Below are 115,343 nucleotides of genomic sequence, written 5' to 3'. Positions count from 1 at the left end.
CGTACTGCACCGTGGAACCCGCCGCGCACCAACGCTTGGCCAAGGCTTTGGCTTGTGCGGCTGGAACCACATCGTCGAAGAGGCTCTGCCCCACCAGCACGGGTGCCTTCGGAGCGCCAGCAACACCCAGCTTCTGCCGGTTCAGGATCTCCTTAAACGTTCCGGAGGTGGTGAGCGCTGAGAACTTCTGTCCGGAGAGCGTCAGCTTGGCGGTACTCAGAAACGCGGTGCTGGGCAAGGTGGCAAAAATGCACTGCTGGGCAGCGGTTTGCAGGCTCTGTAAACCCTGGGCGTTGAAGTAGCTGCTGGGGTCAATTCCCTCCGAGGCAAGCAGGCCGTTGGCGGCATACAGCAAGAAGCCGGTGTACAGCGAACCGTCGATATTGCTGGCTACGCTTTGCAAATCCGCGGGTACTGCTCCCGCATAAGTGCCCATCAGGTTCAGCTCCGGTGCGTAGCTCGATGCGAGCTCGGCGGCCGAGGCAGCAGCCCCACCACCCTGGGAGTAGCCGGCAATGCCGACTCGAGTGCTCTGATTTATCCCCGGAATCCCGAGGCTGAGCGCGGCACGAGCTGCATCCAACACCGCATGCCCTTGCGAAAGCCGGGAGAGGTAGGTGTGCATATCGCTGGTGCCTAAGCCCTCGTAGTCGGTGATGGTCACGGCGTAGCCACGCAGCAGCAGTCCCTTGAGCAGGATCCCTTCATACTCTGACCCCATCGTCATCAGCTTGCTCGGAGCGCACTGATCCCCCTGCCCCTGGGTTCCAGCAGCCAAGCTGATCAGCGGGCGGGTCCCCTTACCCAGCCAAGCCGTTTTAGGCACCAAAACGGTTCCGGTCACCGCCATCGGCCGCCCCTGGCTATTAGTGCTCTTGTACATGATTCGGGTGACCTGAGCGTTGGAACCGATCAGTTTGAGTGGATCGAGATAGTAGGCGGAGGGTTCCTGCCGGATCAACGCTCCGTCTGTCGCCGGGTATTCGCTAGGGAGTTGGTAGAAATCAGTGGACTGGGCGACGGCGGCGCCCGCGGACTGGGCTGTGGTCGCTTGGGTTGCGGCGGCTTGGGTTGTAGTGGCTTGGGCCGGGGCAGAACCAAGCGAGAGCAGGCCAGCCAAGGCCAATCCGGTCAGGGTTACTGAAGCAATGCGGCGTAACGGCATTTCGCATCTCCTTTGATGTCGACGTTGACCCGATAAATATTACTGACCGGTAACTTATTTGCGATAGGGAAATCGAATATTTTCTGGCTGCCAATTTGCTCCGAAAGTCCTCCAAAAACCCTGACTGGGGAGAACTACCCATTGCTCGCCTTTCCGAGTCGCTGTTGACTGGTCCCGATTCAGTCGAGCTATCCGACCACAACCTGGAGATCAACATGTTCAGCAAAGACATCAGCCGAAAAACCTTCCTCCGCACCGCAGCCGGAGGCGCTGCCGTGGCGGTTCTAGCTGGCCCGCTCGCCGGAGTTTCCACTGCCTCCGCTGCCCTACCGGTAGCGGATATGGAACGGGTGGTGCTGGCCGCCCAGATTGATCCCTACCGGGGTTCCTTCGCTATCACCTCCGGCTGCGGACCTTCCGTGAAACTGGTCCAGCAAGCATTAATCGCCAAGAAGTTCCTGGCGGCGGGCTATGCCGATGGAAACTTCGGCAAGGTGACCATTGCGGCCTACAAGAAGTATCAACAGTCCCTCGGCTACAGCGGTCTGGCCGCCACCGGATTACCCGGCCCCACCTCCCTGAAGAAGCTGGGAAGCGCTCGCTTTACGGTGAGCCGACTGATCAGCCTGGGTGGACGAACCACGGTGAGCGGCAAAGCCGTAAACACCCGAACCAAGAGCATGTTGACCGCCGCCGGAAAGCGCTGCGGCATCACCATGTCTCTAGTTCAGGGCTCCTACAACCCGGGCGGGGTGGGCGCTTCAGCCGGAACTCACGACGGCGGCGGAGTGGTAGATATTTCGGTGAGTGGTAAGAGCAGCGCGCAAATGACTGCCATGGTCAAGGCGCTCCGCGAAGTTGGCTTCGCCGCTTGGCACCGCACCCCGGCTCAGGGTTTCTCCCACCACATCCACGCGGTAGCGATCAGCGATACCGATATGTCGCCCTCGGCTCAGGCTCAAGTTGGTGACTACTATCGCGGTCGAAACGGCCTGGCTTCACATGCTGCGGACGATGGCCCCAAGGTCACCAAGACCTACTGGGAAGCGTACCTGCGCTAGATCCACCGCTGGGACAAAGCGGTGGTCCACCGCGCTGGGAAGAATCACCGGGGCGGGTTACTGGGGCTGCACAGACTGACCGAACTCGTGCCGTCGAATCCAGGCGTGCATGGCGATCGCGGCCGCAGCCGAGGCGTTAATGGAACGAGTCGAACCGAACTGGGCAATCGATAGCGTTGCTTCCGCGGCGGCGTGCACTTCCGGAGTCAGCCCCGGCCCCTCCTGACCGAAGACCAGCACACAACGACTGGGCAGATCGTAGGTCTCCAGGGGTACCGAATCCGGGAAGTTATCGATGCCGATCACGGCAAGGCCTTCCTCAGCAGCCCAGGAGACGAACTCCTCAACACTAGGGTGATGGTGAACATGCTGATACTTATCGGTGACCATGGCACCCCGCCGGTTCCACCGCCGTCGTCCAATAATATGCACCTCCTTAGCCAGGAAGGCGTTGGCGGTGCGTACCACCGATCCGATATTCAGATCGTGCTGCCAGTTCTCAATGGCCACATGGAATTCGTGGCGCCGCTCATCCAGCGCTGCCACGATGGCGTCATGTTTCCAGTAACGGAATTCGTCCACCACATTGCGGCGGTCGCCTTCCTTCAGCAGCTCCGGGTCCCAGTGCTCCCCTTCGGGCCAAGGTCCCGTCCAGGGGCCAAGGCCCACGGTCTCTTCAGGGGACGACTCGGTTGCTGGGGCGTCCTCGGGCTGCGCGATTGATGTCACTTAACTACCCTACTTGCCCGGAATCGATGAAAGACTTAGCTCATGGCACATGATGAACCGCGTAAAGCCGAAGACATCGAATGCTGGCTGACCGATATGGACGGCGTTCTGGTACACGAGAACCAGGCCGTTCCGGGGGCTGCCGAGCTGATTCAGCGCTGGGTGGATACTTCCAAGCGCTTCCTGGTGCTGACCAATAACTCGATCTACACGCCACGGGATTTGGCCGCTCGGCTAAAGGCTTCGGGTCTGGAGATCCCCGAAGAGAACCTTTGGACTTCCGCCCTTGCCACTGCCGAGTTCATGAAATCTCAGCTCCCGGGCGGGCGCGCCTTCGTGATTGGGGAGGCGGGATTGACGACGGCGCTACACGAGGCTGGCTTCATTCTCACCGATCAGAGCCCCGACTATGTGGTGCTGGGCGAGACTCGAAGCTACTCCTTCGACGCCATCACCAAGGCGATCCGACTGATTGGGGACGGCGCTCGTTTCATCGCCACCAATCCGGACGCCACCGGGCCCTCGATGGAGGGACCGTTGCCCGCAACCGGCGCAATTGCCGCTTTGATTACCAAGGCCACCAATCGGGAACCCTATGTTGTAGGCAAGCCAAATCCAATGATGTTCCGCTCCGCGATGAATCAGATTGAGGCGCATTCGGAAACCACGGCGATGATCGGGGACCGGATGGACACCGATATTATCGCTGGCATGGAGGCCGGGCTGCATACCGTGCTGGTGCTCACCGGGATCACTCAGCCCGGAGACGTGGATGCCTACCCATTCCGGCCGGACCAAACACTCAACTCGGTCGCGGACCTCATTCCACTCATCTAAACCGTTTCCGCCCGCTGGGGTTTCCCCTCGGGGCACCCGTTCCCCGCCGCCTCCGTGCATCGAGTGTGGAGATCTGCACCCCAAGAACGGGTCATAACGTGCAGATCTCCACACTCGGCGGAGTGGTCTAGGCGTTGCGATTTAGTCGAGACCGAGTTCGTCCTTGGAGAAGGCGAAGAGGTAGGGAACTCCGGTTTCCTTTTCGATCAGGTCCTTGGCTCCGGTAGCACGATCAACGATGACGGCCACTGCTTGCACCTGTCCACCCGCACTCCGAACGCCCTCCACAGCTTTGAGCGGGGAGGCGCCGGTGGTGGAGGTATCTTCCAGCACCACAACGGCTCGCCCGTCGACCGAGGGGCCCTCGACCTGGCGACGCATGCCGTGGGATTTCTGCTCCTTGCGCACCACGAAGGCATCAACTGAGCGACCCTGCGCCGTGGCGGCATGCATTAGTGCGGTGCCCACCGGATCGGCGCCCAGAGTCAGCCCACCCGCGGCTTCGAACTGGATTCCGGCGTTATCTAACATCGCCAGCATCACCTGTCCCACGAGGGAACTCGCCTCATGGTGCAGGGTGATTCTGCGTAGATCGATGTAGTAGTCGGCTTCCTTGCCACTGGAAAGCGTGACTTTGCCGTGCACCACGGCTAATTCCTTGATCAGTTCCAGCAAGCGAGCTCGGGCAGCAGCGAGATCCAAAGTCATGGCTCCAAGCTTATCGCCCAAGGGGTCTTGGAGCACCGGGCCGTGGCGCATCGGGCCTTGTCGCATCGAGACGCTGGGGATAGTCCAATAACTTCGCGATAGCTCATTGACGCGACATTGCACTATCGCGAGGTCAGTGAGCTATCGCGAAACCACGGCGCTCGAGCGACTAGGCCGGGACGGGGCTTGCCGCCTCCGAAGCAGCCTCCGAAGCCGCCTCCGAGGTGTCCCCCGAGGCATCCTCGAAGGCCGGGACCTCGACAACCTCTTGGTTGCGGAAGTGCCCAATGATGGAGAGCAGAATCCCTAGCGCCGCCCAGCCCGCCAGCACAAGCCAGGGAAAGAGCGTTGAAGCCTCTGGAAAGTATGAGGCACTGCGCAGCAAGTTGCTCGAGGCTCCGGGCACGAACCACTGTCCAATAGCACCCCAGGGCTCCGCCATGAACTGCACGGGTTGTGCAGCCGAGGACAGCGGATTCCCAATCAACATAGTGACGACTGCCCCCACTCCCACACCAGCTCGGCCAAAGAGCGCCGTCGCCCCGACGATGAAAACAGCCGTAGCGAAGGCCGAGAGCGCGATCACCCCGACGTTGAGCAGATAGCTGCCCTGCAAGATGCCGAACCAAGGTCCCAGCACCGCAGAGGCGGAGAAGCCAACCAGCAGCGAATACAGTGCCGCCCCTGCCAGGCGACGCCAGACCCCGACCAACAGCAGCGAAAGCAGCACGCCACCCATCATGCCGCCCAGCACCATCGGGAAAGAGGCCGCTGACAATCCGGTGCCGCGCGCATCCGTAGAAGCCAGCGGGACGACGTCGGTCACCACCAGTTTGGCGGCGGCGGTAGAGGGTGACGATGAGCTGGAGGCTGCTTGCGCAGTCATCTGCTGTTGTAAATTCTGTGCCAGCTGATTCATCATCTGCAGCGGCGCCGGACCGGCCGCGGAAGCTTCGAGCAATTCGGGCGACTGACCCAGCACGATTGCACCATAGTAGCTGCGATCCTTGAGACCTTGGACTGCGGCATCTCGACTATCCACTACGGTCAGCTCGATCGCACCGTCCGTGCCTGCCTCGAGCTGGGACTTCACTTGCTGCACCTGGGCGTCCGGGCCGGAGATGGCTACCGGCAAGGACTTCGGCGAGGAGGTGATGGTGGGCCAAAGGAAGGCCAGCACCACAAGGGTTACCAGCACGGCCGCTGCCGCGGCTAGACCGATGGTAACTCCCCACTTAGTGTGCTTGATGGACTCGGAACTGGGCATAAGAGGCTTCTTTCTGAAAATAAAAGAGAATGTTCGTTTTTTATAGTGAGGACAATGCGCTAGATTGTCAAGGTCAGTAGTTGTTCAGGAGGGGTAATGCCGAAAGTTTCAGAGCAGTACCGCAAGGACCGTCGGCGGCAGATCATGGTTGCGGTGCTCAAGTGCTTTGCCCGCAAAGGGATCAAAGCCACCTTGATCAGCGATATCATCGCCGAATCGGGCCTCTCCGCCGGGGCGATCTACGGCCACTTCAGCAATAAGGACGAGCTGGTGCTCTTCGTGGTCTCCGAGGTGTTCGAGGTCATTGCCGAACAGCCCGCACTCAGCAGCACCGAACAGCCCCCGGTGCATCCGGCATATTTGATCAGGGACGTCACCGGGCACCTATGGCAGGAAATCGGCAATCCCTCACTTCTACTACAGATCTGGGGGGATGCGGTGACCGAGCCGAAGGTCCGCGAACTCTTCGACGGTGTTTATGCCGGATTGACCGCCCAGCTGAAGGCTCGGACCATCACCTGGTATCAAAGCCAGGGCCTGGGCCCGATAGAGGCCCAGCAGCGCGCCACCGAGCTAACTCCGCTGTTGATCGGCACCGGCCAGGGCTACATCATCCAGTCGACACTTGTGGAGAGCTTCGACGAAGAAGCCTATTTCGCAAGCTTCAAGAAATTGATCGACGCGGCGGATAGCTAGCCGAGGGTGCTGGGTTGGTGGCTGCTGACCTCGAACCGCTGAGGATAGTCCACTGACTTCGGGATAGCTCATTGTCGCGACATTGCACTATCGCGAAGTCAAGGAGCTATCGCGAAGGACTTGGATTGTTGCTGGGACACCCCGAAGAGTGGCGTCACAGCGATAACCGACGAGGGGCGTCGTCGCAGCGATAACCGACGAGGAGCGGGGTCAAGGCGAGAACCGATGTCGCGGCGACCTGTGTGGCAATCGATATCCAAATCCTCGCCATCGAGTGTGGAGATCTGCACGTTTTGGAGCGGTTTTAAGATGCAGATCTCCACACTCGGCGGAGGAAGTTCGACGACGGCGAAGTCACCGCGGGGACGGAGAACGGCCGAGGGTCACCAATCGTGGACTGTACCGTCGGCCAAGCGGTTATACGGCAGATACGCCTGCTGATAAGGATGTGCCGCAGCGGCCTCCTCGTCGAGTTCCACGCCGAGCCCGGGAGCGTCGGAAAGCCGCAGATAGCCACCTTCAAAGCGGATCGACTGCTGGAAGACCGTATTGGTCGCCTCGGAATGCGCCATGTACTCCTGGATACCGTAATTATGAATCGCCAGCCCAACGTGGCACTGCGCGGCAAAGCCCACCGGGGAGATATCGGTTGGCCCATGAAAACCGGATTTAATCTGATACTGCGCCGCGTAGTCCATCACCTTTTTGAGCGGTGAGATGCCACCAAAATGCGTCGAAGCCGCCCGAACATAGTCGATCAGCTGCTCGCGGATCAGGGTCTGGAAATCCCACACCGTATTGAACACCTCACCAATCGCCAGCGGCGTGGTGGTGTGCTGACGGACCAACCGCAACGACTCCTGGTTCTCCGCCGGAGTGCAGTCCTCCAGCCAGAACAAATCGTAGGGTTCCAGCGATTTACCCAGCTTGGCAGCCTGAATCGGGGTCATCCGGTGATGCCCATCGTGGAGTAGCGGCAGATCAGGCCCAAACTCGTTGCGGACCGCCTCAAAAACACCGGGCAAGTGGTTCAAATACGCCCGGGTATCCCAGTCCTCCTCCGCGGGGAAAGCCCCTCGACCGGCGGGTTCGTAGTCGTAGCGCTCCCCGGTAGCCTGCTCCTGCGAGGCAATGCCATAAATCGCCTTCAGCCCCGGAATGGAAGTCTGAATACGCACCGAGGTGTGCCCCTCCTCCAGGTTTTCCCGCACCGAGTCGAAAAGCTCCGGCAGGTCCCGGCCCGAGGCGTGGCCATAGGTGCGCAAGCCCAGCCGCGAAGCACCGCCAAGCAACTGGTAAACCGGCAACCCGGCGGCCTTTCCCTTGATATCCCACAGCGCCATATCCACGGCGGCAATGGCTGCCATCGTCACCGGACCACGCCGCCAATAAGAGCTGCGGTACAAGAACTGCCAGGTGTCCTCAATCCGGTGCGGGTCTCGACCGATCAACAATTGCGCGAGGTGATCCTTCAAATAGCTTGCGACGGCGAGCTCCCGGCCATTGAGGGTTGCGTCACCTAAGCCGGTGAGGCCTTCATCGGTGGTCAGTTTGAGGGTGACAAAATTACGACTCGGGCTGGTGACAATAACGTCGGCGGCAATGATTTTCAACGTGATTCCTTTGCAATTTCACTATCGACAAGGGTCAAAAGCGCATATCGGGGCTCGGGTTCGGAGAGCGCGGCATCAATGCCCGGATCGGCGGCGTCAACACTACGAACCCCGGCGAGCATCGCCCGGCACCAGGCTTCGACGATGCTCAAGGCGGCTGCGCCGGATCGTCCCTGACCTCGTTCTGCCAGCCACACCGGGACAACTCGCTCCTGAAGTTTCGCCACCGAATCCTGGGAGATTTGAGCGAGCCGATGCTCAATCCTGGGATTAGCAAAACGATCCAGCAATTGCTCCGCATAAGCCTCCGCCTCAACTTCGACGGGCAGCTGGGGCACGACTTCTGCCCAGAAGCCACGCACTCCGGCAAGTAACTCCGGATCGGCTATCGCCTCCGCCACCGTCTGATGCCCCCGGAGCTGCCCGGCTAGGGCCAGGAAGGTGTGCGCACCGTTCAACATCCAGAGCTTGCGCTGCTCCCAGGGCTGGATGTCTGTAACGAAGCGCGCTCCGGCATCCTCCCAGTGCGGCCTGCCGAGCGGAAAAGACTCGATGCCCTGCAAGACCCAGCTCGTGTACTCCTCGGTCACCACCGGTGCGGCGTCTTCCCAACCGGTGGCGAGTTCGACCGTCCGCCGATCCGCCGCCGTCGTCCGTGGGGTAATCCGGTCCACCGAGGTGGAGACGAAATGGTGTTGACCGCTATCCAGCCACCCTGGCTCGGCGGCGCGCAGGGCATCCGTCAGCACCAGCCGGAGCCGCTCACCGTTGGAACGCAGATTGTCGCAGGGCAGCAGCGAAATCGGCTCAGCACCTGCCCGTTCCCTAGCCAGCAGACCTTCGGCCAGCAGTTCCAGGGCGGGTGAGCCGGGCTGATAACCAGCCTCGGTGATGGTCAGGCTGACAATGGCGGTTTCCGGCGATGCCAGCAACTCCACGATCCGGTGACGACCCGCAGCAGAAGATCCATCACCGACCTCCACCACCGGCCAGAGCACGTCGAAAACATCCTCGACCCCGCGCTGTACCAAGGTGGACAACCCGTCCTGCGGCGCCAGCGCTGCGCTCGCCGCAGCGGACCTAATGCTGAAGGCGGCGATCCCCCACTGGGCACCATCCGCGGCGTGCTGAGTGTACCAGGCCTGATGCGCGCGGTGGAAGGCTCCCAAGCCCAGATGCACTATCCGCACCGGGGGTTTGGGCAGTTCTACCCCTTGCAGAGCCAGTGCGGTACGGGACAGCTTCACCGAACCGACCCCTCCCCGAGCTCGAAGGCGCTCGGCTCGAAGGCACCCGACTTGAAGGCGCCCAGCTTGAAGGCCCTTCGTGGCGCACCATCCACCAGATCCACGATGATCTCCGCAGCCCGGTCCCCGCGCAACCGCTTCTCGGCCACCAGGCGAGCCAAGAATGCGGCTTCCACCCGGCGGGAGGCATCGTGCCGGGCAGGGATCGAACAGAAGGCCCGAGTATCGTCCACAAAGCCCGCGCTCCGGGAGAATCCGGCGGTTTCGGTCACCGCGGAGCGGAAACGCAGCATCGCATCGGGCGCATCCAGGAACCACCAGGGCGCGCCGAGGTAGACCGCGGGATAAAACCCGGCCAGCGGGGCCAATTCCCGAGAGAACACCGTCTCGTCCAGGGTGAAGAGTAAAAGCTGAAAACCGGGGCTATCACCAAAGTCATTGAGCAGCGGGCGCAGCCCCTCGGTGTAACTGACCGGAACCGGAATATCGTGCCCGGTATCCGGCCCAAAGCGCTCAAAACTTGGCGTGTGATGGTCTCGGAAAGACCCAGGATGCACGGTCATCACCAGACCATCTGCAACGGACATCCGAGCCATCTGGTAAATCATCTGCGCCTCGAAGGCGTCCCTCTCCTGCGGGCTCAAGTCACCGCGCATTGCTGCCTCGAACAGCCGTGCAGCCTCGGCCTGCTCAAGTTTCAGGGTGCGCGGCGTACGCACGCCGTGATCGGCGGAGACGGCACCGTGCTGAATAAAATACGCCCGGCGGTTCTGCAAAGCCCGCAAATACCCCTGATAACCAGCAACGCCCTCCCCCGCCTCGGAAATCAGCCGATCCACCCTTTCGGCGAACCCGGGCGTTGCGGCATTGAGATAGCGATCGGGACGGAAGGTGGGGATCACCCGGCCGGTGAAACTGGGATCGGCGGCGAGCGCGCGGTGCGCATCCAGGGAATCCAAGGGGTCGTCGGTGGTGGCCAGCACCTCAATGCGGAAGGAATCGAAAAGCGCCCGGGGCAGGAACGCCGGGGTTTTCAGCGCCGCAACAAGCTGATCGAAGATCGGATCCGCATGCTCGGCATCGATCAGCTCATCGTCCACGCCAAAGAGCTCGACCAGCTCCGAACGCAACCAGTAACCGGAGGCGGTTCCATCGAAGAGCGGCCAGGCGGCGCAAAACTTGCGCCAAATTTCACGCGGCTCCGCACTAGCCCCACCCACGCCCAGTTCCGCCAAGTCCACCCCGGAGGCGTGGATGAGTCGCGTGACATAGTGATCCGGGCTGATCAGCAGGCTGGCCGGATCTTCGAAGGGAGAGTTTTCCAGCAATACCTGAGCGGGTACATGTCCGTGCGGGGAGAGAATGGGCAGCTCGGCCACCAGCGCATGCAGTTCACGGGCGATGCCGCGAACCGAAGGTTCAGCCGGAAAGAGCCGATCCGGGTCCAGGGCAATGCTTTGCAAGCCCCTCGTCGAAGAATCCTCTGCCGCATTCACTGCGCCGCCGCCCAAGCCCGCCGGAGAAACTCCTGGTTCTGCTTGGTGCGCTCGGCCAGGGGCAAGACGGTGGAGAAGTCTTCAAGGGCTATCCAGCCATCGTAGCCATGCTGCTTCAGGGTCCGCAGGTACTCCAGGACATTGGAGATACCTTCCTGCACCGGAGCCCACTCATGCTGCCAAAGCGCGGCGCCCAACTCATCGGTTCCGGTCTTCAGCCATTGGCCGTTCTTGATATGGACATGCGCCAAATAGGGTCCCAGCATCTGGAAAGCGGCCAGGTGGTCCTCATGCCCCTCAATCTGCAGATTCCCCAGATCGTGAATGACGCCGACATGGGCCGGATCAAGACCGTCGAGCAGCCGCAGAGCCGCCGATGCTGAGGTCACCAGGGTTCGGTGGTGCAGCTCGACCAGGGCTTTCACCCCGTGTTGGGCGGCGCGCTCGGCCACCCAACGGAAATCCTCACGAGCCTGTTCGAAGAGCTCGGGATAGGAGATGCCGCTGGCCGGTTCGCCTCCCCATTCAGCCGTGCCGAGCGCAGGAACCACCACCCTGACTTGCGGGGCACCCAAGGCGGCGGTTGCGGCTAGTAGGCGTTCGACGTCGTCGTGCTGGCCACAGTGCGCATAGCCGCCCACCCCGGAAACGCCCAGGCCGGCCTGATCGGTGAGCGCCTTGAGCCTCGGGACCGCGGCTTCCAGCCCGGTCAGCGGGATGGTGGCCCGGTTCCCGGCCCAGAATCCCGGTGGATTCGCCTCCGGCTGATCGATCACCCGCCACTCAATGCCGTCCCAGCCCTGCGCGGCGAGTTCGCGGACTGCTTCCTCTGGTGTCCAATCCGGGGTGGAGGCGGTGAAAACGGAGAACTTCATGGCACTCGAACCTCGATATCGTTGTATTTCCCGGACAGCACATCATCAAATCGAACGGCTTTCCCCAAGGTGGCGGAAAGGTAAACCGCGCGCACGCAGGCCAAGGCATTAACCGCATCACTGACGCTCACCGCTGGCGGGCGGCTCTGCTGAATGGCTTCGATAAAGTCACGGTACTGCCGCGCATGACCCACCGGGTAAACAGTTGGGTCCGCCACCGCAACAACCTCGGCCGGGTAACTGGCCAATTCCTCGCCGGCGAGATTCCACTCCCCCTGCATTCCCATTCGGGCATCCTCGGACTGTTCCGCGGCGGTGTGGAAATATTGCAGCTTGTCGTTGTCTACCCGGGCCGAACCGAGCGAGCCCATCAGCTGCACCGAAGCGCTTAGCCCCGGATAGGCCGCCGTGGTGGCATGCAGCACGGCGAGCGCGCCGGATTCGAAGCTGATCACCGCTGCGGCGGTATCTTCCACCTCAATATCTTGGTGTGCCAGCAGGCCGGTGTGACCGGTGATCTGCACCGGCTTACCCAGGAACCAGAGCAGTAGATCCACGGTGTGTACGCCCTGGTTCATCAGCGCCCCACCGCCGTCCATCGCCCAAGTGCCACGCCAGTCTCCGGAGTCGTAATAACCCTGACTGCGCCACCAACTAACCGTGGCGATAGCGGAGGTCACTCGGCCAAACCTTCCCGAGGAAACGGCTCCGGCCACTACCTGGCTGGCCGGGTCAAAGCGGTGCTGGCTGATCACGGTGGCCAGTTGACCGTTCTGTTCGGCCCGCAAGGCCGCGGCTTCGATCTGCTGAGCCTGGCGGAGATCAACATCGAGCGGCTTCTCGATCACTACGTGTTTTCCGGCCTCCAGAACTTCCAAGGCGCCGGAGATATGCAAGCCACTCGGGGTGGCTAGGACGAACAAATCCGCATCGCCATCGGGAGTAGCCAGTGCCTGCTCAATACTGTCGAAAAGTGCCGGCTCGGCGCGCCCAGCCAGGAAGGTCACCAGCGAGTCCCGAGCCTGCGGCACCGGATCAACCAGCGCCACCAGCTCTAACTCCGGCTGTTCTAGAATCACGGCGGCGTGCGTGCGTCCAATGGAGCCGCAGCCCACCAGGGCAACCCGGATGCTCATTTCGCCACCACCCCGGCCTGATCGAGCACGGAGGCGAAGGCCCTTGCGGCCACCCCAAAAGCTGCCGGTCCGGAGAAACCACCCAGTGCGAAGGCATCGGCCAGATGTGGTTCCAAGGAAGCGAAGCCGGTATAGCCGTCGTCTCGCAGTGCCTCCACGGTGCGCAGCAATTCGCCGTCGCCCTGACCGGCCGGGCACACCGTGCCATCGGCCAGCACGGCGTCCTTGACCTGCAGATATTCCAGATAGGGGCGGAGCTGGGCATAGCCCTCGGTGAAGGGCCGAACCCCCACCTGAACAAAGTTGGCGGCGTCCCAGGCGAGGCGGAGCGCCGGTGAATCCACGCTACGCACAATATCGAGCACTCGTTCCGGGGTGTCCCCGTAAATCTCCTTTTCGTTCTCATGCAGCAACACCACCCCGGCTTGCTCCGCACGGGCGGCCAGAGCTTTCATCCGCTCCAGCACGGCATCTCGTACCGATTCGGCGGACCCCGGGTAGTAAAACGAGAAGATCCGGATATACCGGGTACCCAAGGCTTTGGCGGCGGCTATGGCGCGGTCTAGCCGGTCCAGTTCGTGCTGTACCGGCAGTTCCACCGAGACCTTGCCAATCGGCGAGGCTATTGCGGAAACCCCCATCTCACGGGCGTCGAGCAGTTCCTGGAGCGCAGCCAGTTGCTGCTCGGATAAGTCGACAATATTCACTCCCCAGGCGCTGCGCACTTCGAGGTGTTGGGCGCCGAGGGCTTGCAACACCGCGCACTGGATCACCGGATCGTCGTCGATCTCGTCACCGAAACCGGACAATGCCCATTCCACCATTTACTTCACTCCTCCGGCGGTCAGGCCGCCCACTAGATAGCGTTGGAAAATCAAGTACAGAATCACCACGGGTGCCGCGCAGACCAGGGCCGAAGCCATCATCTGACCGTAGTAGGGAACCGCGCCACCTTCGGTTGAAGCGCCAAAAATTTGCAGCGCCACGGCAACGGTTTGGCTTTCCGGCCGGGTCATCACAGAGGCGAACAGCACGTCGTTCCAGCCGAGCAGAAAAGCGAAGATCGCCGAAACCACAATGCCCGGCCAGCTCAGCGGCAAAATGATCCTCAGCAGTACGCCGAGCGGGCCCGCCCCGTCAATCCGCGCGGCCTCTTCCAACTCGCGCGGCAAACCCCGCAGATAGGTGACCATCACCCAGGTGGAGAACGGCAGGGCGAAGGTCAGATAGGTCAGAAAGAGACCCCATTGGGTGCCAATAATGGTCACCCCGAGGTAACTGGCCGCGGAGGAGAACAGCACGAAGACCGGGAGCAGCATCAGGGTGCCGGGAATGCTCTGCAGACCCAGTAACCCGCGCAGGATGGTCAACCGGCCACGGAAGGCAAAGCGGACCAGCACATAAGCGGTAGCCACCGAGAGCAGCGCCGAGACGACGGCGGTTGAGCCCGCCACCAGCAGAGAATTCGCCAAGCCCTTGGCCAAGCCAACGCTGGTCCAGATCTTGGCGTAGTTCTCCCAGTTCAGTTCGGTGGGGAAGAAATCGCCACGGGCCACCGCAATATCCGAGTTGATCGAGGCAAAAAAGATGTACAGCACCGGGATCAACACCACCGCGGCCAGCACCGTAATCACCACCACCAGCAGCGGACGGGGCAACAATCGGGTGACTTCAGCCTGCCGGTTCTGCTTGTGTGGCTTCCTGGCAGTTGCAACGGCGCTCATACCAATACCTCCTCGGTAGCAACGGCACCCGAAGGGCTGTCCGTTGTGAAACGGTCCGCCCGTTTGGGCGACTTCCGCCGCTTAGCCGGTTGGTCGCCGTCGTCCAGCTTGACCGCTCGCAAATAGACGAAGAGCGGGATGGCTACCAGCACCAGGGAAACCAGTGCCATTGCCGCACTCAGCCCGAAACGGAAGCTTTGGAAACTGGTCACATAGGTCAGGATCGGCAGCACGTTCACATCCGAGGGTGCGGGCAGGCCGAAGAGCACATAGGGCAGGGTGAAGTTATTGATGTGGTGCAGGATGCCCACCAAGAAGGCGAGCGAAAGCGGCCCCTTCAAGTAGGGGAAAACCACGTAGCGCAGCTTTCGCCACCAGAGCGCACCGTCCAACGCGGCCGCCTCATGCACCTCGTGGTCCACGGCTTGCAGACCGGAGAGCGCCAGCATGTAGACAAACGGCCAGGAAGCCCAGATCTGCACGATGATCAGCGTCCAATAGCTGTTCGGGCCGTTCAGCCAGAGACCGGGGTGCAGACCAATGCCGGAGAGCGCATGATCGATCACCCCGCCCGGCTGGAACATGGTCCGCCACACCGTGGCCACCACGAAGGACGGCAGCACATAGGGGATCAGAAAGATCGAACGGACCAGTCCGCGACCCCGGAACTTGTTCTGGGTGGCGACTGCGGCGAGCACGCCCAGCGGAATGGTCACCGCCATCGCCAGCAGCGAATAGGACAGGCTGAGCCACACCGAGCGCAGCAAATCCGTCGCGGTGAGCGCTTCGATGAAGTTCTCGATGCCGATAAACGGTGCCGAAATCCATTTACGCAGCGTGTACTGGTCCAGGTTCAAGGTGGACATGTACACCCCGAGCAGCAGTGGCACGATGATCACCAGGACCATCAGCAAGCCACCCGGGATCAACATCCACAGGGGCCTGTTCCGCTCGTTCGGCCCCCGCCGTCGCTTCGCAGTTCCGGTGCTCAAGGCTCAGCCTTTCGCAGCCCGGTCGAGCGAGGACTGAGCCTTGCTCTGTGCATCGCTGAGGAGTTGCTGCAACGAGGCGTCCGATACTCCGCTTTGGGATAGATCCGGAATGGATTGCACGACGACGTTGGTCAAGGCGAGCTGAATGTCACCCCAGGCCCCGGTGAAGGGAGTGGCGAAGGATTTGGTGGCCGCATCGGTGATCGGTGCGAGCTTGGGATCGGTGAGACTTTTCAGCGCCTCGGCGTTGGCAGGCAGATCGCCGAAGATCTTGTTGTAGTTCAGCTGCTCCTCCTTGGAGGTAGCCAGCTTGATATAGGCGAAGGCCAGATCCTTTTGCTGCGAGTAGTCGGCCACCACCAGATTGTCGCCGGAGAGGATGCTTGCGGCCGGGGTGCTGCCGGGAGTGCTCTGCCCGGGTGCCGTGGTCGGCATCAGTCCAAAGGCGTACTTCCCGGCCAGGGCGGACTTGTCCAGGCTGACAATGGAGCTAGCCGTGGTCATCAGCATGAAGCCGGTCTTGCCTTGGGAGAAGGCGGCGAGCGCCTGACTATTGGTCCAGCCGACCGATGCCGGGTCCACCACCTTGTCCTTGCTCAGCCAACCGAAATAAGTTTCGTAGGCTTTTTTCACGGCCGGATCATCGAGTTTGGCTTTGCTGCCGTCCACCAGCGGATTACCCGCCTGGGTGGACATTGCCCAGATGAACTTCCAGGGGTCGAAATTGTCCTTGTAGCCAACGGCCATGCCGTATTTACCATTGCCGGTCATCTTCTTGGCCTGCTCCAGCAGGCCGTCCCAACTGGTGGCTGGCTTATCGAAGCCTGCGGCCTTGAGCATGTCCTTGTTGTAGGCGAGCACAAAGGGGCGGCTGACGAAGGGAACGCCCACCTGATGGGCTGCATCCGGGCCGGAGATGCCCAAAGTTGCCTGGTTGAAGCGATCTTTACCACCCACCTTGGTCCAATCGTCGCTGCTCAAGGTGACGAAGGCCTTTGTGGCGTAGGCGGTTGGGGTGAAGGTGGTGCCCAGGCTGTAGACATCCGGGCCTTGGCCCGAAACGACCGAAGTCTGAATCTTGGTCAGTTCGTCATTGGCGCTCGTGAAGGTTTCGTACTTCAGCTCTGCTCCGGTTTCGGCCTTGAACTTGCTGGACATATCGTCCATCCACTGTTTCTGCTGATCGGGATAAAGCGTGTTCACGTTGACCAGCACATCGAGCGTCTTGCCGGAGCCGTTAGTCGAGCCGCCGTCGGAGCTGCCACAGGCGCTCAGCGTAAGAGCGGAAAGGGTGACCACGGTGGCTACCGCAAGTCCTCTGGATGCAAGTCTTCTGGTTTGGCCGAATCTCATATCTTCTCCTCGTCGAGATGTCATGGCACCAACCGGTTGCGCGCGAGTGAGCCGGGTCACATGTGCCGAGTTGTTTGAGTCTAAGAATGTTCAGCAAGTCACGGCAATCGTTTGCCAAAAATTGCCAAAAGTGATCTGATGGTGCCCAGTCAGGAAGGAGGAGCCAGGATGAAGAAAAGTCCGACGGCGGCACCCACCATCCGCGATGTGGCGGAGGCCGCGGGGGTAGCCACCTCCACCGTGTCCCGGGCGCTAAGCAATCCGGAACGTGTAAGCGTGAGAACCCGCAAGCTGGTGGAGCAGGTCGCCGCCGAGCTCAACTACGTTCCCAGCTCACAAGCCCGAGCCTTGAGTTCCGGGCGCACCGGGGCTATTGCCGTACTGGTGCCGGATGCCACCAATCCCTTCTACTTCGACATCATCCGCGGTTCACAGCACCAGCTCAAGGCGGCCGGCTACACCCAGCTTCTGGTCGATACCGAGGAATCCGCCGAGGTGGAGGCGGAAGCACTCAATAAACTCAGACAGTCCTGTGACGGGGTGGTGCTCGCCGCCTCCAGACTCAGCGATGAGCAGATCCTGGGCGTGGTGGAACAGACTCCGGCGGTAACCATCAACCGCGGCGTGCCGGGGGTGCCCACCGTCATTATCGATACCCCGCAGTCCGTGGGGCAGGCGCTGGAACATCTGCTCTCCCTAGGCCACCAGCACATTGCCTATCTCGCAGGCCCGGTCGGCTCTTGGTCGAATGCCCGCCGCTTGATCGCCTTCGAGGAACAGGCCAGCCGACTCGGACTGCGAATCAGCAAGCTCGGCCCTTTCGCGCCCAAGACCACCTCCGGCGCGGCCGCCGCCGACGCAGCCTTACACTCGGGGGCGAGTGCCTGCGTGGTCTTCAACGACCTGATCGCCATCGGCATGCTGCAACGCTTTGCGGCCCGCGGAGTCCGAGTGCCCGAAGACATCAGTGTGATCGGTTGCGATGACATCTTCGGTGCCGATTTCTGTAATCCACCGCTCACCACTATCACCGCCCCGATTGAGCAGGCCGGACGAGTGGCGATCAGTATGCTGCTGAGCCGGGTGCGGCCCTTCGATCAAGGTCTTGGGGAGCGTGGCGTCAGCCGCACCCTCGGGGTGCTGCCCACCCACCTCACGGTGCGGCAGTCCACCGGCCCGGCGCGCAGTTAATCGACAGCGGTCGCCATGAAATCTTGCCGAAACTTTCGGGGAGTAGGCTTTTTACATGCGAGAACTTCAGGCCGAAATCATTGCCGAGCTGGGCGTTAAAGCCACCATCGACCCCGCGCAGGAAATCCAGAAGCGGGTGGACTTCCTAGCCGAGTACGCCAAAGCCAGCCACACCAAGGGTTTTGTGCTGGGCATCTCCGGTGGCCTGGACTCTTCCCTAGCCGGAAGGCTTGGCCAGCTCGCCGCCGAGAAGCTACGGGCCGAGGGCTATGAAGCGAGCTTCACGGCTGTGCGGTTGCCTTACAACACCCAGAAGGACGAAGACGACGCTCAGGCGGCGCTGGAGTTCATCCAAGCGGACCGTTCCTGGACCTTCAACGTGGCTCCCGGCGTCGACGGCTTAGAAGCAGAATACGAAACCACCACCGGCGAACAATTGAGCGATTTCAGCAAGGGCAATATCAAGGCTCGGGCGCGAATGGTGGCCCAGTATGCCCTGGCCGGGGAGCACAATCTGCTGGTGATCGGCACCGATCACGGTGCAGAATCGGTGACCGGTTTCTTCACCAAATTCGGCGACGGCGGCGCGGACGTACTGCCGCTGTTCACCTTGAATAAACGGCAGAACCGGCAGCTGCTCAAAGAACTCGGAGCGGCCGAACGGATCTACACCAAGGTGCCGACGGCTGATCTGCTCGACGGCGTGCCCGGCCGGGCCGATGAGGACGAGCTAGGCATCTCCTACGATGACATCGACGATTATCTGGAAGGCCGCGAGGTGGCCGCCGAGGTGGCCGAACGCATCGAAAAACGCTACCTGATCACCCGCCACAAGCGCACCGTGCCGGTATCGCTACTCGATGAATGGTGGCAGCCTGCCGAATCGCGAGCTTCGCGGTAGTGTCCGGTTCCACCGACAAATCAAGCAGGCAGCGACGCACAGCGGTCAGCATTGAATCCCGGGCGGCCCTGATCGCCTTGCTGGCGATGGTGTTGTTCACCGTGCTGGCCTTTGTTATTTTCCTGGGTAAGCGTCCCGCACTCTCCGGGGATGGCTCGGTGGGTTCGCTCTCCAGCTTATTTGCCGCCGTCGTGGGTGCCGGAGTCTTTTCGGCAAGCTACGTTTCCTCATTGCGCGGGCCGGAATCCAGTTGGCTTCGACGCTCCGCCTTGGCCCGGCGGATTCTCGACGTGGCAGCGCTAGCCTTCGCGCATGCGGCCATCGCCTTCATGCTCGGCCAGGCCGTGTTCTACCTTTTCCAGAACGCCTTCACCGGACTGACCCTGGATCCCTTCGCTGGCGGCCTCTTTGTCGGCCTCAGCTGCGCCGCGAGCGGCTATGCGGTCTACCTCTCCGGAGCCAGAATCAACACCTACTCACTGTCGAATTTGCTGGCGATCTTCTTGGTCAGCGGTGCATTGACTTCGATGGTGACAACGGACAACCCAAGCTGGTGGGAGATCAACTTCAGCGTGCTGGGGGCAAGTGACAGCGGACTCTCCGCCTACGCCTTCAACACCACCTTGATTGTTTCCGGCTTGGTAATTACCACACTGGCTTCCTATATGACTCAGGATCTGCGGCGCTGGAGCGAGTTGAATCACGACTCCAGTACCCAGGCTTCACGGATTCAGTGGTCGCTGGTTCTGCTCGGTATCCTGGCCGCCGGGGTCGGGTTAGTACCGGTGGATGTGGCCATGCCGCTACACAACACCTCGGCTATTGGGATGATCCTGGTTTTCGTGGTGATCATCGTTTGCCTGCCCTGGTGGGTCCCCAGCTTTCCGCGTAGCTTTTTCGTCACCTCCTGGGTGCTGTTAGCCGGAGCAGGTTTTTCCGTGCTGCTGTTCTTTCCCTTTGGCTATTACAACCTGACCGGGATGGAACTGGTCACTACGGCGATAATCTTCGGCTGGCTGGTGCTGTTCATCCGAAACATCGCCGCCCTTGTCGAGGACAGCGAAGACCTCGAGCACGCGGACTCCTCCTCAACTCGCGATAGCCTGCCGAATCGCGATAGCTCAATGTCGCGACAATGGGCTATCGCGAAGCCATTGAGCTATCGCGAACTTTGTGGCGGGGCCGAAGTAAGCCGGAGGCGCTCGGGAACATAAGATGGCACCATGCCTCAAAGTTCCGCAGCCCTCAATATCACCGATCTCAAGGTCGGCTACGGCAAGAAACAAGTCTGCGGAGTGATCTCCTTCAAGGTCTCCGGCGAGGCACTCGCCCTGGTCGGCCCCAACGGTGCAGGAAAATCCACCGCACTCCGCACCGTCGTCGGGCAGCTGGACCCGCTGGCTGGCAAGGTGCTGCTCAATAAATCCGCAATCGATGACCGCAGCGCGGACTTCCGTCGCCTCGCAGCCCTGGTCTTCGACGACGACGCCTTCTTCCCCGAGCTGACCGTGGGCGAACACCTCACCATGGTGGCTGCCGGACACGGGGTCAGCGATCCGGTTGCGGCCGTGGACCAAGAACTTGATTTCTTCCAGCTCACCGAGCACGATCACTCCTTAGTCACCAGCCTCTCCTCCGGCCAGCGTCGCCGGCTGCTGCTGGCCTCGGCCTTTGTTCGGCCGCGCTCCTTGCTGGTCCTAGATGAACCGGAACAGCGCCTGGACACCCATATGCGCAGGGCTCTGGCGGCCCGGGTGGCGCAGTGCGCCAAACAGGGACAGACCGTGCTGCTGGTCACCCACGACCCCGAATTCTTGGTCACAGCCTCCCGGAAGGCCTTGTATATCGCCGACGTCGTGGAGAAGCTCAGCGCGCAACAGGCAGCCGAGCGAATTCAGGCGATGCCCGCATGAGTGAGCCGCTCGCTATAACTCATCCGGCGAATGAAGAGGATGAACTCTCCGCATCGGAGCTGCGCCGCTATATTCGTAACGCCCCACTGAGCCGTCAAACCGTTGGCTTCTTCTCCCTGTTCGGGGAGGTCTATACGACGGTTTTCGGCATCGCCGTGCTGCTGGTGGCCTCTTATTCGTTGGTCGGGAACATCCGCAGTAGCTACCTTGCCGGAGCCTCGGCAAGCGACAGCCATTTGGTTCAGCAGCTCGATCCCCTGGTCCCCGGGCCAGTAGCTTGGGCCGTGGTGCTGCTCGCCGCCCTGGCAGCAACCGTACTGCTATCCAGCCGTTTAGGCCCGGCCCATCTAGACACTCCGCATACTCAGTGGCTGCTCCCGCTGCCTGCCTCTCGTCGCGCTCTCTTACAGCCAGCCGTCATACGCTCGGCCGCCCTGGTCACCGTGGTGGGTGCCGTGCTCGGCAGCCTGCTCGCTGTGCTGGAATCACCCGTGCTGAGCCCCACCAATATCGGCCTCGCTGTGGCGAGCAATGCTGGCCTTTTCCTCTGTGGCTTCGTACTGGCTCAACTGGCACAAAGTTTCGCCTGGGGAACTCTGCTCGGACGCCTGGTGATGGCCGTGCTCGGCGCACTCACCCTACTTGGCTTATTCTCTGCCTTGGGTCTGCCATTGCTGGGAAACTGGCTGCTGGCGCTGCCGAGCAGCTGGCCCGTGCTAGCCGCCTCTGGGCAGCTCTGGGCCGCGCTACTGCTCCCGATCGGCATCGTAGTGCTGCCCGTTTCGCTGATCTGGGTTCCTAGAATCACTACTCGCTCACTGCGCGAGCACTCCGCCCGCGCCTCGCTGGTACGCAGCAGCATCGTGTCAATGGATTCAACCTCGCTCTCGAGTTCCTTGGGCTCCGCCGAAAGGACCGGCGAACGCAGCAATCGCTCCCGGCTTTTGCTAGCCGCCGAACCCGGAACGGTGCTGCTACGCGCGGATGCGTTGCGCTATTTCCGTCACCCAGGTCGCCTGGTGATGGTGGCGGCGCTAGGTGTTATCCCCGCGATTGGCAGGGCATTCATGGGCGGTAATAGCCCTTGGCCTGTGGTCATCCTGCTACTGATCTGTGGCCTGCTGGCCGTGTCCTCGGTTGCCAACCCGCTCAAGCTCAATGCTCTCAATCCCATTCTGGACGAATTGCTGCCGCTCGCCCCCGGCACGGTACGCAAACTGCACGCGGTGGTACCCGCCGTCCTACTTTTACTCTGGGCCGCGCTGACCTTCGGCTTGCTATGGCTTACCGGTGTTGGCTCACTGACCTTCTTCCTGGCCGCCCTGCTGGCGGGACCGGCGTTGGCCGGAGCCGCATTGCGGGGAGCCTATAAGAAGGCTGCTGACTGGAGCCAACCCGCGATTGCCACCCCCAGTGGCGCGCTACCGGCCGGAGTGGCCGCTCAATTCCTGGCCGGGCCGGATCTGGCGGCGATTGTACTGGCCCCGGTCTTGATTAGCTTGATTGCGGGTGCCGCCGCGGATCTGCTGCTGCCGATCCAGCTGGCGCTGAGTGCCATTGTGCTGCTGGTGGTCACCCGGAACCGGAGCAAATAACTCCCTTCGCTAAAGCGGTAATGAAAACGGGTATGTTGGAAGGGTGAAGATTGCCACCTGGAATGTGAACTCGCTGCGAGCCCGAGCCGACCGCGTCGAAGACTGGCTGCGCCGCACGGATATCGATGTGCTCGCTATCCAAGAGACCAAATGCAAGGATGAGAACTTCCCCTGGGAGCTCTTCGAAAACAACGGTTACGAAGTGGCGCACTTCGGTTTCAGCCAGTGGAACGGCGTAGCGATTGCCTCCAAGGTGGGGCTCGACGACGTGCAGCGCACCTTCCCCGGCCAGCCCGCCTTCGGCAAGGGTGAGGTGGCCCCGGAACAGGAAGCCCGTGCCATCGCAGCCACGTGTGGTGGGGTGCGAATCTGGAGTCTCTATGTGCCCAACGGCCGGGCTCTCGATGATCCACATATGCCCTACAAATTGGAGTGGCTGCGAGTACTCAACGAAGAGGCTAAGGGCTGGTTGGCCGCCGATCCGCAGGCTCAGATTGCGCTGGTGGGCGACTGGAACATCGCTCCTAAAGATGAGGATGTTTGGGATGTTCAGTACTTCATCGACGAGGGCCTGACTCATATCAGCGCTCCGGAACGTGCGGCATTCCAAGCTTTCGAAAGCACCGGCTTCATCGACGTCGTGCGTCCTCAACACCCGGGACCTGGTGTCTACACCTATTGGGATTACAAGCAATTGCGCTTCCCCAAAAAGGAGGGCATGCGCATCGACTTCGTGATGGCTTCACCAGCCCTCGCCACCCGGGTCGCCGACACCCAGATCGACCGCGAGGAGCGCAAAGGCAAGGGCGCTTCGGACCACACTCCGGTGATTGTCGAGCTGAGCTAGTGTCCAGGGAGCTGTACTTAGGGCACAGCAATCTACCGTATCTCTCCACCTTGCGGCTCTACCTCCCGCTGAGCGAGTTCAGCGCGGCCGAGCAGCAGTTCATTAACCGCAGCGCCCCTCCCCTGGAGGACAGGATGCGCGCAGATCTGCAAGAACTTGGCGATTCCTTACACCGGGTGATCCGAGCACAACCCTTCCCGGAGGCTTCCAGTGAGCGGGTCCGCAGCCTGCAATTGCTCGACGACGGTCCGGTGCTATTCAATCTCAATCAGGTTCTGCCCCGCTCGCTTGCCGCCCTGGAGCAGTTACAAGCTGGTCCAATTGCGAAGCTCGCCAACACGGTCTTCGAGTCTGAGATGCTGCAGGAAGTCCAGCAGCGGGTACATCAAGGTAGTACCGGGCAGCGCAGCCTGACCCGCTCCTCCAGCTGGGGCATCCCCTTCGGCTGGTTCGTGGTGGTTTCCGAGGCTGACCGTACCGAGGTGGTGGAATCTCGCAGCCGCGTGATTACAGTTCGGGTGCAGACGCCCGTATCGGTAGCGCAACAGCGCCTAGCAGCCGGGATTGAAAATCTGGAAGTCACCGCTCCCGAGCTGGATTTGCTCGAGGAATTACGCGAACTACAGGACTGGCTGAGCGGTGTCAGCCACCAGGCGGCTGTTGAGTTGGATTATGGTGCCATTGCCGACCGGATCTATCCGGATGAATCGCCTACGGATGTTCGGGTGGGTCTGGAATGCCTAGCCGAAGGAGATCTCACCGGGGCGGCCGCAGCATATCGGCGGCTCGCCTCCCGGTGGATCCCTATCCGGCAGCTTTCTCGGGCTTCCTAGAACCCCATCCGCCGCTTAGGCAAGTACCGCCTTGAGGCGCTTGCTTCGGCCGAAGAGCAGGGCGTCAATACTGAATTTCCCGGGGCCAGTCAGAGCCAGGGTGCCTGCCATCGCGGCAAGCGCCAGCACGTATTCAAAACCACCATCGGTGGCAAAAAATCCCTGCGGCAGGTGTACCAGGAAAGCTGCGCCGATCATATCGGCCACCAGCAGCACCGCGATCGGCTTGCTGAGCAACCCCACGATGAGCGCCAAGCCCCCGATGAATTCAAGTCCGGCCACAAACGGGGCCATCAGCTCGGGTGCCGGGACTCCCATCGAGCCGAAACCCTGGGCGGTAGATTCAATGCCACTGTTGAACTTCTGCCAGCCATGCAAGGCGAAAATCAGACCGGTTACCAGACGTAACAGGATCAATCCGAGATGTGCTGAGTTTGATGTCTTCGCCATAAGGCGTGCTCCTTTAGTCGTATGGACTCTTGTGGAGTCCGGCTAACAACCACGACTACGGGGCGCGCCGAGCCCGGGTTCAGAGTAAAGCCAGATTAACAGCGTTTTCCCAGTTTGGCGCGGCTGGTTACCTCGACGGCGGCGCTGTGCTTGAGCGAACCAGGAGTTCGAAGGGCGCGGCCACACTGCGCACGGTACCAACGGCGCCGTCGAGCTCCTTGATCAACATATCCGCCGCCAGACGCCCCTGTTCCACGGGGTTCTGTGCCACCGTGGTCAGCCCGGCAGCCTCGGCAAATTCATGGTTATCAATACCAACCACCGATAGCTCTTGCGGTACCCGGATGCCTCGGCGTTGCGCCTCCATTATGACGCCGAGAGCCATCTCATCCGAGGCGCAGAAAACCGCAGTGGGCTTCTCGCCCGGAGCATCGAAGAGCTGCGCTGCCGCGCGAACTCCACCGGCTACGGTGAAGTCACCATTGAGCTCCCAGCCCGGTTCAAATCGTAGACCGGCCGCGAGCAGCGTCTCTTCAAAGGCCCGGTCTCTGAGTTTCGGGACCGCGAAGTCAACCTCGTCCTTATCGTCGCCGAGCACCTGGGCAATCCGACGATGCCCCAGTTCAATCAGGTGCTTAGTGGCTAACTGCGCGGCCTGATAATCATCGATGCAGACCTGGTGGAAACCCTTGACCGGGCCGCCAACGGCAACCAGTGGGATTTCGGTCAGGTGCAGATGCTCCAGTTCTGAAGGTTGCAAGCCTAGGCAGAGCACCACGAGTGCGTCGATCTGTTTGCGCAGCATGGTGTGCTCGAAGAGACGTTCCCGGTTACCGCCGTAGCCGCCGAGATTAATCAGCATTAGGTTGTACTGATTCTCCTGCAGGGCGATATCGACGCCCTCAATGGCTCGGGAGAAGAACCAGCGGCTGACATAGGGTGCCAGCACCCCCACGGTCCGGGTTCGCCCGGTAGCCAGCCCGCTCGCTGCCGAGGACGCCACATAGCCCATCTCCGAGGCGATGGCCAGAATGCGTTCTCGGGTCTGCGGACTCACCCTGGGCAGCCCCCGGATAGCCCGGGAAACCGTTGCGGTGGAGACCTTCGCCGCAGCGGCGACGTCCTCGATGCTGCTCGCGATGATGCCCTCCCCTTGCTGCTGTGTTCCCCCGAGTCGATGTTCCTACGGCTAGTCTTTACCCTGCTGCTGATCCCGGCGTTGCACCTTATAACGCAGCCGGAAGAGACTGGCTAGCACTAGAACCGAGGCAGCCAGCACGAGCGCCCAACCCAGCGCTGAACTCCCGCTCAGCTCCTGCCAGAGCACCGTGACCAGCAAGATCAGCGCCCAGAACCCGATGAAGCCGATACCGATATCAACCTGCTCGGCCGCACGGCTTCGCGGCGGTTCCATAGCTTCGGGCCTTCTCACTTCACGCCGCCCGCAGTTAGACCAGCGACGATCTTCCGTTGGAAGACCAACACCAAGATCACTAGTGGAACAGTGACAATGGTACCGGCTGCCATCACCGCCGTGTACGGCTCCTGGTGCGGCTGAGCTCCCGCGAAGGAAGCGATGGCAACGGTAACTGTCTTAGTGGCGTCATTCGAGAGCTGGCTGGCGATCAGGAATTCGTTCCAGGAGGCGATAAAAGCCAGAATCGCCGTGGTGAAAATCGCCGGAGCAGCCAAAGGCATGATCACCTTGCGAAAGGCCTGTCCCTGGGTAGCGCCGTCCACTCGGGCCGCTTCCTCGAGCTCCCAGGGCATTTCCCGGAAGAAGGAGACCAGCGTGTAGACCGTCAACGGCAACACGAAGGAAATGTTCGGCAAGATCAGCGCCTGATAAGTGCCAATCCAACCCCAATCAGTAAAGAGCTGGAAGAGCGGTGTAATCAGCGCAACGCCTGGGAACATCGAAGCACCCAAGATAAGTCCCAAGATCACGAACTTGAAACGGAAGTTCAGTCGGGCTAGAGCATAGGCCGCGAAGACCCCCACCAGCAGGGCGACTATGGTAACTATCGCACCGATCAACAAGCTATTGAAGAGGTTTAGACCGAAATGGTTGCCCCGGTCCTCGGCGAAGGCCGTGGTGAAATTCTCCCAAGTAGCATTGCTTGGCCAAAAGGACATTTCAAAGGTGGAATCGGAAGGCCGGAAGGCCGTCGCCATCATCCAGTAGAAGGGTGCCAGGCACCATAGCACGATGATTCCGGCGCTGATATAAGTTCTGGTCTGCGCCCAGCGAGTGCGGTTGGTGGACTTGGCATTGACGGGAATATTTACCGAGCTCATTTCGCAGCCTTCTTTTTCCCGGTGGACGATTGGAATGCATTGGCGCCGAGGAATCTAACGAAGATAAAGGCGACCAGGAAGATAATAATGAATGTAATGGTGGACAGAGCTGAGGCTGAGTTGTAACCCTGCCTGATCTGCTGGACTACCAAGATCGAGAGGGTATCGGTGTTATTCGCGCCACCGGTCAAGATATAGGGCAGATCGAACATTCTCAGCGCGTCCAAGGTACGGAACAGGATGGCGACCATAAGAGCCGGCTTGACCATCGGCAGGGTAATCATCCGGAAGCGCTGCCAGGCGTTGGCACCGTCCACCTTGGCCGCCTCGTAGACCTCAGCCGGAATCATCTGCAGGCCAGCCAGAATCAGCAAGGCCATAAAGGGCGTGGTCTTCCAAGTGTCCGAGATGATGATCGCCCATTTTGACGGCCACTCGGAGCCGGTCCACAGGATCTGGGTGCCGAGCATCTTGTTGATCACGCCGTCGAAAGCGAACATGAAGAAGAACAGCTTGGCGGTAACGGCCGTCGGGATCGCCCAAGGTACCAAGATCGCAGCACGGACCAGACCGCGTCCACGGAAGGTACGAGCCATGATGATGGCCATCCAGAAACCGATAATGGTCTCTAAGGCGACAGTGACAATGGTGAAGAAGAAGGTATTGCCCGTGGCTGACCAGAACTGAGAGCCCAGCTGTCCGGGGGCACAGGCCGCGGTACCGCCGTCCGGGGCGGAACATTGCTGGAAAAGCCAGGCGAAATAGTTACTGAACCCAGCAGCTCCGCCTTGGACGAAGAAGCCATTGGCGTCCAGGCCCGCATCCTTGCTAAAGGACATTACGATGGCGGAGATGACCGGGTAACCGATCACTACCAACAGCAGCAGGATGGTGGGGGCCAGTAACCAGGCCGCCCACGCGTTCTGCATTTTTTCGGGACGTGCTTCCGAATTCTTCTTCTTGTTACGGCGGCCCGAATCGGCTGCCTCGGCTTGTGGATCGGTGTCATGTGCAGCGATGGACATGCCCCCTCCTTCGATCCCGGACTCTCAAGTGCGGGCTAGGCCTAAAGGTGTTATTCAATGCTCAATAGTGATGAGGTTGGTGTGGCGACCTCGATAAGGTCCCCACACCAACCCGAACGCGTTGGTACTACTTGACGCCTGCTGATTCCATTGCTGTCTTCATATCGGAGATCGCCGCATCGACGGTTTTATCTCCCTTGATCGCAGCATAGGCATTGTCTTGGATGGCCTTCGTTACGGCTGGGTAGAACGGGGTTACCGGGCGCGGCACCGCATTCTCGATAGAGGTCTTGAGCACCGGCAGGTACGCCAGCTTGGCGGTCAGCTCAGAATCGTCATAGAGTGCGCTGAGCACGGGAGCCAAGGAGCCCTGCAGTGCATAGAACTTCTGGATCTCGGAGCTGGTCACGAACTTCACGAAGTCCAGGGCGGTTGCCTTGTGCTTCGAGTAGACGCTGATACCGAGTTGGTGTCCACCCAGGGTCGAGGCACCGGGGCCACTCTCTCCGGGGATAGGAGCGATGCCAAAGGTGTCTTTTACCTTGCTGGTGGCATCGGTCTTGGCCAAGTTGTAGACATAAGGCCAGTTACGCATAAACAGGAGTTTGCCGTCCTCGAAGGACTGCCTGCCTTGCTCTTCCTGATAGGTGATTGCCTGGGTCGGGATGTTGCCATCCTTGTAGGCGGTGACCAAATTCTGCAGACCAGCCTTAGCCTTATCTGAATCGATAGCGACCTTGCCGTCGTCGCCGATGACCTGTCCGCCGGTGGAGTTAATGGCCTCCGAAGCGTTCACCGTAAGACCTTCGTACTGTGCGTACTGCCCCGCGTAGCAATCAATACCCTTGGCCTTGGCGATGGAGCACATGCTCATCATGTCAGCCCAAGTCTTCGGCGCAGTCGGTACTAGATCCTTGCGGTAGTAAAGCAGTGCACCGTCGGAGTTCTGCGGGGCGGCATACAGGGTTCCGTTGTAAGTTCCAGCCTTGACCGTAGCCGGAAGCATACCCGCGGTGTCGAGCGCCATTTTGTCCTTCAAGGGCTGCAACCAGCCCTTGGCGGCGAATTCTGCGGTCCAGACCACGTCCACGCTCATCACGTCGTAATTGACGTTCTTGGTCTGCAAGTTCTGCACCAGATCATCGTGCTGCTGATCGGCTTTATCGGTTTGCTCCTTGAGCGTGACCTTCTGATCCGGGTGAGCAGCGTTCCACTTATCCACGATCGGCTGGGCGACGTTCGAGTTGTCTTTGCCTTGGACGTAGGTGATGGGGCCACGATCATCGAGATTGTTCGCAGCGTCTCCGCTCAGTCCACCACCGGTAGATGTGCTTGAACTGCCCCCACCACAAGCAGTCAGGCTGATCGCCAGTATGCCCACGGTAAGAGCCGGGGCGAGTACTTTGGCTAACTTCATACTCATACTCCTCATTGAGATATCGGACCGATGCTTTGCAGAAGCTGTTAAGAATCTGAGAAAACTCGGTTGAGTGATGTCGCTCATACTAGTAACGTGTGCAGAGAAAGTGCAAGCGTTTACGCAAAACTAGTGAAAGGCGATTCGTGAGCCAAACCACGTTCGGCACCGATGCCGGGGAACTTCAGGGACCAGAGCAGAGCTGGTGGCGGGATGCGGTGATCTATCAGGTCTATCCGCGTTCCTTCGCTGACGGCAACGGAGACGGCATGGGCGACCTGCCCGGCGTTACCTCCAAACTCGAATATCTCAAGGAACTCGGTGTGGACGCCGTCTGGCTTTCGCCTTTCTACGCTTCCCCGCAAGCCGATGCAGGTTACGACGTTTCTGACTATCGTGACGTAGATCCGCGCTTCGGCAGCTTGGCCGATTTCGATGAGATGCTAACGCAGGCTCACGCGCTCAAATTACGGATCATCGTTGACCTGGTACCCAACCACACCTCGGACGAACACGAGTGGTTTGTTCAGGCACGAGCGGCCAAACCCGGCTCCGAGACCCGAAACCGCTATATCTTCCGCGAAGGCAAAGGCGAGCAAGGGGAACTGCCGCCGAACAACTGGCAGTCGATCTTCGGCGGAAACGCCTGGACCCGATTGGTGGAAGCCGATGGCACCCCAGGACAGTGGTATCTGCACCTCTTCGACACCAAGCAGCCGGATCTGAATTGGGAGAACCCCGAGGTTCGCAGCGAAATGGAAGCGGTGCTGCGCTTCTGGCTGGACCGTGGGGTAGATGGTTTCCGGGTGGACGTGGCACACGGCATGATCAAGGCCGAGGGCCTGCCAGATTGGGACGGCGCAGCGGCCATGGTGGAGGGCCAGCAGGCCGAGGACTCCGCAGATTCAGCGGATTCAGCGGATTCTGAGAAAGCTCCCGAAGGTAATATGAATCCGCCCTCGCCCTTCTTCGACCAAGAAGGTGTACACGAAATCTACCGAGCCTGGAATCAGGTACTGAAGGAGTACGACGGCGACCGGATGTTGGTTGCCGAAGCCTGGGTTGAGCCGGCGGAACGGCTAGTGCGGTATATCCGCCCAGACGAGATGCAGCAAGCCTTCAACTTCGAGTTCCTGCTGGCCGGTTGGGATGCGGAGCGGATGACGGCGGCAATCACCAACTCGCTCGCCGCCGTCGAAAGCGTTGGCGCACCGAGCACCTGGGTGATGTCCAATCACGATACCGTCCGGCACACCACCCGCTACGGCCTCAGCACTCCGACCGGTTTCCCGAAGGGAATTAGTGCCGCCGACGAACAGCCGGATGAGGCTCTCGGCCTGCTCCGGGCGCGGGCAGCCGCGGCAATCATGCTGGCGCTGCCCGGCTCGGCTTACCTCTACCAGGGCGATGAACTCGGCCTGCCCGAACACACCACGCTGGCTGCGGAGCTCCGGCAGGACCCGGCCTTTGCCCGAACCAAGGGCGAGGAGATCGGCCGCGACGGTTGCCGGGTACCACTCCCCTGGTACGACCAGGAGCCCGGTTACGGCTTCAGCCACGGCAGCGTGGAACCGAGCCAGCCCTGGCTGCCGCAACCCGAGTCCTTCGCCAGCTATGCCGCCGACCGCCAGGACGGGGTGCCGGGATCAACCCTTGAGTTCTACCGGGAAGCACTCGCTCTGCGCTCCGAATATGAGCTGGGCCAGGGCGTACTTGAATGGCTCGAAGCATCGGGGTTGCATCAGCCGGACAAGGACATCCTCAGCTTCCGCAACGGCGAACTGACGGTGCTGGCCAATTTCGGTGATCAGCCTTTGGCACTGTCTACGGAGTTCCTTGAGGACCGCGGCGTACGCCTGCGCAGCCAGCCCAAGGCTTTGACTGAGAACGGCGAATTGGCTCCGAACAGCGCCATCTGGCTGTCCTAAAACTGAGAAGTAACGATAAACGCCGTGGCAGCTAGCTGCCACGGCGTTTATCGTACCTAGTACATTCTCGGGATCAGCGGACTCGCTCCGCCTTCGTGAAGCGCACGCGAGTTCCGGAGGCGATGTTCAGCAGCACCGGGATGCGTTGGCCGATCACTAGTTCCAGGGCAGCTACCAATTCGGAGACCTCGGTAGCTAGTTGATGCGGTGAAACGCCTTGACGGGGCATTAGCCTGACTCGGAGGCCGGGCTCCCCCTTTACCTCGTAAGTTGAGACCGTAGAGCCGAGTAAATCGGTGCGCTCGCCGAAGGCCTGACGTAACAGTTGCTCGGCCACACTGCCATTGATCGAGACCAGCCCCTCCGCCTCGCCCGCTTCATCGTCGGCGGCCAGAATGGTGGTACGTCCGCGTCCTTGGCCGGCCACCCAGAGGATCATCAAAATGATCAGCACAATCAAGAACACCGCAACCCCAACCCAGATCAGGCTGCTGCCTTGACCGGGTAAAGCAGTCTGCGTGGCCAAGTCTTGGAGTTGACTATTCAGCGGCCCTGCCCAGGCTTGCCACCACTGAGCGAAAGCCGGCACCGTGGCCAGGCCGAGAGCAACCCCGCCTAAAGTCAACAGGAAAAGCGCGAAAAGCGTGAGCAATATGCGGTTGAGTACACGAGGCGTCTCGTTCAAACCCCGATCACCCCCACTGCTGCCAGGTTGACTCGAACTTGGGGTAGCGGGGAAAGCTGCATTAGTTCCACTTCGGCCTCCACCGCATGCTTGATCGCTTCGGCGTTCAGTGCGACGCCGGAAGTCGGCCTGATATTCACCACAACGGTGCGCTGGGAAACCACCACCATGACCTGCTCTTGGGTGACACCAGCAGCCAAGCGTGCCCGGCGGGCTAGCGCGGAGGCAATCACCTCGTCCTCAACAACCACCGACATTCTGGAATCGGGCAGGGTGTGCCGGGCTCGACGTCCCGGTAGCACCGCGCTGAGCAAGAACAGCAAGCCAAAGAAAAGCAGCACCGCTCCCACCACTCCGAGCAGGAAGGGGTTGATACCGTCCGGTAGATGCGCCAGTCGATCCAGAGCGGTTTGCGGATCAATTAGCCAGGCGGGCTGATTGACGATCCGCAAGCCACATTCCAGCAGGCCATAGATCGCCAGTACGATCACGGCAAAAGCGGCAATCGCGGAGAGCACCGAGCGGCCCGAATAGAGTTCTCTCCGAACCACCCGAGCCATATCGAGCTTGCTATCCATTTTGCTCTGTTCGCTCTGTTCGCTCTGTTCGCTCTGTTCGCTCTGTTCGCTCTGCGTCATTGAACCCTCCGAGCCGGTGCTGCATCGGGCTGTACCGGATTTTCGTAGGCTCGGCTCTGCTGCGGTAAGCGGACACCGGTGATCCTAATGTCCACTCTGGCAACATCCGATCCGGTCAGATAACCCACCTTGTCCAGCACATCCTTTTTGGCGGCAATGGTGCGCAGCCAAATCGAACCGCCGCTCTCGGCCAACCTCGCTGCCGCAGCCTCATCGTGGGCCACCGCTAAAGCAGTCAGGCTGGGAACCGCAATCGGGGTGGCCAGAGAAATCGCCAACCGACCAGCCGCATCGGAAAAAGAGACCCGAACCTCATTGACCTGCACGCCGAAACTTTCAGCGGCCGCAGCCTGAGCCACGCTGTTGAGGGCGGCCGTACTGATCCGGTTGTGTCCCGCAAGAGCCTCATTGCTTGCTGCCGGAATTACTGCCGGGGCTTGCGTCGTAGCCTCTGTCATGAGGAGGAACGCCGTCCGGTCAGGGCGTCAAGCACACCTCGCAGATCAAGTTTGCCGTCGGCGGCGCGGCCAAGGATCGCTCCGATCACCATGAAGATCACCGCGATTAGGAATCCCCAGAATCCGAAGGCAAAAGCCATAAAGGCTAAGAAGGCGCCCGCACCGATACCAACGAGTGTGTAGTTCATGCTGACTCTCCACTGCTTACTTGCGTTTTAGGCTCAGGGGTTTTCACACTCGCGGCGAGCCGCTCCGACAGTTTCGGCTGCCCTGGACTCTTCGGCACATCGCCACCTGGGAGATGAACATCATTGACCTCCACATTGACCTCAATCACCTTCAGACCCACCTGCTCTTGTACGGCTCGGTAGACAGCAGCCCGAACTTGATTGGCTACCTCAAGAAGCGGGCGTCCGTATTCAGCGACCAGCGATACATCGACGGCTACCTGGGTTTGGCCCACCTCGACCCGAATGCCCTGGGAAAGATCGGTGGCACCTACTACCTCACGGATCGCGCCGAGTGCACGCGCGGAACCGGAGCCGAGTGAGTAGACTCCCGGAACCTCCCGCGCCGCAATACCTGCCACCTTGGCCACCGCCGTTTCGGCGATAACCGTCCGTCCGGAGGCTTGCTCCGCACCGGGCTGGCCGCCGTCGTTCACCGGATCGCTCACTGATGCCTCCTACCGCGCTCTGCTGCACTCCTTCAGAGAATGCCTTCACCCCAAGCCTACTGCCCGAGCGAGAAGGGTTGAAGGAACCAGTCCGTCAGGTTCGAAACAATGAGCCGCCTTCGAACGTTCATTAGATAGCTACATCACGATAGAAGGACGGCGACCATGAGCGGCAACGGTCTAGGCGGGGCCTTCGGCTCCCTGGACGTCATTTTCAACCCTGCCCGCGCCTACCAACTGGAGGAAGAAAGCCGCCAGCTCACACTGCCTGCCACGGTGGACTCCCCCGATAAGGGCGGGCACGGGATCGAAATCGATTTGGACGCCGGGGTTGCCGTTATTCACCGTCCCGAGTGATGGTGAGCGGCACCCCGGCGAGCCGGAACCCCGAGACCCTGAGCTGCTGGTAACCGGGGAGTGGTTCCGAGATCAGTTCCTGCCGGTCCCGTGGGTTCACACCCAAGATTGTCTGCAGAGCCACCGCTACAGCGGCGGCAGACCAAGCTTGTGGACGGCAGGCCGCAGGATAGGCAACGGGCCCACCAGCCACCGGCTCTCCCGCATGCAGTTCCGGCATCCGGTAGTCAAAGCCCTCCGCGGCGAGCAGCAAACCTTCGAGCAGCCCAGTTGCGTGCTGACCCAAGCCCTCCCGGTGCATTCCCCAGATAGCGATTGCGGTGTCGTGTGCCCAGACCGATCCGCCGTGATAGCTCAGTGGCCAATACCCTGCCTCCTCGGTGGACAAGGTTCGCAAGCCCAGCCCCGAATCTAGGCTTGGCCCGGAAACCAGTCGAGATACTCGCTCCGCCTGCTCCGCGGTCAGAATGCCGGTGCCCAACAGGTGACCGATATTGCTCGTCAACGAGTCCACTTTTTGTTTCTTGCCGTCCAGCGCCACCGCCGGGTACGACTGGTCTTCGCTGCCCACCCAGAAGGATTCGGTGAAACGCTCTTTGAGCCGCTCCGCCCACTCTTCCCACTCCTGCGCACCAGGGAGCTCGAAGTGGCGCATGAGTCGTGCCCCCGCCCGCGCCGCTTCATAGCCGTAGCCCTGTACCTCGCACAGAGCCAGCGGCCCCTCGGCCAGCCGCCCGTCTCGCCATTGAATCGAATCGCCGGAATCCTTCCAGCCCTGATTACTCAGCCCGTGCCCGGTTTCATCACGGTAATCCAGGAAGCCATCCGCGTTTGAATAGTCACGCATCCAGGCCAGTGCCGCCTCCAACTGAGGCAACAGTTCCTTGACCTCTTGATCCGCGAGGCCCCAGCTCCAGGCATCGTGCAGCAGGCAAATCCACAGCGGCGTGGCGTCCACGGTGCCGTAGTACAAGGGCGGCAGGGTGATGCCTTTACCGTGTAGATGGAGCGTTGCCGACCTGATCTCATGCGGGATCTTGCCCGGCTGCTCGGCGTTCTCCGGATTGACTCGCGTACCTTGCAGCGCCGCCAGGGCACGCAGAGTGGAGGCTGCGAGTTCGGTGCCGAAAGGCAGCAGCATTCTGGCCGCCCAGATTGAGTCCCGCCCGAATAAGGTGAAGAACCAGGGCGCCCCGGCCGCTAAGAAAACTTCGCCGGGGGCGGCTGTGGCAGTCATTCGAAGCCCGTTGAGGTCTTCGAATGCACGTTCCGCCCAGCGGCCAATCCGTGAATCTGAGCTCTCTACCGAGACTTCATCCCATTGTGGAAGCCCCTCGGCTGCTTTGACGACGGCGGACGTGTCCTGCAGTTCTACGGTCCAAGACACTTCACTCACCGCATGGGGCGGAACCGTGAGGTTCCAGCGAATGGCAAGTTCACCGCCGTCGTAACTGATATTTGCTCCGGGAGCGAGAACCCGCGCTTGTACCGATCCACGCTCCAGGGTGGCCTGATCCCCCGCTATGGACAATTCGATGGCTGGCGAGAGCTGCGGCGCGGCCCGGTCCCGGCTGGCGGCCAGGCCGGACTTGACGTCCTGCAGCGCCCCGAAATCTGGCTTCAGCACGAGTTTCAGCTCGAAGTTCAGTTCGTCGGGAAGCCTTGACTCAAAACGCAGTACCTCCGCCACCGATTCCGCTCCAACAGTGCGACGGCGATCCAACCTCACCCGCGGGTCCGCACCCCGGCCGTCAACCGAGCGGGCCACCAGGCTGTGTACATCCTCGGAAGCATTAATCCGGTTCACCCCGATGTTCTCTGTCGCCTCTCCGTTCACCGTCAGGGCGAGGCTGGAGAACACCCGAGTATCGGAATAGTAGATCCCGTGGATGGGTTCCAGGCCCATGTTCCCAATGCGGTCCGTCCAAAACTGGGTCGGGGCTTTGAAGAGCAAGAGCGCATCATGGAGAAAGGGTTGCCGCAGTTCGGTTGAAGCGGTAAGGGTTTCGGGGGAGGGGATCGTCATATTCCTGATTCTCTATAGATAGCGGTTGTGTCATTCTTTGACGGCTCCTTCGCTATTGTTCAGGATCCGTCGCTGGAACAGAAGAAATACCAGTGCCACCGGAACGGTCATTAGGAGCGCGGCGGCCAGTTTGAGCGGAAACTGACTACCCTGGCTGAGCTGACCGGAAGCCAGGGAGGCCACTCCCTTGGCGAGCGTGGTGAGTTCCGGGGATTGGGCGGAGATGATGAAGTGGGACAGTTCGTTCCAGGAACCCTGAAAGGACATGATCACGATGGTGATCACGGCGGGCCGTGCCATCGGGAGCACCACCGACCAAAAGGTCCGGAAGCTACCCGCGCCGTCAATCCGTGCCTGCTCCTCAATACTGCTCGGAATGGATTCAAAGAAGTTCTTCATAATGAAGATACCCGCCGCATCGACCAAGAGCGGCACAATCATTCCCGCATAGGAATCGTAGAGACCGAGCTGATTGATCACCAAAAATTTTGGAATCAATTGCACGACGCCGGGCACCGCCATCACCGCGACCAACCCGGCAAACATCACTCCCCTGCCGCGAAAAGACAGCCTGGCGAGCGCATAGCCTGCGAGCGAGTCGAAGAACACTCTGCCAAGGGTCACCAGTAGCGTGACCACTACCGAGTTAGTGAACCAGAGCGGAAAATCGGAGTTTTCGAAAAGCCGTTGGTAAGCATCCGTGCTCCAGGTCAGCGGAAGCGGCGAGATGGAGCTGCTACTGGCCTCGGCATCCGTTTTGAACGAAGTGCCCACCTGAACCAGAAAGGGCCAGATATAGACGACGGCGATGAGCAGCAGGATCAGATAAAGCCCACCCTTGCGGAGGCCACGGGTGACGCTGTTCATCGTTTCGCTCCGCTCGTCGCGCTCACTTCTCGATACATTCGCATCTTCCGCTGCGACACCGGCCGTTCACGCAGTATCCAGCGCTGTAGCAGGGTCATCAGCACGATGATGACAAAGAGCACAAAGGCAATTGCCGAGCCTTGACCCCATTGCTGATTATTAAAAGCGGAGGAATAGGAAAGGTAAGCCGGGGTAAGCGTGGTTTTCCCCGGACCGCCCTGAGTTCCGGTATAGATCTGGTCGAAAACCTGCCAGGCCCCGATCAAGCCCAAGGTAAGCACAGTGAACAAGGTGGGACGCAATTGCGGCAAGGTGACGTACCAGAAGCGCTGCCAGCCACTTGCCCCATCCAAGGTAGCGGCCTCGGTGATGTCGCCACCCAGGTTCTGCAGAGCTGCGATGAAGAGCAGCATAAAAGTGCCGCTCGTGGTGAAAACCGCCATCGCAATGAAAGCGGTCATCGCCACCGAGGGACCGGAGAGCCAATCCCAGAAGGAGACCCCTAGCACGCTGTTATCGGTCAGCGCCGCCGGGCCAGTTTTTATCCCCAGTCCGTCGAGGATCAGATGCAGCACTCCTCGCGGGTCATTGAACCAATTCGGTCCATTGATCCCGATAAAGGACAGGGCCTTGTTCACCGCCCCCGATGCGCTGAACAAGAAGAGCCAGAGCACCGTGATGGCCACGCTACTGGTGACGGAGGGAAAGTAGAAGGCGGTTCTGAAGAAGCCACGCCCGCGCAGAGCGCGACCGTTCACCAGCACGGCGAGCAGTAACGCCACGGCGGTCTGGATCGGGACCACCAAAACCACATACCAGGCGTTGTTACGCAGCGATGTGCCAAAATCCTGCTCAGCTTGTCCGCCGCTAGCCAAGATCTTCCGATAGTTATCAAAACCGGCGAAACTGACATCCCCGGAGAAGGGCGAGCCACGCCCGCCCCAATCGGAGAAGCTGACCCATAGCGCCATCAGTACGGGAACCAAGAGGAACAGGCCCAGGATGATCAACATCGGAGCGGTGAACAACCAACCGGCTACATTCTCACCGCGCCGTAGCCCACCAACCCGGGCTGCTCGTTTTCTAGCAGGCATGGTATTCAGCTACCCAGAGCCAGGAGGTTCTTCTGAGCCGCGTCGAGAATAGTCTTAGGGTCCGAGGTTGCCAAGGACTCCAGCTTGGAATTCAGATCGGAGATGACGTCCGAGGCCCCTTGTGCCACCGGAACTGATTTAGCGTAATCGGCACCGGCCAAGAAGGGCGCGAGTGTGGGGTTCTGGCTGCTCCAATCACTTGCGGCTGATTTGACCGAGGGCATCGGGCCGAAGGCTTTGGAGAAGGCCAGCTGGGTGGAGGAAGCGGTGAGCTGCTGAACGAGATCTAGGGCAGCTTTCTGATTGGGGCTATCGGCGGCGATCCCCCAGCAATTGCTGAACTGTAGCGTGCCTTTACCGGCTGGGCCGGCCGGGAGCTCAGCCACCTTGTACTGCACTTTGGGGTAATCCTTGCTCAGGCCACCGGTGATCCAGTTTCCCTCAATGGTCATCGCGGCGAGTCCCTTGCCAAAGGCTTCACCGCCCCATCCTGCTCCAAGGTCTTTAGCGAACTTATAACTGCCCGCCTGCAGAAGTGACTTGACGTACTGGAGTGCCTTGATATTGGCGTCGCTATTAGCGGTCGGCTTTCCGTCGTCATCGTAGAGATTGCCGCCGGCCTGGACCATGAAGGCTCCCAGGCGAGCGTATTCGCTGCTGGTGCTGAGCCCGACGTGACCGTTTCCGGTGAGTTTCTTGGCCACCGTGGCGAGTTGGTCCCAGGTGGTGGGGATATCGGCGTCGGTCAGCCCCGCCTCGCTCCACATCCGCTTATTGATCACCAGCTGCAAGGTGGAGAAGTCCTTAGGAGCGCAATAGAACTTGCCGTCCTGGCTGAACTGCTTGACCAGAGCCGGATAGAAGTCATCCTTATTGGCGAGCTGGTCTCCATAAGCCAGCAATGAGCCGTTCTTGGCATACCCGGCCAGGCTATCCGGGGCTAGATAGAAAACATCGGCGGGCTTTTTGGCTGCGAAACCTTGGGAGAGCTGCTGAGAAAGATTGCTAGCGGCGGTGACGGTTGCAGAGACGCCCGATTTGCTCGACCAGGCGGACACCGCGTCCGTCACTGCCTTTGTCTCGGCATCGCCACTGGAGCCGATCAGCACGGTGAGGCTCTTATCCGAGCTGCTCAGCCCGGAAGAACTGCTCTGCGAGCCGCTGCTGAATCCACTGCCACAAGCGCTGAGTGTCACTAGTCCTGCGGTGAGCACAGCGGCTCCACGCAGCCAGCCTAGTCCCCCGCCGCCCTTCATCTTTTTGCTGAGCATCATTTCTCCTTTGAAATCGTGCGAATCATTTGAACGATCAAATTCTTTATCAACTGGATCATTAAACAATTCCTCGCTAGAGAATTTGAACGATCCAATTCATAGTTGGATCAAGCTATCACCACACTGCCATCACAGGCAAGAGGTTACCGGCCTCACCAGTGGCCCCGGCTTCTGGTACTTTTGATCGATCAAAGTATCCCGGTACACGAATTCTGCTGCAGGGAAGGAAAACGCTTGAATCGACCACCCACAGTGCTAGATGTGGCTCGAGCTGCTGGCGTCTCCCGCCAGACGGTGTCCAATGTGCTTAACACCCCGGAGATCGTCAAGGCCGGAACCAGGGAACGCGTCCAGGCAGTCATCGCCGAGCTCGGCTACCGTCCAAATATCTCTGCCCGGAGGCTCCGCACTCGACAGAGTTCAACCATCGGCTTTTGTCTCGATCCACTGAGCCAGGGGATCTCCAGCGCGGTACTGGACCGCTACTTACACGCCCTGACGGAGCAGGCCACTGCCCGGGGGATGCGCATCCTGGTTTACACCGCGAAGGATTCTGGCCAGGAAATCGGGCAGTTCCAGCGCCTGCTGGACGAGGCGGATGTGGACGCCTTCGTACTCACCTCAACTCACGACGGTGATCCGCGGCCGGGCTGGTTACGCCAACACGGTGCAGATTTCGTCACCTTCGGCAGGCCCTGGGGCGAAGCCGATATCGATGGTTCGCCCCAGTTGTGGGTCGATGTGGACGGCGCCGCTGGCAGCGCCGCGGCTTGCCGGCATCTGCTGGCCCAAGGCGCTCGGCAAATCGCGTTCCTCGGCTGGCCAAGTCCCTCCGGCGTCGGCGAGGACAGACTGAACGGCTGGCGTTCTGTCATGCTGGAGCAGCGAAATCAGGGCGAACTTGGTGGTTTGCGTTGGCAGTGCAAGGACGAGGTGGCCGATGCCCAACGCTTAGTCGCCCAGCAGCTACGCCGACTGGACGGACCCGGAGAGCTCGACGGCATAGTTTGCGCCAGCGACACCCTGGCCCTCGGTGCCCTGATGGCGCTGAACGCAGCCAACCTGACAAGCATCCCGGTGATCGGTTTCGATAACAGCCCGGTCTCCATGGCTTTAGGCATCAGCAGCATCGATCAATGCCTTCAGGACGTGGCTGAAGGCACCCTCGAACTACTGCTGGGGCCCGAGGGAAACCAGGTTCTCAAGCATCAAAGCAACGCCAGTCGAGCTCATCGGCTGATCACCCCACAGCTGATCGTCCGCACCCGCTCGGGCGTGTAACCGTCTAGCTCCTCCGTTTCCGGCTGGAGACCATTGCCAGGCCCAAGCCCAGGAACAAGATCGCCAGAGCCACCGGGACGAGCACCAGATCGGCTCCGGTGTAGGCCAAGGGCGGCGCCGCAGGCTTGATGAGAGTGGTTGTCACCTTCGCCGGAGGCGGTGTGATCTTCGATCCCGATGGCGGTATCGCGGAGGCAGTGGCGAAGTTCGCGACTTCTCCAGCATCGATATCGGCCTGGGTCACCGCATAGCTCGCAGTAGCCGTCACCGTCTGGCCGGGGGTTAGCGTGCCAGCTACTCCAGGCCAGGTGTAGCTGAGCGGCGAGAGCCCAGCCATTGGATCATTGATCACGACGTCGGTCAAGGTCACGTTACCCGTATTGGTGGCGCTCAGGTGATAGGTGATCACCTGACCCGCTATTGCAGGATCCTGCACCCCGGCAGCGTCGGCGGTCTTGCTGAAGATCATCGCCGGACCCTGCGGAAGCGGGGTATCCGTGGTGACCGGAGGTGAGGACGGACCACCCGTTGTGGTCGCACTATTGGCGACATGGCCGGCGTCGATATCAGCCTGGGTGATCGGATACGTTGCGGTCGCCGTCACCGACTCCCCCGGAGCCAACGTCCCAGCAGTCCCGGGCCAGGAATAAACCAGCGGCGATAGACCTGCCAGACCGTCCACGATGCTCACCCCCGTCAACGTCGTGTTGCCGGTGTTCTTTGCGGCGAGCTGGTAGCTCACCAAGTCCCCGACCTTGGCCGGCGTATGCACCGCAGAAGCATCCGCAACCTTGGTCAACAACAACCCGGGCCTCTGATCGGCCGGTACCGAAGCGCTCGACGGCGGGGAGTCCACGGCGTCCCCTGCCTGCGGGGTGCCGTGTGCCACCGCGGTGTTGGTCACCGTTCCGGCATCCACGTCGGCCTGCGTCACCGTATAGGTGGCTGTGCAGGTGACCGAAGCCCCGGGAGCTAGCGAAGCCGCAGCCGGCGGGCAGTTCACCGCCGGGGCAGGACCGGTACCGGAGAATGCCGACTCGGTCACCGTTACCGGCGCCAGGGTTACATTTCCGGTATTCGTTACTAAGAACGAATAATGCAGAATCTGACCGGCAGCCGTGAGAGCCGTTTCAGCCACCGACTTCACCAAGGAAACTCCCGGCGCCTGCGGCACCGTGGTGTCCGTGGTCCCGGGTGGGGTAATCACCGGAGGACCCGTCGGCGGGGTTCCCGTCGCGGTCGCGCTATTAGCAACATGACCGGCATCAATATCAGCCTGCGTGATGGCATAGGTTGCCGTCGCAGTCACCGTCTGTCCCGGAGTTAGTGTGCCAGCCGCACCCGGCCAGGTGTATGTCAGCGGTGAGAGACCAGCATGCGGATCGTTGATCGCGATGCCGGTCAACGTCACGTTACCCGTATTCGTCGCCGTGAAGTTGTACGTCACAACATCACCCACAACTGCCGGGTTCTGCACCGCACTGGCATCCGCAGTCTTGCTGAACGTCATGGCCGGACCCGGCGGAATGGAGGTGTCCGTAGTCCCTGGTGGGGTCGTCACGGGCGGACCGCTTGGTGGAGTACCCGTCGCTGTTGCCGAGTTCACTACGTGACCGGCATCAATATCGGCTTGGGTGATCGCGTAGGTTGCCGTCGCAGTCACGCTCTGACCCGGGGTGAGCGTTCCGGCCGTTCCCGGCCAGGTATACGTCAACGGGGACAGCCCTACTAGACCGTCGTTGATCGTGACGCCGGTCAATGTCACGTTACCCGTATTCGTGGCGGCGAAGTTATAGGTAATCACATCACCCACAGCAGCCGGGTTCTGCACCGCACTGGCATCCGCGGTCTTGGAGAACGCCATGGCCGGACCCGGCGGAACAGTTGTGTCGGTGGTTCCTGGTGGGGTCGTCACCGGTGGACCGCTTGGTGGAGTACCTGTCGCTGTTGCACTATTTGCAACATGGCCTGCATCAATATCGGCTTGGGTGATCGCATAGGTTGCCGTCGCAGTCACGCTCTGACCCGGGGTGAGCGTTCCGGCCGTACCCGGCCAGGTATACGTCAACGGGGACAGCCCTACTAGACCGTCGTTGATCGTGACGCCGGTCAACGTCACGTTACCCGTATTCGTGGCGGCGAAGTTATAGGTAATCACATCACCCACAGCAGCCGGATTCGAAACCGCCGAGGCATCAGCAGTCTTGGAGAACGTCATCGCAGGATTAGCCACCAACGGCGTATCCGTTGCTCCAGCAGGAGGAGTCACCGGAGAACCCGTGGGCGGCGTCCCAGTAGCCGTCGCACTATTTGCAACATGGCCTGCATCAATATCCGCCTGCGTCACCGCATACGTCGCCGTCGCGGTTACCGTCTGCCCCGGGGCCAGCGCGCCAGCCGCACCCGGCCAGGTGTACGTCAACGGCGAGAGGCCAGCCAAAGCGTCGTTAATGACAACGCCGGTCAATGTCACGTTACCGGTGTTTGTCGCGGTGAAGTTGTAGGTCACCACATCACCAACCACCGCTGGGTTCTGCACGGCATTGGCATCCGCAGTCTTGGAGAAGGTCATGCCAGGATTCGAAACCAACGGCGTATCCGTCGTTCCAGCAGGAGGCGTCACCGCAGGACCATTCGGCGGAGTACCCGTCGTTGTCGCAGAGTTCGCCACATGACCGGCATCAATATCAGCCTGCGTCACCGCATAGGTCGCGGTTGCCGTCACCACTTCACCCGGCAACAATGTCCCAGCCGTACCCGGCCAGGTATATGTCAACGGCGAGAGGCCCACTAGACCGTCATTGATCACGACGCCGGTCAACGTCACATTGCCGGTATTCGTCACCGTGAAGTTGTACGTCACCACATCGCCTACAGCAGCAGGACTCGAAACAGCCGAAGCATCCGCAGTCTTAGAGAACGTCATCGCCGGATTAGCCACCAACGGAGTATCCGTTGTGCCCGGTGCAGGAGTCACGGCAGGACCGCTTGGTGGAGTACCCGTCGCTGTTGCCGAGTTCACTACGTGACCGGCATCAATATCGGCTTGGGTGATCGCGTAGGTTGCGGTTGCCGTCACCGTCTGACCCGGAGTTAGCGTGCCTGCCGTGCCCGGCCAGGTGTAGGTCAGCGGTGAAAGTCCGACCAAACCGTCATTGATCGTGACGCCGGTCAACGTCACGTTACCCGTATTCGTCGCCGTGAAGTTGTACGTCACAACATCACCCACAACTGCCGGGTTCTGCACCGCACTGGCATCCGCAGTCTTGGAGAACGCCATCGCCGGGTTTGCCACCAAGGGTGTGTCCGTTGTGCCCGGTGCAGGAGTCACCGCAGGACCCGACGGCGGGGTACCCGTCGTCGTTGCAGAGTTCGCCACATGGCCAGCATCGATGTCAGCCTGCGTAATCGCGTAAGTAGCGGTCGCCGTCACCGTCTGACCTGGGGTTAGCGTGCCCGCCGTACCCGGCCAGGTATACGTCAACGGCGAGAGGCCTACTAGACCGTCATTGATCACGACGCCGGTCAACGTCACGTTACCCGTATTCGTCGCCGTTAAGTTATAGGTCACCACATCACCCACAACTGCCGGGTTCTGCACCGCACTGGCATCAGCAGTCTTGGAGAACGCCATCGCCGGGTTTGCCACCAAAGGCGTATCCGTCGTCCCAGCAGGCGGCGTCACCGCAGGACCCGTGGGCGGCGTCCCAGTCGTCGTCGCACTATTTGCAACATGACCGGCATCAATATCAGCCTGCGTCACCGCATACGTCGCAGTCGCCGTGACAACCTCACCCGGAGCCAACGTGCCGGCCGTTCCCGGCCAGGTATAAGTTAGCGCCGACAAGCCAGCCAGGCCGTCATTGATCACGACGCCGGTGAGGGTCACGTTACCGGTGTTTGTCGCGGTGAAGCTGTAGGTAATCACATCGCCAACAGCCGCCGGGCTCGAAACAGCCGAAGCATCCGCAGTCTTAGAGAAGGTCATGTCAGGATTAGCCACCAAAGGCGTATCCGTAGTCCCAGCCGGCGGCGTCACCGGAGAACCCGTCGGGGGCGTCCCAGTCGTCGTCGCACTATTTGCAACATGACCGGCATCAATATCAGCCTGCGCCACCGCATACGTCGCCGTCGCCGTCACCGTCTGACCCGGGGTTAGCGTTCCGGCCGTACCTGGCCAGGTATAGGTCAGCGCCGACAAGCCAGCCAGGCCGTCATTGATCACGACGCCGGTGAGGGTCACATTGCCCGCATTCGTCGCGGCGAAGTTATAGGTAATAACGTCACCAACAGCCGCCGGGCTCGAAACAGCCGAGGCATCTGCAGTCTTAGAGAACGTCATCGCCGGATTCGAAACCAACGGCGTATCCGTAGTCCCAGCCGGCGGCGTCACGGCAGGACCCGTCGGTGGTGTCCCGGTCGTCGTCGCGCTATTAGCCACATGGCCGGCATCAATATCAGCCTGCGTCACCGCATACGTCGCAGTCGCCGTCACCACTTCACCCGGAGCCAAAGAACCGGGAGCACCAGGCCAGGTATACGTCAACGGCGACAGCCCTACTAGACCGTCATTGATCACGACACCGGTCAACGTCACATTGCCCGCATTCGTCGCCGTGAAGTTATAGGTAATAACGTCACCCACAGCCGCCGGATTCGAAACAGCCGAGGCATCGGCCGTCTTGGAGAACGTCATCGCAGGATTCGAAACCAACGGCGTATCCGTCGTCGCTGGCGGAGTAACAACGGGCGGACCGCTTGGTGGAGTACCGGTCGTTGTCGCGGAGTTCGCTACATGCCCAGCGTCAATATCAGCCTGAGTAATGGCGTACGTCGCAGTCGCAGTTACCGTCTGTCCTGGGGTTAGCGTTCCCGCTGTACCCGGCCAGGTATAGGCCAGTGGTGACAAACCAGCTAGCGGATCACTAATCACGACGCCGGTCAACGTCACGTTACCCGTATTGCTGGCCGTGAAGTTGTACGTCACCACATCGCCAACAGCCGCCGGACTCGAAACCGCCGACGCATCGGCCGTCTTGCTGAACGTCATGGCCGGGTTTGCCACCAAGGGAGTATCCGTTGCTCCAGCAGGAGGAGTCACGGCAGGACCAGTGGGCGGGGTACCTGTGGTCGTTGCGCTATTAGCAACATGCCCGGCGTCAATATCAGCCTGAGTAATGGCGTACGTCGCAGTCGCCGTTACCACTTCACCCGGAGCCAACGTGCCTGCCGTTCCCGGCCAGGTATAGGTTAGCGCCGACAAGCCAGCCATGCCGTCATTGATCACGACGCCGGTGAGGGTCACATTACCCGTATTCGTCGCGGCGAAGTTATAGGTAATCACATCACCCACAGCCGCAGGACTCGAAACAGCCGACGCATCGGCCGTCTTGCTGAACGTCATGGCCGGGTTTGCCACCAAGGGAGTATCCGTCGTCCCGGGTGCAGGAGTCACCGGAGAACCCGTCGGGGGCGTCCCCATCGTCGTCGCACTATTAGCAACATGCCCGGCGTCAATATCAGCCTGAGTAATGGCGTACGTCGCAGTCGCCGTTACCACTTCACCCGGAGCCAACGTGCCTGCCGTTCCCGGCCAGGTATAGGTTAGCGCCGACAAGCCAGCCAGGCTGTCATTGATCACGACGCCGGTGAGGGTCACATTACCCGTATTTGTCGCGGTGAAGTTGTAGGTCACCACATCACCAACCACCGCTGGGTTCTGCACGGCACTGGCATCCGCAGTCTTAGAGAAGGTCATGCCAGGATTCGAAACCAACGGCGTATCCGTCGTCCCAGTAGGAGGCGTCACCGGAGAACCCGTCGGGGGCGTCCCAGTCGTCGTCGCCGAGTTGGCAACATGTCCGGCATCGATATCAGCTTGGGTAATGGCATACGTCGCAGTCGCCGTCACAATCTCACCGGGCAGCAACGTTCCAGCGGTACCGGGCCAGGTATAGGTCAAAGCAGACAAACCAGGCAGCGGATCGTTGATTGCAACGCCGGTGAGGGTCACATTGCCCGTATTCGTCGCGCTGAAGTTATAGGTAATCACGTCACCAACAGCCGCAGGATTCGAAACTGCCGAGGCATCCGCAGTCTTGGAGAAGGTCATAGCCGGATTAGCCACCAACGGGGTATCCGTCACTCCAGCAGGAGGCGTCACCGGAGAACCTGTCGGGGGTGTCCCGGTCGTCGTCGCGCTATTAGCCACATGGCCGGCATCAATATCAGCCTGCGTCACCGCATACGTCGCCGTTGCCGTCACCACTTCACCCGGAGCCAAAGAGCCGGGAGCACCAGGCCAGGTGTAGGTCAGCGGGGACAAACCAGCCAGGCCGTCATTGATCACGACACCGGTCAACGTCACGTTACCCGTATTCGTCGCGCTGAAGTTATAGGTAATAACGTCACCCACAGCCACCGGATTCGAAACAGCCGAGGCATCAGCAGTCTTGGAGAACGTCATCGCAGGATTCGAGACCAACGGCGTATCCGTCGTCGCTGGCGGAGTAACAACGGGCGGACCGCTTGGTGGAGTACCCGTCGCTGTTGCCGAGTTCACTACGTGACCGGCATCAATATCAGCCTGAGTAATGGCGTACGTCGCAGTCGCCGTCACCGTCTGACCCGGGGTTAGCGTTCCCGCTGTACCCGGCCAGGTATAGGCCAGTGGTGACAAACCAGCTAGCGGATCACTAATCACGACGCCGGTCAACGTCACGTTACCCGTATTCGTCGCGCTGAAGTTATAGGTAATAACGTCGCCAACAGCCGCTGGGCTCGAAACCGCCGAGGCATCAGCGGTCTTGCTAAACGTCATCGCAGGATTCGAAACCAACGGAGTATCTGTGGTTGCGGGAGGGGTACCGAGTGGTCCACCACTAGGGGGAGTACCGGTCGCCGTCGCCGAGTTCGCCACATGGCCCGCATCAATGTCAGCCTGCGTAATCGCATAAGTAGCGGTCGCCGTCACCACTTCACCCGGCAGGAGAGTCCCTGCCGTTCCAGGCCAGGTATAGGTTAGCGCCGACAAGCCAGCCAGGCCGTCATTGATCGCCACGCCGGTGAGCGTCACGTTACCGGTGTTCGTCGCGGTGAAGTTATAGGTAATAACGTCGCCAACAGCAGCCGGACTGTGTACAGCCGAGGTGTCCGCGGTCTTGCTAAACGTCATCGCTGGGTTCGCCACCAACGGCGTATCCGTCGTCGCAGGTGCAGGAGTCACGGCAGGACCAGTGGGCGGAGTCCCCGTGGTCGTCGCGCTATTAGCAACATGACCCGCATCAATATCAGCCTGCGTAATCGCGTAAGTAGCGGTCGCCGTCACCGACTCCCCCGGTGCCAAAGTACCGGGGGTACCGGGCCAGGTGTACGTCAGCGGCGAGAGTCCCACTAGACCGTCATTGATCACCACACCGGTCAACGTCACGTTACCCGTATTCGTCGCGCTGAAGTTATAGGTAATCACGTCACCAACAGCAGCCGGACTATGTACGGCCGAGGCGTCCGCGGTCTTGCTAAACGTCATCGCAGGATTCGAAACCAGTGGCGTATCAGTTGTTCCGGGTGCAGGAGTCACCGCAGGACCAACCGGCGGTGTCCCTGTCGTCGTCGCACTATTAGCCACATGGCCGGCGTCAATATCTGCCTGCGTAATCGCATACGTCGCAGTCGCCGTCACCGACTCCCCCGGTGCCAAAGTACCGGGGGTACCGGGCCAGGTGTACGTCAGCGGTGAAAGACCAGCCAGCGGATCATTGATCACAACCCCCGTCAACGTCACGTTACCGGTGTTGGTTGCGGTGAAGTTGTAGCTAATCAGCTGCCCCACCTGAGCGGGAGAAGTGACTGCCGAAGCATCCGCGGTCTTCGCAAAGGTCATCGCGGGACCTTGCGGAACCGGGGTATCCGTTGTTCCCGGCGGAGTGGTGATAGGCGGACCACTTGGTGGCGTGCCAGCTGGAGTCGCGCTATTGGCCACATGGCCCGCGTCAATATCGGCCTGCGTCAACGCATAGGTAGCGGTCGCCGTGACAACCTCACCGGGCAACAACGTTCCAGCGGTACCGGGCCAGGTATAGGTCAAAGCAGACAAACCAGGTAGCGGGTCATTGATCACGACGCCGGTCAACGTCACGTTACCCGTATTGCTGGCGGTGAAGTTGTAGGTAATCAGCTGCCCCACCTGAGCGGGAGAAGTGACTGCCGAAGCATCCGCAGTCTTGGAGAAGCTCATCGCGGGATCGGAGACCAAAGGGGTGTCCGTGGTTCCCGGCGGGACATCAAGTGGGCCACCGCTAGGGGGCGTCCCGGTCGTCGTAGCAGAGTTCGCCACATGTCCGGCATCAATATCAGCTTGAGTAATGGCATACGTTGCGGTCGCAGTTACGGTCTGTCCTGGGGTTAGCGTTCCCGCAGTACCGGGCCAGGTATAGGCCAAAGCAGACAAACCAGGCAGCGGATCATTGATCACGACACCGGTCAACGTCACGTTACCCGTATTCGTCGCGGTGAAGTTATAGGTAATAACGTCACCCACAGCCGCCGGGCTCGAAACAGCCGAGGCATCAGCAGTCTTAGAGAACGTCATCGCAGGATTCGAAACCAACGGAGTATCCGTCGTTCCAGGTGCAGGAGTCACCGGAGAACCCGTCGGTGGTGTCCCTGTCGTCGTCGCCGAGTTCGCCACATGGCCAGCATCAATATCAGCCTGCGTCACCGCATACGTCGCAGTCGCAGTTACGGTCTGACCTGGGGTTAGCGTTCCCGCAGTGCCCGGCCAGGTATAGGTCAACGGCGAGAGCCCTACTAGACCGTCATTGATCACGACACCGGTCAAGGTGACATTGCCCGTATTCGTCGCGGCGAAACTGTAGGTAATAACATCGCCAACAGTCGCCGGACTCGAAACAGCCGAGGCATCAGCAGTCTTAGAGAACGTCATCGCTGGGTTTGCCACCAAGGGTGTGTCCGTGCTGGCCGGTGCAGGAGTTACCGCAGGGCCACTCGGTGGGGTACCCGTCGTCGTAGCAGAGTTCGCCACATGGCCAGCGTCAATATCAGCCTGCGTCAACGCATACGTCGCAGTCGCCGTCACCGACTCCCCCGGCAATAATGTCCCAGCTGCCCCGGGCCAGGTATAGGTCAAAGCAGACAACCCAGCCAAACCATCATTGATCACGACGCCGGTCAACGTCACGTTACCCGTATTCGTCGCGGCGAAGTTATAGCTAATCAACTGCCCCACCTGGGCAGGAGAGGTAAGGGCCGAAGCATCCGCAGTCTTCGCAAACGTCATGGCCGGACCCTGCGGAATGGTGGTGTCCGTGGTTCCCGGCGGAGGCGTCACCGGAGGACCGGTCGGCGGTGTACCCGTCGCCGTCGCGGAATTCGCCACATGACCCGCATCAATATCAGCCTGCGTCAACGCATAAGTCGCAGTCGCGGTCACAGTCTCACCGGGCAGCAACGTTCCAGCGGTACCGGGCCAGGTATAGGTCAAAGCAGACAAACCAGGCAGCGGATCGTTGATTGCAACGCCGGTCAACGTCACGTTTCCCGTATTAGTGGCCGTGAAGTTATAGCTAATCAGCTGCCCCACCTGAGCAGGAGAGGTAACCGCCGAAGCATCCGCAGTCTTCGCAAACGTCATGGCCGGACCCTGCGGAATGGTGGTGTCCGTGGTCGCCGGTGGCGAGGTCACGGGTGGACCGGTTGGCGGAGTACCTGTTGATGTCGCGGAATTCGCCACATGACCGGCATCAATATCAGCCTGCGTCACCGCATAAGTAGCAGTCGCCGTCGTCATCTGGCCCGGCAGCAGCACCCCGGGAGTCCCCGGCCAGGTATAGGTCAAAGCAGATAAACCAGCCAGGCCATCGTTGATGACCACGCCGGTCATCGTCACATTGCCGGTGTTCGTCGCAGTGAAGTTATAGCTAATCAACTGCCCCACCTGCGCCGGGGAACTCACGGCGCTGGCATTAGCGGTCTTGGCCACCGTCATCGCGGGGGAAGGTGTGCCCGGTACGGCCGCGGAGGACGGCGCCGAGTCAACCACCGGACCGCTCGGCGGAGTGCCATGCGCCACCGCAGTGTTCGAGACCTGACCAGAATCGAAATCGGCTTGCGTCACGGTGTAGGTAGCCGTACAGGTCACCTGAGTTCCCGGAGCCAAGGAGGCAGCCCCCGCGGGGCAGTTAATAATAGGAGCGGGCCCCGATCCAGTAAACGCAGAGTCTGTGACAGTCACGGGTGCCAGGGTGACATTGCCCGTATTCGTGACCACGAAGGAGTAGTGCAGAACCTGACCAGCGCCCGTCAATGACATTTCAATCAAGGACTTCACCAGGGATAGTGCGGCGGTCTGGGCAAGCGGAGTATCTGTGGTTCCCGGAGGCGATGTCACCGGCGGACCGGTGGGAGGATTACCCGTTACGGTTGCGCTATTCGCTACATGACCGGCATTGATATCCGCCTGTGTCAGCGCGTAAGTCGCGGTCGCCGTCACGAGCTGATTGGGCAGCAAGGTTCCCGGAGTGGCAGGCCAGGTATAGGTCAAAGCAGACAACCCAGCCAAACCATCATTGATCACGACGCCGGTCAACGTCACGTTACCGGTGTTCGTCGCGGTGAAGTGATAGGTGATGATCTGCCCCACCTGAGCGGGGGAAGTCACGGCCGAGGCATCGTCGGTTTTGGAGATTGTCATGGCTGGACCCTGGGCAAGCGGGGTATCCGTGCTGCCGGGAGCAGGCGTGACCGGAGGACCGCTGGGCGGGGTACCCGTTGTCGTCGCGCTATTCGCCACATGCCCGGCATCGATATCGGTCTGCGTCAACGCATACGTTGCTGTGGCCGTCACCGTCTGACCAGGCAAAAGCGTTCCCGGAGCGGCAGGCCAGGTATAAACCAGTGGAGATAAGCCAGCGAGCGGATCGTTAATCACGACGCCGGTCAACGTCACGTTACCGGTGTTGGTCGCGGTGAAGTGATAGGTGATCAGCTGCCCAACCTGAGCAGGAGAAGTCACCGCCGAGGCATCAGCAGTCTTGGAGAACGTCATCGCCGGACCCTGCGAGATCGCGGTGTCCGTCGTCCCTGGAGGCGAGGTCACGGGCGGGCCAGTGGGTGGAGTGCCCGTCGAGGTCGCGGAATTCGCCACATGTCCGGCATTAATATCGGCCTGGGTTATCGCGTAAGTAGCAGTCGCCGTCGCGCTCTGGCCGGGTAGCAGCGTCCCAGCAGTTCCGGGCCAACTGTAGGTCAACGCGGACAAGCCAGCCAAGCCATCATTGATCACGACGCCGGTCAACGTCACGTTACCCGTGTTCGTCGCGGTGAAGTGATAGGTGATCAGCTGCCCCACCTGAGCAGGAGAGGTCAGGGCCGAAGCGTCAGCCGTTTTGGCAACCGCGATCGAAGGGCCTTGAGTCAAGGGCGTATCGGTGCTGCCAGGAGGCGAGGTCACCGGTGGACCCGTTGGTGGCGTACCCGTGGTCGTCGCGCTATTCGCTACATGACCGGCGTCAATATCGGCCTGCGTCAAGGCATAGGTGGCGGTCGCCGTCACACTCTGGCCAGGCAATAGCGTCCCAACCGTTCCGGGCCAGGTATAGGTCAAAGCAGACAGGCCTGCCAAGGCGTCGTTAATCGCGACGCCGGTCAACGTCACATTGCCAGTGTTGCTTGCCGTGAAGTTGTAGGTAATCACGTTGCCCACCGCTGCGGGACTCTGCACTGCACTGGCATCGGCAGTCTTGGCAATTGTCATCGCAGGGCTCTGGACTAGCGGAGTATCGGTAGCGCCTGGGGACGAGGTCACGGCGGGGCCCGAGGGTGGGGTACCCGTGGCGGTGGCCGAGTTCGCAGCATGCCCGGCATTGATATCGGCCTGCGTGATGGGATACGTTGCGGTCGCCGTGACGGATTGGCCCGGGAGTAGCGTCCCGACGGTGCCCGGCCAGGTATACGTCAGGGCGGATAGCCCAGTGTGCGGATCGTTAATCACGACGCCGGTCAAGGTCACGTTTCCGGTGTTGTTTGCCGTGAAGTGATAGGTAATCAGCTGCCCCACCTGTGCAGGAGACGTAACTGCCGAAGCATCAGCGGTCTTGGCGAAGGTCAGCGCCGGACCCTGCGGAACTGTGGTGTCGGTAGTCCCCGGCGGAGTCGTTATCGGAGGGCCCGAGGGCGGAGCACCCGTTGCCGTCGCCGAGTTCGCCACATGCCCGGCATCGAGATCCGCCTGGGTCAGTGCATAGGTGGCGGTCGCGGTCACCGATTGCCCCGGGGCTAGGGTTCCAGCCGTCCCGGGCCAGGTGTAAACCAGCGGAGACAGTCCGGCCAGACCGTCGGCGATGCTGACCCCGGTCAACGTGACATTACCGGTGTTGCTCGCGGTGAAGTGATAGGTGATCAACTGCCCCACCTGAGCGGGAGACGTCACCGCCGAGGCATCGGCCGTCTTGGAGAAGGTCATCGCCGGACCCGAAATCAGCGGTGTATCCGTTGTACCGGGTGCCGGTGTCACCGGCGGGCCGCTCGGTGGCGTACCCGTCACGGTCGCCGAATTCACCACATGACCGGCGTCAATATCGGCTTGGCTAATCGCATAGGTCGCAGTCGCGGTGACAGTTTGGCCCGGCAACAAGGTCCCAGCCGTTCCGGGCCAGGTGTAGACCAGCGGGGATAGGCCAGCCAGACCGTCAGCGATGTTGACCCCGGTCAGCGCGACATTACCGGTGTTGCTCGCCGTGAAGTGATAAGTGACCAGTTGCCCCACCTGGGCAGGAGAGGTCACCGCCGAGGCATCAGCCGTCTTAGAGAAAGTCATTGCCGGGGCCTGCGCCAGAGGAGTGTCAGTGGTTCCGGGTGGAGGTGTCACCGGCGGACCGGTGGGCGGAGTGCCCGTTGTGGTCGCCGAGTTCGCCACATGTCCGGCATTGATATCCGCCTGGCTGATCGCGTAGGTTGCTGTGGCCGTCACCGACTGCCCCGGCGCTAAGGTTCCGGGCGTCCCAGGCCAGGTATAGCTCAGGGCAGACAATCCAGGATGCGGATCGCTGATGGCAACCCCGGTCAGGGTGACATTACCGGTGTTGCTCGCCGTGAAGTGATAAGTGACCAGTTGGCCCACCTGGGCGGGGGAAGTCACCGCCGTGGCATCGGCCGTCTTAGAGAAAGTCATCGCAGCGTTGGACACCAAAGGAGTATCCGTTGCAGCCAAAGGCGAAGTCACCGCAGGACCCGTCGGAGGTGTCCCTGTCGCGGTGGCACTATTCGCCACATGACCAGCATTAATATCAGCCTGCGTAATCGCATAGGTTGCGGTCGCGGTTACAGACTGTCCAGGCAGCAATCTCCCGGCAACACCAGGCCAGGTATAGACCAGCGCCGACAAACCAGCCAACGGATCATTAATCACCACACCATTCAGGGTCACGTTACCCGTATTAGTGGCAGTGAAGTTATAGGTAATCAACTGACCCACCACCGCAGGAGAACTCACTGCAGAAGCATTCGCTGTCTTCGCCAAAGTAATCGCAGGAAGAGCCGTTCCCGGCACTGCCGCAGACGACGGTGCCGAGTTCACCACCGGCCCGCTCGGCGGAGTGCCGTGAGCCACGGCGGTGTTAGTCACTTGACCCGAATCAAAATCGGCCTGTGTCACGGTATAGGTCGCGGTGCAGGTCACCTGAGCGCCCGGGGCCAATGATGCCGCCCCAGCCGGGCAGTTCGTCACCGGAGCGGGACCACTGCCATTGAAGGCAGTCTCCGTGATCGTCACCGGGGCCAGGGTCACATTGCCGGTATTCGTCACCACGAACGAGTAGTGGAGCACCTGACCAGCACCGGTCAACGAAGTCTCCGTCAAGGACTTCACCAAGGACAGCGATGGTGCCGAGGTGATCGGCAGGGTTACCGTCGAGGGCCCGGATACCGGTGCCGTCACCCCGGCGGGTGGGACCGCCGTCGCCGTCGCTGTATTCGTCAACGAACCGCTATTCACATCGGCCTGAGTGAGCGTATAGGACGCCGTGCAGGTCACCGAGGCCCCTGGCGCAATCGGCCCCACTGGGCACACCGCCGTCGAGATCGTCCCCGAACCGCTGAAGCTCGTTTCGGTGATCGATGGGCTGCTCACCGTCACATTGCCGGTGTTTGTCACCAAGAACGAATAGTTAACGACTTGCCCCGCGGTGTAGCTGGCCGCCCCGGAGGGTGAGGAGGTTTTCACCAAGCTCAGCGTTGAGGTCCGGGTGGCATTAACCGTCTTAGATGAAGGTGCTGAATCGACGACGGAGCCGGTTGGCGGAGTGCCGTGCGCCACCGCAGTATTGGCTATATTTCCGCGATCAACATCAGCCTGAGTCACGGTATAGGTCGCCGTGCAGGTAACGGAGGCTCCAGGAGCCAGTGAGCTGGCACCGGCCGGGCAGGTGACCACCGGGGCGGTACCGCTGCCATTGAAGGCCGTCTCGGTAACCGTCACCGGGGCAAGGGTGACATTTCCGTTGTTGGTAACCAGGAACGAGTAGTGCAGAACTTGTCCAGGACCGGTGATTGAGGTTTCTGTCAGGGACTTCACCAGGGTCACCGATGGAGCCGAGTTGATAGGCAAGGTTACCGTGGAGAGCCCCGACTGAGGTGCGGTCACCCCGGCTGGAGGAACCGCCGTCGCGCGTGCTGTATTGCTCAGCGAACCACTATTCACGTCCGCTTGGGTCAGGGTGTAGCTCGCGGTACAGGTCGCCGATGCCCCGGGGGCAATTGGGCCTACCGGACACACCGCCGTCGAAATCGTCCCCGAGCCGGTGAAAGTTGTCTCGGTGATTGACGGACTCGTTACGGTGACATTGCCGGTATTCGTGACCAGGAAGGAATAGTTGATGACTTGCCCCGCCACATAGCTGGCGGCGCCGGAGGGAGTCGCGGACTTCACTAGGGTTAGCGAGGAGGTCCGGGTAGCGGTGAGAACGGCGGAGCTCGGTGCGCTGCTGACTGTTCCACCACTGGCTGGAACGTTTGCCGAGGCTACCGCAGTATTCGTCACCTGACCCGCATTGATGTCTGCCTGGGAGGCGGTATAACTCGCGGTACAGGTGGTACTGGCACCCACCGCCAGACTGGTGGCAAGGCAACTGACAGCTCCCAGGGTGCCGGTACCGCTGAACGCTGTCTCTGCGATGGAGAGTCCGGTCAGTGGCGCATTTCCGGTATTGGTGACGGCGAAGGTGTAGGTGGCTGCCTGGCCCGCTGCGGTGATGGTTGTTGGGGCTACGGTCTTCGCCAGCGAAAGGCTCGGGGCAATCGGGGTGATGCCCAGCATTTGGTTAAAACCATCGTTAGTGGTGCCGGTACCGGCGTAACCAAAGCCGACGGTAATGCTGTTCACGAATTGGGTCGGAGTATTGATGTCGTAGGCTCCGCAACCCCAACTTCCGAAGGTGCCCGTCCCACAACTAACTGTTTGGCCTACCGTGGATCTGCCAGTCATTCCGAGCGGATTGGTGTACCCCACGGTAGTTCCAGCGTTCTGGATGGACATAGTAGCGGTCTGAGAACCTGCGGAATCCAAACTGAAGGTTCCGCCCGAAGTAAGAGTCTGAGGATGATTATGGAAGGTCGCAAAGGTGTTACCAGCGGCGATAGTTCCCGCTCCCACATCGGAGGTGTATAGCACTGGGGTCATAACGGGTTTGGAGAAGGAATAGGTGATAGACCCACAACCGCTGGCCGTGATGACGGCACAATTGACGATGCTGATATTGAGGGCTTGGGTCGTTGTCACGGGTATATACGCTGGACGCGTCCCGCTCGGAGTAAGGCCGCCAGGCCCAATAAACGTCGCTGGCCCGGTCAAGGTAGCCGTCACCACAACCCCGCTCGGGGTGGTGCCGGTGGCAACATTCCCCACGATGGTCCAGGTGGCCGGAAATTCGGAACCGGCGGGCACCGCTGAGGCACTAGGGGTACCGGCGACCCAGAAGAGTCCGGTGAGCACAATGGTCGTCAGAGTTAGCAAAGCGGCAACCGGACGAATGATCATCCGATGAACCTTCGATCCACTGCTGATTCTTAATCGCCGGGGACTGTAGTGGTCATTCATGGCGTAGCCTTCCCGGACTGCAAGTTGTAACGGAGGGCCCCCAGACCTGCCGCAAATCAAGAGCAATAGAAACGTATCGAAGAGATATTTCTGTCGATCTCAAATGCCAAGCTGGCAGATGAGATGAAATGCAAAAATAATCCATGACTTGATCAGCGGGAGTGAGCGCTATGCCGACCATGACATAACACCTCCTCCGCTAAGAAGGCAGCACACCGCCGAACTCGCCGCTCCCTAAACGACGGAAGCGAATTACTAAGGCGATCACACGCCCTTCATACCCTGAATTTGACACCCCACAGAAGGTTTTTGCAAGGGCCCGCATCCAAGCTGTAACTAAACTAGCTGGATATATGCACTGAGGGCATCGAGCTGTGGCTGCCGAGGAGCAAGGCCTCACCGACAAAAATAGCGGTGACCCCACCGAAATGGGGCCACCGCTATTTTATTTTTTCACTCTGGGTTAGTGCCTTGAACGCTTCCTTCGCCCAAACACCAGGAATAAGATGCCACCCAGGACCAGCACGAGCGCAATCGGCAGAGCCACTAAGCTCGCACCGGTGTACGCCAATTGCTGGAGGACGTTTGGAGCTGGCTGAGTCAAGGGGACCACAGCCTTCGACGGCGGCGGAGTCACCTTCGAACCATTCGGAGACATCCCCACAATGGTGCCAATGTTCGTCACTTGCCCGGCATCGATATCAGCCTGAGTGACCGCATAGGTCGCAGTCGCCGTCATGGTCTGCCCCGGAAGCATGGTTCCTGCCGTTCCCGGCCAGGTGTAGCTGAGCTCCGAAAGGCCGACCAGTGGATCCGTGATCGACACATTCGTGAGCGTCACGTTGCCGATGTTCTTCGCGGTGAAGTGATAGGTGATCACGTCGCCAACCTTCGCAGGCTTATGAACACCGCTGGCGTCAGCGGTCTTTACGAATGTCATTGCCGGCGCAGGGGTCAACGGAGTGTCCGTGGTTCCCGGCGGAGGAGTGACCGGCGGACCGGCGGGCGGAGTACCCATCGTCGTGGCCGAGTTCGCCACATGACCAGCATCAATATCAGCTTGCGTGATCGCATACGTCGCCGTTGCCGTCAGCACCTCACCGGGCGCTAGCGTGCCAGCTACTCCCGGCCAGGTGTACGTCAACGGTGACAAACCGACCAAGCCGTCATTGACGACGACACCCGTCAGGGTGACGTTGCCGGTGTTGGTCGCGGTGAAGTGGTAGGTCACCACGTCACCGACCACTGCCGGACTCTGAACCGCACTGGCGTCAGCAGTCTTGCTGAACGTCATGGCAGGTGCCGGAGTCAACGGAGTATCCGTCGTTCCCGGCGGAGGCGTGACCGGAGGACCACTCGGAGGCGTACCAGTCGTCGTCGCGCTATTAGCTACGTGACCAGCATCAATATCAGCCTGAGCGATGGCATACGTCGCAGTCGCGGTGACCGTCTGACCCGGTGCTAGCGTGCCAGCTACTCCCGGCCAGGTGTAGGTCAACGGGGAAAGCCCCACCAAACCGTCATTGATCACGACGTCGGTCAACGTCACGTTACCGGTGTTGGTAGCGGTGAAGTGATAAGTCACCAGGTCACCGACCACTGCCGGGCTCTGAACCGCACTGGCGTCAGCAGTCTTGCTAAAGCTCATTGCCGGATTAGACGGCAACGGAGTATCCGTGGTTCCCGGCGGAGGCGTCACCGGCGGACCACTCGGCGGCGTACCCGTCGTCGTCGCAGCATTCGCCACATGACCGGCATCAATATCGCCCTGCGTCACCGCATACGTCGCAGTCGCCGTCAGCACCTCACCCGGAGCCAAGGTACCAGGAGTACCCGGCCAGGTATAGGTCAGTACAGACAAACCAGTCAACGGGTCATTGATGACCACATTCGTCAACGTCACGTTACCGGTGTTGGTCGCCGTGAAGTGATAGGTGATCAGGTTACCCACCGCTGCGGGGCTCTGAACGCCGCTGGCATCGGCTGTCTTGACGAAACTCATTGCCGGATTAGACGGCAACGGAGTGTCCGTGGTTCCCGGCGGAGGCGTCACCGGCGGACCACTCGGGGGCGTACCCGTCGTCGTCGCAGCATTCGCCACATGACCGGCATCAATATCGCCCTGCGTCACCGCATACGTCGCAGTCGCCGTCAGCACCTCACCGGGTGCTAGCGTGCCAGCTACTCCCGGCCAGGTATAGGTCAGTGCGGACAAACCAGTCAACGGGTCATTGATGACCACATTCGTCAACGTCACGTTACCCGTATTCGTTGCCGTGAAGTGATACGTAATCACGTCACCAACCTGGGACGGGTTATGTACCGCGGTAGCGTCAGCCGTCTTGACGAAGCTCATCGCCGGATTAGACGTCAACGGAGTATCCGTGGTTCCCGGCGGAGGCGTCACCGGCGGACCCGACGGAGGCGTACCAGTCGTCGTCGCAGAGTTCGCCACATGACCAGCATCAATATCGCCCTGCGTAATGGCGTACGTCGCCGTCGCGGTGACGACCTCACCGGGTGCTAGCGCGCCAGCTACTCCCGGCCAGGTGTACGTGAGCGGGGAGAGCCCAACGAGACCATCGTTGATGACCACATTCGTCAACGTCACGTTACCCGTATTGGTAGCGGTGAAGTGATACGTAATCACCTGACCAACCACGGCAGGAGACGTCACCGCCGACGCATCAGCAGTCTTAGTGAACGTCATCGCGGGGTTAGACGTCAACGGAGTATCCGTCGTTCCCGGCGGAGGAGTCACCGGCGGACCACTTGGCGGCGTACCCGTCGTCGTCGCGGCATTCGCCACATGACCAGCATTGATATCGGCCTGCGTGATTGCATACGTCGCAGAAGCGGTGACCGTCTCACCCGGCAACAAAATACCGGCAGTACCGGGCCAGGTGTAGGTCAACGGTGAAAGACCAGTCAACGGGTCATTGATCACAACGCCAGTCAACGTCACGTTACCCGTATTGGTTGCCGTGAAGTTATAGGTAATAACCTGGCCAACCACGGCAGGAGACGTCACTGCCGAAGCATCAGCAGTCTTAGCGAACGTCATTGCAGGATTAGACGTCAACGGAGTATCCGTCGTTCCCGGCGGAGGAGTGACCGGCGGACCACTTGGCGGCGTACCCGTCGTCGTCGCGGCATTCGCCACATGACCAGCATTGATATCGGCCTGCGTGATTGCATACGTCGCAGAAGCGGTGACCGTCTCACCCGGCAACAAAATACCGGCAGTACCGGGCCAGGTGTAGGTCAACGGTGAAAGACCAGTCAACGGGTCATTGATCACAACGCCAGTCAACGTCACGTTACCCGTATTGGTTGCCGTGAAGTTATAGGTAATAACCTGGCCAACCACGGCAGGAGACGTCACTGCCGAAGCATCAGCAGTCTTAGCGAACGTCATTGCAGGATTAGACGTCAACGGAGTATCCGTCGTTCCCGGCGGAGGCGTGACCGGCGGACCACTCGGAGGCGTACCCGTCGTCGTCGCGCTGTTCGCTACGTGACCGGCATTGATATCAGCCTGCGTGATCGCGTACGTTGCAGTCGCAGTCACCGTCCCGCCCGGCAACAAAGTACCAGCCGTACCCGGCCAGGTATAGATCAGTGCCGACAAACCAGTCAAGGGGTCATTGATGACCACATTCGTCAACGTCACGTTACCCGTATTCGTTGCCGTGAAGTTGTACGTAATGACCTGACCCACCTGGGCAGGAGACGTCACTGCAGAGGAGTCCGCAGTCTTGCTGAACGTCATTGCAGGATTAGACGTCAACGCGGTATCTGTAGTTCCCGGCGGAGGCGTGACCGGCGGACCCGACGGTGGTGTCCCTGTCGTCGTCGCGCTATTGGCCACGTGACCAGCATTAATGTCCGCTTGGGTGATCGCGTAGGTAGCGGTCGCGGTCACCGTCTCACCCGGCAACAAAGTGCCAGGAGTACCGGGCCAGGTATACGTCAACGCCGACAACCCAACGTGCGGATCGTTGATCACAACGCCAGTCAACGTCACGTTACCCGTGTTCTTCGCAGTGAAGTGATAGGTAATCACCTGACCAACCACTGCAGGAGACGTCACGGCCGAAGCATCAGCCGTCTTGCTAAACGTCATTGCAGGGTTAGACGTCAACGGAGTATCCGTGGTCCCCGGCGGAGGAGTCACCGGAGGACCACTCGGAGGCGTACCAGTCGTCGTCGCAGAGTTGGCCACGTGACCAGCATTAATATCAGCCTGCGTCACCGCATACGTCGCCGTCGCGGTCACCGTCTCACCCGGCAACAACGTGCCGGGAGTACCGGGCCAGGTGTACGTGAGCGCCGACAACCCAACGTGCGGATCGTTGATCACGACACCGGTCAACGTCACGTTACCCGTGTTCTTCGCGCTGAAGTTGTACGTAATCACCTGGCCAACAACCGCAGGAGACGTCACTGCCGAAGCATCAGCAGTCTTAGAGAACGTCATCGCTGCACCGGGGGTCAACGGAGTGTCCGTGGTTCCCGGTGGAGGCGTCACCGGCGGACCGCTCGGCGGCGTACCCGTCGTCGTCGCAGCATTCGCCACATGACCCGCATTAATATCAGCCTGCGTGATCGCGTAGGTAGCGGTCGCGGTGACCGACTGCCCAGGCAACAAAGTGCCAGCGGTACCGGGCCAGGTGTAGGTCAGAGCTGACAAACCGGCCAGCGGGTCGTTGATCACGACGCCAGTCAACGTCACGTTACCGGTATTAGTAGAAGTGAAGTGATAAGTAATCAGGTCACCAACAACCGCGGGGCTCTGAACAGCCGACGCATCAGCGGTCTTGGAGAACGTCATCGCTGCACCGGGTGTCAACGGAGTATCCGTCGTTCCCGGCGGAGGAGTCACCGGAGGACCACTCGGAGGCGTACCAGTCGTCGTCGCAGCATTCGCCACATGACCGGCATCAATATCAGCCTGCGTAATGGCGTAGGTAGCGGTCGCTGTGACCACCTCACCCGGCAACAAGGTACCGGCAACCCCAGGCCAGGTGTAGGTCAGTGCAGACAAACCGGCCAGCGGGTCATTGATCACGACGCCGGTTAACGTCACGTTACCCGTGTTCTTCGCAGTGAAGTTGTAGGTAATCACCTGACCAACCACGGCAGGAGACGTCACCGCCGACGCATCAGCAGTCTTAGCGAACGTCATCGCCGGGTTAGACGTCAACGGAGTATCCGTGGTTCCCGGCGGAGGAGTCACCGGAGGACCACTCGGCGGCGTACCCGTCGTCGTCGCGGCATTGGCCACATGACCCGCGTTAATGTCAGCTTGCGTGATCGCATACGTCGCAGTCGCGGTCACGGTCTGACCCGGCAACAAAGTACCAGGAGTACCGGGCCAGGTATACGTCAACGCAGACAAACCAGCATGAGGGTCATTGATCACGACGCCGGTTAACGTCACGTTACCCGTGTTCTTCGCAGTGAAGTGATAGGTAATCACCTGACCAACCTGAGCCGGGCTAGTGATAGCACTGGCATCAGCAGTCTTAGAGAACGTCATCGCCGGGCTAGACGTCAACGGAGTATCCGTGGTTCCCGGCGGAGGAGTCACCGGAGGACCACTCGGCGGCGTACCCGTCGTCGTCGCGCTATTGGCCACATGACCCGCGTTAATATCAGCTTGCGTGATCGCATACGTCGCAGTCGCCGTCACCGTCTGACCCGGCAACAAAGTACCAGCAGTACCCGGCCAGGTATACGCCAACGCGGACAAACCAGCATGAGGATCATTGATCACAACGCCAGTCAACGTCACGTTACCCGTGTTCTTCGCAGTGAAGTGATAGGTAATAACCTGGCCAATCACTGCCGGAGAAGTCACCGCCGACGCATCAGCCGTCTTGGAGAACGTCATCGCTGCACCGGGTGTCAACGGAGTGTCCGTGGTTCCCGGCGGAGGCGTCACCGGCGGACCCGACGGAGGCGTACCCGTCGTCGTCGCAGAGTTGGCCACGTGACCGGCATTAATATCAGCCTGCGTAATGGCGTAGGTAGCGGTCGCCGTGACCGACTGCCCCGGCAGCAAGGTACCAGCCGTACCCGGCCAGGTGTAAACCAGCGGAGACAAACCAGCCAGGCCGTCAGTGATCGCCACATTCGTCAGCGTCACGTTACCGGTATTCGTTGCGGTGAAGTGATACGTAATCACCTGACCAACCACGGCAGGAGACGTCACGGCAGAGGAGTCCGCAGTCTTAGCGAACGTCATCGCCGGGTTAGACGTCAACGGAGTATCCGTGGTTCCCGGCGGAGGCGTCACCGGCGGACCCGACGGCGGAGTACCCGTCGTCGTCGCACTATTGGCAACATGACCGGCATTAATATCAGCCTGAGTGATCGCATACGTCGCGGTCGCCGTGACCGTTTGACCCGGCAGCAAAGTACCAGCGGTACCGGGCCAGGTGTACGTCAGTGCAGATAGACCAGCGTGCGGATCATTGATCACGACACCGGTCAACGTCACGTTACCGGTATTCTTCGCGGTGAAGTGATACGTAATCACCTGGCCAACCACCGCAGGAGAAGTCACCGCCGACGCATCAGCAGTCTTGCTAAACGTCATTGCAGGAGCAGAAGTGCCAGGCACCGCGGCAGACGACGGCGGGGAATCCACCACCGGCCCGGTAAGCGGAGTGCCATGAGCGACAGCAGTATTGGTCACCTGACCCGAGTCAAAGTCAGCCTGAGTCACCGTGTACGTCGCAGTACACGTCACCGATGCGCCCGGAGCCAACGAAGAGGCACCCGCCGGACAAGTAATCACCGGGGCCGCGCCGGTACCGGAGAACGCGGTCTCAGCCACCGTCACCGGAGCCAACGTCACATTCCCGGTGTTCTTCACCACGAACGAATAATGCAAAACCTGGCCAGGACCGGTCAACGCAGTCTCAGTTACCGACTTCACCAAGGACAGGCTGGCATTCGGAGTCAGCGGGGTGTCCGTGGTTCCCGGCGGAGGAGTGACCGGAGGACCTGACGGCGGAGTACCCGTCGTCGTCGCACTATTGGCAACATGACCCGCATTAATATCAGCTTGGGTGATCGCATAAGTCGCCGTCGCCGTGACCGTTTGACCGGGCAGCAAAGTACCAGCGGTACCGGGCCAGGTATACGTCAGTGCGGACAAACCGGCGTGCGGATCATTGATCACGACGCCGGTCAGCGTGACGTTACCGGTGTTCTTCGCGGTGAAGTGATAAGTAATCACCTGGCCAACCACGGCCGGAGAAGTCACCGCCGAGGCATCAGCCGTCTTGCTGAACGTCATCGCCGAGCCCTGTGGCAGCGGAGTATCCGTATTTGCAGTCGCCGTCACGGGCGGACCACTCGGAGGGTTACCGGTCACTGTCGCCGAGTTCGCCACATGCCCAGCATTGATATCAGCCTGAGTGATCGCGTACGTAGCAGTGGCGGTGACCGTCTGACCCGGCAACAAAGTGCCAGCGGCTCCCGGCCAGGTGTAGGTCAGAGCTGACAAACCGGCCAAGGGGTCATTGATAACGACGCCGGTCAACGTCACGTTACCGGTGTTCTTCGAGGTGAAGTGATAGGTAATCAGCTGGCCTACCTGAGCCGGGCTGGTGATAGCACTGGCATCGGCGGTCTTGGTCAAAGTGATAGATGGGCTGGCTGTGCCGGGTACCGCGGCCGAAGAAGGAGGTGAGTCCACCACCGGCCCGGTAGGCGGGGTGCCATGAGCGACAGCGGTATTGGTTACCTGACCCGAGTCAAAATCAGCCTGCGTCACCGTGTACGTCGCCGTACAGGTCACCGATGCGCCTGGAGCCAACGAAGAGGCACCCGCCGGGCAGGTCACCACCGGAGCAGTACCTGTACCGGAGAACGCAGTCTCCGCCACCGTCACCGGAGCCAACGTCACATTCCCGGTGTTCTTCACCACGAACGAATAATGCAAAACCTGGCCAGGACCGGTCAACGCGGTCTCAGTTACCGACTTCACCAAGGACACTGCGGGAGCGGGCGGGGCAGGCGGAGTAATACAGGCCGAGTTATCTGCAGTCGATCCTTGTTCCTGTCCAGCAGGCAGGGATACCGAGTTATACAGTCCGGTACCCGGACCAGCACAAGCAACTGCTTGGGTGGTGTTCGTGTAATGGAAAGTGACAGCAACGTTATAGGTGTGGGTGACACCGATACCGATACTCGTTCCAGCAGGTGCCAAGGAATAAGGACCAGCGCCCACGGCTGAACCTGCAGGAGCAGCCCCTGTACCAGTAGAGGTCCAGCTGGCTGCGGTTGCCTGCAGATTCGCAGCAAAAGCAGGAGTGTCCGTCAAGGAACCATACGTGCCCGCCACGGCGCCCGAGTTCGTGACCTTGACCGTGTAGTTCGCGGTGTAATCACCATTCGCCGCCGGGCCCGTAACGGTTCCAGCAGTCTTGGAGATATTGATATTCGGCACCGGAAGGGCGCTGTTAGTCAGTACACAACTGATATTCGCACCAGCCACCGGCGTAATAGAGAGCGATCCATTGAAGGTAGCCCCGTTCGGCAAACCCGTTTGCAAACCATTCGAGTCCGTACAAGTAATCGTCTGACTATAAGCAGCCAGATTAGCCCCACTAGCACCAGCTTCCGTCAGAAAATACGGGGTCGCCGCCGAAGCAACCAAAACACCCGTAGTACCAGTACCAGCGGTCACCGTTGACCCAGAACCAGTAGTCGTCGAGTTCAGGGTGCTATTGACCACCGGTCCAGCCGCCGAGCCGGTGCGGATCTGTGTGGTGAACTGATCAGCCGCCGCTGCCCGGGAAGTGCCAAGAGCCTTAGTGAGCGTAATCCGAGGAGCTTTGACCACCAACGTCGCATTCGACGGCGGGTTCAGATTAGTGGTGATATTCCCCGGGCCGTTCGTATAAGTACCCTCTGCGGCAGCCGTTACGTTGAAAGTGACCGTACAAGAGGCCTGCCCCGCTGCTAAATCACCACCAGTAACCGTGAAGGTCCCAGAACCAGCAACCCCCGTCCTGACCAAAGGCGCACCCGTCACCTGAGCACAGGTGCCACCAATCGCGGGAGTCGGCGCAATAACCACGCCCGCAGGCAACGCATCCGTAATACCCCAATCGCTTTTCGCGGCGAGATCACTCGTATTAGTAACCGTCAAAGTCACCGTAGAAGTCTGCCCAGGAGCAATCAAAGCCGGACTAAACGACTTATCCAACTGCGGAGTCACATCAACAATCTGCGGAAGGTCAAAAGCCACATCGTTACCGCTACCGGTCGCGGTGGCGTTATAGAGCGACAAACCGAGCGAAGCCGTGGTTCCTACCGGAATCTGATAAGCCGCAGACTGCAGTTTCTTAACCTGCACGGACGGGTCGCTGCTCGTACAAGGATTGAGCCCGGTGCTGAGGACAGTGGGGGTCCCGTTAATAATGAGGCTGAACGTTTCGCTCGCATTGGGTGCAAAACAGTTGACCTCCGCGAAATAGGCGGAGACTGCGTAGTAGTGTCCAGGAATCGCTGGGATAGAACTGGAACTTGCCGTTTGAAACTCGGTACCGGCTGCAATGTCCCCGGACGGGCTGTTGGTGTACTCCGACAACACCTGGTTGTTGGCGGCCTGGGCCGCGGTCTGCCCTTGCTGCAAACCAAGCTGGATCGCCATCTGCTGAATCGAAGCCCAGCCTGATGGCTGATTGTTCAAACAGCCAGGATCGGAGCCCTCCAGCGGAGTAGTCGAATTGAGAATCCAGCCATTACACTGACCGCCACCCGGAGTGTACTGCGGGTCTGCGGTATAGGTCATATTGCCTGCCGCGGCGCCACCTGTGTAGTCCAGGATATTGATTGCCGACGCAGAAGCGTTTTGGTTGGAGAAATTCTCGGTGTAGACCGGGGTGCCCGCTTGGGTCACTCCTGGAGTGCCCGGGGTGGTCGCGTTTGCGCCCGAGGACAAGATGATGGGCAGCGGCCCGACAAAGAGTACGGTGATGATGAACATCGCCAAGAGGCGCCTCAATTGGGCAGCCTTGCTCTGACCGGAAAACGACGACGATAAATAAGCCAGCATAAACATGTCCTTTGACCGAATACCACGGTGCGAATAACGAGCTTGGTGGTATTGGTCCCCATACTGCAAACATCAGGGCCTGCCTGTGCTGTTCCCACGCAGCACTGCAAAGCCCTGGCAAAATCGTTCCCTGCGTTCCCCCAAGAATCATAGGATAGCGCCTGAAGTCAAAAAAAGCGACATTGAGCTTAATCAGGTTCTTCTCGAAGCCGCAAAAAACGTCTCAGCGCCCTCTAAATCAGGGCCGATCAAGCAGACAGTTAGATTCGTCACAGTTTGGCGATCACCTCCATGCTGGTCACTGGCTGCGGAGCCCTTTCGGTCCATCCCGGGTCTATCTGATAATCATTTTGATCTTCACCGTAGGAGCTCCGATTGAAGCCCTTTGTTTCAGCCTCGAGTTGTCCCCTCGGAAGAATCTTGCAAGATGCTGAGCGCGGCATGTCGTCATCCCGCACCGCGTGAAAGGTGATAGTGATAGTGATAGGCGGGAACGTAAAGCGCGGTTACGAAGGCGCGGACGGAACAAGGGTGAAGATAGGGCAAATGGGTCGCCAACCTTGGACGGTCCCTTACGAATCTTGAGGTGGGTTCTGAACACCCTGGAATCGAAATAGTCTCGAAGAAACACAGATGATCTCATCAAAATCCCGGCCGTAACGACCAACACAGGGCTCTGGTTTATTCACCCAACTATATAATTCCCTACGTGAGAGTCCCCAACTTCGGGCGTGCTTTCGACCGCGGATGCCTCTCAACTACACCTCACCTACTCGAGAGGGACATCCAATGACTACTGCACCCCAAGGCAAACACAACTCCGAGGCGAAGGACGCCCACGCATACACCCGGCTCAAAGAGCGTATCGACCGCGTAGAAAGACTTCTGTACCTCTATATTCCGGCGTCACTCTGTGTCACAGTTTTGCTGATGGGCATGTTTCTGCCTTATCTGGGCCCGAAGGACCATTCCGTGCCTGATGTCTCTCTAGCCACCGCCCCCACCACACTTGGTCAAGAAGTTGACGGAGATCCTTTAGGCATCGCACTCATGGCTTGCTTTGTCCTCTTGCTTTTGACGTGCACGGCAGCAATCATCAGTCTCATTCCGCTGATTAGACAGACAAAGAGTCAGTTGGCTATCAAATTCACCCGAATCATTGCGTTACTGTTGGGCTCGTCAGTTCTGGGAGTCTGGCTCGTGACGGCCGTCCTGACTTCAAGGGGAGGCTCCGCCGTCGGGGCCGGGGTTTGGTGGTATTCACTTGGAGCAGCTATTTTCATCACCCTCGCCGCAACGGCACCCAAAATTAAAAACCCGACACCAGGTCTCTATTGAACCGCCAACACTTAACATCCGTACCTTCACATCAGCCGGAGTGGTTCTCGTCCGGTATTGATGCTCCGCAAAGATTCAAGGTTCTGGGCGATCTTCCGGGCTGCTTGTAATGGCGACCCTAAGTTCGTGCGACTCTCCCATCGTCTCCAACTTGTGACGTTCTTTTGTAGCCGGGAGAGTGAAATTCCATAGGAACGTGGAAGAACCAAGAATAAGAAGAGATACGTTCCTTGGACAGCCATTCTAAAGAATCAGAATGGGGCTACACCTCAGAAACGGCGTAAACCTACTTCCCACTAAATACGGTGGCTCCGACCGGCGTCGATCCGGTGACCTTTCGATTTTCAGTCGAACGCTCTACCAACTGAGCTACAGAGCCTTGGTGCTAAACATCAATAGTGCACCGGATTCCTTCTTCAAGGAACCTAGCGACCCTGACGGGACTTGAACCCGCGACCTCCGCCGTGACAGGGCGGCGCGCTAACCAACTGCGCTACAGGGCCTTGCTTTTTGCAAGAGTTACAGCTTACCAGCCATTTCCCATGCGTACCCCCAACGGGATTCGAACCCGTGCCGCCGCCGTGAAAGGGCGGTGTCCTAGGCCGCTAGACGATGGGGGCATCGGACACAATTCGACGAACGGCTTCCCGATCGCTTCCCGAAGTGGACCTCTAAAACTATAGGGCCTAAGAGCTGAATCCGCCAAACCAACTTAAAAACGAGTCCATCACAGAAGTATCCGCCGGTGACAGCGCAACGATTAGATCAGGACAAGAGGTGTCCGGAAACCGCCAGCTTTGGCCACCGAGGAGTCGTAGCTTGGAGTAGTGAAACACGCCATGATCGAACACACCGCAACCGAAACCCCGGCTAAGCCTTCGCAAACCTGGGCGATTGCCGCCGTCGTCGTTACCTTAGTGCTCTGGGCCTCCGCCTTCGTGGGCATCCGGGTGATCGGAGCCAGCTACTCCCCCGGCCCCCTAAGCCTTGGCCGGCTATTAGTTGGTTTCCTGGCGTTGAGTTTCATTGCCGTGCCCACGCTGCGCAAAATGCCTCAGGGCTGGCTCAATTGGCGTAGCGGCTTGGCTATCGTGAGTTATTCGTTCATGTGGTTCGCCGGATACAACGTGGCGCTGAACACCGCCGAGCAGCACCTCGATGCTGGCACCAGCGCGCTGCTCATCAATGTGGCTCCGATCCTGATCGCCATCTTTGCCGGAATCTTCCTCAAAGAAGGCTTCCCGCGCTGGCTGATCATTGGTGGATTCGTAGCACTGGCCGGAATTTCCTTGATCGCGCTGGGCTCGGGTCAGCGAAGCAGCGTGGACCTACTAGGGGTGGGGCTGTGTCTGCTCGCAGCGGTCTTCGCCGCGCTCAGCGTGATTGTGCAGAAACCGGTGCTCCGATCAATCAGCGCAGTGCATGCCACTTGGCTAGGCACCGGCATTGGGGCCCTCTGCTGTCTACCCTTTTCCGGGCAGCTAGTTTCAGAAGTAGCCTCGGCCCCGGTAGCAAGCACCCTCGGGGTGATCTACCTAGGCATATTCCCCACCGCAATCGCGTTTACCACCTGGGCCTACGCACTTTCCCGCTTCGATGCTGGCAGACTTTCCGCTTCCACCTACGCTGTCCCCGCCATTACGGTTCTGATGTCCTGGATCTGGCTCGGCGAGATCCCCACGCTCTGGGGCTTTATTGGCGGGTTGGTGGCGCTGGCCGGAGTGGCTTTGACCCGCATTCGGAGCGCAGGCAAGAAATAGGCGCTTAGGCTGGGGTGATGACTGATCCGCTCGCCGGAATGCCTCACTTCGGCCGCTATGAAATGGGCTTGGCTGAGTTTGAAGCGGCAGTGGACGACGCCGTTGCGCAAATCCCAGCCGAGTTCACCGCCTACTTGAGCAACGTCGCCATCGTGGTGGAGGAGCGCTATCAGCCCCGGCCCGGCCAAAACCCCGACCTCATCCTGCTCGGCCTTTATCGAGGCGTGCCGCTGACTAAACGCACCGAATGGTCGGGCATCGGCTCCCTGCCCGACAAAATCTGCATCTATCGACAGCCGATTCTCGATCTGTGCCGTAGCAGGGAGGGAGTGGTGCGGCAGGTGCTGATCACGGTGGTGCATGAAATCGCTCATCACTTCGGTATTGACGACCGAACTTTGCACGAACTGGGCTGGGGATAAAGCGCAGAAAATATTCGCGACACGCCGTGTCGCTGCCAGCTAAATGACACCAGTGTTGTTTATGTTAAAGATGTGACCAGTGTTGCCAAAGTGACATTTGACCACGTAGCCTCGTGATTGTTGTGTGAATGCTGCTGCCTGCATTCATCCATTAATCGCTAGGTGAGGCTTTGAATGAGTGCGAAGATGAAACGCTGGTTGACCACAGGTCTGGTGCTAGCGGCAAGTACGTCCTTAGTCCTGGGAGTTAGCTCGGTACCTGCTAACGCCCAGCCACTCCCACAAACGCCGGGCAGTCTGCCCGCAGCACCGGAGATCCCCTCCCAGCAGGACATTGCTAACGCGAAAAAGAATCAAGCCTCGACGAGCGCCGAGGTAGGCAAGATCGAGGGTCTGATCGACTCGGGCAATCAAAGTTTGCAAACCTCCATGACGGCTTCCATGAAAACCAATGACGCCTACTCCACGGCGCTGGTCACCCTGCAGGACAAACAGGGCGCCGCGAAAGACGCCCAGGCTAAAGCCGCCGCCGCCATCAAAACCTCGGACAAGGCTCGCAATGCGGTCGGTCAGTTGGCCAGTACCATCTACAAGACCGGTGGGTTGAACCCCAGCATTGAGTCATTCGTCACCGGAGGCTCCGGCGATGTTCTCTACCAGGCTTCTACCCTGTCAATGCTCGGCGCCAACCGCAGCAAGACCTTTGACGACGCCAAGTCCACCGCCGCCACGGCGAGCGCCCTCAAGGACGCCGCGGCACAGGCTCAGCAGGCCGCAGACGAGGCAGCGAAAACTGCCGAGACAGCGAAATCTCAGGCGGATGCTGCAGTAGCCGCCCAAAATGCCCTGATCGCTAAGAACCAGCAACAGCGCACCGTCCTGATTGGGCAACTGGCCACGTTGAAGAACACTACGGCCGCTTTGGAAAGCGCCCGAATTACCGGGCTGGAGCAGCAGAAGGAAGCAGCCCGCCTGGCCGCGCTGATCGAAGCGTCGAAGAAGCAGCCTGCTCCTACGCCGCCGGCGACGAGCAATCCGGTGACCTCGAATCCGGTCAATAACCAGCCTGCCGTTGTCAATCCTCCGGTGACAACACCGCAGACTCCGGTGACCACGCCGAAGCCCACCACCCCTAAGCCACCAGTCACCACGACCCCGCCGGTCACGACGCCCCCTGTTACCACCCCGCCGGTCACCACACCGCCAAGCTCTGGGGTGAACATCAGTGGCATGGTTTCGTTCGCAATGTCTAAGGTTGGCGGCCCCTATGTCTGGGGCGGCACCGGGCCGGTCGGCTACGACTGCTCCGGCTTGATCTGGGCGGCCTTCCGCTCGGTCGGCGTAAACCTACCTCGAGGCGGCTCCGATCAGTTCTGGAACGCACCCACTAGGGTTCCGCTCTCTCAGATGCGCTACGGAGACATCCTGGCCTTCAACGACAACGGATCCGGCTTCTTCACACATGTGGCAATCTACATCGGCAACGGCCAGGTGGTTCAGGCCCTGAACCCGAGCGATGGCATTGCCGTCACGCCACTGAGCTGGATGTCCGGTATGGCGTTGTACGGTTACGCCGCCCGATACTGAGCGACTCGGTACTGAACGCACGGCGCAGCCGGGGTTTAGATTTCCTTGAGCATCGGGCCGAAATTGGCCCGATCCGCCAATCGCGGGTCGTCATGCTCCGGGACCACCATAACGGGGCCCTTGGCGTGGTGTAGCACGGCATCGGTTGTTGAGCCCAGGAGCATTCCGGCAAAACCACCGTGGCCGCGCGTGCCCAGGACCAGGAGTTCGGAGACCTCGCTCGCGCCGATCAGAATCTCAATCGGCGGCCCGTCCAGCACATCGGCAGTGATTTTCAGCTTCGGGAAATGGCTCTGCAGCCAGGCGCTACCCGCCGCCAGTTGCACCTTAACGTCCTCAAGCATGCCTTGGCGGTCCAGAGGTGCAGGCAACCATGTCATTGCCCCCGAATAGGGCGGCACAGCGCACACTACTCGGAGCGCCAGTCCCTGACGCTCCGCCTCTTCCGCTGCGACCAGCACGGTGTAACGAGCCCGTTCCGAACCGTCCACCCCGACAATAACCGTGGACTCCACCAGCTTCGTGCCCTCGGGCTTCTCAGCGGCACCTAATCGAGCAGCGCATTTGAGCGGAACCGTCACGGTGGGGCATTTAGAGTGGCCCGGCAGACCAGAGGAAACCGAACCGAGCAGACGCCCCACGAAGCCGCCACGTCCGCGGGAGCCAAAGACCAGCAACTCCGCGGTCTCAGACATTTCGAGCAACACCCCGGACGCGTCTCCTGCTTCCACCCGGGCATCCAGCTCAAGATCGTACTCAGCCAGGCTGTTCACGGCTTGTTCCAGCACAATTTCGGCTCCCTGCCGAATCACACTGTCGTCGATGGTGGCGAAGCCACCGTCGAGGCCGGAAGCCGCGAAGATAGGCACCGAATAAGCCGTTACCAGGTGCAAAGGCCTCTTCCGCCGCTGGGCTTCGCGTGCCGCCCAGATCAGAGCGCAATTACCGTGATCCGAGCCGTCCACGCCCACCACAATGCCGGTTGGCGGCTGGAGTTCCTTGCCCTGCGGGGTCTCCGCGGCGCCTTCGGGTTGCTTTGACTCGCTCATGGTCCGTCCCTTCATCGTGGTCGGCGAACTACTTACTTTTCACTATTCACGCTTCCCGAGAACCCGTCAAGGATGCTTGACAGCGTGCCGTCGGTATCGAGAAGTCATAACTCTACTGACTGGGACAGTCGGCATTTTCTCCAGTCAGCAGAGTTGCCAGAGGTCTATCCAGGACTAGAGAAGTTCTGTAGGCTTCGAAACAGTGCGGACCCCGGGGGGGGTGTCTTCACGAACGCCCCTCTGGACCGTGTCTTACAGCCCAGGGAAGTAGCTCAGCATTCAACTTAATGGGATACCTTCGGGAGGCCCATGGGGAGGCACCATTCCATGACTCGCGCGCTTGGCACTGCTCAGATGGAACACACCACCACGGTGGTGATCGGCTCGGGTCTTTCCGGCTTGGCCGTGGCCAGTGAGCTGAGTAGGCAGGGCGTTGAGTCTATTGTGGTGGATCAGCTGGAACTCTTCGGCGTTGAGCCGGTGGCCCGCAAAGCCGAACTTGCGGAGCCTGGGAGCCTTGCGGAACGCGGCGAAATCCTCCGGGTGCTCCGGCATTACGCCTCTAGCCATAGCCTCGATGTACGCACTCAAGCGAAGGCTACCGAGCTGAGCATTGACCCGGAGAAGCCGCAGCAATGGGTAATCCGCACCTCGGAGGGCGTGCTGCTGGCCGAAAACGTGGTGCTAACCCGCTGTGCCCAGAGCCAGCTACGCCGTTTCCTGGCTTCGCTAGGCATCTCCATCGGCAAGGACGTAGTAAACGCACTACACGCCCTGGGGCTTTATTTGGTGGGTGTTGGCGATGCGCTGCTGCCCAGCACCAAGGACATCCTGCGCCAGGCGAAGAACGTCAGCCAGGCGATCAGCACTCAGAGCCAATTACGGCAGAACGCCCTGGCCTGATTCGAGCCTAGGCCTGACCTGAGATTAAGCCTGACCAAGATTACTCGGCCGAACCTTTCCGCAGCCTCCGTACGAAGATCAGCAGCGCTACCAGGATGACCAAGGCAACCGCTACGGCAATCGCGATCAACCAAGGGAAACCACCGGTGCTTGTGCTCTGCTCCTGAGCCTGTGGAGTGCTCACCGGAGCCGGGGTGCCCAGCGTTGCCCCGGAGCCCGCCGTCGAACCAGCCACTCCCGTGCTCACCGTAAACCCGAAGGTGCCCTCAATCGGGTGCCCGTCGGAGGAAACCAGCCGCCAGTTCACCAGGTACTGACCGGCGGGCGCTCCCGACTTCAGCTGAATACTGGCCACCCTATCGAGCACCGAAACGTCGCCCTGCGCCCAATTCTGACCGCCGACGTCCTTGATCTCGATTTTCGAGCCAATTGCCGCCGGAGTGTTGTTTAGGGAGATGGTGAGCTCCGTGGGCATCACCGTCACGGTTGAGCCATTGGCCGGAGAGGTCTGCTCCACCACATCATGCGCGCTTGCGGCACCCGCGGGCAACAGCAGCGCCAAGACGACTCCCACGGTCAGTACGACGGCGGCCAGCAGCTTCCGGATCGGCAAACGATGGGGGGCGGCAGGGCTCAAAACGGACATGCTCCTACGCTACGTCATCCGCGCTGTGATCGTTGTGGGTCATCCCCGGCGGAGCCGCTGGACTTGACGCTAGGATCGTTCCATGGCGTCTTTACCCTCCGCAATCGACCGTTACTTCAAAGTCTCCGAACGTGGATCAAATCTTTCCCGGGAGATCCGTGGTGGCTTGGCTACCTTCTTCGCCATGAGCTACATTGTGGTGCTGAACCCGCTTATCTTGGGCGGTAAAGATTCCAGCGGCGCACTGCTGGGCGGTGAGCGCGTGGCCGCCGTAACTGCTCTGGTGGCTGGCATCTTAACCATCCTGATGGGTGCCTGGGCCAGACATCCCTTTGCACTGGCCACCGGCCTCGGGGTCAACGCCTTCGTTGCGGTCACGGTGGCCTCGCATCCCGGACTCACTTGGGCCGACATGATGGGACTCATCATGGTCTCCGGTGTGACCATGCTGATCTTGGTGCTCACCGGCTTTCGAACCGCGGTCTTTAAGGCCGTTCCGGAAGGGCTGAAGACCGCAATCGTGGTGGGCATTGGCCTGTTCATTGCACTGATCGGGCTCGTTAACGCCGGATTCGTCCGCCGCATCCCCGACGTCGCGGGCACCACTGTTCCGGTCGGTCTTGGCTTCGATGGCAAGCTGATTGGCTGGCCCACCCTGGTCTTCGTAGTTGGCCTAGCATTGACCATTGTCTTAGTGATCCGCAAAGTTCGCGGAGCAATTCTGATCGGCGTGGTTGCAGCGACCATCCTGGCCAATGTTTTAGAACTGATCTTCAAGATCGGCCCCAGCTTTGACGGTAAAGTGAGCAATCCGCTCGGTTGGTCCCTGGTGGTTCCGGAGCTAAAGAACTTTTCGCTTCCGGATCTCTCCATCATTGGTCACGTCGATCTGTTTGGTGCCTTCATCCATCTTGGCGGGGTGGCTGCCACCCTACTAGCCTTCTCTATTCTGCTCAGCATTTTCTTCGATGCCATGGGCACCATGGTTGGCCTGGCCAATGAAGCCGGCACCGTGGATAAAGCGGGCAATATCCCGGACGTTAATCGAGTGCTACTGGTTGACGCGATCGGCGCGGTTGTTGGTGGCGGCGCTTCGGTTTCCTCCAATCAGATCTACGTTGAGTCGGGTGCCGGGATCGGCGAAGGCGCCCGCACCGGCATCGCCTCGGTGGTGACCGGTGCACTCTTCCTGATTGCCATGTTCTTCACTCCGCTGATTTCCTTGGTCCCCTTCGAAGCGGTGGCACCAGCGCTCGTGGTGGTTGGCTTCATGATGGTTTCCCAGGTCGGAAAGATCGACTGGTCCGATTGGGGCATCGCCATTCCGGCCTTCCTCACCTTCATCCTGATGCCCTTCACCTACTCCATCGCCAATGGCCTGGGCGCGGGTTTCATCTCCTACGTGATCATCCGGACCTTCCAGGGCCGCGCCAAAGAGATCCACCCGCTGCTCTGGGTGGTTGCAGCGGCCTTTATGGTGTTCTTCGGCATCGGTCCAATCCAACAGCTCCTGGGCATTAGCTAAGCGGCTCTCACTCAATCGGGCTTCGGTCTAGCCACTTGGCTTAGCCAGTCGGCTAGAAATTTTCCGAAGCCTGGACTCTGCTCTTTGCGGGATCTACTCTGAAAAAGAGTGGGTAAGTCACGCAAGGGGGTGGGTTGCATCGTGAGTACTGGGGAGTTCGAGACAGGCGAGCAAGTCACCTTCGATAGCGCCCAGATCATGCCCCGTCGGCGGGCGCAAAAGATTCTTCGGCTCACCATCCTTACCGGCTTGGCCGGCTCCGCGGCCCTCCTGCTAGGCGTACTCGGTGCGCAATCTGCCACCGCGTCAACAATCCCGGGAACCAGCAGCAATGTTTCCGACGGCGGCCAGCAGCGACCCGGAGCCAGCCTCCTTAACTCCACCGGCAAGCTGGTCAAAGGAACCGTAGGAACACTCGGCAGCATACTTTCACCCGTGACCTCAGCGCTGCCAGCTACTACAGCCCAACTTGCACCGAGCACATCGGCACCGGCAGCTCCGGTCACCAGCACACCGAAGCTGCCCAACGTCGTCGGCCTCGTTAAACAAACCGTGCAGTCCAGCGTTCAGGCCGTGGCACCGAAGCTCAGCCTTCCGGTGAGCGCTCCGAGCATCCCCGAGCTCTTGGCTCCGGTCAAGCAAACCGTTAACGAGGTTCTGACTCCGGTGGTCGCTGTGGTTACACCAGTGGCCACCGCGGCTCAGCCGATTGTCAACGGGACCGTCACCACCGTAACCGGCCAGGTGCACCAAACTGTCAAGGCCGTTGAACCGCCCGCCTCCCAGCTGCCCGTTGTGGGAGTTGCTGTACCTCCGGTAGTCGACGCTGTGGATTCCGTGCTGGACCACTTGACTCCGGTTATCAGCTTGCCGGGGACCGGCTTACCGGGGACCACGGTGCCTGGTATTGGCGACCTTCCGGGAATCGGCCCGCTACCGGGAATCGGTTCATCACCGGGCATTGGCACCGTACCTTCGCAGCTTCCCGGCGTCCTGCCTCTACCGGCAGCCGTTTCCGGCGCTCAAACCACCGAAGCTGGCAAAGCGGCTAAAGTTCAGGGAAATGCTGGTACCTCCCAAAACGCGGCGAGCCCTCCCGGAGGGGAGGCAGACGGTTTGGCGAATACAGCCGGGCTGGGTGATCTACTGGCCTTTGCCGCGCTAAACGTCCCCGAGCCGGCGACCTCGACGGCTCCCTCCGGTGGTGCAGCACCCCCTGGATCCCCCGTCGCACCCTCGCCCGGGCTCCCATCACCGCCCGCGCCATCCACAAGTTCCACCGGCGGCACCTCTGGTTCAGCTGGCTCCCCTAACGGAGCCCTGGCCGTGCTGTCCGGCGTCTTCAAGCTTCCTGCCAATGAACTCTCCGGGCTAGTTGGCTTGCCTAGCCAGCATGCCCCGAGCGCCTTGGCTCATGATCCAGGTTCCTCGCCTGACTAATCGGAATCGCGTTGTTCCTCAGCTAAAGCTGGGACAACTTCCCTTTCCAGTGTTATTCACACTTTTTAGTCAGTCAGGAGAATTATCATGCATACCTATTTACGCAGGGCCCTTTGGGGATCCCTCTTTGCCGGAGGCGTCGTCGTCCTCGGTGCAGCGGCCGCAAACGCCGCAGAACCACCCAGCACCGGAAGCGCTCCGCCGCCGAGCTCGTCCACACAGACCAGCCACACCGGTTCCGGCCTATTGGGCGGAAGCCAAGCCATTGTGAACTTGTCGGTCCCGGTCACAGTTTCTGGAAACTCGATCAGCGGTATCGGTAATTCCAAGAGCACCGGCTCTAACGTGGCCACGGCTCCTGCCAATAGCGCCAAACAAACGACCACCACGGGATCGGGGGCTGGCAACGGCAGTCAAGCGCTGCTGAATCTTTCGGCACCGGTCACGGTTTCCGGGAATTCCATTAGTGGCGTTGGCAATTCGACGGGTACCGGCTCCAAGGTAACCACCGGATCAGCAGGCGTCACTACTCCCGCGGCTAGCAGCAGCCAGACCAGCAGTAGTGCGGGGGGAGCGGGAAACAGCACTCAACTCGGGTTAGCGCCCAGTGCGCCGGTGGCTCTGGCCGGAAATGCCGTCAGCGGTCTTGGTAATTCAAGCAGCACGGGTTCCACCGTGAACAACGGGACCGGCACTCCAGCCGGCACCAGCAGCCAAAGCAGTACCAGCGCAGGTGGAATTGGCAATGGCACTCAGGCCTCGCTCAACCCCAGCGCACCGGTGGCTCTGGCCGGTAACGCAGTCAGCGTCATCGGTAACTCCAGGAGCACCAATTCAGCCGTTACTAACGGTGCGGGCACCCTGGCTGGCACCGGCAATCAAAACAGCACCAGCGCAGGCGGGGTGGCTAACTCCAGCCAGATCGGCCTAGCACCCAGCGCACCTGTGACCCTAGCCGGCACCGCAGTCAGCGGCCTCGGTGATTCCACCAGCACCAACTCCACCGTCACGAATCGCGCAGCCGGCCCAGGCAGCCAGAACAGCACGACCGGCGGAGGTTTACTAGGTGGCACCCAAATCGGCTTGGCTCCGAGCCTGCCGATTACCATCGCGGGGAATGCCATTAGCGTCATCGGCGATAGCACCACAACGGGATCCACGGTGCAGGATCCTGGCACGGATCCTGGCACCGATCCCGGCACCGATCCCGGCACCGATCCGGGGACAAACCCGGGCACGAATCCAGGTACTAACCCCGGAACCAACCCGGGAAGCAACCCAGGCACGAACCCGGGAAGCAACCCAGGCGTTACTCCCGGAAACAATGGAATGAGCGGGTCCAACGCTCCAGGAATGTCGGTTATCCCAGCCGGAACGGTTATCTCGGCGAGTTCACTCGCCTACACCGGAGCCACTGGCATCACGATGTTGCTCGCCGGGGCGGCCGCACTGCTCATCCTAGGTGCCGTGCTACTCCTGGTGATCCGGCGTCGTCGGGGGGCTGCTCTCTAAGCCGAATCAAACAACTGAATATCCGCCAGGTCTGCGGGACCGGGTCTCAGGACCCGGTCCGGGCGGATCGGCCGGTGGATCTTCGGCTGCGGTCGGGTTACTTAGCCGACCAACCGCCGTCGATCGTGTAGCTGGCTCCGGTCACCATGCTCGCCGTGGGGCCGGCTAGCCATCCCACCAAGGAGGCAACTTCCGCGGGCTCGACCAAACGCTTGATCGCGCTTTCGGTGAGCATTACCTTCGCCAGCACCTCGGATTCATCAATCCCGTGTGCCGCCGCCTGATCAAGGATTTGTGCCTCGACGAGCGGCGTCCGCACGTAACCAGGGTTGACGCAATTGCTGGTCACCCCGTGCGGTCCACCCTCAAGAGCGGTCACCTTGGAGAGTCCTTCGAGCCCGTGTTTGGCGGCGACGTAGGCACTCTTGAAGGCCGAGGCGCGCAATCCGTGTACCGAGGAGAGATTGATGATCCGGCCCCAACCCTGGGCATACATATGCGGCAGGGCCGCTCGGATCAGCAGGAAAGGAGCCTCCAGCATCAGGGTATGGATCTTGCGGAACATCGCGGGCTCATACTCCTCGATGGGGGCAACCCGCTGAATCCCGGCGTTGTTCACCAGGATGTCGCAATCCAGGCTCAGCGCTTCTAGCGCTGCGGTGTCACTCAGGTCCAGTTGCCAGGCTTCGCCACCCACCTCCTGAGCCAGCTCCTCTGCGGGGCTGAGGTCAGCGATGGTCACCCGGGCGCCCATTCCGGCCAGTTCGCGGACGACGGCGGCCCCGATCCCTCCGGCTCCACCGGTCACCAGGGCGCGGCGGCCCTCAAGCGGCAATGCGTTCATGCTTTCCTCTCTTTCCCCGCGAGTTCGCTTCCTAGTCACGTATTCGCCTGTTTTAACGGGCGAATACGAGAGCGACAAGCGAACTCGCGCTTACTGATCTTTGAAGGGTTGATGGCTGCGGGCAAAAGCTCGGACTTGGGCATCGTCCCAGAGCGTGGCTGGCATGGCACCGGCGAGCAATGCCCGGGGTAGGCCTGCACCGGTCGCCAAGGGCGCATCGCTGCCGGCCAGCACGATATTGCCAAATCGCCTGCCCTTGAGCATCGGCGGATCGGCGATGATGGCGGTGTGTGCGAAGGCCGCTGCAACGGTGGCTGCCTCTCGCCTGGCATTTGCGAGCGAAGGCGCATCCCCGCAATTCAACAAGTAGATCCCGTCTGTGGAAAGCACCCTTTTGACCTCGGCGACGAACTCTTCGGTGAGCAGTGGGCCTGGAGTAAACCGACCGGAGAAGACGTCTCGAATGATCACGTCCCGGCTACCGGCACTGAGCGCCGTGGTCACTTCCCGGGCCTCCCCCACCCGGATCTTCAAAAGCGGTGCCTTGGGCAAGCCAAACCATTCACGGACGTAGTTCGCCAGGGCAGCATCGATTTCCACCACGGTATTGCGGGAATCCGGAAACTTGGCCACCAAGTAGCGAGCCACCGAGCAGGCTCCGCCACCCAAATGCAGCGCCCGCACACGGCTGCTCTGAGACCAGCGATCCTCGATCAGACTGACGATCCATCGCATGTACTCGAACTCCAGCCGGAGTGGATCGGCTAAATCAATATGCGAAGACTGCATGCCATTGATCTTCAGCAACCAACTATCTGGATTTCCGGGTTCCGGTTCCAGCTCGGCTAAGCCGGTATCAATCGAGTATTCGCCGGGGACTGGCTTTGGCTCCGCTGCTTTCACCATGCTGTGGTCATCCGAGCAGCGGCCGTCATCTTGGGGCTCATTTGACCACCGCTACGGCAAAGCCGTCCCAGCCTTTGGAACTCGCGGTCTGCACGGCGGTGGCTTCCAAGCTCTCCGAGTTGCCCAGGAATTCGAGGGTCTGCCGGATCGCCAGTGCATCCCCTTCGGCCTCCGGAGCCAGGAAGGCACCCTCCCAGACCACGTTGTCCACCACGATCACGGTGCCGGGCCGGCTCAGTTCCAGCGCTCGCTTCAAATAATTAACGTTGTTGCCCTTATCGGCATCGATGAACACCAGGTCGAAGGGGCCCTGCAAATTGACCAGCGTGTCCAAGGCGGCACCTACCCGGACTTCTACTTTGTTCCCGACTCCGGCGTTATCGATGTTTTTCCGGGCGACGGCGGCATGCTCGGGTAGAAATTCGCAACTGATCACGGTGCCGTCCTCCGGCAATCCCCGAGCCAGCCAAATACTTGAATAGCCCGCCAAGGTACCGATTTCCAGCACCCGCCGAGCGCCCGAGATCCGCGCCAGTAGCATCAAGAACTTGCCCGCGGTGGGAGCCACCTCAATGGCTGGCATACCGGCGGCCTGCGCCGTGGATATAGCGGCGTCAAGCGCCGGATCGGCCTTGATCAGGGTGCGATTGAGGAATTCTTCAACCTCCAGCCACTCCGGGCGGCTCAGATGTTCAACCATTCATCCAGCCTAGCCCTCGGCCGATACGCCTTCTACTAATGTCCACTCCGGTTCCGGCAGTCGGCCGCTTTTGTAATTGCGTGTCATGACATATAGTGTTGCAACATGCAATCAATTAAAAGGGTCTCCGTTGTAAGCACCGGCAGCGTAGAAATCCACCCCGAGCACGTCGCGCGCACCCGAGCACCCGAGCTTTGGTGGCTGATGACCTCACGCCGTTGGACGGCGCCACGACCGATCAATGTTTACGTCATCGAACACGAATCGGGGCTGGTGCTCTTTGACACCGGGCAGGACCGTGCTTCCGTCACGGACAAGAACTACTTCCCCGGCGGACTGATCGGAGTGATCTACTCACGCCTTGCCCGGTTCTCAATCAAGGCCGATGAAACCCTCAGCGCACAACTGGCGAAGATCGGCTACGACATTGCCGATGTGAAAACGGTGGTGATCTCCCATCTTCACCAAGATCACATCGGCGGTCTGGCAGAGCTAGCGCACGCCGAGATCATCGTCGGTGCCGCCGAAATCGCTAGTGCCCGGGAAAAACGGCCCGAGACACGTGGTTACCTCACGAATCACATCTTCATTCCTGGGCTTCGTTGGAAGCCGCTCGAAGGAGAGCTTGACCTTTTCGACGACGGCGCTCTCACGATCATCCCAACCCCGGGGCACACGCCTGGATCGCTCTCCATGCTGGCGAAACAGGACGGCATGACCCCGCTGCTATTCGTCGGCGACCTGACCTACGACGTATCCCTTCTTGAAAAAGGCCACGTCCCCGGTGTCGGCGATAAGGCAGGTCTCGAAGCATCGACAGAACAGGTCACCCAGCTCGCTGTGCAGCACCCGGGGTTGGTCGTACTCGCCGCACACGACCCGGCCGCCGCCGGGCTACTCGGTGCCGCCCAAACTGAATCGCCGGTCACGGAATGAGCCAGAAAAAATGAGGCAGGCAGAGCGAATCCGTTATCTCCTTCTTGCTGCGCAGCGCGAGGGCAATCGGCAACTAGCGGCAGCACTTCGCGCCATCGGACTCACCCCGGAGCAGTCGGAGGTATTACGAATACTTGGAGATCACGGTGATCTCTCGATCAAAGGGGTGGGGCTGATGCTCGTCTGCGATAGCGGCACCAACCCGTCCCGCCTCGTGGAACGCCTGGTGCAAGCCGGACTCGTCGAGCGCAATCCTGATCCGGCCGACCGCCGAAAGATGCAACTCGCGTTGACCGCGGAAGGTCGCCTTAAGGAACAGCAGACGCGTTCCATCGAAGATGCCATGTATGCGCAGATCGACCTGCTACCCGGCGGCGCGGAACTCGCTGCGACGTTGGAACTCATCGTCTCCGGGAGGCCAGCGGGTGAGGCTCTACGGCGAAGGATCGGCTAGCAACCTGGCACCAGAGTGATGCAGCTTGGATTAGGGGCTGCTCGCTATCGCCTTCGATCGCGCACAGGTATTGGCTAACGACACCCACACGGTGAAGTCCTAACAGCATTTCTGCGGAGCACCTCGGGCAACACCCCCCGAGAGAAAGCGCCAACAGGCATGAGTTGAACGCGGCTCCCTTTCGGGGACTAGAAGGAATTCATGATTCGCATGGCCTTATTGCAGATGAAGAGACGACCATAGGTCCGCTGACCAATCTGCTCGACTAGTCCCAACCTAAGCAATTTGTTGACAGCGTTATTTGCGGCCTGATGCGAAACGTCATAGCGGCGCGCAATACTGCTCACATCGAAAACTGGACTTCCGATAAGGTCTGCGGCAACGGATGTTGCAATGCTCTTGTCTTTCACCTCACGAAGTTGCTGTTGCATCGATTCTCTTAGCTGAAGTAGCTCACGGATTGCCCTGGTGGTTGCTAGAGACTGTTCCGCGACGCCCTTCATGAAGAACCGGATCCAAAGATCGAAGTCACCGGTTTGACTCATTTTGAGCAGATGGCCAATGTATTCCTCCCGCCGCGGTTCGAGCCATGAGGCCATGTTCAGAACGGGGTAATCTAAAACCCGGCTCTCTAAAAGCTGCAGAGTCATCACCAGGCGACCTATTCGACCATTGCCGTCCGCCAATGGGTGGAGCGTCTCGAACTGATAGTGACCGAGGGCAACGCGGACCAAAAGTGGAACGCGGTCCGCTAGGTTGACCCACTTTTCCCAGTCAGAAAATCCATCCTCAAGAACCCTTCCTGGCGGTGGCGGGACGAAGCGAGCTTCAGAAATCGGGCGGCCATGGTTTCCGATGAAAACCTGACGCTTCCGTAACTGACCAGAATCATAGGTCTCACCCCTTGTTCCTTCAACCAGAATGGCCTGCAGTTCTTCTAAGACACTTCGGCATACCGGTCGAGTTTTCAGGGACTCGAGAGATCGTTCCGCTGCCCGCAAATAGTTTCTAACTTCGCGGACCCGAGCCGTCGACTTCTTTTCGTCTATGTAGTCCGCCTCTAGCACCTCTTCAAGAGAGGCAAAAGTTCCCTCCAGCGCTGAGGTACTAACCGCTTCCTTCGAAAGTGTGGGGCGAACCAGCCATTGCGGATCGGGGATTAAAGTGAGGTAAGCATTGAGGGCGCCAAGCGCCCTGTCCGCTTCACCGAGCGCGATTTGTGCCTCAGGTGTCAGTGATACCTCTGCCGGGAGAGGATTCGGGACATAGGCGAAGTAAGACCAAGACTCCGCACTCCTGACGTCCTTGCCCGAGATTGGGACAAGCTTCCCCGCCGAGGACGATTCAAAGGCCTTGATATCCACTCTTCAAGGATAATGCCATGAACCTTGAAGAGTTCAATAAGATTGTAAGGATCCTTGCACTCAGAACCAACCCGCCAAGCAAACTCGCCCCAACCTTGAAGAGTTCAAAGGGAGCGGGTTACCGACGAAGGAGCTATCCGTTCTTAGCCAAGGCCGATTCGAGGCGTTGAATTTTCCCATCAAGCTCACCGGAGTACCCTGGCCGAATATCCGCCTTGAGAACGAGTGATACTCGGGAACCATAAGCGCCAACAGCCTCGGTTGCCCGTTTCACAACGTCCATCACCGAATCCCAGTCGCCTTCAATCTCGGTGAACATCGAGCTCGTCCGATTAGGCAAGCCTGACTCCCGGACGACCCGGACGGCCGCGGCGACAGCGTCATGTACGGACGCATCGCTCGGTGCCTCCCCGCTGGGCGGAGCACCTGACGGAGCTACTGAAAACGCTACGATCATTTCAACTCCTTTAGGCACTCTTGCGCCTTCAAGCTCGACAAACATACTTGCCGCCCTATTGGGCAGGCCCAGTACCGGACAGCCTTGGTGGCGGCAGCAACGGCGTCGTGCGCCGCATGATTCATCCTCACACGAAAGCCAAACAAAGCCCAGAACCCGGCAATTTTGCGCTTGATAAACTGGGCATATGCCGGATGCATCTCGGCAGCGCCCGCGTCGAGCGGACGCCGCCCGCAATATCGAGTCGCTGACTTCAGCAGCGCAGCTATGCTTCCGAAAATACGGCCCCGACGTCCCATTACAAGCCATCGCTGCAGAGGCTGGTGTGGGCGTGGCCACCCTGTTCCGAAACTTCGCCGAGAAGGACGAACTCATCCTGGCGGTCCTAGGTTGGCAGGTCCGGGTACGCATCATGCCCCTGGTACGACGGGCCCTACAGGACCCGAACCCGACCCGCGGACTGATCTATGTGACCTACGGCGTGCTGGGAATGGCCAGCCGAGAAGCCAATATGATGACGGCGATCCATAGCCGCCAGGACACCCTGGCCGAAATGGCTACCCCGGTGGTCGACTCCATGTTCGAACTGCTGCAGAAATCCCAGGCTCGGGGCGATATTCGCCCGGACCTGGGCCTGGAAGACGTCCAGTCAATCCTCGGTATGCTGCTCGGCGCGGTGGAAACCACCCCTGCGGGAACCCCCGCCTGGAAGCGATTTGCCGAATTACTGGGCGATGCCGTCTTCCTACCGACTCAGCGTCACGATCTGCACTACGAGAAGCAGATGACCCGCAGCCCTGAGGTTTGGGGCCTCCAGTCTCAGACCCGCACCCGCTGAGCAGCAGTCTGCAGAGCATCGGCAGCCCCCACCAGGGTCAGGTGAGAGAAAGCCTGCGGGTAGTTGCCAACCATCCTGCCCAAGCCCATCGAGTATTCCTCGCTGAGCAGCCCGAGCTCATTGCACAGCCCGACCAGCCGATCCATCAGGTCGTGAGCTTCCTCCAGACGACCGCTATGAGCGTACTGACCAACCAGCCAGAAGGAACAGGCCAGGAACGGGTGCTCCCCCGGCTCCAGACCGTCCAGTCCGGTTTCGGTGCGATAGCGCAACAACAAACCGTCGCTATCGAGCAGCTCCTGCTCAATCTGCGCCACCGTGCCCAGCATCATCGGGTCGTCATAGTCGAGGAACCCCACCTGCGGGAGTACCAGGAGCGAAGCATCGGTGGTCATGCCACCGTAGGTTTGGGTGAAGGAATTGAGGTCCTGGTTGAAACCCTGGCTGAGAATTTCGGTACGTAGTTGATCACGTAGCCGCTCCCATTGCTCAACCGGCCCGCTGAGGCCGTGATCGCGCACGGCACGAACCCCGGCTTCGAAGGCTGCCCACATCATCACCCGGGAGTGCGTGAAGTAATGCGATTCGCCTCGCATCTCCCAGAGCCCCTGGTCCTTCTGAGCCAGATGGCGCTCGGCGAAGCCGAGCAAGGCTCGCTGCAGCGGCCAGGAGAAGTGGTCTTCGGCCCCTCCGATGGCTCGGAGTTTCTCCAGCGCCACCATCACCTCGCCCACCACATCCGCTTGGTATTGGTGCACCGCGCCGTTGCCAATTCGTACTGGCTGAGAGTTCTCGTAGCCGGGCAGGTGGCTGAGTTCTGCCTCGGGCAGCTCACGCTCACCGCCCAGACCGTACATGATCTGCAAGTCCTCCGGGTCCCCGGCCACCGCACGCAGTAACCAGTTCCGCCAGGTCAGCGCCTCCTGAGCGTAGCCGTGCGTGAGCATTGCCTCCAGAGTGAGCGCCGCGTCCCGCAGCCAGCAAAAGCGATAGTCCCAGTTACGAGCACCACCGAAGTCCTCGGGGAGCGAGGTGGTCGCGGCCGCTACGATGCCGCCAGTGTCCTCGTGGCTCAGCGCGCGCAGAACGAGCAAGGAACGCCGGACTTCCTTGGCGTACTTGCCCTCCTGAGAGCAATCCGCCGCCCAGCCCTGCCAATAATCGGTGGTTTCTTGGAGCGTCCGATCCACGTCCAGGGCTTCCGGGATATCCCTGTGCGAGGGGTACCAGAGCAGCTCGAAATCAACCTTTTCACCGGCTTGCACGTCGAACTCGCCGTAGTGCCGGTGATCGGTCGAATGCGGTAGGTGAGGCCCACGCAAGGCCAAGGCGTCCGGCCCGGCAATGGCGAGTAGCGCCGTCGCGCCTTCAGCATCCTTGATCCGGGAGACCCACGGCAGCACCCGAGCGTAATCAAAGCGCATCCGCAACACCTGGCGCATGGTGACTGTGCCGCTCAGGCCCTCGATCCGGCGCACGATGGAAGCGCGGCGGCCGCCCACCGGCATGAAGTCGGTGACCCGCACGGTTCCAGTGGCTGTCAGCCACTCGGTCTGCAGCACGAAGGTGCTATCGACGTACTGTCGGGAGGCGACGACGGCGCTCTCCTCCTTGGGGGCAACAAGCCAGTGCCCGTGCTCCTCCGTGCCGACCAGCGAGGCAAAAATCGAGGGTGAATCGAATCGGGGGAAACACAGCCAATCGATGCTGCCGGTCCGGGAGACCAAAGGACCGGTATGTAGATCCGAAAGTAGTGCGTAGTCTTCAATGCGCGATGCCATTCACACACTTAATCATGTATGTAAGCGTTTGCACAACGTCACACGCGAGGACTTTTAGAACTCAGAGCAAAGCCCGGATTTCAGCCGGTTTGTTCGTGGTGATTTCTTGCACCCCAAGGCCGAGGCAGAACCGAGCATCTTCGGCTTCGTCAACGGTCCAGACCCGGAAGGTGCGCCCCGCTCCGAGCCATTGACGGGCTTGTTCGGTGTGGCTTCGTAGATAGTCGATGCCCGGACCGGCGATCTCCGCTTCGCCTTCGTCCAGGATTCGCTGCCCCTCGGCGAGCGCCAGTTTGAGGGCGCCAGCGGCCACTCCGGCCGCAAGTGAGCCCAGTTCCTTTGCCAAATCTTCCACTTTCACCTCGGTAACCAGCTGGCATAGCTGCCGGGCAGGCACCGTGCGCCGCAGGTAGTGGATAGCGTCCGGATCAAAGCTCATAAAGGAGATATTCAGGTTTCCAAAGCTTGAGCTCTGCGGCAGCCAGCCCCTGGCGAGTAGCAATTGCACGGTGAGCTCTTCGAGCTGATCTCCGAAAGGGTTGGGGTGTTTGAACTCGATGGCTAAGCCGATCGGCCGGCCGGCGGCAAGCAGGATGTCCAGCAGTTCTTCCAGAGTGAGGAATTGTTGCGAACCACTGCCGTATTCGTCCGGTACATCGACTCCCTTCCAGGAGCTGAAATCCAAGTCTCGAAGTTCGGACAGCGTTTTCTCAGCCACCGCTCCGGTGCCGTTGGAGGTCCGGTCCAGGGTGGAATCGTGAAGCAGCACCACCTGCCGATCTGCGGTCAGATGCACATCGCATTCGACGCCGTCGGCGCCGTCAGCAATGGCTTGGAGGTAAGCGGCCCGGGTGTGCTCGGCGTAGCGCGCACTGGAGCCCCGATGAGCATAAATAAGCGTCATATTCTCACCCTATTCCCAAACCTTAACCAGTTGTCCCACTGGGTGTTACCAGAGTTACCGGTGTGACGGAAAAACCTGCACTTCTGCATCATCAGCCCCACCCAGTGGGACAACTGGGTAGAGAGAGGGGGTGGAGATGGGGGGGGTGGCGGCAGATTAGGCTTACGCTATGGAGCCGGACCTGGACGAACAAAAACGCAGTGCACTGCGCAGGATGAAAACCATCGCCCTTTTACTACTGATCGTGGCGGCAATCGTCTTCGCAATCTCCTTCTGGCTGCAGAGGCAATACCCCTGGCTGGAATATGTGCGGGCCGCCGCCGAAGGAGCAATGGTTGGCGCGCTGGCGGACTGGTTCGCCGTAACCGCGTTATTCCGTTATCCGATGGGGCTGCGAATTCCGCACACCGCGATTATCCCTACCCGTAAGGATGCCATCGGAGCAAGCCTCGGCGAGTTCGTGGAGAGCAACTTCCTTTCCGAGGAAGTCGTCCGGGAGAAGCTCGCTTCGGTGGGAGTGGCGCAGCGGCTAGGCAGTTGGCTGGCTCGGGAGGAATCCGCGCAGCGGCTTGCCACCGAAGGAGCCGCCGCTATCAAAGGTGTGCTCGAGGTCTTGCGGGATGAGGACATCCGTGAGGTGATCGAGTCCATGGTTCGCCAGTACATACTGGCCCCGCCCTGGGGGCCGCCGCTGGGCCGACTGGCCGGGCAGGTTTTCGCCAACGGACATCACCGCAAGCTCGTCGACCTATTGGTGGATCGAGCGGTTGACTGGGTTGAAGCGAACCCTTCGGTGGTCTCTCGCGTCGTTTCGGAACGCTCCCCCTCCTGGGTACCGGGCTTCGTGGATGAGCTGGTGGGCGGCCGGGTGTACACGGAAGTTCACAAGTTCGTGCTGGCCGTACAAGCCGATCAGCAGCACCAAGTACGCCGTGCTCTGGACGAATACCTGGCGAAACTTGCCGAGGATCTGCAACACGATCCAGCGATGATCCAGCGGGCTGAGGAGGTAAAAGCACAGATCCTGGACTCCCCGCGGGTACGGGAATTGGCCGGCCAAACCTGGGAAACCGTGAAGAACGCCCTACTCGCGGCAGCGGATGATCCGAACTCCGCGCTGCGGCTGAAATTCGTTTCGATGGTCCGCGACTTTGGCACCCGGCTGGCTTCTGGGGAGGAACTAGCCGAGAAGGTCAATGGCTGGGTCATTGAGGTGGCTGCCTATGCGGTGCGCAATTATCGGCACGATATCGCCTCCATCATCACCGACACCGTGGAGCGTTGGGACGCCCAGGAAGCCTCCCGGAAGATTGAGCTTCAGGTGGGTCGGGATCTGCAATACATCAGGATCAACGGCACCGTGGTGGGCGCCTTGGCTGGCCTGGCCATCTACACGGTGGCCGCCCTGGCATTCGGCTAAACTCAGCCCAGGAACCTGATTTTCTGCCCCGGGCGGGCCTGAGCCAGCAGATCAAGATCAGCCCGCCGGACCACCGCAATCACCGGGTAGCCACCGGTGACCGGATGATCGGCGAGAAAAATAGTAGGCAGCCCGGACGGCGGTACCTGCAAGGCTCCGGTCACCATGCCCTCGCTGGGCAATTGCTCCGAGCGAGCGAATTCGAGCGGTTGACCCAGCAGCCGCGCCCCGATCCGGTTGCTGTCCGCAGAAACGGACCACTGCCGACTGGTCAGCGCTGCCCAGGATCCCGGAGCGAACCAGTCCAATCGCGGTCCGCGGCTAAGCCGAAGAGAGAGCACTTGCTCGGGCTGGGGAGGATCCCGAAACAACACGGAGCTAGCTGCGGCCCACGAACTCTGGCCGATCTCCAGAAGATCCCCGGCTGCGAGCGCCGCAGGGCCCATCTCGGCCAGCACATCACGCGAAAGGGAACCTGCCAGCGGCTCGGCGAGCACTCCGCCGGAAACTGCCAGATAGAAGCGTAGCCCGGCGGAGGACGCCGCTATCGACAACCGAGACCCGGCACGCACCGGAAGGGCTGTATTCAAGGCAACCGGACCGCCGTCGAGCGTCAGCAAACCAGCCGCCCCGGTGACCGCAATCAGCCCGGCTTCCAGGAATTCGACACTGAAACCGCCCAGCAGAATTTCTATCCCGGCGGACGACGGCGCGTTCCCAACCAAGGCGTTCGCGGCCAGTAAGGAGCGGCGATCCAACGCACCTCCTGGCCCCAAGCCAAGGCTCGCCGCACCCGGACGGCCCAGGTCTTGGATCAAAGCCAGCGGACCGGGGGCGATAATTCGAATGCTCATATTGCTCGGAACCTCACCCTGGTACCCGGCATGATCAGTGCGGGCGAGCCGGTCTCGGAAGCCCGCGCGGGATCCCAGAGCTGCGCGGAGGTCTGTCCGATCAACTGCCAACCGGCCGGTGAACTGGTCGGATAGATGGCGCTGAATTCACCGGCTAGCGCCACCGAACCGGCCGGAATTGAGGTGCGTGGCGTGTTCCTTCGGGGCACCCGAAGTCGTTCATGAGTGGTGACTAAATAGGCAAACCCGGGAGCAAAGCCGGTGAAGGCCGCAGTCCATTCGGAGGAGCTGTGTAGCTCGATGAGCTCGGTAACGGAAAGCGAGAGGTACTGTGCAACCTCGGCTAGATCAGGACCTTCATAACGAACGTCGATCACTACCTCGCGGTCCGTAGTGGCAGCGGCCGGAAGAGGTTCAACGGCTTCGATCCAAGCCTCGATCTTGGCCGGCGAAACCTGCTGCGGATCGAACGTGACCAGGATGGTACGGGCTGCCGGGACCACATCGATCACTCCCACAGGAGGCTCCGAGAGCGCCCGGTAGAGAGCCAGAACCGCTTCCAGTGAGACCAGTTCGGCCAGCACGGCACTGTCCCCGCAGGGCAGTAGCGCCAAACCGTCGCTGCGGCCTTCAGCTGAACCGTTCAACCCGCACTCCTGCCTCGGTGAGCGCGGTCCGCACTGCAGCCGCCATCTGGACTGCCCCCGGGGTATCCCCGTGCACGCACAGCGAATCCGGACGCAATTGGACGAGCGAACCATCGACGGCTTCAACCACGCCTTCCAGCACCATCCGTACCGCACGTTGGGCAATCGCCTCGGCGTCATGCAGCACGGCACCTTCGGCGGTCCTTGGCACCAAGGTGCCGTCCGGAAGGTAGCCCCGATCCACGAATGCTTCCCGAAAGAACGGCACCTTGGCCTCCAGGCAAGCTGCTTCGATCGCCGAGCCTGGCAAGCCGAGTACCGGCAAACCCGGGCGGAAGTCGCCAACCGCAGCGCAGACGGCTGCGGCTTGGCCGGGATCCACGGCGATCCGGTTGTAGAGCGCCCCGTGCGGTTTCACATAGCCCAGCTCGGCACCGGCCGTGCGCAGAATCCCATCCAGTGCGGCGAGCTGGTAGAGCACATCGCCGTAGAGCTCTTCCGCGTTCAGGTCCAAGAAGCGGCGGCCAAAGCCCGCCAGGTCGCGGTAGGCCGGATGGGCTCCGACGGCAACGGCGTTTTTGACGGCGGTCCGGGCAGTGCGCAGCATGGTCAACGGATCTCCGGCATGGAACCCGCAGGCGACGTTGGCGCTGCTGACCAGGGCTAGTAGGGCCTCGTCGTCGCCCATCGTCCATGACCCGAAGGACTCGCCAAGATCACTATTCAGATCGACGCGGGGCTCAGGCATCTTCGGTCTTCTTCTGGAAGGGCATTTTCGAGGAGATCGCCTTGAGCGGCTTGCGCCATTCGATTGTCCGTGTGGGTCGGGGGCCGGGCGGTAGCGCGAGCTCACCCAGGAAGCCGTAGGGCGGTGGTCCGAAGGCTATTTTGCTGGCTTTGACCACCGAGCGCGCCATGATGAGGTTTCCGGCTCCGCCAATCACAGCGCCTACACCGAAGGGCACCATTCGGCCCACCATCGCACTGCCCTGGTGCAGCATGAGCCTGCTAATAAACCTTTTCTGGATCTGCCCGCCAATCACCTTGACCGCGCTGCTGGGGATATTGCGTCCCAGCGCCGAGCCCCAGGTTTTCATCGGAGTATCTCCTCTGCCCAGGGCATGGCCCGCGAAGGACTGCATCAGGGAGGTGCCCTCCTCGCCGAGCATGATCGCCATCACCGTGGTGCGAGCCCGCTCCGGGTCCTGCAAATGCACCCCATGCAGTTCGGCGACGGAAAGGGCGTAAAGTGCGGTAGCTTCCAAGAACATCACCGTGGCTCCGGCGGAGATCCCCAGGGAGGCGAGCGTGCCAAGACCCGGGATGATCGCGGTGGCACCAATGGCAGCGCCCGAACCGGTGACCGTGTTAACGAATTCACGATCCAATTTGAGCGCCAATTCACCGGGGCTGGCCATTGGATACTTTCGCCGCAAGCGTCGTAAATTGGCTTGCACTAGCGGCCGCTGGCTCTCCACCGCGCGGGTCAGTAGCGCCTGGAGCGCAGGGCGCGGTTGCCCATCGGCGGTAAAGGCAGCATCGGCTGCAACCTTCACGGCTCGGTTAGGTTTCTGCTGGGAACCGGATTTCGCCATGCCCCCAGCTTAGGCGACCGCTGCCAGCAACTGGATTTTAGCTAGCCGAGTCAAGTTAGCTTGGCTTGAATGATCCCGGCACCTGGACGGTAAGGAAGGAACTGGCATCGACTAGTTCGGCCGCCCCGATGCCATGTCCCATCCCGGAATACTGAGCTTTACTCAGCACCGTGTTTTCCTGCAACCATTCCTCGGTGTAGTCCACCGCATCCGGATTGATCACCAGATCATCCACGTCACGTCCCCAGAAGAATGGCACCTTGGTTCCGAGCGGCTCCAGTACGGTCAGCAATTCGCTGTTCAGTACAAAACCGGAGAGACCGACGACGGCGGTAAAGGCTTCCTGCCGCAGCCTCAGTAAGGTGCTGGCCATCGCCATACCCTGGGAATGACCTAGCAAGCTAACGCTGCTGAAGCCGTATTTTGCGGCCTCGGTATCCAGCCAGGCATAGACCTGATTGGCGGCGGCAATCACTTGAGCGAAGTCATTGTTCAGGAAGTAATCCAGCAGGAACCAGCCGTAGCTTTCATCCATTTCGAAACCGCCCCGGAGGGCAACACAGGTGAAGCCGCTGGGCATCGCGCCGAAGTGCCTCACCATGGTCTGTTCATCGGCGCCATAGCCGTGCAACATCACCAGCAGGGGCGTTCCTGCGCGTTCCGATTCGGGCTTGGACCATACGGCGTTCACCATCTGCCCATGCTAACTGGCTCGGTCGAAAATCGTTGGAGAGCCGCCTGGGAACAGAGCTAAAGTGTAGCCATGACGGAAGACGCCCGGCGGCTAGCGCTGCGGAAGGCCTTGAAACAGCAGGGCGAACAGGGAGCCGCCCCGGGATCGGAGAGCACTTTCACGGTGGTTCTGGCTTTCGCCGCCAATCTGCTGATTGCCATTGCTAAATCGGTGGCCGCGGTGATTACCGGATCGGCGTCAATGGTTGCCGAAGCTGCCCATTCCTGGGCGGATGCCGGTAACGAGGTGTTTCTGCTTTTCGCCGACAGACGATCGCAGCGTCCTCGTGATGCCAGGCATCCGATGGGCTATGGCCGGGAAGCTTATATCTGGTCGATGTTTGCGGCCTTTGGCCTGTTCACCGCCGGTGCCGTGGTTTCCATCATGCACGGGGTCCAGGGTTTATTCGACCCCGAGCCGGCCGGTGATTTCCTCATCGCCTATATCGTGCTGGCCATCTCCTTCGTTTTAGAAGGGATCTCTTTCAGCCAGGCTTTCAGGCAAGCCCGGAAGGCCGCGCAAGTCATGCAGATGCGCACCTTGGAGCATGTGGCGAATAGCTCGAATCCCACCCTGCGTGCAGTTTTTGCCGAGGATGCCGCCGCGCTGATCGGTCTGCTAATCGCTTTTCTGGGCATCCTCTTGCACCAGCTCACCGGATCTCCGGTGCCGGATGCCATCGGCTCCATCGCCGTCGGGCTGTTGTTGGGCGTGATTGCCGTGGTGCTGATTGATCGCAATCGACGCTTTCTGGTTGGTCAATCGGTCTCTGCCGAGGTGGAAGAACTTGCCGTGGAGTTGCTGCTACGCCGGGCGGAAATAGACCGGGTCAGCTATATTCATCTCGAATTTGTCGGCCCCAATAAGCTGTTTTTGGTCGCTGCCGTGGATCTGGTCGGAAACCATCAAGAAGATGATGTGGCCACGAGTCTGCGAAGACTGGAACGCGAACTGGAGAACTTGAGTTATATCGAGGAAGCCGTGATTACCCTCTCTACCAAGGATGAGCCCTCGCTCTGAACTGTCCTTGGCCTCGCACCTTTGGCGCGGGGATAAGAATCAGCAGGAAACGCGACACAATCGGCTGCACCGTGGCTATTAACTATTGTGGTGCGGGAGGTGGAAAGTGCTTCCCCATCCCGCACCACGATATCCGCCTCCACCAAGTCAATGACCGGTCCTTTAGGCCTGTTATTGACCTAAAAACAACCCATAATGACATCATGGCCAATACCAGTTCACGGACTCTTAGGCTGCTCTCCCTGCTACAGCATCACCGCTTCTGGCCGGGTCAGGATCTTGCCGAAAAACTTGAGGTCTCGTTGCGTACGCTCCGTCGCGATGTGGACCGGCTCCGCGAGCTCGGTTACCCGGTGCAGGCCACCCGAGGTTCCACCGGCGGTTACCAGCTCGCGGCGGGTGCCTCGCTTCCGCCGCTTGTAGTAGACGATGAAGAAGCCGTGGCCTTAGCCATCGGCTTACGCCTGGCAGCACAAGGCTCGGTAACCGGGATCGAAGAGGCCTCTATTAGCGCGCTGGCCAAGGTGATCCAGGTGATGCCGGGTAAATTACGACGTCGGGTGGAGGCTCTGCGGGCGGTTACCGTCCCAGCCACTACCAATGGGCCGCTGGTGGATGCCGAGTTGCTGACTACGGTGGCGCAGAGCTGCCGTGACCAAGAGCGATTGAGCTTTAGCTATACCGCCCAGCAGGGCGGGCACAGTGAACGCCTGGTAGAACCACACCGGCTGGTTTCACTAGGCCAGCGCTGGTATCTGGTGGCTTACGACCTGGACCGGCATGATTGGCGAAGCTTCCGCTTGGACCGGCTACGGCTGCCACACAATACCGGCGTGCGTTTCCGACCCCGCGAGCTGCCCGCCAAGGACGCCGCCAGCTATCTACAGAACTCCTTGAACTCCTTAGCCAGCGGACCTCAGCAATACCGCCTGCTGATGCACGCTCCGCTCGAATCGGTCCGGGAGAAGCTGGGCGATTGGGCTCAGTTGAGTGAGCGTTCCGAGGCAAGTTGCGAGCTGCGGATCAGCGCCTACTCTGCGGATTGGGCCGCTTTCGCCGTCCTGTCCAGCGGCGCGGATTTCGAGCTGATCGATGCACCCGGGCTAGCCGAGCTGCTGGATGACTGGACCGAACGAATCAAAAACTCGACTACTCCGGGGACAAACGACGCCCGGCAAGGCGATTCGGTTGGTACCGTGGCACTCTGAGGGGGTTTTATGAATACATTTAGCGGAGTCGGAGTCAGTCCCGGCCGGGTGACCGGACCGGTGAAACAAATGCCCCCGACCGTCCTCGAACCGCCTGCTGGCCAAACCCTTGCCCCCGGTACCAGCGCGGAGCACGCCGTCGAAACCCTCAAGACCGCGGCCAGCGCAGTTCAGGCGGAATTGCGTGAACGAGCCGACCGCGCCACCGGGGATGCCAAGGAGATATTGCAGGCGACCGCCTTGATGGCCGCCGACCCGGCGCTCATCAAGTCTTCGACGAAACTGATCGGCACCGGCCTCTCCGCGGAACGCGCGGTCTGGGAGGCTGCCGAGGAGGTCGCCGCCATGCTGCGCCAACTGGGCGGCTATATGGCGGAAAGGGTGCACGACGTCTTCGATGTGCGGGCCCGACTGGTCGCCCAATTGCGTGGACTACCCGCGCCCGGCGTTCCGGCAGGCACTGAACCCTTCATTCTGATCGCCGAGGAACTGGCTCCGGCTGATACCGCCACTCTCGATCCCGCTCTGGTGCTCGCCCTAGCCACCTCGGAGGGCGGGCCGCAATCGCACACCGCGATTATTGCGCGCGCACTCGGCCTCCCCGCCGTCGTGGCAGCGCCCGGGGTGACCGGAATCGTTGAGGGTACCGAAGTCTTTCTGGACGGGGCGGAAGGAACGCTGAGCATCGAGCCGAGCGCCGAACAGCGAGCAGCGGCACAGAGCTGGGCTGCCAAGTCCGCCACCCGGGGGAACTTTGATGGCCGGGGCATCCTTGCCGATGGCCACCTGCTGCCCTTGCTCGCCAATGTCGGCAACGCCAAGGAGGCAGTGCTGGCGGCCGCCGCCGGAGCCGAGGGCGTCGGCCTGTTCCGCACCGAGTTCCTTTTCTTAAACCGCGATTCCGAGCCCTCAATGGAAGAACAAGTCGAGGCTTACCGAGGCGTTTTTCAGGCTTTCTCGGTACCGGGCGAACCGAGGAAGGTGGTGGTCCGCACCCTCGACGCTGGCGCGGACAAACCGCTGCCCTTTCTCAGTAACGCGGCCGAACCCAATCCCGCGCTGGGATTGCGGGGGTACCGCACCGGCCTGAACAACCCAGGAGTTCTGAAACGACAGTTAGAGGCCATTTCGACGGCGGCAGTCGGCACCGCTGCGGAGGTCTGGGTGATGGCTCCGATGATTTCCACTCCGGCGGAGTCCGCAGATTTTGCCGATTTGTGTCGGGCAGCGGGGTTGCGCAGCTCCGGGGTGATGATCGAGGTGCCCGCTGCTGCCATCAGCGCGGCCAAGATCTTCCAGCACGTCGACTTCGCCAGCCTGGGCACCAATGACCTCACCCAATACACGATGGCGGCGGATCGCCAGCTCGGACTGCTATCCGGGCTAAACGATCCCTGGCAGCCCTCGGTACTGAAGCTAATCGCGGGCTGCGCCGAGGCTGCGCAAGCTGCGGCTAAGCCGTTGGGAGTCTGCGGTGAGGCTGCCGCGGATCCCGCTCTCGCCGTCGTGCTGGCTGGGTTGGGAGTGAGCACCCTGTCGATGACCGCACGGGCTTTGCCCGCGGTGGCTGCCGTACTGAAAACCGTCTCGCTGAAGCGCGCCCGTGAGCTGGCCGTTTTGGCTTTAGCTGAGGCGAGCGCGGAAGATGCCAGAACAGCGGTGCGTGGGGGGCTACCAGCACTGCATGAACTGGGTCTCTGAACCCAGCAATGCAGCTACGCGGAAGTCATTTCGATCGTCAATTACCCTCGCAAAAGTAACGATAAGGTAACGATCGCCAATCCATACGAACACTGGGATGCACCGCCAGAACCACCCTCCGAAGACTGGCATTATTCGACCTTCCCGCCACATTCCGGGTTGAAATTCCGTAACGTAGAAGGCCTGCCCGGGGCCGGGCGGTTGAAAGTCGCAAGCAAATGACCTCCTTGGAGAGACCCAAATGCCCACAGACCGAAGCAACACCACGACAAGCAAAAGCACCACAAGGGATGCTGCAAGAGACACCGCAAGAGAGCCGAAGCTCGATCGAGCTGGGCGCTCTGGGCGGCTGAAAAAACGCCGACTCAGCTTCTCCGATATCAATGTGGTGAGTAAGCCCATGCTGAAAAAAGCATTGGGCGGCACCATCGTCGGGAACACCATGGAATGGTACGACGTCGGGGTGTTCGGATATCTGATCAGCACAATGGGGCCGGTATTCCTGCCCGAGGCGGATCGATCGGTGCAAACCCTGTTCTTGCTAGGCACCTTCGCGGCGACCTTCATAGCTCGCCCCTTAGGCGGCGTGGTCTTCGGTTGGCTGGGAGATAAGGTCGGCAGGCAGAAGGTTCTGGCCACCACCTTGCTGATTATGGCAGCGTCCACCTTCCTGGTCGGCGTATTGCCGGGTTATTCCAGCATCGGAATCTGGGCCGCGGTGTTGCTGGTGCTGCTCAAATTGGTGCAAGGCTTCTCCACTGGAGGCGAATACGCCGGCGCCACCACCTTTGTCAGCGAGTATGCGGCGGACAAACGACGCGGCTTCTTCGCCAGCTTCCTCGACATGGGTAGTTATCTCGGTTTTGCGCTGGGCGCTGCCCTGGTATCCGTTCTGCAGCTCACCCTCGGTCAGGACACCATGGAACAGTGGGGCTGGCGCCTTCCCTTCCTGCTGGCCGGTCCCTTGGGTGCCATCGCGGTCTACTTCCGGAGCCGGATCGAAGAATCACCTCAATTCCAAGCCACCCTGGACGCCCAGGAAGCGATCTCCAAGGATGCCCAGGCCACAGATGCCGCAGCGGTCAAGGGGCCACTCGGCATTGTCAAAGCCTATTGGCGGCAAATCATCGTGGCGATGATCCTGGTGGCTGCTGCAAACACCGTGGGCTATGCCCTGACCTCCTATATGCCGACCTACCTGACCGAATCAAAGGGTTACGACGAGGTACACGGCACCCTGCTCACCATCCCGGTGTTGGTGATCATGGCAGTCTGCATTCCGCTCAGTGGGCGGCTCTCGGATCGAATCGGACGCCGCCCCATTCTCTGGATCGGCGCGTTGAGCACCGTGGTGTTATCCGCCCCGGCGTTCCTACTAATCGGCGTCGGCGAGGTGTGGTCCACGCTGCTCGGACTGGCCTTAATCGCCTTCCCGGTGACCTTCTACGTCTCTAATCTGGCTTCGGCACTGCCCGCCCTGTTCCCCACTTCGAGCCGCTATGGCGGAATGGGCATTGCCTATAACTTCGCGGTGGCAATCTTCGGTGGTACCACCCCGTTCATCGTTGCCGGGTTGATTCAACTCACCGGTAACGACATGATGCCCGCCTATTATCTGATGGCGACCTCCGCCGTCGGCGCTGTGACCATTTTCTTCCTGCGCGAGACCGCGGGGCGCCCCTTGCCCGGTTCTATGCCGAGCGTGGACACCGTGGAAGAAGCCCGGGAACTGGTGGCTACTCAGGACGAGAATCCCGATCTGGACCTGAACGAGATGCCCTTCGACGACAGTTACGAACCTGCCACCCCGGTAGAGGGCATTCCCGCTGTGCCTGGCCGCTAGCTACGGCTAGCATCGAAGGGTGCCTCCCCTTTCGCAGACTCCTGGCCCCGCACTGCACACCGCCGATGGACAGTTGTTCCGCCACGGCCAGCCACACCGGCTGCTCGGCGGCGCGATCCACTATTTCCGGGTGCACCCGAGTCAGTGGGCAGATCGGTTAGCCAGGCTCGCGGCAATGGGGGCCAATACACTGGACACCTATATTGCCTGGAATTTTCATCAGCCCACGCGCTCGGCTGCTGATTTTAGTGGCTGGCGGGATCTGCCACGGTTTATCGAGCTAGCCGCCGAGCAGGGCCTAGACGTACTCGTGCGCCCGGGTCCCTACATCTGCGCCGAGTGGGATAACGGCGGCTTCCCAGCCTGGCTGAGCGGCACACCGGGGATCCAACTGCGCAGCCGTCAAGACCAGTACCAGCGGGCGGTGGAACATTGGTTCGACCGGCTGCTGCCGCTGCTGACTCCCCTGCAAGCCAGCAATGGCGGCCCCATCGTGGCTTTCCAGGCGGAAAACGAATACGGCAGCTTTGGCGATGACGCCGAGTACATGCGTTGGACGCGCCAAGCATTGCTAGAGCGCGGGGTGACCGAACTGATTTTCTCCGCCGACGGCGCGAATGACTTCTATCTCGACGGCGGCGCCATTCCGGAGCTACTGGCCACCGGCACGCTGGGCAGCCGAGGCGCCGAAGCAATCGAAACCTGGAAACGACGCAGGCCCGGCGAGCATTTTATTGCCGCCGAGTTCTGGAACGGCTGGTTTGACCATTGGGGCGAGGAGCATCATCATCGGTCAGCCTCGGAAGCGACCGCGGAGGCGGCCGAGATTCTCGACGGCGGAGGTTCGGTCTGCCTCTATATAGCGCATGGCGGGACGAATTTTGGGCTCAACGCCGGGGCGAATTTTGATCGTGTTCTACAACCCACCGTGACCAGTTACGACTCGGATGCTCCGATTGCCGAAGATGGTGCCCTGACGGAGAAGTTCCATGCCATGCGTGAGCTTTTCGGCCGCTTCGCCGGGCAGGAATTGCCCGAGCTCAGCCCGGAGTTGCTAGCCCCGAACCAGGTATTACCGGCGGGCGAATTGCCGGTAATCGCCGGGGCAGCGCTGCCGGAACTACTGCGTGAGCTGCCACTAACCTCAAGCAGCCCCGCTCCGCTGAGCTTTGAGCAACTCGACTGCGCACAGGGCCTGGTGCTCTACCGCGCCGAACCAATCCTGCCCGCAGGGAAGTTCACCCTCCGGATCAGCGGGCTGCACGATCGGGCCTATGTCTGGCTAGATGGCATTCCGATGGGCTGCTTGGCGGGTACCGAGCATGAGCCTCTGGAGTTGGAAGGTCGGGGTGAAGCTGCGGTTCTGGAAGTTCTGGTGGAGAACCAGGGCCGGATTAACTACGGTCATTTGCTCGGTCAGGGCAAGGGACTCTCCGGGGTACTAATCAACCAACGGCTCACCTCGGGCTGGCAGCACGCGACGCTGCCCCTGGCGGAGTGGGACGAGGCTCAGCTTGAGGCACTGCATCATTCCGGAACACCTCGGGAACCCGAAGGCCCCGGTTTCTCTCGGGCCGAGTTAGAACTCGACGAACCCCGGGATAGCCACCTTGAGCTGCCCGGCTTCGGCAAGGGATTCCTCTGGGTCAATGGCTTCCTGCTGGGCAGGTACTGGCAGCTTGGTCCGCAGAAGTCGCTGTATCTGCCGGCGGGCTTGCTCCGTTCGGGTCTAAACGTCTTCACCGTTCTGGAGCTAGAGCATTCGGGCAGCCAGCTCCGGCTGCTGGAACAGCCGGAGCTGGGCTAACACAACACGTTCAGCAACGACTCTTACCAGCGAACCTTGCGTTCCCGCGGCCCTTGTTTGCCGCTGGCATGCGTCGGTTTATGGCCACGCGCTACCGCCTGGCCGCCGGACAGGTTCGACTGAGCCTGCTTCCTGGCGAGCGATTCCTTAGCCGCATCGCTCAATTTGGCTTCTACCGATGGGGTAAAACGGATATTCGGGGTGTTTTGGGGATCGATGGGGCGCAATTTTTGCTCCTTCTCAAAGAAATGAAGGCTCGCCAAAAGAGGCTGGGCTAAACGAGGAAATACTCGGAGGCTAAGCCTCAACGAGCCGAAGTTGATTTGGGATAGGCCAGGTTTACTGGAGGCCAGAATTGGCCTTAAATCAATGTATTCATCCTTCGATGATACACAAATTGCCCTTTAGCGGCCACGCGTTCCGGCAAATGCGCCAAATTTATCCGAGCTGAATTTACTCAAGAATGTCAGAGCTTTATAACGCTTAGAAGGCACGCTGACACTCTTTCCGGAATTCGCATCAGCCAAGCCCTCACGGACCACCCGATCCGGGTAGAGCCACATCCACTGCGGAATTCCGCTGGTGGTGGCACCCATCCGTTGATGGAATTCGGTGTGCACAAAGCCTGGGCAGACCGCGGTCACGCTCACCCCACGATTCTTGTAGTGCACATTGGCCCAGCGACTAAAGCTGATCAGCCAAGCCTTGCAAGCGCCGTAGCTGGCTCGCGGGATAAATCCGGCCACACTGGCGACGTTGATGATCTGGCCACGTCCCCGAGCCAGCATTCCGGGCAGCGCCGCATGCATTAGCAGCATGGGGGTGGCAACCAGTAGTTGCAGGTGATCGGATTCCTCCTGCACCGTGTTCTGCTCAAAGGACTTAGTCAGCCCGAACCCCGCATTGTTGACCAAAATGTCTACCGGGCTCTCGACTTCTTTCAGCCTTTGGACCACCAATGCAATGCCCTCTTCGCTCTGCAGATCGGCGGAGATGGTCTCCACCTCAATGGCGAAGTCCTGGCGCAGGCGCACCGCCTTCGCCTCCAGCCGGGCGGCGTCGCGGGCTACTAACACCAAATTGTTTCGGGCGGCAGCTAGCTGCTGGGCAAATTCCGCTCCCAAACCTGCGGTAGCACCGGTAATCAAGGCCGTTCGATTGCTTGCTGACATGAGGCCATGCTACTCACCTATGCTGTAAGGCATGTCGGAAAACCCGGAATCAATCGAAATTCACGAGCTGGACGAAAATGGCATGCGCCTGGCCGTCAATGAAATAGAAACCGAAATCCAGGCTGAGGCATCGAATCGCTTCAACCCCTGGCTGATCGGACTCTGGGCGCTCAGCGGGGCGCTCATCCTACTCACGGTGCTGGGCTTCATTGGCAGCGCTCAGACGCCCGCATACGCCAACGTAACTTTTGATTCATCGGGTCCGGTGATTCATAACGAAACGTCGTGGCTCAGCGTTTTCGCTCCCTTCACCGTGGGTTTCCTCATCCCTGCTTTTATCAGCCTGTTCACCACCCTGGTCCTGCACGCGGTTTTTTGGGAGCGTAGACGCCGGGCTTGAGGCCTCGGCAAAATCCATAGACCAATCGGGTGCGATCAACCCTTTCGAGTGCAGATCAGATGAGCTACGACGGCGGTCCAGCCGGTTTGATGAGAGGCCCCCAGGCCGATCCCGGTGTCACCGTGGAAATACTCGCTGAAGGTCGGATGATCCCAGAGCGGCCCGTCCCCGAAGTCCCGAGGCTGCCCCGGACGCCGCCCGCCAGCAGCCGGGCGAAACAGCGAGATCAACCGCTCACGGAGCTCTTCCGACACCTCGCTGAGCGAGTGTCCACCGGGCCGGAGTGAGGAACCGACTCCCGCGGCATGATCGTCAAGGGCATCCACCAACAACAGGTTGACCGGGAACCAGACCGGTCCTCGCCAGTTTGAATTGCCGCCGAAAAGACCCGAATCGGATTCCCCGGGCAGATAAGCGATGCCCAGATCACGTCCTGCTAGTTGGACGCTGCTGCCACCCCGATAGGCTGCCGAGAGCGAGCGAATGCCGTGTTCGGAGAGAAATTCGCCCTCGTCCAGCAGCCTCGACAGCAGGCGCTCCAACCGCTCGGAGTTGAGCACCGAAAGACTGTAGCGTACCGAATCTCCGCCATGAGCGCTGATCAAGGCTTGGGATAGTTCCGGGCGGTGGCGCTGCACCCAGCGCACCCGGGCAGCGAACTCCGGCAGTTCCCGCTCCACCCAGTCGGGTGCAATCGCCACCGCGATGAGCGGTAGCAGTCCGACCATGGAACGCACCCGCACCGGTTCCGTCCCTGCCGGACGTCCCGCGCCGCCGTCGGAAACTAAAACATCATAGAAGAAGCCATCCGCCTCGTCCCAGAGCTGCACGCCGCCGGAGCCAAAGCTGTCCATCGCTTGCGCCAAGGCCAAAAAGTGCTCCAGGAACTTGGTCGCCATATCCTGCCAGCCGGGTTCCCTGCGAGCCAGTTCCAGTGAGATCCGGAGCATCCCCAGGCAGTAGAAAGCCATCCAACTGGTGGCGTCCGACTGTTCCAGCCGGAAGCCTTCCGGGACATCCTTAGAGCGGTCAAAGACCGAAATATTGTCCATTCCCAGGAATCCGCCCTCGAAGAGGTTGGAGCCATCGGCATCCTTTCGGTTCACCCACCACGAAAAGTTCAGCAGCAACTTGGCGTAGACCCGCTGCAAGAAACCCAGGTCCTGAGCGCCGGAGATTTGGTAGACCTGCCAGGCCGCCCAGGCGTGCACGGGAGGGTTGGCATCGCCGAACTCCCATTCATAGGCAGGCAACTGACCGTTGGGGTGCATGGCCCACTCCCGGCAGAGCAACACCAGCTGCGCCTTTGCGAAGTCCGGATCGATATGCGCCAGTGGCACGGTGTGGAAGGCCAAGTCCCAGGATGCAAACCAGGGGTACTCCCATTCATCCGGCATCGAGATCACCTCGGCCAGGTCCAGGTTTCGCCAGCTTCCATTACGGATCTTGGCTCGCTCCGCCGGGGGCGGCGGCTCGGTGGGGTCACCGTCCAGCCAACGCGCCACATTGAAGCGGTAAAGCTGCTTGCCCCAAAGCAAGCCAGCGAAAGCCCGGCGCGCGGTGAGCGTATCCGCAGCCTCGGTCTTCGCCGGGATCACTTCAGCGTAGAAGTCATCAGACTCACGACGGCGGTCGGCCAGGACCGCTTCAAAGTTCGGCCCAAAGGGGGCTTCGGCCAGCTCGTCATTACTCAAGCGCAACCTGATGGTCACGCTCTCACCGGGCTGCACGGCGTCGAACTGGTAGTGAAAGGCAGCTTTGGTTCCGGTTCCCGCCGGGTTCAGGCCGCCGTCGTCCGCCTGACAGACCGCGCGTCCGATGCCGTCCTTGGGATACTTTGACCGGTTTGGTGAGCCGAAGAGCGCCTGGGCGTTGGTCTCGTTATCGCAGACCAACACCTGCGGGGTACCCTCGGCGGCCAGCAGATAGCGGCCCAGCACCCGGTGATCGGCCCGCACTGCGCGGAGGTTGGGCTGCGCCAGTTCGGGGGCGTCCAACCGTTGCAGCCGGGGTTGTTCTGCGCCTTCGCGCCAAGCCCAGGTATTACGGAACCAGAGCTGCGGAACCAGATGCAGCGGAGCTGCTTCTGGGCCGTGGTTGGTAGCAGTCACGGTGATGCAAATATCGTCCGGGGAGGCCTTGGCATGGCTCACCACCACGTCGAAGAAACGGTTTTCGTCGAGTACCCCGGTATCGCTCAGCTCGTATTCGGCTTCGTTCCGACCTCGCCGAGCGTTCGTTTCACGCAGATCCTGGTAGGGGTAGGCGGCCTGCGGGTAGCGGTAGAGCCATTGCGCCCAGGAGTGCGTGGGTGTGGCATCTAGCGGCCACCAATATTCCTTGACGTCCTCACCGTGGTTACCCTGCTCATTGGTCAGTCCGAAAAGCCGCTCCTTGAGCCGATCGTCTTGACCGTTCCAGAGCGCCACCGAGAAGTTCAGCAGACCCTGCTCATCACTCAAACCGGCCAACCCGTCCTCGCCCCAGCGATACGCCCGCTGGTGAGACTGTTCGAAGGGAAGGTAGTCCCAGGCATTGCCGTCGGCGGAATAATCCTCGCGAACGGTGCCCCACTGCCGAGCCGAGAGATAAGGTCCCCAGCGCCGCCAAGGATCATTCATCTGCCGCGATTCCGCCAAGCGATCATGCTCTGCACTCATAACCCCAGTCTTGCATTTCGATCACGTTGTGGGGCTCCTCTGATAAAACCCAAACCCTGTGCCCCGCCAAGTTCCGGTGCTACAGTCCAGGCATGGAAAAGCTCAATTTCAGCGTGGAAATCAAGGCAAGCAAGGAAAAAGTCTGGGAGTTAATGCTCTCCGATGCCAACTACCGGGAGTGGACCGAAGTGTTCCATGAGGGCTCGCATTTTGTTGGCAATTGGGAACAAGGAAGCGAAATGCAGTTCCTCGGCCCTGACGGTAACGGTGGACTGGGCGGTTTGGCCGGCATCATCGAGGAAAACAGGCCCGCCGAGTTCCTCTCCATTCGTTACCTCGGAGTGGTGACCAACGGAGTGGTGGATAGCAGCAGCGATCAGGTTCAGATCTGGATCGGCAGTCACGAGAACTACTCCTTCACCGAAAAGGACGGAGTAACCACCGTGGATATCGAGCTCGACAGCAGCGAGGATATTAGCGCCATGTTCGAGGACATGTGGCCCAAGGGGCTGGCTAAGTTGAAGGAAATCTGCGAGCGGTAGCTGATCGTTTTCGCATCGTTCGGCGTTTTCGGCCCGTCGTTCCGTTGCCACTACGCGTCGAGTGTGGAGATCTGCACGTTTTGAAGCGGTTTTAAGATGCAGATCTCCACACTCGATAACGTTGGTGCGCCCTGAGGGGCTCGAACCCTCGACCCACGGATTAAAAGTCCGATGCTCTACCAACTGAGCTAAAGGCGCAGACCAGTCCGTGCCAGCGCACCGGTGATTCGATAAAGAATCGCGACGAACTCGCACAAATGGACCTTAATACTGTCGCACACCTTGTCAGCCTCGGCAATTCGATTCCCCCGCGCCGAGGAATTCTCCAGCATCCTCGACCCGGTCAGCACACAGGAGTATCGTCAAAACATGAGCGAGAACCCAGGAAGTCGCAGCCCCCGGCCACATCGACCAGTACCCCTGGCCCCTTCAGACTTCGAGCCCTTCACGGGTGGTGCCGATCCGGCTCGGGTTTCTGAGGCCGCTCACTTGGCCGCTCATGCGCTTGTTCATCACGGCCGCGCCAATGATGACCCCGAGATTACCGCACGGCTAGTCAGCCTGGCCGATCAGCAGGGCTTGGAAGTGATCGCGGAACTCTGGGCAGAGAGCCCTGCCCGCTCGCTTCCCGGTGCGCTTTGGCGACTCTATGCGCTACGCGCCGCGACTCAACAGGATCCGGAGCGGATCGCCGTCTACTTCAAAGCCGGTAAAGATACCGCCCAGGTTTCACATGTGGTGGCCGGGGTGGCAGAACCACCCGGGGCGGATGAACTCAAGATGATGACCGACGCGATTCTCTCCGGAGCGTTCGACGGCGATTTCGACGTCGCGCTGGAACGCTCCGCTGCTTTCTGCCGGGTGGTGGCGCTAGGCCAGACCCGGGTAGCCGATGAACGGGAATTCAGCCACGAAGACCACGCCAGCAAACTTACCCACAGCGCCCAGCGCTTGGTGAAAACCGCCGAGGATCTGGAGCATGCGGCTTCCGCTTGGCGACGGGGCGAGCTGGACTAAACCCTTTTCATCTATTCATTGGAATAGTACGCTGTGGAGATGACTCCACCGACGTTTTCCGGAACTTCACGAGTTGGCCAGCGGGTCACCGCCGCAATTCTCGGCTTTGTATTGGCTCCGTTAGGACTCTGGCTTCTCGCGGCCGGCGGCACCGAAACCTACCGGATGTTCCTCCTTCAATTCAAAACCTTCAGTCCACAGGCTCTTCCCTATCTCCTCATGATTCTGCTGGGCGCTATGTTACTGGCGGGGATTTGCTATCTAGCCAGCCTCAGCTCGCTTGCCCCTGCGCTCGCAGCACTTTGGTTGTTACCCTCGGTTGTCGCTATGTTCCTACCTGCTTCCCAAGCGAGTATGGCTCAACTTTTCAGGGCTCTCAAGCTTTACACCCCTGCCCTAGACATGCTGTTGACGGGCCGCACCGGCTCACTGGGACTGGTCTTCATCTTCCTGGCCATTGCGGCCGCAATCTTACGGCGTCGCGGTTTCGGCACGGGCTTTGGCTGGCTCGCAGCCATACTCGGTGTGTTGTTGTTCAGTGGAGGACTGTTGCTCAGCGATATTGGTTCATGGCAGGGATATGTCGCGACCATGATCAATGGCAATCTCAAAGCGCCCTCTGTCCTCAATACCATTACCGTCCTCGGCGGCCTAGTGCTCATCGCCCTGGCTTTCGCCACGGCCGTGCGGAGCGCAGCCGGGTTGATCATCACCGGAGTGCTCTGGTTGCTCGTCGGCGGCTGGTACGTGCTAGCCAGCGGCATTCGGAAATTCCCGAGGCCACCTCACTTTGGCCAAACCGTGGATCCAGCCCTCTACACCCAAGCGGTGACTGGGCTGCTATTTACCCTCTCACTCACGTTGATCGCCAGCGGTGCAGCGCTCTGGACGATCAGAACCAGAGCTCGACGGCGGCTGGCGGCAAGTCCCTCCTGACAGCTTCCCGTGGCGGTTCAGTAGACGGCTCCTAGCTAGTCACGAACCTCCGCGCCAGTGATTCAAAGCCTAGTTAGCTCTTGATTTGGCTCGCCGCGTTGACATGGCAACGTGAAGGCGAGACACTAAAGGTGGTGTCGAACCGTGGAACCCCCGGGCTCCATCTTTTAGCCGCTTCGAGCGGCCTAACGCCGAGAGGCGCTCCCGGTTCGGCACCATTTTTGTGCCTTTCTAAGCTTATTTCCTGGGGTTTAGCCCCTGTTTGATTCCTGCCAGGGCCTTCGCCAGAGCCTTCGCCGAGGGCTGGAATCTGCCGCCTTCATCCAGCGCAAAGCACGGTGCTCAATTGCTAGCGCGCGATAGGATGTTTTCAGTGCGGGGCTACCCATTCCCCGGCTTCGCAGCAGTAGGAATGGCAAGGACTCCCGTTGAAGTTTCGTCTCTTCCCCCAAGAACGCGCAGGGCTGAGCATCCTCTCCCAGATGGCGCAGCAATTGGTTCTTGGTGTCCACTTGCTGTCCGAGATCTTTGGCGCACCGGTGCAGGAATATCCACGATTGGCCGGGCAGATCCGCGAGCGCGAAGCCGAATCAACCGATCTGCACTATGCCCTGCTGACTCACCTCCGAACCAGTTTCATCAACCCGCTGCCACGCGAAGATATTTACGCGCTGTCTCGGATTCTCAATGAAGCGATGGAGACCCTCGACGCCTCTGCGGAATTACTTATTCTGCACAAACTCGAACGAATCCCGCGCCGGGCTACCGATCAGCTCGAAGTTATCGCCCGGCAGGCGGAGCTCACGGTAAACGCCATGCGCTCACTCGATGACCTCGATGGTCTGGAGGACTACTGGTTGGAGATTCTTCGGCTCTCGAAACGAGCCGAGCGCACCCATCTGGTCTTCTCCGTCGAACTGCTCCAGGAGCACCAGGCCAGCAGCTACCTCCGTTACCGGGATTTCGCGGATCAGCTCTTGGAGGTCACCCGGGACTTCCGGCAATTGGCGACCAGGGTAGGCAGCATTATCGTCAAGGAATCCTGAGTATGCTGCTCGTTTTCTTCGTCCTGGTGTGCTTTTTCGCTGCCGCGTTCACCGTTCTCAACGGCCTGCGTGACGCAGCCTCAGCTATCGCGGTGACAGTGCGGACCCGCGCACTCACTCCCACGGTCGCCGTCCTACTTGCTGCCCTGTTCAACTTGGTGGGAGTGCTGCTCAGCGGAACATTCGCATTGAGCCTGCAGGACAATTTGTTCAGCCTGCACCCTGACACCGGTGGCCTGGCAATCCTCCTCGCCGCGCTGGTTTCAGCTTTACTCTGGGGCCTCCATCAGTGGTGGATCGGCTATCCCTCTTCGTCCACCCATGCTCTGATCGGGGGCATCGCCGGCGCATCCCTGGCCGCGGTAATCAAGGGATCGCCGCCACTGGACGGGCTTGGTTCAACCGTACTCAACCTGGTGGTTCTACCGCTGTTGATCTCACCGCTGATTGCCTTCGGGCTGAGCTACCTGCTGGTCTTCCCGATTGCCTGGCTCTCCCGCTATGCGCAGCCGAATAATATCGACCAGCGATTCCGTCGCGCCCAGTCGGTCGCTGCCAGCGCGGTGGCCTTCGGCCATGGCCTGCAGGATGGCTCCCGTATCGTCGCACTCATGCTCTTCGCCCTCGCCGCCCTGGGCGCCAGCGACCCGGGGGCTTCGGTCTGGTGGCTTGTACTGGTGGTAGGGGTGCTCATGACGGCGGGGACGTTAATCGGTGGCTGGCGCATCGGCTATACGCTGGCACATCGGCTGGTCCGAGTGGATCCGATGCGTGGTTTGGTGGCTCAGTCGGTCAGTGCTGCGATGCTGTTTGCCGGAGGTTTCGGATTCCAACTGCCGCTCGCCACCACCCAGCTGACCACGGCGGCCGTGGTTGGTGCCGGAATCAATCAGCGCTTCAGCGTGAGCAATGTGCCACTGGGCGGCAAAATCGCCCTCTTCTGGCTACTCACCCCGGTAGCCTGCGCCCTACTCGGCGGGGTGTTCTACCTGGCCCTCTCCCCATTGCTCTAGCGGTCCCCCGGCGGGGGCGCGAGTTCGCGTGTCAGTCACAAAATCGTGGGTAAAAACAGGCGAATCCGAGAATAGGACGCGAACTCGCGCTAGGACGGGGACGGGCTCGACGGCGTGGGGCTTATCCGAAGCGGCCGGAGACGTAGTCTTCGGTCGCCTTGACCGCTGGATTGTTGAAGATCGTCGTGGTCTCCGCATACTCGATCAGTTTGCCGGGCTTACCGGTTCCTGCGATGTTGAAGAACGCCGTCTTCTCGGAAACCCGGGCAGCCTGCTGCATATTGTGGGTCACGATCACCACGGTGAAATCAGTCTTCAGCTCGTTGATCAAATCCTCCACCGCAAGCGTGGAGATCGGGTCGAGCGCGGAACACGGCTCGTCCATGAGGATCACCTCGGGCTGCACGGCAATGGCACGGGCGATGCAGAGTCGCTGCTGCTGACCACCGGAGAGACCGGAACCGGGCTTATCCAGTCGGTCCTTAACCTCATTCCACAAATTCGCACCCAGCAATGACTTCTCCACCAAGGTATTGGCTTCTGATTTGGAGATCCGCTTGTTGTTGAGCTTCACCCCGGCCAAGACATTGTCCCGGATCGACATGGTGGGGAAGGGGTTGGGCCGCTGGAACACCATGCCTACCTTGGTCCGCACCGTCACGGGATCCACGCCGGGACCGTATAGGTCCTCGCCGTCGAGCAGCACCTCGCCCTTAACGCTGGCCCCCGGGGTTACCTCGTGCATCCGGTTCAGGGTGCGCAGAAAAGTGGTCTTGCCGCAGCCCGAAGGACCAATAAAAGCGGTCACCGAGCGGGGTTCGATATTAATATTCACGCCCTCCACGGCCAGAAAATTGCCGTAGTAGACATTGAGGTCTTTGACGTCGATCCGCTTTGCGGCAGGTACAGACATTATGGGCTTTCCTTAATTTGGCGAGGATCTAGCGACGGCTCAGCGGCCGGTCTTAGGAGCAAAGATTCGGGCAACCAACCGGGCGATCAGGTTCAGCAGCATCACCACGATGATGAGCACCAGGGCGGCTGCCCAGGCTCGCTGATCACTGGGCCCAATGGTGCTGGGCGAGGTCGGGTTCAAAATCTGGGTGTAAATATAGGTCGGCAGTGAAGCCATCCACCCCGCGAAGGCGTTGAAGTTGATCGAGGTGGCAAAGCCCGCAGTGACCAGGATCGGCGCGGTCTCCCCGATAACCCGGGCAATCGCCAAGGCAACACCGGACGCAATACCTGAGATCGCCGTCGGAATGACCACCTTGCTCACCGTCCGCCACTTGCGCACGCCGAGCGCGTAGCTGGCCTCACGCAGTTCATTGGGCACAATCTTGAGCATCTCCTCGGAGGAGCGCACCACCACTGGAATCATGAGTACGGACAATGCCACCGCCGCCACGAATCCAGTTTTGGTTCCCGGGCCGAAGAGCACCCCGAAGAGAGCCACCGAGAATAGGCCCGCCACAATCGAAGGAATGCCTGTCATCACGTCCACAAAGAAGGTGATGGCGCGGGCCAGCAAGCCACCCTTGGAGTACTCAACCAGATAGATGGCGGTCAGCAAACCAATCGGCACCGAGATGATGGTGGCCCAGAGGGTGATGAGCAAGGTGCCGAGGATGGCGTGATATGCGCCGCCAAGTACCGGCCCTCCGGTGGCCGTGGCATTGTCCTCCACGCCCGTGACGCCGTTCATCGAGGTGGAGAGGAAGCCCGGATCGAGCAGACCCGGAACGCCCTTTTGCAGGACGATCCAGATCACCGAAACCAGCGGCAGCAGGGCAATAATGAAGGCTCCGTAGACCAGGAAAGTAATGAATTTATTACTTGCCTTCCGGCTGCCCTCCACCGCCCGGGTAACGATAGTCGCGGCGATCACAAAGAAAATCGCCGTGAAGATCACGAAGCCCACCAGGTTGAAGCCAATCAGTGCGGAAAGCGCCGCACCGAGTACCACGGCACCAACAAGGACCAGCCAGAGCGCGTATTTGGGCAGCTGTCCTCTGGTCAGCGAAGACTTCGCTCGGGTCAAGGTCGCATTAGTCATTTAGTTCGCCCCCGAGAATTCTTTATGCCGGCTGATGACCCAGCGAGCAACCATATTGACGGCCAGGGTGATCACGAAGAGCACCAGGCCCGCCGCGATCAACTCATTGAGCCGGGTGCCGAAGGCTTCCGGGAAGTTCAACGCAATCTCCGCCGCGATGGTCTGATTGCCCGTTTTAATCAAACTGGCGATCAGCGGACCTGCGGAGAGAACAAGCGCCACCGCCATGGTTTCGCCAAGCGCCCGGCCCAAGCCCAGCATGATGGCGCTAATGATCCCGGGGCGTCCGAAGGGCAGCACCGCCACCCGGATCATTTCCCAGCGAGTTGCACCGAGAGCCAGGGCTGCTTCCTCGTGGAGCTTGGGGGTCTGTAGGAAAATCTCCCGGCAGAGCGAGGTGATGATCGGAATGATCATCACGGCCAGCACAATGCCGACGGTCAGCAGGGTACGGCCGGTATTGGAGGCCGGTCCAGCAAAGATCGGAATCCAGCCGAGATATTCGGCCAGCCATTGGTAAACACCGCTCAGCTGGGGGGCCAGAAAGGCAATGCCCCAAGCCCCATAAACCACCGAGGGGATGGCGGCAAGCAGGTCAATCAGGTATCCCAAGCCTTGGGCTAGCCGTCGGGGTGCGAAATGCGAGATGAACAGAGCCACACCAACCGAGATGGGCGTGGCGATCAGCAGCGCGATCACCGCACCGATCAAGGTTCCGACGACGAGCGGCATGACGTAGCCAAAGAAACCTTGGCCGCCGGTTAGGTCGGCGGGATCTGCAAGGAAGGTGGGAAATGCCTGGACGATGAGGAAGAGAGCGACCAGGAAAAGGACCGCGAGAATGAGACACCCCGCCACCACGGTAGCGGTGGAGAAGATCTTGTCGCCCGCGCGATCCGCGCTTGAGCTTTTAGTCAGAGCAGGTGATGTCACCTAAAGCCCTTCCGGCTGGATGGTTTGCAAACTACTGGCGAACCGGCCGCACCGCACAAGCGGCGCAGCCGGTTCGCCGAGTGGAGAGGTTAGGAGCCAACCTTGATGGAGGCGATGGCTGCCTTGGCTTTCTCGGTCAAGGAAGCGGAGAGCGGGGCATTCTTAGCAGCCGCCACGGCGTCCTGCTGACCCTGTGTGCTCACCACGTAGCTAGCGAAAGCCTTCACCAGGTCAACGGTGTTCTGATCCTTGTAGCTTGAGCAGAAAACCTGGTAGCTGACGAGTACCAGCGGGTAGACACCGCTCGCGGTGGTGGTGCGATCAAGCTTGATGGCGATGTCGTTCGGACCGCGGCCGTCGGCCACCTTGGACGCATCCACTGCCTTGGCGGCGGCATCGGCGGCAGGCTTGACGAACTCGGTACCAACCTTGAGGCTTACTGCACCCAAGGAACCAACGGCTGACTCATCGGCATAAGTCACGGCGCCATCGGTCTGAGTAACCTGCTTGACCACACCGGTGGTGCCCTTGGCGTTCTCCCCACCGAGTGCGCTGGGCCAGTCACCGCTCGCCTTATCCGTCCAGACGGTCGGAGCGGTCTGCGCCAGGTAGTCAGTGAAGTTCTGGGTGGTGCCGGAGTTATCCGAGCGGTGCACCGCGGTGATAGCGGTGGAGGGCAAGGTGACACCGGAGTTCAGTGCCGCAATGGCCGGATCATTCCAGGTCTTGATATCGCCATGGAAAATCTTGGCAATGGTTGCGGCATCCAGCTTGAGATCCGAGACGCCCTTCAGGTTATAGGCCACCGCAATCGGGGAGATGTAGACCGGAACGTCAATCGCGCCGTCCGTGCCGCAGACCTTCTTGGAGTCAGAGATCTCGCTATCGGTCAGGTAAGCATCCGAACCGGCAAACTGTGCGGCTCCGCCGATCAGAGCCTTGCGCCCAGCACCGGAGCCATCCGGCGAATACTGGACTTGCGCGCCCTGATTAGCAGCCGCAAATTTCGTCTTCCAAGCGTCCATAGCCGAGTTCTGCGAGGTTGCACCCACACCGGTCAAAGTGCCGGTAACGGAGGCGCCGGTGCTGCCTCCGGAGTTATTGCTCGAGGAGCCCGGGGTGGCGTTATCCGTGCCACAGGCGGTCAAGGCGATGGCCCCGACTGCGATAACTGCCGCTACACGGCCGAAGCGAAGTACCTTCACGTGATTGTTCCCCTTCCAGGGATCTAGCTGGACTGCCCCCCAAAGGCCAGGTCCCAACTGAACTGTCTGGTGCATTCTGCGGTTGCGTCCTGCCCTTTTCATAGCTGTACAACAATGAACCTAAGCGGCAGAGGTAACGAGATGGGCCGGTGCAGATGAACGCAGGGTTAACAGATATTGGCCATTGAGTTCGCGGCTGGCCACCTACACTGGATTTATGACTGTGTCCCGGCGGCCGCTGACGGCAACGGCTGGATTCTTCCGCAACCGCAGCCAAGTAAGCCTGCGTCGGAGCGGACATTCGATTGTCCCAGCCATCCAAATGACAATCTGCGCGGTGGCCGCCTATGCCTTCGCCGAGTATGTACTGGGGCATAGCGGACCGATCTTTGCGGCCACCTCTTCGCTCATCGCGCTCGGTTTCTCCCGAGATCCCCAGATCCGTCGAGTCCTTGAGGTCGCCCTCGGCTGCACACTGGGCATCATTATGGGTGAGCTGGTGCTGCGCTGGGCCGGCAGCGGAATCTGGCAGGCCGCCGTCGTACTCTTCCTGTCCATCATGTTGGCGCGATTCCTCGACGGTGGCGGCATTTTCGCCACTCAGCTCGGCCTGCAGTCGGTGCTGGTGATTCTGCTTCCCATTCCCACCGGCGGGCCGTTCAGCAGGAGCCTGGACGCCGTGGTGGGCGGTTGTTTCGCGCTGATCATCACGCTGCTCACCCCACGCGATCCACGCAAGGAACCCCAGCAAGACGTCCGGAAAATACTCACCGAATTGACCGAGGTTCTCCGAAGTTGCGCGGAAGCGCTGCAACAAAGCGATTCGACGGCGGCCTGGCATGCCTTGGTGCGAGCGCGCAACGCCCAGTCACTCATCGATCAGATGCGGTCTGCCCTGCGGGCGTCCGATGAATTAATTAGCATCTCCCCGGCCCATCGGCGCTACCGCTCCGAAATCGGAACCCTAAACGACTCGCTCCAGTACATCGACTACGCCATGCGCAACGCGCGGGTGTTTGCCCGTCGGCTAACCAGTGCGATCAATAATGCTGCCCTCAGTGATTCCGCGGTACAGAGAATTTCACAAGTGCTAGAAAACACCGCTAACGCGGTGGAGCTGCTCTCCCTGGGGCTCTCCGAGCGGGACGCCACGGCAAGTGCTATCAATCTGCACAATGCGCGCGGTGAGCTGGTAGCCATTGCCTCGGAATTGCATCCCCAGATGCTGGGCGTGCAGCGGCTAGAAGGCGAGACCGTAGTGATGCTGTTCAGGCCGCTTATGGTCGACCTGCTCGAAGCCGCCGGGATGGAGACTGAGGAAGCCAAA

At 60.5% G+C, this 115,343-nt stretch carries 89 protein-coding genes and 4 tRNA genes (2 of these 93 cut by a window edge); 38 read left to right on the top strand and 55 right to left on the bottom strand.

The genetic code is table 11. The features are described 5' to 3' along the window. Window positions 1–1,165, bottom strand: partial view of a lipase family protein gene (locus FHU41_RS11945; RefSeq protein ID WP_179389868.1) — the 5' portion only. The gene continues 119 nt to the left of window position 1, outside the view; 1,165 of the gene's 1,284 nt are visible here — the first part of the coding sequence; it begins with the start codon at window positions 1,163–1,165; its stop codon lies off the left edge, out of view. A 215-nt stretch (window positions 1,166–1,380) separates the two neighbouring features. Between FHU41_RS11945 and FHU41_RS11940 the strand changes: the two genes are divergently transcribed. Then, a complete protein-coding gene (locus FHU41_RS11940; protein ID WP_179389867.1) occupies window positions 1,381–2,226 on the top strand; it encodes a peptidoglycan-binding domain-containing protein in 846 nt (281 codons plus the stop codon). 57 nt (window positions 2,227–2,283) lie between these two features. On the opposite strand, the gene FHU41_RS11935 is transcribed toward FHU41_RS11940, so the two are convergent. Then, complete coding sequence (locus tag FHU41_RS11935; protein ID WP_343046323.1) at window positions 2,284–2,955, bottom strand: TrmH family RNA methyltransferase; 672 nt, start codon at window positions 2,953–2,955, stop codon at window positions 2,284–2,286. 42 nt (window positions 2,956–2,997) lie between these two features. Between FHU41_RS11935 and FHU41_RS11930 the strand changes: the two genes are divergently transcribed. Continuing rightward, the gene (locus tag FHU41_RS11930) at window positions 2,998–3,792 is read left to right on the top strand and encodes an HAD-IIA family hydrolase (RefSeq protein ID WP_179389866.1); all 795 of its coding nucleotides are present in this window, start codon (window positions 2,998–3,000) and stop codon (window positions 3,790–3,792) included. 141 nt (window positions 3,793–3,933) lie between these two features. On the opposite strand, the gene pyrE is transcribed toward FHU41_RS11930, so the two are convergent. Both pyrE and FHU41_RS11920 read right to left on the bottom strand, forming a co-directional pair. After that, window positions 3,934–4,500: an orotate phosphoribosyltransferase gene (pyrE, locus tag FHU41_RS11925; RefSeq protein ID WP_179389865.1), complete on the bottom strand. Its 567-nt coding sequence runs from the start codon at window positions 4,498–4,500 to the stop codon at window positions 3,934–3,936. 169 nt (window positions 4,501–4,669) lie between these two features. After that, window positions 4,670–5,767 (bottom strand): hypothetical protein, encoded by a 1,098-nt coding sequence (locus tag FHU41_RS11920; protein WP_179389864.1) that lies wholly within the window; start codon window positions 5,765–5,767, stop codon window positions 4,670–4,672. A 96-nt stretch (window positions 5,768–5,863) separates the two neighbouring features. Here FHU41_RS11920 and FHU41_RS11915 point away from each other — a divergent pair, with 96 nt between their 5' ends. Further along, window positions 5,864–6,463, top strand: coding sequence for a TetR/AcrR family transcriptional regulator (locus FHU41_RS11915; RefSeq protein WP_179389863.1), 600 nt, complete (start codon window positions 5,864–5,866; stop codon window positions 6,461–6,463). A gap of 383 nt (window positions 6,464–6,846) precedes the next feature. Here FHU41_RS11915 and manD read toward each other — a convergent pair whose 3' ends face one another. From manD to FHU41_RS11870, 9 genes are all read right to left on the bottom strand, one after another. Further along, window positions 6,847–8,076, bottom strand: a complete 1,230-nt coding sequence (gene manD / locus FHU41_RS11910) for a D-mannonate dehydratase ManD (RefSeq protein ID WP_179389862.1) — start codon at window positions 8,074–8,076, stop codon at window positions 6,847–6,849. Further along, a complete protein-coding gene (locus FHU41_RS11905) occupies window positions 8,073–9,323 on the bottom strand; it encodes a mannitol dehydrogenase family protein (protein ID WP_179389861.1) in 1,251 nt (416 codons plus the stop codon). The genes manD and FHU41_RS11905 overlap by 4 nt, the downstream gene beginning before the upstream one ends. Beyond that, a complete protein-coding gene (uxaC, locus tag FHU41_RS11900; RefSeq protein WP_343046322.1) occupies window positions 9,320–10,819 on the bottom strand; it encodes a glucuronate isomerase in 1,500 nt (499 codons plus the stop codon). Before uxaC ends, FHU41_RS11905 begins: the two co-directional genes overlap by 4 nt. Next, on the bottom strand, window positions 10,816–11,694 hold the full coding sequence (locus FHU41_RS11895; protein ID WP_179389860.1) for a sugar phosphate isomerase/epimerase family protein: 879 nt from the start codon (window positions 11,692–11,694) through the stop codon (window positions 10,816–10,818). Before FHU41_RS11895 ends, uxaC begins: the two co-directional genes overlap by 4 nt. Next, window positions 11,691–12,830: a Gfo/Idh/MocA family protein gene (locus tag FHU41_RS11890; protein WP_179389859.1), complete on the bottom strand. Its 1,140-nt coding sequence runs from the start codon at window positions 12,828–12,830 to the stop codon at window positions 11,691–11,693. The genes FHU41_RS11895 and FHU41_RS11890 overlap by 4 nt, the downstream gene beginning before the upstream one ends. Further along, window positions 12,827–13,654 (bottom strand): sugar phosphate isomerase/epimerase family protein, encoded by an 828-nt coding sequence (locus tag FHU41_RS11885; protein WP_179389858.1) that lies wholly within the window; start codon window positions 13,652–13,654, stop codon window positions 12,827–12,829. Before FHU41_RS11885 ends, FHU41_RS11890 begins: the two co-directional genes overlap by 4 nt. Continuing rightward, complete coding sequence (locus FHU41_RS11880; RefSeq protein WP_179389857.1) at window positions 13,655–14,554, bottom strand: carbohydrate ABC transporter permease; 900 nt, start codon at window positions 14,552–14,554, stop codon at window positions 13,655–13,657. Next, window positions 14,551–15,486, bottom strand: coding sequence for a carbohydrate ABC transporter permease (locus FHU41_RS11875; RefSeq protein WP_179390433.1), 936 nt, complete (start codon window positions 15,484–15,486; stop codon window positions 14,551–14,553). The genes FHU41_RS11880 and FHU41_RS11875 overlap by 4 nt, the downstream gene beginning before the upstream one ends. A 63-nt stretch (window positions 15,487–15,549) precedes the next feature. Then, complete coding sequence (locus tag FHU41_RS11870; protein ID WP_179389856.1) at window positions 15,550–16,899, bottom strand: ABC transporter substrate-binding protein; 1,350 nt, start codon at window positions 16,897–16,899, stop codon at window positions 15,550–15,552. Window positions 16,900–17,067: 168 nt separating this feature from the next. Here FHU41_RS11870 and FHU41_RS11865 point away from each other — a divergent pair, with 168 nt between their 5' ends. From FHU41_RS11865 to FHU41_RS11835, 7 genes are read left to right on the top strand one after another with little or no spacing between them, the layout of a single operon-like run. Next, the gene (locus tag FHU41_RS11865) at window positions 17,068–18,090 is read left to right on the top strand and encodes a LacI family DNA-binding transcriptional regulator (RefSeq protein ID WP_179389855.1); all 1,023 of its coding nucleotides are present in this window, start codon (window positions 17,068–17,070) and stop codon (window positions 18,088–18,090) included. Window positions 18,091–18,145: 55 nt separating this feature from the next. After that, on the top strand, window positions 18,146–18,991 hold the full coding sequence (gene nadE, locus FHU41_RS11860) for an ammonia-dependent NAD(+) synthetase (protein WP_179389854.1): 846 nt from the start codon (window positions 18,146–18,148) through the stop codon (window positions 18,989–18,991). Further along, the gene (locus tag FHU41_RS11855; RefSeq protein ID WP_179389853.1) at window positions 18,991–20,205 is read left to right on the top strand and encodes a hypothetical protein; all 1,215 of its coding nucleotides are present in this window, start codon (window positions 18,991–18,993) and stop codon (window positions 20,203–20,205) included. The genes nadE and FHU41_RS11855 overlap by 1 nt, the downstream gene beginning before the upstream one ends. A 9-nt stretch (window positions 20,206–20,214) precedes the next feature. After that, on the top strand, window positions 20,215–20,904 hold the full coding sequence (locus tag FHU41_RS11850; RefSeq protein WP_179389852.1) for an ABC transporter ATP-binding protein: 690 nt from the start codon (window positions 20,215–20,217) through the stop codon (window positions 20,902–20,904). Next, entirely contained in the window at window positions 20,901–22,499 is a 1,599-nt protein-coding gene (locus FHU41_RS11845; RefSeq protein WP_179389851.1) for a DUF6297 family protein, read from the top strand. Before FHU41_RS11850 ends, FHU41_RS11845 begins: the two co-directional genes overlap by 4 nt. 43 nt (window positions 22,500–22,542) lie before the next feature. Next, window positions 22,543–23,346, top strand: a complete 804-nt coding sequence (locus FHU41_RS11840; protein ID WP_179389850.1) for an exodeoxyribonuclease III — start codon at window positions 22,543–22,545, stop codon at window positions 23,344–23,346. Beyond that, entirely contained in the window at window positions 23,346–24,179 is an 834-nt protein-coding gene (locus tag FHU41_RS11835) for a DUF8083 family protein (RefSeq protein ID WP_179389849.1), read from the top strand. The genes FHU41_RS11840 and FHU41_RS11835 overlap by 1 nt, the downstream gene beginning before the upstream one ends. Window positions 24,180–24,194: 15 nt before the next feature. On the opposite strand, the gene FHU41_RS11830 is transcribed toward FHU41_RS11835, so the two are convergent. The 6 genes from FHU41_RS11830 to FHU41_RS11805 all read right to left on the bottom strand — a co-directional run bounded on the left by FHU41_RS11830 (window position 24,195) and on the right by FHU41_RS11805 (window position 29,369). Continuing rightward, window positions 24,195–24,629 (bottom strand): DoxX family protein, encoded by a 435-nt coding sequence (locus FHU41_RS11830; RefSeq protein WP_179389848.1) that lies wholly within the window; start codon window positions 24,627–24,629, stop codon window positions 24,195–24,197. Window positions 24,630–24,756: 127 nt separating this feature from the next. Then, entirely contained in the window at window positions 24,757–25,704 is a 948-nt protein-coding gene (locus tag FHU41_RS11825; protein ID WP_425503328.1) for a LacI family DNA-binding transcriptional regulator, read from the bottom strand. A gap of 114 nt (window positions 25,705–25,818) precedes the next feature. Then, window positions 25,819–26,043, bottom strand: a complete 225-nt coding sequence (locus FHU41_RS11820) for a hypothetical protein (RefSeq protein WP_179389847.1) — start codon at window positions 26,041–26,043, stop codon at window positions 25,819–25,821. Window positions 26,044–26,057: 14 nt separating this feature from the next. Beyond that, window positions 26,058–26,927, bottom strand: a complete 870-nt coding sequence (locus tag FHU41_RS11815; RefSeq protein WP_179389846.1) for a carbohydrate ABC transporter permease — start codon at window positions 26,925–26,927, stop codon at window positions 26,058–26,060. Beyond that, a complete protein-coding gene (locus FHU41_RS11810; RefSeq protein ID WP_246279688.1) occupies window positions 26,924–27,856 on the bottom strand; it encodes a carbohydrate ABC transporter permease in 933 nt (310 codons plus the stop codon). The genes FHU41_RS11815 and FHU41_RS11810 overlap by 4 nt, the downstream gene beginning before the upstream one ends. A 223-nt stretch (window positions 27,857–28,079) precedes the next feature. Beyond that, window positions 28,080–29,369, bottom strand: a complete 1,290-nt coding sequence (locus FHU41_RS11805) for an ABC transporter substrate-binding protein (protein WP_179389844.1) — start codon at window positions 29,367–29,369, stop codon at window positions 28,080–28,082. Window positions 29,370–29,515: 146 nt separating this feature from the next. Here FHU41_RS11805 and FHU41_RS11800 point away from each other — a divergent pair, with 146 nt between their 5' ends. Beyond that, window positions 29,516–31,297 carry a glycoside hydrolase family 13 protein gene (locus tag FHU41_RS11800; RefSeq protein ID WP_484573231.1) on the top strand — a complete coding sequence of 594 codons (1,782 nt, stop codon included), beginning with the start codon at window positions 29,516–29,518 and terminating at the stop codon, window positions 31,295–31,297. Window positions 31,298–31,370: 73 nt separating this feature from the next. Here FHU41_RS11800 and FHU41_RS11795 read toward each other — a convergent pair whose 3' ends face one another. Genes FHU41_RS11795 through FHU41_RS11775 form a run of 5 tightly spaced genes read right to left on the bottom strand, consistent with a single transcriptional unit; the run spans window position 31,371 to window position 33,754 of the window. Then, window positions 31,371–31,982 (bottom strand): hypothetical protein, encoded by a 612-nt coding sequence (locus tag FHU41_RS11795; RefSeq protein WP_179389843.1) that lies wholly within the window; start codon window positions 31,980–31,982, stop codon window positions 31,371–31,373. Continuing rightward, a complete protein-coding gene (locus FHU41_RS11790; RefSeq protein WP_179389842.1) occupies window positions 31,979–32,620 on the bottom strand; it encodes a DUF6286 domain-containing protein in 642 nt (213 codons plus the stop codon). The genes FHU41_RS11795 and FHU41_RS11790 overlap by 4 nt, the downstream gene beginning before the upstream one ends. Continuing rightward, window positions 32,617–33,078, bottom strand: coding sequence for a hypothetical protein (locus tag FHU41_RS11785; RefSeq protein ID WP_179389841.1), 462 nt, complete (start codon window positions 33,076–33,078; stop codon window positions 32,617–32,619). Before FHU41_RS11785 ends, FHU41_RS11790 begins: the two co-directional genes overlap by 4 nt. Beyond that, window positions 33,075–33,266, bottom strand: a complete 192-nt coding sequence (locus tag FHU41_RS11780) for a DUF2273 domain-containing protein (RefSeq protein WP_179389840.1) — start codon at window positions 33,264–33,266, stop codon at window positions 33,075–33,077. The genes FHU41_RS11785 and FHU41_RS11780 overlap by 4 nt, the downstream gene beginning before the upstream one ends. Beyond that, window positions 33,263–33,754, bottom strand: a complete 492-nt coding sequence (locus tag FHU41_RS11775; RefSeq protein ID WP_179389839.1) for an Asp23/Gls24 family envelope stress response protein — start codon at window positions 33,752–33,754, stop codon at window positions 33,263–33,265. The genes FHU41_RS11780 and FHU41_RS11775 overlap by 4 nt, the downstream gene beginning before the upstream one ends. Before the next feature lie 165 nt (window positions 33,755–33,919). Between FHU41_RS11775 and FHU41_RS11770 the strand changes: the two genes are divergently transcribed. After that, window positions 33,920–34,111, top strand: a complete 192-nt coding sequence (locus FHU41_RS11770) for a DUF6191 domain-containing protein (protein WP_179389838.1) — start codon at window positions 33,920–33,922, stop codon at window positions 34,109–34,111. Here the strand turns inward: FHU41_RS11770 and FHU41_RS11765 are convergent. The 4 genes from FHU41_RS11765 to FHU41_RS11750 are packed head-to-tail and all read right to left on the bottom strand — an operon-like array spanning window position 34,092 to window position 39,369. Next, window positions 34,092–36,137: a glycogen debranching N-terminal domain-containing protein gene (locus FHU41_RS11765; protein ID WP_179389837.1), complete on the bottom strand. Its 2,046-nt coding sequence runs from the start codon at window positions 36,135–36,137 to the stop codon at window positions 34,092–34,094. The two genes, FHU41_RS11770 and FHU41_RS11765, sit on opposite strands and share 20 nt — an antisense overlap. 30 nt (window positions 36,138–36,167) lie before the next feature. Further along, the gene (locus FHU41_RS11760) at window positions 36,168–37,004 is read right to left on the bottom strand and encodes a carbohydrate ABC transporter permease (protein ID WP_179389836.1); all 837 of its coding nucleotides are present in this window, start codon (window positions 37,002–37,004) and stop codon (window positions 36,168–36,170) included. Continuing rightward, window positions 37,001–38,098: a carbohydrate ABC transporter permease gene (locus tag FHU41_RS11755; RefSeq protein ID WP_179389835.1), complete on the bottom strand. Its 1,098-nt coding sequence runs from the start codon at window positions 38,096–38,098 to the stop codon at window positions 37,001–37,003. The genes FHU41_RS11760 and FHU41_RS11755 overlap by 4 nt, the downstream gene beginning before the upstream one ends. Before the next feature lie 5 nt (window positions 38,099–38,103). Next, window positions 38,104–39,369 (bottom strand): sugar ABC transporter substrate-binding protein, encoded by a 1,266-nt coding sequence (locus FHU41_RS11750; RefSeq protein ID WP_425503304.1) that lies wholly within the window; start codon window positions 39,367–39,369, stop codon window positions 38,104–38,106. Window positions 39,370–39,633: 264 nt separating this feature from the next. Here FHU41_RS11750 and FHU41_RS11745 point away from each other — a divergent pair, with 264 nt between their 5' ends. Beyond that, complete coding sequence (locus FHU41_RS11745; protein ID WP_343046321.1) at window positions 39,634–40,653, top strand: LacI family DNA-binding transcriptional regulator; 1,020 nt, start codon at window positions 39,634–39,636, stop codon at window positions 40,651–40,653. 4 nt (window positions 40,654–40,657) lie between these two features. On the opposite strand, the gene FHU41_RS15170 is transcribed toward FHU41_RS11745, so the two are convergent. Further along, the gene (locus tag FHU41_RS15170) at window positions 40,658–56,704 is read right to left on the bottom strand and encodes a DUF7507 domain-containing protein (protein ID WP_179389833.1); all 16,047 of its coding nucleotides are present in this window, start codon (window positions 56,702–56,704) and stop codon (window positions 40,658–40,660) included. 523 nt (window positions 56,705–57,227) lie between these two features. After that, window positions 57,228–66,842 (bottom strand): DUF7507 domain-containing protein, encoded by a 9,615-nt coding sequence (locus tag FHU41_RS11735; RefSeq protein ID WP_246279604.1) that lies wholly within the window; start codon window positions 66,840–66,842, stop codon window positions 57,228–57,230. A 789-nt stretch (window positions 66,843–67,631) separates the two neighbouring features. Here FHU41_RS11735 and FHU41_RS11730 point away from each other — a divergent pair. After that, entirely contained in the window at window positions 67,632–68,180 is a 549-nt protein-coding gene (locus FHU41_RS11730) for a hypothetical protein (RefSeq protein WP_179389832.1), read from the top strand. 306 nt (window positions 68,181–68,486) lie between these two features. Here FHU41_RS11730 and FHU41_RS11725 read toward each other — a convergent pair. The 3 genes from FHU41_RS11725 to FHU41_RS11715 all read right to left on the bottom strand — a co-directional run bounded on the left by FHU41_RS11725 (window position 68,487) and on the right by FHU41_RS11715 (window position 68,800). Next, a tRNA-Phe gene (locus FHU41_RS11725) sits at window positions 68,487–68,559 on the bottom strand. Between the two features lie 50 nt (window positions 68,560–68,609). Further along, a tRNA-Asp gene (locus FHU41_RS11720) sits at window positions 68,610–68,683 on the bottom strand. Between the two features lie 44 nt (window positions 68,684–68,727). After that, window positions 68,728–68,800: transfer RNA gene (locus FHU41_RS11715), tRNA-Glu, on the bottom strand. 219 nt (window positions 68,801–69,019) lie between these two features. On the opposite strand from FHU41_RS11715, the gene FHU41_RS11710 reads away from it, so the two are divergent. From FHU41_RS11710 to FHU41_RS11700, 3 genes are all read left to right on the top strand, one after another. Continuing rightward, entirely contained in the window at window positions 69,020–69,940 is a 921-nt protein-coding gene (locus FHU41_RS11710; protein WP_179390428.1) for a DMT family transporter, read from the top strand. Window positions 69,941–69,957: 17 nt separating this feature from the next. After that, window positions 69,958–70,362 carry a metallopeptidase family protein gene (locus FHU41_RS11705; protein ID WP_179389831.1) on the top strand — a complete coding sequence of 135 codons (405 nt, stop codon included), beginning with the start codon at window positions 69,958–69,960 and terminating at the stop codon, window positions 70,360–70,362. Window positions 70,363–70,536: 174 nt separating this feature from the next. Next, window positions 70,537–71,949 carry a C40 family peptidase gene (locus tag FHU41_RS11700; RefSeq protein ID WP_179389830.1) on the top strand — a complete coding sequence of 471 codons (1,413 nt, stop codon included), beginning with the start codon at window positions 70,537–70,539 and terminating at the stop codon, window positions 71,947–71,949. 35 nt (window positions 71,950–71,984) lie between these two features. On the opposite strand, the gene FHU41_RS11695 is transcribed toward FHU41_RS11700, so the two are convergent. Beyond that, the gene (locus FHU41_RS11695) at window positions 71,985–72,998 is read right to left on the bottom strand and encodes a universal stress protein (RefSeq protein ID WP_179389829.1); all 1,014 of its coding nucleotides are present in this window, start codon (window positions 72,996–72,998) and stop codon (window positions 71,985–71,987) included. A 72-nt stretch (window positions 72,999–73,070) separates the two neighbouring features. Here FHU41_RS11695 and FHU41_RS15525 point away from each other — a divergent pair, with 72 nt between their 5' ends. Continuing rightward, window positions 73,071–73,286: a D-arabinono-1,4-lactone oxidase gene (locus tag FHU41_RS15525; protein ID WP_425503303.1), complete on the top strand. Its 216-nt coding sequence runs from the start codon at window positions 73,071–73,073 to the stop codon at window positions 73,284–73,286. A 39-nt stretch (window positions 73,287–73,325) separates the two neighbouring features. After that, complete coding sequence (locus FHU41_RS11690; protein ID WP_179389828.1) at window positions 73,326–73,901, top strand: FAD-dependent monooxygenase; 576 nt, start codon at window positions 73,326–73,328, stop codon at window positions 73,899–73,901. Window positions 73,902–73,941: 40 nt separating this feature from the next. On the opposite strand, the gene FHU41_RS11685 is transcribed toward FHU41_RS11690, so the two are convergent. After that, entirely contained in the window at window positions 73,942–74,547 is a 606-nt protein-coding gene (locus FHU41_RS11685) for a copper resistance CopC family protein (RefSeq protein ID WP_179389827.1), read from the bottom strand. Between the two features lie 82 nt (window positions 74,548–74,629). On the opposite strand from FHU41_RS11685, the gene FHU41_RS11680 reads away from it, so the two are divergent. The 3 genes from FHU41_RS11680 (at window position 74,630) to FHU41_RS11670 (ending at window position 79,024) form a co-directional block, all read left to right on the top strand. Further along, window positions 74,630–76,072, top strand: a complete 1,443-nt coding sequence (locus FHU41_RS11680; protein ID WP_179389826.1) for an NCS2 family permease — start codon at window positions 74,630–74,632, stop codon at window positions 76,070–76,072. Between the two features lie 141 nt (window positions 76,073–76,213). After that, complete coding sequence (locus FHU41_RS11675; protein ID WP_179389825.1) at window positions 76,214–77,512, top strand: hypothetical protein; 1,299 nt, start codon at window positions 76,214–76,216, stop codon at window positions 77,510–77,512. Between the two features lie 87 nt (window positions 77,513–77,599). Further along, window positions 77,600–79,024 carry a beta strand repeat-containing protein gene (locus tag FHU41_RS11670; protein ID WP_179389824.1) on the top strand — a complete coding sequence of 475 codons (1,425 nt, stop codon included), beginning with the start codon at window positions 77,600–77,602 and terminating at the stop codon, window positions 79,022–79,024. Window positions 79,025–79,121: 97 nt separating this feature from the next. Here the strand turns inward: FHU41_RS11670 and FHU41_RS11665 are convergent, their stop codons facing one another. From FHU41_RS11665 to FHU41_RS11655, 3 genes are all read right to left on the bottom strand, one after another. Beyond that, window positions 79,122–79,868, bottom strand: a complete 747-nt coding sequence (locus FHU41_RS11665) for a 3-hydroxybutyrate dehydrogenase (RefSeq protein ID WP_179389823.1) — start codon at window positions 79,866–79,868, stop codon at window positions 79,122–79,124. A gap of 90 nt (window positions 79,869–79,958) precedes the next feature. After that, window positions 79,959–80,774, bottom strand: a complete 816-nt coding sequence (locus FHU41_RS11660; RefSeq protein WP_179389822.1) for a spermidine synthase — start codon at window positions 80,772–80,774, stop codon at window positions 79,959–79,961. Window positions 80,775–80,811: 37 nt separating this feature from the next. Further along, window positions 80,812–81,474, bottom strand: a complete 663-nt coding sequence (locus FHU41_RS11655; RefSeq protein WP_179389821.1) for an O-methyltransferase — start codon at window positions 81,472–81,474, stop codon at window positions 80,812–80,814. A 105-nt stretch (window positions 81,475–81,579) separates the two neighbouring features. On the opposite strand from FHU41_RS11655, the gene FHU41_RS11650 reads away from it, so the two are divergent. Next, complete coding sequence (locus tag FHU41_RS11650) at window positions 81,580–82,410, top strand: N-acyl homoserine lactonase family protein (protein ID WP_179389820.1); 831 nt, start codon at window positions 81,580–81,582, stop codon at window positions 82,408–82,410. 10 nt (window positions 82,411–82,420) lie between these two features. Continuing rightward, complete coding sequence (locus FHU41_RS11645) at window positions 82,421–82,864, top strand: MarR family winged helix-turn-helix transcriptional regulator (protein ID WP_179389819.1); 444 nt, start codon at window positions 82,421–82,423, stop codon at window positions 82,862–82,864. 188 nt (window positions 82,865–83,052) lie between these two features. Here FHU41_RS11645 and FHU41_RS11640 read toward each other — a convergent pair whose 3' ends face one another. Next, on the bottom strand, window positions 83,053–84,228 hold the full coding sequence (locus FHU41_RS11640; RefSeq protein ID WP_218847209.1) for a Fic/DOC family N-terminal domain-containing protein: 1,176 nt from the start codon (window positions 84,226–84,228) through the stop codon (window positions 83,053–83,055). A gap of 133 nt (window positions 84,229–84,361) precedes the next feature. Next, window positions 84,362–84,685 carry a thiamine-binding protein gene (locus FHU41_RS11635; RefSeq protein WP_179389818.1) on the bottom strand — a complete coding sequence of 108 codons (324 nt, stop codon included), beginning with the start codon at window positions 84,683–84,685 and terminating at the stop codon, window positions 84,362–84,364. A gap of 187 nt (window positions 84,686–84,872) precedes the next feature. On the opposite strand from FHU41_RS11635, the gene FHU41_RS11630 reads away from it, so the two are divergent. Beyond that, window positions 84,873–85,523: a TetR/AcrR family transcriptional regulator gene (locus FHU41_RS11630; protein WP_179389817.1), complete on the top strand. Its 651-nt coding sequence runs from the start codon at window positions 84,873–84,875 to the stop codon at window positions 85,521–85,523. Here the strand turns inward: FHU41_RS11630 and FHU41_RS11625 are convergent. Both FHU41_RS11625 and FHU41_RS11620 read right to left on the bottom strand, forming a co-directional pair. Continuing rightward, a complete protein-coding gene (locus FHU41_RS11625; RefSeq protein WP_179389816.1) occupies window positions 85,505–87,304 on the bottom strand; it encodes a glycoside hydrolase family 15 protein in 1,800 nt (599 codons plus the stop codon). The two genes, FHU41_RS11630 and FHU41_RS11625, sit on opposite strands and share 19 nt — an antisense overlap. 61 nt (window positions 87,305–87,365) lie before the next feature. Then, window positions 87,366–88,208: a glycerophosphodiester phosphodiesterase gene (locus FHU41_RS11620; RefSeq protein WP_179389815.1), complete on the bottom strand. Its 843-nt coding sequence runs from the start codon at window positions 88,206–88,208 to the stop codon at window positions 87,366–87,368. A gap of 169 nt (window positions 88,209–88,377) precedes the next feature. Between FHU41_RS11620 and FHU41_RS11615 the strand changes: the two genes are divergently transcribed. Beyond that, a complete protein-coding gene (locus FHU41_RS11615) occupies window positions 88,378–89,628 on the top strand; it encodes a DUF445 domain-containing protein (protein WP_179389814.1) in 1,251 nt (416 codons plus the stop codon). Between the two features lie 2 nt (window positions 89,629–89,630). Here FHU41_RS11615 and FHU41_RS11610 read toward each other — a convergent pair whose 3' ends face one another. Genes FHU41_RS11610 through FHU41_RS11590 form a run of 5 tightly spaced genes read right to left on the bottom strand, consistent with a single transcriptional unit; the run spans window position 89,631 to window position 93,418 of the window. Continuing rightward, window positions 89,631–90,482: a 5-oxoprolinase subunit C family protein gene (locus tag FHU41_RS11610; RefSeq protein ID WP_179389813.1), complete on the bottom strand. Its 852-nt coding sequence runs from the start codon at window positions 90,480–90,482 to the stop codon at window positions 89,631–89,633. After that, the gene (locus FHU41_RS11605) at window positions 90,479–91,129 is read right to left on the bottom strand and encodes a 5-oxoprolinase subunit B family protein (protein WP_246279603.1); all 651 of its coding nucleotides are present in this window, start codon (window positions 91,127–91,129) and stop codon (window positions 90,479–90,481) included. Before FHU41_RS11605 ends, FHU41_RS11610 begins: the two co-directional genes overlap by 4 nt. Beyond that, window positions 91,113–91,877 carry a LamB/YcsF family protein gene (locus tag FHU41_RS11600; protein ID WP_179389812.1) on the bottom strand — a complete coding sequence of 255 codons (765 nt, stop codon included), beginning with the start codon at window positions 91,875–91,877 and terminating at the stop codon, window positions 91,113–91,115. Before FHU41_RS11600 ends, FHU41_RS11605 begins: the two co-directional genes overlap by 17 nt. Further along, window positions 91,870–92,724, bottom strand: coding sequence for a hypothetical protein (locus FHU41_RS11595; RefSeq protein ID WP_179389811.1), 855 nt, complete (start codon window positions 92,722–92,724; stop codon window positions 91,870–91,872). Before FHU41_RS11595 ends, FHU41_RS11600 begins: the two co-directional genes overlap by 8 nt. 55 nt (window positions 92,725–92,779) lie before the next feature. Beyond that, a complete protein-coding gene (locus FHU41_RS11590) occupies window positions 92,780–93,418 on the bottom strand; it encodes an alpha/beta hydrolase (RefSeq protein WP_179389810.1) in 639 nt (212 codons plus the stop codon). 69 nt (window positions 93,419–93,487) lie between these two features. On the opposite strand from FHU41_RS11590, the gene FHU41_RS11585 reads away from it, so the two are divergent. From FHU41_RS11585 to FHU41_RS11565, 5 genes are all read left to right on the top strand, one after another. Continuing rightward, entirely contained in the window at window positions 93,488–94,477 is a 990-nt protein-coding gene (locus FHU41_RS11585) for a cation diffusion facilitator family transporter (protein WP_179389809.1), read from the top strand. A 203-nt stretch (window positions 94,478–94,680) separates the two neighbouring features. Continuing rightward, window positions 94,681–95,685, top strand: a complete 1,005-nt coding sequence (locus tag FHU41_RS11580) for a helix-turn-helix transcriptional regulator (RefSeq protein WP_179389808.1) — start codon at window positions 94,681–94,683, stop codon at window positions 95,683–95,685. Between the two features lie 9 nt (window positions 95,686–95,694). Then, the gene (ptsP, locus tag FHU41_RS11575) at window positions 95,695–97,386 is read left to right on the top strand and encodes a phosphoenolpyruvate--protein phosphotransferase (RefSeq protein WP_179389807.1); all 1,692 of its coding nucleotides are present in this window, start codon (window positions 95,695–95,697) and stop codon (window positions 97,384–97,386) included. A 241-nt stretch (window positions 97,387–97,627) separates the two neighbouring features. Then, window positions 97,628–99,229 carry an MFS transporter gene (locus FHU41_RS11570; RefSeq protein WP_179389806.1) on the top strand — a complete coding sequence of 534 codons (1,602 nt, stop codon included), beginning with the start codon at window positions 97,628–97,630 and terminating at the stop codon, window positions 99,227–99,229. A 19-nt stretch (window positions 99,230–99,248) separates the two neighbouring features. After that, complete coding sequence (locus FHU41_RS11565; RefSeq protein WP_343046320.1) at window positions 99,249–101,036, top strand: glycoside hydrolase family 35 protein; 1,788 nt, start codon at window positions 99,249–99,251, stop codon at window positions 101,034–101,036. Between the two features lie 23 nt (window positions 101,037–101,059). Here FHU41_RS11565 and FHU41_RS11560 read toward each other — a convergent pair whose 3' ends face one another. Both FHU41_RS11560 and FHU41_RS11555 read right to left on the bottom strand, forming a co-directional pair. After that, entirely contained in the window at window positions 101,060–101,263 is a 204-nt protein-coding gene (locus FHU41_RS11560; RefSeq protein ID WP_179389805.1) for a hypothetical protein, read from the bottom strand. 177 nt (window positions 101,264–101,440) lie between these two features. After that, on the bottom strand, window positions 101,441–102,208 hold the full coding sequence (locus tag FHU41_RS11555; RefSeq protein ID WP_179389804.1) for an SDR family NAD(P)-dependent oxidoreductase: 768 nt from the start codon (window positions 102,206–102,208) through the stop codon (window positions 101,441–101,443). A 31-nt stretch (window positions 102,209–102,239) separates the two neighbouring features. On the opposite strand from FHU41_RS11555, the gene FHU41_RS11550 reads away from it, so the two are divergent. Then, window positions 102,240–102,608, top strand: a complete 369-nt coding sequence (locus tag FHU41_RS11550; RefSeq protein ID WP_179389803.1) for a hypothetical protein — start codon at window positions 102,240–102,242, stop codon at window positions 102,606–102,608. Window positions 102,609–102,643: 35 nt separating this feature from the next. Here FHU41_RS11550 and FHU41_RS11545 read toward each other — a convergent pair whose 3' ends face one another. Next, complete coding sequence (locus tag FHU41_RS11545) at window positions 102,644–105,268, bottom strand: MGH1-like glycoside hydrolase domain-containing protein (RefSeq protein WP_179389802.1); 2,625 nt, start codon at window positions 105,266–105,268, stop codon at window positions 102,644–102,646. A gap of 92 nt (window positions 105,269–105,360) precedes the next feature. Between FHU41_RS11545 and FHU41_RS11540 the strand changes: the two genes are divergently transcribed. After that, entirely contained in the window at window positions 105,361–105,810 is a 450-nt protein-coding gene (locus FHU41_RS11540; RefSeq protein WP_179389801.1) for an SRPBCC family protein, read from the top strand. A gap of 122 nt (window positions 105,811–105,932) precedes the next feature. Here the strand turns inward: FHU41_RS11540 and FHU41_RS11535 are convergent. Then, window positions 105,933–106,008: transfer RNA gene (locus tag FHU41_RS11535), tRNA-Lys, on the bottom strand. A 171-nt stretch (window positions 106,009–106,179) separates the two neighbouring features. Between FHU41_RS11535 and FHU41_RS11530 the strand changes: the two genes are divergently transcribed. From FHU41_RS11530 to FHU41_RS11515, 4 genes are all read left to right on the top strand, one after another. Next, on the top strand, window positions 106,180–106,827 hold the full coding sequence (locus tag FHU41_RS11530) for a hypothetical protein (RefSeq protein WP_179389800.1): 648 nt from the start codon (window positions 106,180–106,182) through the stop codon (window positions 106,825–106,827). Window positions 106,828–106,866: 39 nt separating this feature from the next. After that, window positions 106,867–107,763, top strand: coding sequence for a hypothetical protein (locus tag FHU41_RS11525; RefSeq protein ID WP_179389799.1), 897 nt, complete (start codon window positions 106,867–106,869; stop codon window positions 107,761–107,763). A 428-nt stretch (window positions 107,764–108,191) separates the two neighbouring features. Continuing rightward, window positions 108,192–108,809, top strand: a complete 618-nt coding sequence (locus FHU41_RS11520) for a DUF47 domain-containing protein (protein WP_179389798.1) — start codon at window positions 108,192–108,194, stop codon at window positions 108,807–108,809. Between the two features lie 2 nt (window positions 108,810–108,811). Further along, on the top strand, window positions 108,812–109,822 hold the full coding sequence (locus FHU41_RS11515; RefSeq protein WP_179389797.1) for an inorganic phosphate transporter: 1,011 nt from the start codon (window positions 108,812–108,814) through the stop codon (window positions 109,820–109,822). A 121-nt stretch (window positions 109,823–109,943) separates the two neighbouring features. Here the strand turns inward: FHU41_RS11515 and pstB are convergent, their stop codons facing one another. From pstB to pstS, 4 genes are all read right to left on the bottom strand, one after another. Continuing rightward, window positions 109,944–110,735 carry a phosphate ABC transporter ATP-binding protein PstB gene (pstB, locus tag FHU41_RS11510; protein ID WP_179389796.1) on the bottom strand — a complete coding sequence of 264 codons (792 nt, stop codon included), beginning with the start codon at window positions 110,733–110,735 and terminating at the stop codon, window positions 109,944–109,946. 39 nt (window positions 110,736–110,774) lie between these two features. After that, on the bottom strand, window positions 110,775–111,878 hold the full coding sequence (gene pstA / locus FHU41_RS11505) for a phosphate ABC transporter permease PstA (protein ID WP_179389795.1): 1,104 nt from the start codon (window positions 111,876–111,878) through the stop codon (window positions 110,775–110,777). Continuing rightward, entirely contained in the window at window positions 111,879–112,811 is a 933-nt protein-coding gene (gene pstC, locus FHU41_RS11500) for a phosphate ABC transporter permease subunit PstC (RefSeq protein WP_179389794.1), read from the bottom strand. An 89-nt stretch (window positions 112,812–112,900) separates the two neighbouring features. Next, entirely contained in the window at window positions 112,901–114,016 is a 1,116-nt protein-coding gene (gene pstS / locus FHU41_RS11495; RefSeq protein WP_179389793.1) for a phosphate ABC transporter substrate-binding protein PstS, read from the bottom strand. Between the two features lie 217 nt (window positions 114,017–114,233). Between pstS and FHU41_RS11490 the strand changes: the two genes are divergently transcribed. Continuing rightward, on the top strand, window positions 114,234–115,343 hold the 5' portion of the coding sequence (locus FHU41_RS11490) for an FUSC family protein (protein ID WP_179389792.1). It continues 21 nt past the right edge of the window; 1,110 of the gene's 1,131 nt are visible here — the first part of the coding sequence; it begins with the start codon at window positions 114,234–114,236; its stop codon lies beyond the right edge, outside the window.

It is taken from the genome of Psychromicrobium silvestre (genome assembly GCF_013408295.1).
Classification (GTDB): Bacteria; Actinomycetota; Actinomycetes; order Actinomycetales; family Micrococcaceae; genus Renibacterium; species Renibacterium silvestre.
The sequence above is the reverse complement of the archived record's forward strand: the minus strand, read 5'-3'. Positions and strand labels throughout refer to the sequence as shown.

Excerpts from the sequence above, each read along its gene's own strand:
- FHU41_RS11630 (WP_179389817.1), top strand. The coding sequence starts at position 84,873 with ATGCCGGATGCATCTCGGCAGCGCCCGCGTCGAGCGGACGCCGCCCGC.
- FHU41_RS11625 (WP_179389816.1), bottom strand. The coding sequence starts at position 87,304 with ATGGCATCGCGCATTGAAGACTACGCACTACTTTCGGATCTACATACC.
- FHU41_RS11540 (WP_179389801.1), top strand. The coding sequence starts at position 105,361 with ATGGAAAAGCTCAATTTCAGCGTGGAAATCAAGGCAAGCAAGGAAAAA.
- FHU41_RS11690 (WP_179389828.1), top strand. The coding sequence starts at position 73,326 with ATGACTCGCGCGCTTGGCACTGCTCAGATGGAACACACCACCACGGTG.
- FHU41_RS11620 (WP_179389815.1), bottom strand. The coding sequence starts at position 88,208 with ATGACGCTTATTTATGCTCATCGGGGCTCCAGTGCGCGCTACGCCGAG.
- FHU41_RS11805 (WP_179389844.1), bottom strand. The coding sequence starts at position 29,369 with ATGAAGTTAGCCAAAGTACTCGCCCCGGCTCTTACCGTGGGCATACTG.
- FHU41_RS11530 (WP_179389800.1), top strand. The coding sequence starts at position 106,180 with ATGAGCGAGAACCCAGGAAGTCGCAGCCCCCGGCCACATCGACCAGTA.
- FHU41_RS11820 (WP_179389847.1), bottom strand. The coding sequence starts at position 26,043 with ATGGAACCGCCGCGAAGCCGTGCGGCCGAGCAGGTTGATATCGGTATC.
- nadE (WP_179389854.1), top strand. The coding sequence starts at position 18,146 with ATGCGAGAACTTCAGGCCGAAATCATTGCCGAGCTGGGCGTTAAAGCC.
- FHU41_RS11705 (WP_179389831.1), top strand. The coding sequence starts at position 69,958 with ATGACTGATCCGCTCGCCGGAATGCCTCACTTCGGCCGCTATGAAATG.
- FHU41_RS11940 (WP_179389867.1), top strand. The coding sequence starts at position 1,381 with ATGTTCAGCAAAGACATCAGCCGAAAAACCTTCCTCCGCACCGCAGCC.
- FHU41_RS11700 (WP_179389830.1), top strand. The coding sequence starts at position 70,537 with ATGAGTGCGAAGATGAAACGCTGGTTGACCACAGGTCTGGTGCTAGCG.
- FHU41_RS11600 (WP_179389812.1), bottom strand. The coding sequence starts at position 91,877 with ATGCCTGAGCCCCGCGTCGATCTGAATAGTGATCTTGGCGAGTCCTTC.
- FHU41_RS11880 (WP_179389857.1), bottom strand. The coding sequence starts at position 14,554 with ATGAGCGCCGTTGCAACTGCCAGGAAGCCACACAAGCAGAACCGGCAG.
- FHU41_RS11550 (WP_179389803.1), top strand. The coding sequence starts at position 102,240 with ATGTCGGAAAACCCGGAATCAATCGAAATTCACGAGCTGGACGAAAAT.
- FHU41_RS11595 (WP_179389811.1), bottom strand. The coding sequence starts at position 92,724 with ATGGCGAAATCCGGTTCCCAGCAGAAACCTAACCGAGCCGTGAAGGTT.
- FHU41_RS11590 (WP_179389810.1), bottom strand. The coding sequence starts at position 93,418 with ATGGTGAACGCCGTATGGTCCAAGCCCGAATCGGAACGCGCAGGAACG.
- FHU41_RS11555 (WP_179389804.1), bottom strand. The coding sequence starts at position 102,208 with ATGTCAGCAAGCAATCGAACGGCCTTGATTACCGGTGCTACCGCAGGT.
- FHU41_RS11585 (WP_179389809.1), top strand. The coding sequence starts at position 93,488 with ATGACGGAAGACGCCCGGCGGCTAGCGCTGCGGAAGGCCTTGAAACAG.
- FHU41_RS11680 (WP_179389826.1), top strand. The coding sequence starts at position 74,630 with ATGGCGTCTTTACCCTCCGCAATCGACCGTTACTTCAAAGTCTCCGAA.
- FHU41_RS15170 (WP_179389833.1), bottom strand. The coding sequence starts at position 56,704 with ATGATCATTCGTCCGGTTGCCGCTTTGCTAACTCTGACGACCATTGTG.
- FHU41_RS11895 (WP_179389860.1), bottom strand. The coding sequence starts at position 11,694 with ATGAAGTTCTCCGTTTTCACCGCCTCCACCCCGGATTGGACACCAGAG.
- FHU41_RS15525 (WP_425503303.1), top strand. The coding sequence starts at position 73,071 with ATGCTTGACAGCGTGCCGTCGGTATCGAGAAGTCATAACTCTACTGAC.
- FHU41_RS11755 (WP_179389835.1), bottom strand. The coding sequence starts at position 38,098 with ATGCCTGCTAGAAAACGAGCAGCCCGGGTTGGTGGGCTACGGCGCGGT.
- FHU41_RS11580 (WP_179389808.1), top strand. The coding sequence starts at position 94,681 with ATGGCCAATACCAGTTCACGGACTCTTAGGCTGCTCTCCCTGCTACAG.
- FHU41_RS11790 (WP_179389842.1), bottom strand. The coding sequence starts at position 32,620 with ATGACGCAGAGCGAACAGAGCGAACAGAGCGAACAGAGCGAACAGAGC.
- FHU41_RS11665 (WP_179389823.1), bottom strand. The coding sequence starts at position 79,868 with ATGAACGCATTGCCGCTTGAGGGCCGCCGCGCCCTGGTGACCGGTGGA.
- FHU41_RS11645 (WP_179389819.1), top strand. The coding sequence starts at position 82,421 with ATGAGGCAGGCAGAGCGAATCCGTTATCTCCTTCTTGCTGCGCAGCGC.
- FHU41_RS11670 (WP_179389824.1), top strand. The coding sequence starts at position 77,600 with ATGCATACCTATTTACGCAGGGCCCTTTGGGGATCCCTCTTTGCCGGA.
- FHU41_RS11810 (WP_246279688.1), bottom strand. The coding sequence starts at position 27,856 with ATGCAGAACGCGTGGGCGGCCTGGTTACTGGCCCCCACCATCCTGCTG.
- FHU41_RS11515 (WP_179389797.1), top strand. The coding sequence starts at position 108,812 with ATGCTGCTCGTTTTCTTCGTCCTGGTGTGCTTTTTCGCTGCCGCGTTC.
- FHU41_RS11750 (WP_425503304.1), bottom strand. The coding sequence starts at position 39,369 with ATGCTCAGCAAAAAGATGAAGGGCGGCGGGGGACTAGGCTGGCTGCGT.
- FHU41_RS11735 (WP_246279604.1), bottom strand. The coding sequence starts at position 66,842 with ATGCTGGCTTATTTATCGTCGTCGTTTTCCGGTCAGAGCAAGGCTGCC.
- FHU41_RS11870 (WP_179389856.1), bottom strand. The coding sequence starts at position 16,899 with ATGAGATTCGGCCAAACCAGAAGACTTGCATCCAGAGGACTTGCGGTA.
- FHU41_RS11830 (WP_179389848.1), bottom strand. The coding sequence starts at position 24,629 with ATGGCGAAGACATCAAACTCAGCACATCTCGGATTGATCCTGTTACGT.
- FHU41_RS11650 (WP_179389820.1), top strand. The coding sequence starts at position 81,580 with ATGCAATCAATTAAAAGGGTCTCCGTTGTAAGCACCGGCAGCGTAGAA.
- FHU41_RS11685 (WP_179389827.1), bottom strand. The coding sequence starts at position 74,547 with ATGTCCGTTTTGAGCCCTGCCGCCCCCCATCGTTTGCCGATCCGGAAG.
- pyrE (WP_179389865.1), bottom strand. The coding sequence starts at position 4,500 with ATGACTTTGGATCTCGCTGCTGCCCGAGCTCGCTTGCTGGAACTGATC.
- FHU41_RS11765 (WP_179389837.1), bottom strand. The coding sequence starts at position 36,137 with ATGACGATCCCCTCCCCCGAAACCCTTACCGCTTCAACCGAACTGCGG.
- FHU41_RS11615 (WP_179389814.1), top strand. The coding sequence starts at position 88,378 with ATGGAGCCGGACCTGGACGAACAAAAACGCAGTGCACTGCGCAGGATG.
- FHU41_RS11655 (WP_179389821.1), bottom strand. The coding sequence starts at position 81,474 with ATGGTTGAACATCTGAGCCGCCCGGAGTGGCTGGAGGTTGAAGAATTC.
- FHU41_RS11915 (WP_179389863.1), top strand. The coding sequence starts at position 5,864 with ATGCCGAAAGTTTCAGAGCAGTACCGCAAGGACCGTCGGCGGCAGATC.
- FHU41_RS11635 (WP_179389818.1), bottom strand. The coding sequence starts at position 84,685 with ATGATCGTAGCGTTTTCAGTAGCTCCGTCAGGTGCTCCGCCCAGCGGG.
- FHU41_RS11710 (WP_179390428.1), top strand. The coding sequence starts at position 69,020 with ATGATCGAACACACCGCAACCGAAACCCCGGCTAAGCCTTCGCAAACC.
- pstA (WP_179389795.1), bottom strand. The coding sequence starts at position 111,878 with ATGACTAATGCGACCTTGACCCGAGCGAAGTCTTCGCTGACCAGAGGA.
- FHU41_RS11850 (WP_179389852.1), top strand. The coding sequence starts at position 20,215 with ATGCCTCAAAGTTCCGCAGCCCTCAATATCACCGATCTCAAGGTCGGC.
- FHU41_RS11730 (WP_179389832.1), top strand. The coding sequence starts at position 67,632 with ATGACTACTGCACCCCAAGGCAAACACAACTCCGAGGCGAAGGACGCC.
- FHU41_RS11875 (WP_179390433.1), bottom strand. The coding sequence starts at position 15,486 with ATGTTGATCCCGGGTGGCTTGCTGATGGTCCTGGTGATCATCGTGCCA.
- FHU41_RS11930 (WP_179389866.1), top strand. The coding sequence starts at position 2,998 with ATGGCACATGATGAACCGCGTAAAGCCGAAGACATCGAATGCTGGCTG.
- FHU41_RS11760 (WP_179389836.1), bottom strand. The coding sequence starts at position 37,004 with ATGAACAGCGTCACCCGTGGCCTCCGCAAGGGTGGGCTTTATCTGATC.
- ptsP (WP_179389807.1), top strand. The coding sequence starts at position 95,695 with ATGAATACATTTAGCGGAGTCGGAGTCAGTCCCGGCCGGGTGACCGGA.
- FHU41_RS11920 (WP_179389864.1), bottom strand. The coding sequence starts at position 5,767 with ATGCCCAGTTCCGAGTCCATCAAGCACACTAAGTGGGGAGTTACCATC.
- FHU41_RS11780 (WP_179389840.1), bottom strand. The coding sequence starts at position 33,266 with ATGAACTACACACTCGTTGGTATCGGTGCGGGCGCCTTCTTAGCCTTT.
- FHU41_RS11890 (WP_179389859.1), bottom strand. The coding sequence starts at position 12,830 with ATGAGCATCCGGGTTGCCCTGGTGGGCTGCGGCTCCATTGGACGCACG.
- FHU41_RS11525 (WP_179389799.1), top strand. The coding sequence starts at position 106,867 with ATGACTCCACCGACGTTTTCCGGAACTTCACGAGTTGGCCAGCGGGTC.
- FHU41_RS11885 (WP_179389858.1), bottom strand. The coding sequence starts at position 13,654 with ATGGTGGAATGGGCATTGTCCGGTTTCGGTGACGAGATCGACGACGAT.
- FHU41_RS11695 (WP_179389829.1), bottom strand. The coding sequence starts at position 72,998 with ATGAGCGAGTCAAAGCAACCCGAAGGCGCCGCGGAGACCCCGCAGGGC.
- FHU41_RS11570 (WP_179389806.1), top strand. The coding sequence starts at position 97,628 with ATGCCCACAGACCGAAGCAACACCACGACAAGCAAAAGCACCACAAGG.
- FHU41_RS11770 (WP_179389838.1), top strand. The coding sequence starts at position 33,920 with ATGAGCGGCAACGGTCTAGGCGGGGCCTTCGGCTCCCTGGACGTCATT.
- pstB (WP_179389796.1), bottom strand. The coding sequence starts at position 110,735 with ATGTCTGTACCTGCCGCAAAGCGGATCGACGTCAAAGACCTCAATGTC.
- FHU41_RS11660 (WP_179389822.1), bottom strand. The coding sequence starts at position 80,774 with ATGGTGAAAGCAGCGGAGCCAAAGCCAGTCCCCGGCGAATACTCGATT.
- FHU41_RS11545 (WP_179389802.1), bottom strand. The coding sequence starts at position 105,268 with ATGAGTGCAGAGCATGATCGCTTGGCGGAATCGCGGCAGATGAATGAT.
- FHU41_RS11815 (WP_179389846.1), bottom strand. The coding sequence starts at position 26,927 with ATGAGCTCGGTAAATATTCCCGTCAATGCCAAGTCCACCAACCGCACT.
- FHU41_RS11785 (WP_179389841.1), bottom strand. The coding sequence starts at position 33,078 with ATGACAGAGGCTACGACGCAAGCCCCGGCAGTAATTCCGGCAGCAAGC.
- FHU41_RS11610 (WP_179389813.1), bottom strand. The coding sequence starts at position 90,482 with ATGAGCATTCGAATTATCGCCCCCGGTCCGCTGGCTTTGATCCAAGAC.
- FHU41_RS11845 (WP_179389851.1), top strand. The coding sequence starts at position 20,901 with ATGAGTGAGCCGCTCGCTATAACTCATCCGGCGAATGAAGAGGATGAA.
- FHU41_RS11865 (WP_179389855.1), top strand. The coding sequence starts at position 17,068 with ATGAAGAAAAGTCCGACGGCGGCACCCACCATCCGCGATGTGGCGGAG.